At 45.0% G+C, this 115,343-nt stretch carries 108 protein-coding genes and 2 pseudogenes (2 of these 110 only partly in view); 98 read left to right on the forward strand and 12 right to left on the reverse strand.

Features of this window, described 5'->3' with window-relative positions:
* The 24 genes and pseudogenes from V1224_01765 to V1224_01880 form a co-directional block, all read left to right on the forward strand.
* Positions 1 to 1,486, forward strand: the 3' portion of a protein-coding gene (locus tag V1224_01765; protein WWR16208.1) for a conjugal transfer protein TraE. Its footprint begins 986 nt before the window's first position; 1,486 of the gene's 2,472 nt are visible here — the last part of the coding sequence; its start codon lies off the left edge, out of view; its stop codon occupies positions 1,484 to 1,486.
* Complete coding sequence (locus V1224_01770) at positions 1,487 to 4,132, forward strand: peptidoglycan DD-metalloendopeptidase family protein (protein WWR16209.1); 2,646 nt, start codon at positions 1,487 to 1,489, stop codon at positions 4,130 to 4,132.
* Between the two features lie 18 nt (positions 4,133 to 4,150).
* Positions 4,151 to 4,414, forward strand: a complete 264-nt coding sequence (locus V1224_01775; GenBank protein WWR16210.1) for a DUF4315 family protein — start codon at positions 4,151 to 4,153, stop codon at positions 4,412 to 4,414.
* On the forward strand, positions 4,389 to 6,140 hold the full coding sequence (locus tag V1224_01780; GenBank protein WWR16211.1) for a DUF4366 domain-containing protein: 1,752 nt from the start codon (positions 4,389 to 4,391) through the stop codon (positions 6,138 to 6,140). The genes V1224_01775 and V1224_01780 overlap by 26 nt, the downstream gene beginning before the upstream one ends.
* A 2-nt stretch (positions 6,141 to 6,142) precedes the next feature.
* Positions 6,143 to 6,457, forward strand: a pseudogene (locus V1224_01785) (toprim domain-containing protein).
* A gap of 319 nt (positions 6,458 to 6,776) precedes the next feature.
* Positions 6,777 to 7,385, forward strand: coding sequence for a transposon-transfer assisting family protein (locus V1224_01790; GenBank protein WWR16212.1), 609 nt, complete (start codon positions 6,777 to 6,779; stop codon positions 7,383 to 7,385).
* Complete coding sequence (locus V1224_01795) at positions 7,382 to 7,660, forward strand: hypothetical protein (protein ID WWR16213.1); 279 nt, start codon at positions 7,382 to 7,384, stop codon at positions 7,658 to 7,660. The genes V1224_01790 and V1224_01795 overlap by 4 nt, the downstream gene beginning before the upstream one ends.
* 93 nt (positions 7,661 to 7,753) lie before the next feature.
* The gene (locus tag V1224_01800) at positions 7,754 to 7,918 is read left to right on the forward strand and encodes a hypothetical protein (protein WWR16214.1); all 165 of its coding nucleotides are present in this window, start codon (positions 7,754 to 7,756) and stop codon (positions 7,916 to 7,918) included.
* Between the two features lie 45 nt (positions 7,919 to 7,963).
* Entirely contained in the window at positions 7,964 to 9,214 is a 1,251-nt protein-coding gene (locus V1224_01805; protein WWR16215.1) for a hemolysin family protein, read from the forward strand.
* Between the two features lie 174 nt (positions 9,215 to 9,388).
* Positions 9,389 to 9,730, forward strand: coding sequence for a hypothetical protein (locus V1224_01810; protein WWR16216.1), 342 nt, complete (start codon positions 9,389 to 9,391; stop codon positions 9,728 to 9,730).
* A gap of 306 nt (positions 9,731 to 10,036) precedes the next feature.
* The gene (locus V1224_01815) at positions 10,037 to 11,611 is read left to right on the forward strand and encodes a MobA/MobL family protein (protein WWR16217.1); all 1,575 of its coding nucleotides are present in this window, start codon (positions 10,037 to 10,039) and stop codon (positions 11,609 to 11,611) included.
* 72 nt (positions 11,612 to 11,683) lie between these two features.
* Positions 11,684 to 12,121 carry a hypothetical protein gene (locus V1224_01820; GenBank protein WWR16218.1) on the forward strand — a complete coding sequence of 146 codons (438 nt, stop codon included), beginning with the start codon at positions 11,684 to 11,686 and terminating at the stop codon, positions 12,119 to 12,121.
* 114 nt (positions 12,122 to 12,235) lie between these two features.
* Positions 12,236 to 12,409, forward strand: coding sequence for a hypothetical protein (locus V1224_01825; protein ID WWR16219.1), 174 nt, complete (start codon positions 12,236 to 12,238; stop codon positions 12,407 to 12,409).
* A 72-nt stretch (positions 12,410 to 12,481) separates the two neighbouring features.
* On the forward strand, positions 12,482 to 14,119 hold the full coding sequence (locus tag V1224_01830; GenBank protein WWR16220.1) for a recombinase family protein: 1,638 nt from the start codon (positions 12,482 to 12,484) through the stop codon (positions 14,117 to 14,119).
* A gap of 83 nt (positions 14,120 to 14,202) precedes the next feature.
* Positions 14,203 to 15,969, forward strand: a complete 1,767-nt coding sequence (locus V1224_01835; protein WWR16221.1) for a DNA topoisomerase — start codon at positions 14,203 to 14,205, stop codon at positions 15,967 to 15,969.
* A gap of 69 nt (positions 15,970 to 16,038) precedes the next feature.
* Positions 16,039 to 17,136 (forward strand): DUF4238 domain-containing protein, encoded by a 1,098-nt coding sequence (locus V1224_01840; protein ID WWR16222.1) that lies wholly within the window; start codon positions 16,039 to 16,041, stop codon positions 17,134 to 17,136.
* Between the two features lie 97 nt (positions 17,137 to 17,233).
* Positions 17,234 to 17,530: a hypothetical protein gene (locus tag V1224_01845; GenBank protein WWR16223.1), complete on the forward strand. Its 297-nt coding sequence runs from the start codon at positions 17,234 to 17,236 to the stop codon at positions 17,528 to 17,530.
* 987 nt (positions 17,531 to 18,517) lie between these two features.
* Positions 18,518 to 18,871, forward strand: coding sequence for a TnpV protein (locus V1224_01850; GenBank protein ID WWR16224.1), 354 nt, complete (start codon positions 18,518 to 18,520; stop codon positions 18,869 to 18,871).
* A gap of 884 nt (positions 18,872 to 19,755) precedes the next feature.
* Positions 19,756 to 26,160, forward strand: coding sequence for a DUF3849 domain-containing protein (locus V1224_01855; GenBank protein WWR17404.1), 6,405 nt, complete (start codon positions 19,756 to 19,758; stop codon positions 26,158 to 26,160).
* A gap of 137 nt (positions 26,161 to 26,297) precedes the next feature.
* Positions 26,298 to 30,356 (forward strand): YodL domain-containing protein, encoded by a 4,059-nt coding sequence (locus tag V1224_01860; protein WWR16225.1) that lies wholly within the window; start codon positions 26,298 to 26,300, stop codon positions 30,354 to 30,356.
* Positions 30,357 to 30,360: 4 nt separating this feature from the next.
* On the forward strand, positions 30,361 to 30,567 hold the full coding sequence (locus V1224_01865) for a transposon-transfer assisting family protein (protein ID WWR16226.1): 207 nt from the start codon (positions 30,361 to 30,363) through the stop codon (positions 30,565 to 30,567).
* A gap of 196 nt (positions 30,568 to 30,763) precedes the next feature.
* On the forward strand, positions 30,764 to 31,879 hold the full coding sequence (locus tag V1224_01870) for a PDDEXK nuclease domain-containing protein (protein ID WWR16227.1): 1,116 nt from the start codon (positions 30,764 to 30,766) through the stop codon (positions 31,877 to 31,879).
* Between the two features lie 476 nt (positions 31,880 to 32,355).
* Positions 32,356 to 32,934 carry a hypothetical protein gene (locus V1224_01875; protein WWR16228.1) on the forward strand — a complete coding sequence of 193 codons (579 nt, stop codon included), beginning with the start codon at positions 32,356 to 32,358 and terminating at the stop codon, positions 32,932 to 32,934.
* 26 nt (positions 32,935 to 32,960) lie between these two features.
* Entirely contained in the window at positions 32,961 to 33,245 is a 285-nt protein-coding gene (locus tag V1224_01880) for a hypothetical protein (GenBank protein ID WWR16229.1), read from the forward strand.
* 95 nt (positions 33,246 to 33,340) lie between these two features.
* On the opposite strand, the gene V1224_01885 is transcribed toward V1224_01880, so the two are convergent.
* Both V1224_01885 and V1224_01890 read right to left on the reverse strand, forming a co-directional pair.
* Positions 33,341 to 34,711 carry a relaxase/mobilization nuclease domain-containing protein gene (locus V1224_01885; protein WWR16230.1) on the reverse strand — a complete coding sequence of 457 codons (1,371 nt, stop codon included), beginning with the start codon at positions 34,709 to 34,711 and terminating at the stop codon, positions 33,341 to 33,343.
* Positions 34,660 to 35,001, reverse strand: a complete 342-nt coding sequence (locus tag V1224_01890; protein ID WWR17405.1) for a MobC family plasmid mobilization relaxosome protein — start codon at positions 34,999 to 35,001, stop codon at positions 34,660 to 34,662. Before V1224_01890 ends, V1224_01885 begins: the two co-directional genes overlap by 52 nt.
* A gap of 401 nt (positions 35,002 to 35,402) precedes the next feature.
* Here V1224_01890 and V1224_01895 point away from each other — a divergent pair, with 401 nt between their 5' ends.
* The 5 genes from V1224_01895 (at position 35,403) to V1224_01915 (ending at position 40,446) form a co-directional block, all read left to right on the forward strand.
* Positions 35,403 to 35,759, forward strand: coding sequence for a nuclear transport factor 2 family protein (locus V1224_01895; protein WWR16231.1), 357 nt, complete (start codon positions 35,403 to 35,405; stop codon positions 35,757 to 35,759).
* A 22-nt stretch (positions 35,760 to 35,781) separates the two neighbouring features.
* A complete protein-coding gene (locus tag V1224_01900; protein WWR16232.1) occupies positions 35,782 to 36,645 on the forward strand; it encodes a GNAT family N-acetyltransferase in 864 nt (287 codons plus the stop codon).
* Positions 36,646 to 36,702: 57 nt separating this feature from the next.
* A complete protein-coding gene (locus V1224_01905; protein ID WWR17406.1) occupies positions 36,703 to 37,248 on the forward strand; it encodes a GNAT family N-acetyltransferase in 546 nt (181 codons plus the stop codon).
* A 741-nt stretch (positions 37,249 to 37,989) separates the two neighbouring features.
* Complete coding sequence (gene tet / locus V1224_01910) at positions 37,990 to 39,909, forward strand: TetM/TetW/TetO/TetS family tetracycline resistance ribosomal protection protein (GenBank protein ID WWR16233.1); 1,920 nt, start codon at positions 37,990 to 37,992, stop codon at positions 39,907 to 39,909.
* An 81-nt stretch (positions 39,910 to 39,990) separates the two neighbouring features.
* Complete coding sequence (locus V1224_01915) at positions 39,991 to 40,446, forward strand: helix-turn-helix domain-containing protein (GenBank protein ID WWR16234.1); 456 nt, start codon at positions 39,991 to 39,993, stop codon at positions 40,444 to 40,446.
* A gap of 134 nt (positions 40,447 to 40,580) precedes the next feature.
* Here the strand turns inward: V1224_01915 and V1224_01920 are convergent, their stop codons facing one another.
* Entirely contained in the window at positions 40,581 to 40,928 is a 348-nt protein-coding gene (locus V1224_01920) for a helix-turn-helix transcriptional regulator (protein ID WWR16235.1), read from the reverse strand.
* A gap of 521 nt (positions 40,929 to 41,449) precedes the next feature.
* On the opposite strand from V1224_01920, the gene V1224_01925 reads away from it, so the two are divergent.
* From V1224_01925 to V1224_01945, 5 genes are all read left to right on the forward strand, one after another.
* A complete protein-coding gene (locus V1224_01925) occupies positions 41,450 to 41,890 on the forward strand; it encodes a sigma-70 family RNA polymerase sigma factor (protein ID WWR16236.1) in 441 nt (146 codons plus the stop codon).
* Positions 41,874 to 42,122, forward strand: a complete 249-nt coding sequence (locus V1224_01930; protein ID WWR16237.1) for a helix-turn-helix domain-containing protein — start codon at positions 41,874 to 41,876, stop codon at positions 42,120 to 42,122. The genes V1224_01925 and V1224_01930 overlap by 17 nt, the downstream gene beginning before the upstream one ends.
* 435 nt (positions 42,123 to 42,557) lie before the next feature.
* Entirely contained in the window at positions 42,558 to 42,752 is a 195-nt protein-coding gene (locus tag V1224_01935; protein ID WWR16238.1) for a DUF6462 family protein, read from the forward strand.
* 93 nt (positions 42,753 to 42,845) lie between these two features.
* Positions 42,846 to 43,043 carry a hypothetical protein gene (locus V1224_01940; GenBank protein ID WWR16239.1) on the forward strand — a complete coding sequence of 66 codons (198 nt, stop codon included), beginning with the start codon at positions 42,846 to 42,848 and terminating at the stop codon, positions 43,041 to 43,043.
* Positions 43,044 to 43,076: 33 nt separating this feature from the next.
* Positions 43,077 to 44,318, forward strand: a complete 1,242-nt coding sequence (locus V1224_01945) for a tyrosine-type recombinase/integrase (GenBank protein WWR16240.1) — start codon at positions 43,077 to 43,079, stop codon at positions 44,316 to 44,318.
* A 795-nt stretch (positions 44,319 to 45,113) separates the two neighbouring features.
* Here V1224_01945 and V1224_01950 read toward each other — a convergent pair.
* The 4 genes and pseudogenes from V1224_01950 to V1224_01965 form a co-directional block, all read right to left on the reverse strand.
* Complete coding sequence (locus V1224_01950; protein ID WWR16241.1) at positions 45,114 to 45,491, reverse strand: flavodoxin family protein; 378 nt, start codon at positions 45,489 to 45,491, stop codon at positions 45,114 to 45,116.
* Between the two features lie 14 nt (positions 45,492 to 45,505).
* Positions 45,506 to 45,931: pseudogene (locus tag V1224_01955) on the reverse strand (flavodoxin family protein).
* Between the two features lie 455 nt (positions 45,932 to 46,386).
* Positions 46,387 to 47,685, reverse strand: coding sequence for a site-specific integrase (locus V1224_01960; GenBank protein ID WWR16242.1), 1,299 nt, complete (start codon positions 47,683 to 47,685; stop codon positions 46,387 to 46,389).
* Between the two features lie 84 nt (positions 47,686 to 47,769).
* Positions 47,770 to 48,399 carry a helix-turn-helix transcriptional regulator gene (locus V1224_01965; GenBank protein ID WWR16243.1) on the reverse strand — a complete coding sequence of 210 codons (630 nt, stop codon included), beginning with the start codon at positions 48,397 to 48,399 and terminating at the stop codon, positions 47,770 to 47,772.
* A gap of 175 nt (positions 48,400 to 48,574) precedes the next feature.
* Between V1224_01965 and V1224_01970 the strand changes: the two genes are divergently transcribed.
* The 9 genes from V1224_01970 (at position 48,575) to V1224_02010 (ending at position 57,716) form a co-directional block, all read left to right on the forward strand.
* On the forward strand, positions 48,575 to 48,805 hold the full coding sequence (locus V1224_01970; GenBank protein ID WWR16244.1) for a helix-turn-helix domain-containing protein: 231 nt from the start codon (positions 48,575 to 48,577) through the stop codon (positions 48,803 to 48,805).
* Between the two features lie 704 nt (positions 48,806 to 49,509).
* Positions 49,510 to 51,108, forward strand: a complete 1,599-nt coding sequence (locus V1224_01975; protein ID WWR16245.1) for a MobA/MobL family protein — start codon at positions 49,510 to 49,512, stop codon at positions 51,106 to 51,108.
* Positions 51,109 to 51,256: 148 nt separating this feature from the next.
* Positions 51,257 to 52,150 carry a substrate-binding domain-containing protein gene (locus V1224_01980; GenBank protein WWR16246.1) on the forward strand — a complete coding sequence of 298 codons (894 nt, stop codon included), beginning with the start codon at positions 51,257 to 51,259 and terminating at the stop codon, positions 52,148 to 52,150.
* 57 nt (positions 52,151 to 52,207) lie between these two features.
* Entirely contained in the window at positions 52,208 to 53,056 is an 849-nt protein-coding gene (gene pstC, locus V1224_01985; protein ID WWR16247.1) for a phosphate ABC transporter permease subunit PstC, read from the forward strand.
* The gene (gene pstA / locus V1224_01990) at positions 53,057 to 53,923 is read left to right on the forward strand and encodes a phosphate ABC transporter permease PstA (protein ID WWR16248.1); all 867 of its coding nucleotides are present in this window, start codon (positions 53,057 to 53,059) and stop codon (positions 53,921 to 53,923) included.
* Positions 53,916 to 54,665 (forward strand): phosphate ABC transporter ATP-binding protein PstB, encoded by a 750-nt coding sequence (gene pstB / locus V1224_01995; protein ID WWR16249.1) that lies wholly within the window; start codon positions 53,916 to 53,918, stop codon positions 54,663 to 54,665. Before pstA ends, pstB begins: the two co-directional genes overlap by 8 nt.
* Entirely contained in the window at positions 54,665 to 55,306 is a 642-nt protein-coding gene (gene phoU / locus V1224_02000; GenBank protein ID WWR16250.1) for a phosphate signaling complex protein PhoU, read from the forward strand. The genes pstB and phoU overlap by 1 nt, the downstream gene beginning before the upstream one ends.
* A gap of 83 nt (positions 55,307 to 55,389) precedes the next feature.
* On the forward strand, positions 55,390 to 56,064 hold the full coding sequence (locus V1224_02005; protein WWR16251.1) for a response regulator transcription factor: 675 nt from the start codon (positions 55,390 to 55,392) through the stop codon (positions 56,062 to 56,064).
* A complete protein-coding gene (locus tag V1224_02010) occupies positions 56,061 to 57,716 on the forward strand; it encodes an ATP-binding protein (protein ID WWR16252.1) in 1,656 nt (551 codons plus the stop codon). The genes V1224_02005 and V1224_02010 overlap by 4 nt, the downstream gene beginning before the upstream one ends.
* 159 nt (positions 57,717 to 57,875) lie before the next feature.
* Here the strand turns inward: V1224_02010 and V1224_02015 are convergent, their stop codons facing one another.
* Positions 57,876 to 58,115: a DUF6061 family protein gene (locus V1224_02015; GenBank protein WWR16253.1), complete on the reverse strand. Its 240-nt coding sequence runs from the start codon at positions 58,113 to 58,115 to the stop codon at positions 57,876 to 57,878.
* A gap of 293 nt (positions 58,116 to 58,408) precedes the next feature.
* Here V1224_02015 and V1224_02020 point away from each other — a divergent pair, with 293 nt between their 5' ends.
* Positions 58,409 to 58,687, forward strand: a complete 279-nt coding sequence (locus V1224_02020) for a hypothetical protein (GenBank protein ID WWR16254.1) — start codon at positions 58,409 to 58,411, stop codon at positions 58,685 to 58,687.
* Positions 58,688 to 58,708: 21 nt separating this feature from the next.
* On the opposite strand, the gene V1224_02025 is transcribed toward V1224_02020, so the two are convergent.
* From V1224_02025 to V1224_02040, 4 genes are all read right to left on the reverse strand, one after another.
* A complete protein-coding gene (locus V1224_02025; GenBank protein ID WWR16255.1) occupies positions 58,709 to 59,041 on the reverse strand; it encodes a hypothetical protein in 333 nt (110 codons plus the stop codon).
* Positions 59,042 to 59,102: 61 nt separating this feature from the next.
* The gene (locus tag V1224_02030) at positions 59,103 to 59,315 is read right to left on the reverse strand and encodes a DUF3847 domain-containing protein (protein ID WWR17509.1); all 213 of its coding nucleotides are present in this window, start codon (positions 59,313 to 59,315) and stop codon (positions 59,103 to 59,105) included.
* Between the two features lie 189 nt (positions 59,316 to 59,504).
* Positions 59,505 to 60,425, reverse strand: coding sequence for an AraC family transcriptional regulator (locus V1224_02035; protein WWR16256.1), 921 nt, complete (start codon positions 60,423 to 60,425; stop codon positions 59,505 to 59,507).
* Positions 60,426 to 60,435: 10 nt separating this feature from the next.
* Positions 60,436 to 60,804 (reverse strand): metalloregulator ArsR/SmtB family transcription factor, encoded by a 369-nt coding sequence (locus tag V1224_02040; protein ID WWR16257.1) that lies wholly within the window; start codon positions 60,802 to 60,804, stop codon positions 60,436 to 60,438.
* 301 nt (positions 60,805 to 61,105) lie between these two features.
* On the opposite strand from V1224_02040, the gene V1224_02045 reads away from it, so the two are divergent.
* The 54 genes from V1224_02045 to V1224_02310 form a co-directional block, all read left to right on the forward strand.
* Positions 61,106 to 61,324 carry a cation transporter gene (locus tag V1224_02045; GenBank protein ID WWR16258.1) on the forward strand — a complete coding sequence of 73 codons (219 nt, stop codon included), beginning with the start codon at positions 61,106 to 61,108 and terminating at the stop codon, positions 61,322 to 61,324.
* Positions 61,325 to 61,529: 205 nt separating this feature from the next.
* Entirely contained in the window at positions 61,530 to 63,455 is a 1,926-nt protein-coding gene (locus V1224_02050; GenBank protein ID WWR17407.1) for a heavy metal translocating P-type ATPase, read from the forward strand.
* A 135-nt stretch (positions 63,456 to 63,590) separates the two neighbouring features.
* On the forward strand, positions 63,591 to 63,809 hold the full coding sequence (locus V1224_02055) for a hypothetical protein (GenBank protein ID WWR16259.1): 219 nt from the start codon (positions 63,591 to 63,593) through the stop codon (positions 63,807 to 63,809).
* A gap of 19 nt (positions 63,810 to 63,828) precedes the next feature.
* On the forward strand, positions 63,829 to 65,151 hold the full coding sequence (locus tag V1224_02060) for a TIM-barrel domain-containing protein (protein WWR16260.1): 1,323 nt from the start codon (positions 63,829 to 63,831) through the stop codon (positions 65,149 to 65,151).
* Positions 65,144 to 66,751 carry a sodium:solute symporter gene (locus V1224_02065; protein WWR16261.1) on the forward strand — a complete coding sequence of 536 codons (1,608 nt, stop codon included), beginning with the start codon at positions 65,144 to 65,146 and terminating at the stop codon, positions 66,749 to 66,751. The genes V1224_02060 and V1224_02065 overlap by 8 nt, the downstream gene beginning before the upstream one ends.
* Positions 66,752 to 66,788: 37 nt before the next feature.
* Positions 66,789 to 67,334: a hypothetical protein gene (locus V1224_02070; GenBank protein ID WWR16262.1), complete on the forward strand. Its 546-nt coding sequence runs from the start codon at positions 66,789 to 66,791 to the stop codon at positions 67,332 to 67,334.
* Between the two features lie 54 nt (positions 67,335 to 67,388).
* Positions 67,389 to 68,786 (forward strand): sodium-dependent transporter, encoded by a 1,398-nt coding sequence (locus tag V1224_02075; GenBank protein WWR16263.1) that lies wholly within the window; start codon positions 67,389 to 67,391, stop codon positions 68,784 to 68,786.
* A 255-nt stretch (positions 68,787 to 69,041) separates the two neighbouring features.
* The gene (locus V1224_02080) at positions 69,042 to 69,776 is read left to right on the forward strand and encodes a LytTR family DNA-binding domain-containing protein (protein ID WWR16264.1); all 735 of its coding nucleotides are present in this window, start codon (positions 69,042 to 69,044) and stop codon (positions 69,774 to 69,776) included.
* Between the two features lie 128 nt (positions 69,777 to 69,904).
* A complete protein-coding gene (locus V1224_02085; protein ID WWR16265.1) occupies positions 69,905 to 71,188 on the forward strand; it encodes a hypothetical protein in 1,284 nt (427 codons plus the stop codon).
* A gap of 5 nt (positions 71,189 to 71,193) precedes the next feature.
* Positions 71,194 to 72,246 carry a hypothetical protein gene (locus V1224_02090; GenBank protein ID WWR16266.1) on the forward strand — a complete coding sequence of 351 codons (1,053 nt, stop codon included), beginning with the start codon at positions 71,194 to 71,196 and terminating at the stop codon, positions 72,244 to 72,246.
* 44 nt (positions 72,247 to 72,290) lie between these two features.
* Positions 72,291 to 73,421 (forward strand): hypothetical protein, encoded by a 1,131-nt coding sequence (locus tag V1224_02095; GenBank protein WWR16267.1) that lies wholly within the window; start codon positions 72,291 to 72,293, stop codon positions 73,419 to 73,421.
* Between the two features lie 34 nt (positions 73,422 to 73,455).
* Complete coding sequence (locus V1224_02100) at positions 73,456 to 74,127, forward strand: hypothetical protein (GenBank protein ID WWR16268.1); 672 nt, start codon at positions 73,456 to 73,458, stop codon at positions 74,125 to 74,127.
* A gap of 270 nt (positions 74,128 to 74,397) precedes the next feature.
* Positions 74,398 to 75,747, forward strand: a complete 1,350-nt coding sequence (locus tag V1224_02105; protein ID WWR16269.1) for a hypothetical protein — start codon at positions 74,398 to 74,400, stop codon at positions 75,745 to 75,747.
* Positions 75,748 to 75,765: 18 nt separating this feature from the next.
* On the forward strand, positions 75,766 to 76,119 hold the full coding sequence (locus V1224_02110; protein WWR16270.1) for a class I SAM-dependent methyltransferase: 354 nt from the start codon (positions 75,766 to 75,768) through the stop codon (positions 76,117 to 76,119).
* 22 nt (positions 76,120 to 76,141) lie between these two features.
* The gene (locus V1224_02115; GenBank protein ID WWR16271.1) at positions 76,142 to 76,378 is read left to right on the forward strand and encodes a hypothetical protein; all 237 of its coding nucleotides are present in this window, start codon (positions 76,142 to 76,144) and stop codon (positions 76,376 to 76,378) included.
* 25 nt (positions 76,379 to 76,403) lie between these two features.
* The gene (locus tag V1224_02120; protein ID WWR16272.1) at positions 76,404 to 78,107 is read left to right on the forward strand and encodes a radical SAM protein; all 1,704 of its coding nucleotides are present in this window, start codon (positions 76,404 to 76,406) and stop codon (positions 78,105 to 78,107) included.
* Positions 78,108 to 78,127: 20 nt separating this feature from the next.
* Positions 78,128 to 79,159: a DegT/DnrJ/EryC1/StrS family aminotransferase gene (locus tag V1224_02125; protein WWR16273.1), complete on the forward strand. Its 1,032-nt coding sequence runs from the start codon at positions 78,128 to 78,130 to the stop codon at positions 79,157 to 79,159.
* 58 nt (positions 79,160 to 79,217) lie between these two features.
* Positions 79,218 to 80,144: a class I SAM-dependent methyltransferase gene (locus V1224_02130; GenBank protein WWR16274.1), complete on the forward strand. Its 927-nt coding sequence runs from the start codon at positions 79,218 to 79,220 to the stop codon at positions 80,142 to 80,144.
* Positions 80,145 to 80,147: 3 nt separating this feature from the next.
* Complete coding sequence (locus V1224_02135; GenBank protein ID WWR16275.1) at positions 80,148 to 81,908, forward strand: LIC12162 family protein; 1,761 nt, start codon at positions 80,148 to 80,150, stop codon at positions 81,906 to 81,908.
* 63 nt (positions 81,909 to 81,971) lie between these two features.
* Positions 81,972 to 82,277, forward strand: coding sequence for a DUF4910 domain-containing protein (locus V1224_02140; GenBank protein ID WWR16276.1), 306 nt, complete (start codon positions 81,972 to 81,974; stop codon positions 82,275 to 82,277).
* A complete protein-coding gene (locus V1224_02145; protein ID WWR16277.1) occupies positions 82,226 to 82,567 on the forward strand; it encodes a DUF2172 domain-containing protein in 342 nt (113 codons plus the stop codon). The genes V1224_02140 and V1224_02145 overlap by 52 nt, the downstream gene beginning before the upstream one ends.
* Positions 82,522 to 83,289: a DUF4910 domain-containing protein gene (locus V1224_02150; protein ID WWR16278.1), complete on the forward strand. Its 768-nt coding sequence runs from the start codon at positions 82,522 to 82,524 to the stop codon at positions 83,287 to 83,289. The genes V1224_02145 and V1224_02150 overlap by 46 nt, the downstream gene beginning before the upstream one ends.
* The gene (locus tag V1224_02155) at positions 83,276 to 85,021 is read left to right on the forward strand and encodes a carbamoyltransferase C-terminal domain-containing protein (protein ID WWR16279.1); all 1,746 of its coding nucleotides are present in this window, start codon (positions 83,276 to 83,278) and stop codon (positions 85,019 to 85,021) included. The genes V1224_02150 and V1224_02155 overlap by 14 nt, the downstream gene beginning before the upstream one ends.
* 13 nt (positions 85,022 to 85,034) lie before the next feature.
* A complete protein-coding gene (locus tag V1224_02160; GenBank protein WWR16280.1) occupies positions 85,035 to 85,673 on the forward strand; it encodes an acylneuraminate cytidylyltransferase family protein in 639 nt (212 codons plus the stop codon).
* Positions 85,670 to 86,605 (forward strand): class I SAM-dependent methyltransferase, encoded by a 936-nt coding sequence (locus tag V1224_02165; protein WWR16281.1) that lies wholly within the window; start codon positions 85,670 to 85,672, stop codon positions 86,603 to 86,605. The genes V1224_02160 and V1224_02165 overlap by 4 nt, the downstream gene beginning before the upstream one ends.
* 8 nt (positions 86,606 to 86,613) lie before the next feature.
* The gene (locus tag V1224_02170; protein ID WWR16282.1) at positions 86,614 to 87,489 is read left to right on the forward strand and encodes an N-acetylneuraminate synthase family protein; all 876 of its coding nucleotides are present in this window, start codon (positions 86,614 to 86,616) and stop codon (positions 87,487 to 87,489) included.
* Positions 87,486 to 88,517: a glycosyltransferase gene (locus V1224_02175; GenBank protein WWR16283.1), complete on the forward strand. Its 1,032-nt coding sequence runs from the start codon at positions 87,486 to 87,488 to the stop codon at positions 88,515 to 88,517. The genes V1224_02170 and V1224_02175 overlap by 4 nt, the downstream gene beginning before the upstream one ends.
* A 21-nt stretch (positions 88,518 to 88,538) precedes the next feature.
* Positions 88,539 to 89,324, forward strand: coding sequence for a class I SAM-dependent methyltransferase (locus V1224_02180; protein WWR16284.1), 786 nt, complete (start codon positions 88,539 to 88,541; stop codon positions 89,322 to 89,324).
* 128 nt (positions 89,325 to 89,452) lie between these two features.
* Positions 89,453 to 90,205: a hypothetical protein gene (locus V1224_02185; GenBank protein WWR16285.1), complete on the forward strand. Its 753-nt coding sequence runs from the start codon at positions 89,453 to 89,455 to the stop codon at positions 90,203 to 90,205.
* The gene (locus V1224_02190; protein ID WWR16286.1) at positions 90,206 to 91,213 is read left to right on the forward strand and encodes a radical SAM protein; all 1,008 of its coding nucleotides are present in this window, start codon (positions 90,206 to 90,208) and stop codon (positions 91,211 to 91,213) included.
* Positions 91,210 to 91,941 carry an SDR family oxidoreductase gene (locus V1224_02195; protein ID WWR16287.1) on the forward strand — a complete coding sequence of 244 codons (732 nt, stop codon included), beginning with the start codon at positions 91,210 to 91,212 and terminating at the stop codon, positions 91,939 to 91,941. The genes V1224_02190 and V1224_02195 overlap by 4 nt, the downstream gene beginning before the upstream one ends.
* Positions 91,942 to 91,956: 15 nt before the next feature.
* Positions 91,957 to 92,865, forward strand: a complete 909-nt coding sequence (locus tag V1224_02200; protein WWR16288.1) for a phosphoglycerate dehydrogenase — start codon at positions 91,957 to 91,959, stop codon at positions 92,863 to 92,865.
* Complete coding sequence (locus tag V1224_02205) at positions 92,862 to 93,503, forward strand: HAD hydrolase-like protein (GenBank protein WWR16289.1); 642 nt, start codon at positions 92,862 to 92,864, stop codon at positions 93,501 to 93,503. Before V1224_02200 ends, V1224_02205 begins: the two co-directional genes overlap by 4 nt.
* A complete protein-coding gene (locus tag V1224_02210) occupies positions 93,504 to 94,379 on the forward strand; it encodes an NAD(P)-dependent oxidoreductase (GenBank protein WWR16290.1) in 876 nt (291 codons plus the stop codon).
* The gene (locus tag V1224_02215; GenBank protein ID WWR16291.1) at positions 94,363 to 94,992 is read left to right on the forward strand and encodes a cyclase family protein; all 630 of its coding nucleotides are present in this window, start codon (positions 94,363 to 94,365) and stop codon (positions 94,990 to 94,992) included. Before V1224_02210 ends, V1224_02215 begins: the two co-directional genes overlap by 17 nt.
* A 35-nt stretch (positions 94,993 to 95,027) precedes the next feature.
* Positions 95,028 to 95,456, forward strand: a complete 429-nt coding sequence (locus V1224_02220; protein WWR16292.1) for a methyltransferase domain-containing protein — start codon at positions 95,028 to 95,030, stop codon at positions 95,454 to 95,456.
* Positions 95,431 to 97,134: a hypothetical protein gene (locus V1224_02225; GenBank protein ID WWR16293.1), complete on the forward strand. Its 1,704-nt coding sequence runs from the start codon at positions 95,431 to 95,433 to the stop codon at positions 97,132 to 97,134. Before V1224_02220 ends, V1224_02225 begins: the two co-directional genes overlap by 26 nt.
* A 20-nt stretch (positions 97,135 to 97,154) precedes the next feature.
* Positions 97,155 to 98,348 (forward strand): hypothetical protein, encoded by a 1,194-nt coding sequence (locus tag V1224_02230; protein ID WWR16294.1) that lies wholly within the window; start codon positions 97,155 to 97,157, stop codon positions 98,346 to 98,348.
* 21 nt (positions 98,349 to 98,369) lie between these two features.
* Entirely contained in the window at positions 98,370 to 98,846 is a 477-nt protein-coding gene (locus tag V1224_02235; protein WWR16295.1) for a hypothetical protein, read from the forward strand.
* Positions 98,847 to 98,870: 24 nt separating this feature from the next.
* A complete protein-coding gene (locus tag V1224_02240; GenBank protein WWR16296.1) occupies positions 98,871 to 99,800 on the forward strand; it encodes a glycosyltransferase in 930 nt (309 codons plus the stop codon).
* Between the two features lie 26 nt (positions 99,801 to 99,826).
* Positions 99,827 to 100,996, forward strand: a complete 1,170-nt coding sequence (locus V1224_02245; protein WWR16297.1) for a glycosyltransferase — start codon at positions 99,827 to 99,829, stop codon at positions 100,994 to 100,996.
* 55 nt (positions 100,997 to 101,051) lie between these two features.
* Positions 101,052 to 102,182: a glycosyltransferase gene (locus V1224_02250; GenBank protein WWR16298.1), complete on the forward strand. Its 1,131-nt coding sequence runs from the start codon at positions 101,052 to 101,054 to the stop codon at positions 102,180 to 102,182.
* Complete coding sequence (locus V1224_02255; GenBank protein WWR16299.1) at positions 102,166 to 104,013, forward strand: hypothetical protein; 1,848 nt, start codon at positions 102,166 to 102,168, stop codon at positions 104,011 to 104,013. The genes V1224_02250 and V1224_02255 overlap by 17 nt, the downstream gene beginning before the upstream one ends.
* Before the next feature lie 96 nt (positions 104,014 to 104,109).
* A complete protein-coding gene (gene aepY, locus V1224_02260; protein WWR16300.1) occupies positions 104,110 to 105,252 on the forward strand; it encodes a phosphonopyruvate decarboxylase in 1,143 nt (380 codons plus the stop codon).
* Positions 105,249 to 106,544: a phosphoenolpyruvate mutase gene (gene aepX / locus V1224_02265; GenBank protein WWR16301.1), complete on the forward strand. Its 1,296-nt coding sequence runs from the start codon at positions 105,249 to 105,251 to the stop codon at positions 106,542 to 106,544. Before aepY ends, aepX begins: the two co-directional genes overlap by 4 nt.
* 32 nt (positions 106,545 to 106,576) lie before the next feature.
* Positions 106,577 to 107,719: a 2-aminoethylphosphonate--pyruvate transaminase gene (locus tag V1224_02270; GenBank protein WWR16302.1), complete on the forward strand. Its 1,143-nt coding sequence runs from the start codon at positions 106,577 to 106,579 to the stop codon at positions 107,717 to 107,719.
* 29 nt (positions 107,720 to 107,748) lie between these two features.
* Complete coding sequence (locus tag V1224_02275; GenBank protein WWR16303.1) at positions 107,749 to 108,477, forward strand: NTP transferase domain-containing protein; 729 nt, start codon at positions 107,749 to 107,751, stop codon at positions 108,475 to 108,477.
* A 77-nt stretch (positions 108,478 to 108,554) separates the two neighbouring features.
* Entirely contained in the window at positions 108,555 to 109,799 is a 1,245-nt protein-coding gene (locus V1224_02280) for a GT-D fold domain-containing glycosyltransferase (GenBank protein ID WWR16304.1), read from the forward strand.
* Positions 109,800 to 109,829: 30 nt separating this feature from the next.
* Positions 109,830 to 110,933 (forward strand): FkbM family methyltransferase, encoded by a 1,104-nt coding sequence (locus tag V1224_02285; protein WWR16305.1) that lies wholly within the window; start codon positions 109,830 to 109,832, stop codon positions 110,931 to 110,933.
* Between the two features lie 54 nt (positions 110,934 to 110,987).
* On the forward strand, positions 110,988 to 112,163 hold the full coding sequence (locus tag V1224_02290) for a hypothetical protein (GenBank protein ID WWR16306.1): 1,176 nt from the start codon (positions 110,988 to 110,990) through the stop codon (positions 112,161 to 112,163).
* Positions 112,160 to 113,695: a CDP-glycerol glycerophosphotransferase family protein gene (locus tag V1224_02295; GenBank protein WWR16307.1), complete on the forward strand. Its 1,536-nt coding sequence runs from the start codon at positions 112,160 to 112,162 to the stop codon at positions 113,693 to 113,695. Before V1224_02290 ends, V1224_02295 begins: the two co-directional genes overlap by 4 nt.
* Before the next feature lie 17 nt (positions 113,696 to 113,712).
* On the forward strand, positions 113,713 to 114,375 hold the full coding sequence (locus V1224_02300) for a ribulose-phosphate 3-epimerase (protein ID WWR16308.1): 663 nt from the start codon (positions 113,713 to 113,715) through the stop codon (positions 114,373 to 114,375).
* A 69-nt stretch (positions 114,376 to 114,444) separates the two neighbouring features.
* On the forward strand, positions 114,445 to 115,122 hold the full coding sequence (locus tag V1224_02305) for an IspD/TarI family cytidylyltransferase (GenBank protein WWR16309.1): 678 nt from the start codon (positions 114,445 to 114,447) through the stop codon (positions 115,120 to 115,122).
* Between the two features lie 24 nt (positions 115,123 to 115,146).
* Positions 115,147 to 115,343 carry the 5' portion of a galactitol-1-phosphate 5-dehydrogenase gene (locus tag V1224_02310; GenBank protein ID WWR16310.1) on the forward strand. The gene runs 844 nt beyond the window's last position, so the window shows 197 of its 1,041 coding nt (coding positions 1-197); the start codon lies at positions 115,147 to 115,149; its stop codon lies off the right edge, out of view.

Consider the following 115,343-nt stretch of genomic DNA (forward strand, 5'->3'; position numbering starts at 1 on the left):
GCAGAAAAAGGCAGTCCGAAGCGGTTACGATATGGATATTCTTCCAACGGATATTGTGACCTATGAAAAGGATACGCTGGAATTTCTGGATGATTTGAATACGAGCAATCAGAAGATGATCAACATGACATTCCTTATTACCTGTTATGGCAGAACCAAGCGGGAACTGGAGAGCTTAATGCAGAGAGTGTCCGGTATCATTCAGCAGGCAAACTGTGACCTCAGATGTTTACAGTATTTGCAGGAACAGGGACTTATGGCATCCGCACCGATTGGATGCAATGAGACAGGCATTGAGCGTACTCTTTCCACAAAAAGCACCGCAATCTTAGTACCATTCTGCACACAGGAGTTATTTATGCCTGCACCGGCAATCTATTACGGATTAAATGCACTTAGCAACAACATGATCATGGCAGACAGAAAAAGGCTCCGTACACCAAACGGGGTTATCTTAGGTACTCCCGGAAGTGGTAAGAGTTTTAGTGCAAAGCGTGAGATTTTAAGCTGTTTCCTTATCACGAAGGACGATATTATCATCTGCGATCCGGAGGGAGAGTATTTTGCACTTGTAGCGGCACTGCATGGACAGGTGGTAAAACTTGCTACAAATTCCAAGGACTATCTGAATCCGATGGATATTCAGCTAAGCCATAAGGGGGATAAGGAAGCATTAAAACTGAAATCGGATTTTATCATAACATTATGTGATCTGATTGCAGGTGGCAAGGACGGTCTGGAGAACGATGAGAAAGGTATCATCGACGAATGTATCCGCCATATTTACGATAAGTATTTTGAAAATCCGGTGCCGGAAAATATGCCGCTGTTGGAAGATTTGTATGATGCCTTGTTAACACACAAAAATCCAAAGGCAGAGCGTATCGCAAACAGCCTTGTGCTGTATGTGCATGGTTCCCAGAATTACTTCAACCACCATACCAATGTGGACAGCGGCAACCGTATCATGTGCTTTGACATCAGAGACTTGGGAAATCAGTTAAAGGAGCTTGGAATGTTGATCGTGCAGGATGCGGTTTGGAACAGGGTATCGCAGAACAGGGAGCGAAAGATTGCTACCCGTTATTACTGTGATGAGTTTCACCTTCTTCTGAAGGAGAAGCAGACCGCTATCTACTCTGTGGAAATCTGGAAGCGTTTCAGAAAATGGGGCGGAATACCGACAGGTTTGACGCAGAACGTGGGCGATTTCCTCCGTTCTGAGGAGATTGAAGGTATTTTGGGTAACAGCGATTTTGTGTATCTGTTAAATCAGAATGCCAAAGATCAGGCAATCCTCGCTGATAAGTTGGGATTATCGGATAAGCAGTTATCTTATGTCACCAACTCCGAGCCGGGAAGCGGTCTTATCTTGTTTGATAATGTCGTAATTCCTTTCGTGGACAAATATCCGACAGACACCAAGACCTACAGAATTATGAATACCAAGCCGGAGGAATCGGTGCAGAAGGAGGACGCAGTGTAAATGGCAGAAAAGAGACAGAAGAAGCAGGCGGCAAAGGCATTTGAAAAAGAGGCATTTTCCAAAGACAAGGAAGTGACTGGAGCAAAACATACAGAACACAGGCAGGATAACACCTTTTCTGCGGAAAATCAGTTTAGTGCCAATGAGAAGCCTGTAAGCAATCTGCCACGGGACGCAAACTATGGCAGTCATACAAGAAAAGAAGGCGATAAAAGGAAGCATTATCGTCAACAGAAGCAGGACACTTCTGGTCACAATGTCCAGAAGTCGGAAGCCGAAGCGGAAAAGGCATTCTTAAAGGAAAACAGCTTCATGCAGGAGGATCAATCAGAAGAATTTGACACGGGTTCTGACAGCACGATTGAAAACAAGGTTCATGTCAGGGACACCTACCAACGGTCTGAGGAAAAAGGAAAATATCACAAAAGGCGTGTGCAGAGAGAACACGCACACAGAGAGCGTGCGAAGTCAGAAAATACAAAGCAGTCCGATTATGGAGATTTCCAGACAAAGGATGCCACATTTTCGCAGGGGCAGGCGGAAGAATTTACCGACAGAAAAGTACAGAAGGCTTTTGATAAGTCGGAAAAGAGTCGTCAGAAGTTGCAGAAAGTAAAGGACAAGATGCCGAAAAAGCGGCAGTATGAGATGAAACGTGTCTTTGATGAACAGAACGGAAAAGCAAAATATATCGTAGTTCCGGTGGATGTGGAGAAGCCATTTAAGCAGGATGGTCTGGGAAAGACTGCGGTTCATAAACTGCAAACGGAAAATATGTATTTTGTGCATCGTAAGATTGCAGAAACAGAAAAGGACAATTCTGCGGTTGAGGGTGCACACAAGACGGAACAGCGTGCCGAGGACATTTATCACTATATGAAGTATCACCGCAAGAGCAAGGCACAGAGAAAGCGTGACCGCCTAGAGCGATTGCAGAAAAAGCAGGTCACAGCAGATATGAAGCTGGAGTATGAGAAATTCATCAGTGAAAATCCACACTTAAAGGGTAATAGTCCAAAGAAGCAGTTGCAAAGGCAGCTACAGAAACAGCGTATCAAACGTGAGTATGCTAAAGCAAGGAGGGCAGGAGCAGAAGCCAAGATTGCAAAGGAAGCATTTACAAAGACAGCCAATGCCGCAACAGGGATTGCAAAGAAGTTACAGGAGATTGCCACGAAAAACAAAACACTCATTATCACAGTCGGTATTTTTGCACTTCTGTTAATTATGATCATGTCGGCATTATCAAGCTGTGGTTCCATGTTTACCGGAACTGTGACAACAACGATGGCAAGCACCTATTTAAGCCTTCCGGCAGAGATTGATGCGGCAGATTTATCTTTTACAGAAAAGGAAATGGAGCTGCAAAACAAGATTGACCGGATTGAAAGTGATTATCCGGGATACGATGAATACGATTATAACCTTGGTGCAATCGGGCATGATCCATATACGCTGATTAGTTATCTTTCCGCAGTCCATACGGAATTTACTGCCGAGGGGATGGAGAGTGAGATTCAGGAATTATTTGATGCCATGTATTCCCTTACTACTGAGGAAGTGGAGGAGACACGGACAAGGACAGTCACAAAGACCGGAACCAGAACAGTAACAAATCCGGACGGGACTACCCATACCGAGGAATATGAGTACGAGGAGGAAGAAGAATATACCGTAACAATTCTTCGTGTCACACTTACGGTCACACCGCTTGAGAGCATTGTAGCCGGACGCATGGACAGTGAGCAGACGGAAATCTTTGGAGCTTATACGGAGACAAAGGGCGGCTTACAGGTTTTCGCTTCTCCGGTTGATTATTACTGGTATTACTATATCAGCAGTTATTACGGATACCGGAAAAATCCAAACACCGGAGCTGAGGAGCTTCATAGGGGTGTGGACATAGCAGTACCGACAGGAACGCTCGTGTATGCAGCCCATGACGGAACGGTTACGGAAGCGGCTTACGATTCATACTATGGGAATTATGTGGTGATTACGGACAGCAAGGGATATACCACAAAATATGCCCACATGGACAGCTTAAATGTATCCGCAGGGCAGAGTATAAAAAAGGGTGACAATATAGGCAAAAGCGGAAATACAGGAAGCAGTACCGGAAGCCACCTTCATATTGAATGTCTGTATAACGGGGTGTATTATAACCCGTTATTTTATTTTGAAGCAGGAGAACAGACCATTTATGGGGAAACAACGGGCGGTACCGGAGGAGGAACCGGCAATGTGATACCACCGGAGTCCTATGACGATGCAACGGTGCAGACGCTTATGCGGGAAGCAAACAGGTATCTGGGAATGCCATACACCTTTGGAGGAACAGCTCCGGCAAGTTTTGATTGTTCAGGCTTTGTATGTTGGGTATTTACAAACAGCGGCGTACATAACCTGCCAAGAACCACCGCACAGGGCATTTATGACCAGTGTACTCCGGTATCAGCGGCAGACGCAAAGGCAGGGGATATTATCTTTTTTACCGGAACTTATAATGCGGGACGTCCGGTTACACACGTTGGCATTTACTGCGGAAACGGTACGATGGTGCATTGTGGCGATCCAATCCAGTACACCTCAATCAATACCTCTTACTGGCAGAGCCATTTTTATGGTTTTGGAAGATTGAATTAGCGAAGGGAGGAATTATTTTTGTCAGTAGAGCGAATCAATTCACAGCTTAAAAAGGTCAGGGAGCAGATAGCACAGCTACAGGCAAAGGAAAAAGACCTTGCAGAGCAGAAACAGATGGCGGAGGATGCCGAAGCCATGAAGATCATACGAAAATATAAAATCTCATCCGAGCGATTGCAGATGCTTAATAAGCTCAGTGAGGATGAAGTCAGAAATTTATTACAGAAACGGGAACAGGAAAAGGAGGATTCGACCAATGAAAATGAAGAAGTTATCCGTTAAGGCACTAATGTCCCTGATACTGTCGGCAATACTTTTTTGTATGCCGGTCGGGGCATTTTTTGCAAACAGGGCAAATACTGTGGAGGTTCATGCGGAGGATACAGCAGAGCAGAAAACAGAAAGTGCGGCAGAGGAAAGCAGTGCAGAAAGCACAGCGTCCGGTAATGATAACAAGGACAGTTCCGGTAGTGGAGAAAATCACACAGAGCAGTCCACAGAGAATACAACTGAAAATTCCACAGAAGGCACAACTGAGGAGACACAGCCTGCCGCAAAATGCACCTGCAAGGAAAAATGCAGTCAGTATGCAGTAGATGAAGATTGTGAGGTGTGTGCAAAGGATTACAAGGAATGTGCCTATATCAATCCAAGTGTAAAAATCACAATCAATACACCGTCTGGATGGCATAATGATACCACGAAAGTAACGGTCAAGGTAGAAGATACGGTAGTGTCCGGCAATTTTACCATTCAGAAAGTACAGGCGAAAGTCGGACAGAATGGAAGTTGGACGGATATTACCGAGGATATGTACATAGAGATTTCCGAGAACAGCACCATTTATGTGCAGGTCACAGACCAGAAGGGCAAGACCTACGAGAAAAACCGTTATATCAAGTGTTTTGATTTTACCAAGCCTACCTTAAATGCGGCAGTCAGCGACGGTCTTTTGAGCATTCAGGCACATGATACGGATTCCGGTATCAAGGCAATCTATGTCAATGGCTATGAGTTTACAGAGCATACGAATGGAGCCTTGAATATCCGTCTGCAACAGTTCGATGCAGGGTATCAGTATTTCACGATTTCTGCCATGGATAATGCAGGAAATACCTCTGAAATCTATAAAACAGCCAATCCGTATTACACCGATCCGGAGAATAAGGACAGCAGTGAAAAAGATCCGGCACAGCAGCTTCCGGTGGATGCGTCGGCAACCAAGCCAAGCTCTGCAACCGCACAGGTCACAGAGCATACAAAAACGGATGTGAATGGAAATACAGTTTCCCAGGCAGGCAGTGGAACAACTTCAAGCAGTTCCGCAACAGCAAAGCAATCTCCAAGTACGGGAGATACTTCTAAGGATGCAGACCAGAGCAGTGACAGCCAGACCACAGAAAAAGGCAAGGAATTTTACACAATCCAGACTGCATCAGAAAAGATATTTTATCTTGTGATTGACCGTGATGGGGAAGATGAAAAGGTGTATTTCCTTACAGAAGTCAGTGAAAACGACCTGCTGAATACCACAACGGATAACAGCGAGACACTTCCGAAAAATTCAGCGGCATTGGAATCTGCAATCCCTACCAAAGACAGCGCATTATCAAACAATAATGCTGATACCACAGGAGATAAAACACAGGGAGCAGAAAGTGTTGAGGACAGCACCGAAGATAGCACGGAAGATACAAGTGAGCCGAAAGAGGATACCGCAAAAGCAGATGGTTCCGGCTTTACATATATTTTAATAGGCATTGCTGCGGTAGCTGTGATCGGAGTGGTATATGTTGTGAAGTCTAAGAAGAAAAAGGAAAACTTCATTGATGAGGATGAGGACGAGCTTGACGAGGACTATGATTATGAGGACGAGGACGAAGCCGAGCAGGATTCAGACGAAGCATTCTTAAATGGTGGCGATGATACAGAATCAGAGGACACAGGCGAGAATGACAGTGAAGATAACAGTGACAACGATAATGATGAAGAAAACGGGGAGGAATAGAGATGGAGCTTGTAATTGCAGAGAAGCCGAGCGTGGCACAGAGCATTGCGGCAGTTCTTGGTGCCACACAGCGTAAGGACGGTTATTTGGAAGGCAATGACTATCTGGTATCATGGTGTGTGGGACATCTGGTAGAACTGGTACAGCCGGAAAGCTATGAGGAAGCATGGAAGAAATGGAGTTATGACAATCTTCCGATCATCCCACAGGAATGGCAGCATGAAGTGAAAAGTGATACGAAAGCACAGTATCAGATTTTGAAAAAACTTATGCATGATGACAGGGTGGATGCAGTCGTGTGTGCTACCGATGTTGGATAGTGCGGAGGGGTGACAAGCAAATACAAATAAAAAGGGACTTCCTCAATCCTTAAAAGACTATGACAGCAACGGTTATAGTCTTTTTTCATGCGGTTATTACCGTAGGAAATGAAAGTGTATTCTCCAAAACAGAGAAATACCCACCCACAATATTCCGCAATCCAAATATCCGACAACTAACGGACAAAAATCAAAAACAGCTACTTTCATAAGTGGCATTTTGTTTATATTCATTATTTGGCAGATATATCTATCAATCATATCAATCAATATTTATACATCTAACTTTTGATGTACCACAGGGAGGGAAAAGACCATGAACAAAGAGCAGGAACAGCAGATTTTGGACTATTACAGCACCACAGACAAATATATCCACAGCAAGTTACATTCTAATGCGCATCAGAGCGTATTTACCAAAGAAAATGATAAATACCAGTGGCTTGTATTGGAGCAGAAAAGCCAGTGCGAAGTTGAGGTAAGGCAGACCGACAGGCATGGAACAATCACAGCGAGGGATAACTACGAACTTACAAGAAATATTCCTAAGTGCGTGGGCGTGGAACGCTTATGTGAGGGGACAAATATACAGATACCCTTTAATGCTGATGAAATCAATCTGATTTATCAGTTCGGGGAACAGAGCAAGGCGGAAACGTGCGCCAGTTTATCCGCAATCCTGCCACAGATAAAGGACAGTGACACCAAGCAGATTGTAAGCACCACTTTGAAGAAATTAAATTCCCTGTCAGAAGAAAGCTGTATGGAACTAACAGCCACCACCAAAAGACGGAAATTGACCGAGCGTGACCATTCCATAAAGAAAAGATTAGCCAAAGCAAAGGAACAGTCAAAACAGCCGACAGTTGCCGAGGGGAAAATGCACAGAACCCACAGCAAGGGAAAGGGGGATATGGCATTATGAAACTGTCACGATATGAGCAGGAAACGATTGTCAATTACAATGCAGGAGAACAGACAGCTACAGTCTATACAAGGGATAAGGCAGTTATGAGGAAACTTGACACGCTTGTTGCCGATTTTCCCGATACATACAAGCTGGTGAATAAGGACGAAATATCTAAGACTTATTCTTTTCCGAAATCATACGTCAGCTACCGTAAGCCGAGGATATTAAGTGAGCAACAGAGAGAACAGGCAAGGAAACATATGCAGGAAATCAATTCAAGTGAATTTTAATGTGTGTGGCAATATTGCCAATATCCGAAAACCATTTGCCTTTAGTTAGAGAATATGCTATAATGTCATAAAATTTGTTTTTGGAGGGAAAAAGTGGACGACGACTCAGACGGTGATGCGGATTCAATTCCAAATTTGATAGTATGCAATCTAAAATTAAGAGCATGGTTATGTGCAGAACAGCATATAGCTATGCTTTTTGTTATCTTTTTTACGGGGGAGGAAAAACATAAATATGTGAAAGCGGTGATTTGGTAAGAAAATGAATTGATATTATAGATATAGAAAGATAAGAGGTAAAAAATGGAAAACGAGACAATTTCACTTATAATAATAATCACGGGCATTATTATGTCCGCATATTTTTCAGCAACAGAAACAGCATTTTCTTCATTAAACAGGATACGCATTAAAAATATGGCAGAAAAGGGAGATAAAAAAGCCTGTTTGGTAATGCGTTTATCCGAGAATTATGACAGCCTGTTGTCAACTATTCTTATTGGAAATAATATTGTAAACATTGCGAGCGCATCTTTAACAACAGTATTATTTGTTAAAATGTTGGGTGATGAAATCGGTCCGAGTGTATCTACTGCTGTTACTACAATCGTAGTGTTGATTTTCGGAGAAGTGTCACCAAAAAGCATTGCCAAAGAATCACCAGAAAAGTTTGCTAGGTTTTCAGCACCTTTCTTAAATATGCTCATGGTATTGCTTACCCCATTTAACTTTTTGTTTGGACAGTGGAAAAAGTTGTTATCCATAATAATTAAATCAACTGATGAAAGTGGAATTACAGAAGAAGAACTATTATCCATAGTAGAAGAAGCAAAGCAGGACGGAGGCATTGATGAGCAGGAAAATATGCTCATTCGGAGTGTGCTTGAATTTACTGAACAGGAAGCTGTTGACATATTAACTCCAAGGATTGATATTACTGCTGTTTCAACAGAAACAACAAAAGAAGAAATTGCTACTGTTTTTGCTGATACAGCTTATTCAAGACTTCCCATATTTGAAGATACGATAGACCATATAGTTGGAATAATCTATCAAAAAGATTTTTACAATTATGTATATCGTGCCGATAAGGAAATATCCGAAATTATCCGACCAGCCTTATTTGTTCCACAGAATAAAAAAATAGGCATATTATTGAAAGAATTGCAGAATAAAAAAATACATATTGCAGTTGTATTAGATGAATATGGCGGAACAGTGGGGATAATCACATTGGAAGATATTTTAGAGGAACTTGTAGGAGAAATTTGGGACGAATATGATGAAGTCAGTTCAGAAATTGAAAAGAAATCAGAAACGGAGTATATAGTTTTAGGCAATGCAGACATTGATAAAGTATTTGAGGTATTAAATATTGAAGTTGCTGATGAAGAAGTACAATCAGGAATTATAAATGGTTGGATAATGAATGAGTTAGGGCGAGTGCCCGAAAAAGAGGATTGTTTTGAATATAAAGGGTATCAAATAACTGTATTGGAAATGAATGAGAAACGAGTAGAGAAAGTTTTATTTGTTAAAAAGAAAAATGAATGATACGTTATAAACTTTTTTGGTATGTGTATGACAAAATTTTTTTGACCAGCGGAAAAAGGACGTATAAAACTGAATATTGTTTACTTATGGTAGCGATTTATCCTAACAGAAAATCAGCTACCTTTTTTATTTTCAAAATCATAAACACAACAAAGAAAGAATGAGGTATTAAAAATGATTGAGAGCAAAAACGAAGCAAACAGAAATTTAGAAAAGGCTTTACAAGCATTGGAACAGGCAAAACAGCGTGTAGCCAATGAAAAGAAAAAGCAGAACGAGAAAAAGCGGAAAGCCGAGAACCACCATAAGTACATCATGGGCGGCATTATCGTGAAGTATTTCCCCGACTGTTACAGCTATGACGAGGACGAGTTAAACCGTATCTTATCAGCGGCATTACAGACAAAGGAGTGTCAGCAGGTTATCGCTAAAATCAAGTCGGAAAGCCGAGAAACCACTCCCCCACAATCCACTATCCCCAATGCCGAAAATGAAAGAGAGGGCGATACGGAATGACAAGAGCCGAGAAATCGAAAAGCCGAGGTAACATATTCACCCCGTTTACGGGGTGCGCACAGATATACCACCAGAGGTGGTATGTGCGCTCTCCGAGGGGCAAGTTTCACTTGCATGGACTCCTGCGGAGGGCGTTGTCTGCCTTGCGGCAGCCAAAAGGGGAAACGACAATTCCCCTTCGCAAGCTGCGCTTGCTACCCTTTAGTGAACTTTGCGTTCAGATAAAGGCTAAAGAACAGCCTTTATCTGCCCACAAAGTCTATGAGTGCGCCCCTATACCCTGTCGGCAGAATGTAGGTGTTGCGCATGGCTAATGTTACGAAACAGGCAAGCACACGTTTTTCCATTGTCAGGCGGAGCAAGGGGCAGTCGGCAGTCGAGAAAGCATCATACATCAGCAGGAGCATTCTTGTCAGCGAGTTTGACGGGCAGACCTACCGCCCGAAATACCATGAAGATTTAGTCCACAGTGAAATCACTCTCCCGCCCAATGCGCCCAAAGAATATGCAGACCGAGCCACCTTATGGAACGCTGTTGAACTGGCAGAGAAAGGACAGAAATCACAGCTTGCGAGAATGTTGAAAGCGTCACTCCCCAACGAATGGAGTTATGAACTTGCGGAGGAAGTCGTGAGGGATTATGTGCAGAGGAATTTTGTTGACAAAGGAATGTGTGCTGACTGGGCAATCCATGACAGCGAGAACGACAAAGGACAGCGCAATCTCCATATCCATGTAATGCTTACCCTGCGCCCTCTTACGGAAAAAGGGGAATGGGGAGCGAAACAGAAAAAGGTGTATGACCTTGACGAAAACGGGGAGCGTATTCCCATCATTGACAAAAAGACAGGACAGCAGAAAGTTGACAAGCGCAACCGCAAACAGTGGAAATGCCACACCGCCGACAGCACAGACTGGAACAGCCAAGAAAACGCCAAGATGTGGCGAAAAGATTTAGCCGACACAATCAATGCCACCAATGAGCAGTTGGGGATTGCGCTACATTGGGAACACCGCTCTTTTAAGGAACAGGGGATTGACAGAGAGCCGACAATCCATATCGGTGCGGTTGCCAACGCTTTAGAACGCAAGGGCATACAGACCGAGAGGGGCAACATCAATCGGGAAATCATCAGGAACAATATGCTGTTGGAACAGGCGAAAGAAATGCTCATGTTTGCCAAGCAGGAAGTACACAGCGCACAGTACGAAAAGATTAAAAATACAGCGGTCAGCGTGAAGAATGAAGTCATGGAGATGATTGCAAAAGTGAGGGGGCGCAAAGGCAGATTAGACTTGCCCATTGTCAGCGGAAAACATCTAAGAAAAATAGCCGACAGAACCGCCTTGCAGTCAGCCGACAATGCGGAGAAATTCATCACGACAAGGAAGATAGACAGCTTTGAAAGCCTTGTGAACTTTACAGCGGATAGGGAACAGAAATACAGTCAGCTTGAAACAGTGCATTTGTCAAAGGGGCAGAAACTAAACCGATTAAAGGAACTGTCAAAAATGTATGCCCTCTATGCACCAATCCAAGCCACCTATAAGGAGAGCCAGTCACTCAAAGGATTTGCGAAAATGAAATACGATAAGGAGCATAAGGACAGCTTATCAAAGTACCCCGAATTAAAGGAGCGTATGCAGAGCCTTTTACAGAACGGCGAGAAGATAACGCCGAAACAGTGGAAAGCAGAGATACAGTCTTTGCAGTCTGAATATGACAGTATCGGCAAAGAGCAGACCAAGACCGCCACAGAATTAGCGTATGCCGAGGTAATCAGCTATAACAGGAAGAACCTTGAGAGGGAACTTCAGAACGAGAACCGACAGCATAACAGGCAACAGAGCAGAACGAAACGGAGGGAGGAAGAAATTTAATGGAAATATGAGTGTGATTATGGTATTCTGTTAGAGGTAAAAATCAAAAGTTGCAAAGGGAGTGAAATTGAAATGTGCATGGAATGTTATATTAGTGAAAATAGAATAACACCACTATTAAATCCATTGGATTGCTTAGCAAATCATACACAATACATTTGTGGGACTTGTGGGCGGTGCATTTGTATTGAACATGACCCCAAGCGTGGGTTGCAACGGTGGAATTTCCCTTTTAAGTCGTTAGAGATTGCAAAATTATATTTGCGCACTGCTGATTACAGTATGAAGAAACCATGCGGTATTTATGAGATAAAAAGTGAAAACGGCAGACTTTCATACAAAATCTTTGCGGACAGTGAGGACTTGCTATTATATCTAAAAAAGAACAAAGGAAAAACTTGTGATAAAATGAAACCTATTTTCATTGTTGAAAAATACAAAGAATATGCAAACACGCAAGTAAGAAAACTAACATCTGATGAAATACAGAAATATATGTCAGAGAGATAAATTTCATATTCTCTAAACAACCATTATCACAATCACAACTGAATAAGTAACACAGCGTCAGAGCGTATAGAAAACAAATCTATGCGCTCTATTTTATTGTAAAGGAGCAGATTTATGAGCAAAGACAGCAATACACAGCATAGAGCCACCCGACAGCACCCACCCACAAAAATTATCGTGGAAAGGCACTATGTAGGTACTGAAAAAATGGAAACGGTATTCAAGCGGATAGCCGAGGAACAGATAACAAAAAGGGTTAAGGAGATAGCGGAAAACAGCGTAAATTAGCACTGGAAACGGAAAAGGGAATATAGTATAATAGGAGTTGAGAGGAAGTCCCTTTTCATCAAGGAGGACAAAATGAAAAGGGCAAAACTGAATAACGACAAAATCACTGCTTTATATTGCAGGCTTTCCAAAGACGACGGCACGAACAACGAGAGCATGAGCATCAGCACACAGAAAACCATGCTGAAAGATTATGCAAAGCGCAACGGTTTTCTGAACTGCCAGTTCTATGTTGATGACGGTTACAGCGGTACAAACTACGACCGCCCCGCATTCCGACAGCTTATCGAGGACATACAGGACGGGGAAGTGTCAACGCTCATCACAAAAGACCTGTCACGTTTGGGGAGGAATTACCTTGAAACAGGTACTTATATCGAGGTGTTTTTCCCCAACCATAACGTGCGGTATATTGCAATCAATGACGGCGTGGACTCCATAGACAACGCACAAATGGACATTACACCGTTCCGCAACATCATCAATGAAATGTACGCAAAGGACACGTCAAGGAAAATCAAGAGCGCACTCCACGCAAGGAAAATGCAGGGCAAGTATATGGCTACTACCGCCCCATTCGGTTATCAAAAAGACGAGAAAGACCATAACCACCTTGTCATTGATGAAGTGACCGCCCCCATTGTGGAACTGATTTTCTCAATCGCCGAGGAGGGCGTGGGGCTTCACACTATCTGTAACCGCTTGCGCAAGGCAAAGGTCATAAAGCCGAGTTTCTACAAAAAAGAAATGTTTGAGCGGTACACTGATGAGGAAAAGATGTATGACTGGGACACCGCCTATGTCAGCAAGATATTGCATGACCCCGTTTATGCAGGAAACCTTACCGTAGCGGAAAGACCGACCAAGACCATGCGTTCCAAGAAAAGACAGTATATCCCGTATGCGGAGCGTGAAGTTATCTATGGCACACATGAACCGATTATCGAGCAGAGCCGTTGGAACACCGTACAGAAGATTTTGGAGAGCAGACCGCCCGTTATCGGGGAAAGTTCAAGCGGATATGACAACATTTTCCGAGGGGTTATCAAATGCGCCGATTGTGGGAGTGCCATGCTTGCCAAAGTCGAGCAGAAAAGAAAGCGTAACAACGTACTGGACAAGACTTTCTACTGCTGTACCAAGTACCGCAAGTTTGGGAAAGAGGGTTGTTCATCACACACCATTGAGGCGAGGACGGTTCACGAAGTTGTGCTTGCAGACATTCAGAAACACGCAGGACAGGCACTGGCGGACAGGAAAGCTATGGTAACGGAGATTGCCGAGCGTCTTAATCTCCAACTGTCAGCGGATAAGGAACAGCAGAAAAAGGAACTAAGGCAATGTAAACAGCGAGTGTCGGAAATAGAAAACCTGTATGCCAAACTGTATGAGGACTTGACAAGGGAACTGATAACAGAAAAGCGTTTCCAAATGCTGTCGGCACGATTTGACAGCGAGCAGGAAGAACTGACAGCCAAGATAAAGGAACTTGAAAAAAGTGCCATAGCGGACAAAGAACAGTTATCTTCCATTGAGCATTTTGCAGAGCAGATAAGCGGTTATGCAGGAATAACGGAACTCAATTTTAAGATAATCAACCAACTTATAGAAAAAATTCTTGTTTCTGAACCCGTAGAAGTTGACGGGCAGAAAATTCAACGACTTACTATCCATTACAAGTTCATAGGGGCACTGGAAACCCTTGAATAATGGATATTTTCTAAGTCACCTATTCCAACTATCCAACAGATGCCGGAAGGGAGGGAGAGCTGATCTTTCGCCTGACCTACAACATGGCAGGGTGCAGAAAACCGATGAAACGATTATGGATTTCTTCCATGGAGGAGAGTGCTATCCGTGACGGCTTCCATAATCTTCGTCCAGGCAGTGATTATGACAATCTGTACAAGTCAGCACTATGCAGGCAGGAAGCAGACTGGCTTGTGGGTATCAATGGCACTAGGCTTTTTACGGTATTGTATGGTGGCAAGGCATTAAAGGTCGGCAGAGTGCAGACACCGACACTTGCCATGCTGGTAGACCGTGAAAGTAAAATCATGAATTTCAAGAAAGAAGCCTATTATATGGCTCATATCATGGAAAATGGTCTGGATGCTGTATCGGAGCATATCAGTGATAAAACGGAAGCAGAGAGGATTGCAGGAGCCTGTGAAAACGGACAGGCTCTTGTCACTTCTGTGATAAAGGAAGAAAAGTGGGTGGCACCACCGAAACTCTATGACCTTACCACACTCCAGAGGGATGCAAACCGTCTGTTTGGCTTTACTGCCAAGCAGACATTGGAATATACGCAGAGCCTTTATGAGAAAAAGTTAGTAACATATCCGAGAACAGACAGCCAGTACCTTTCCGATGACATGGAGGGAACAGCGAAAAATGTGATTGAAGCAATTTTCAATTCGCTGTTATTTGAGCAGAATATCATGTTCAATCCAGATATTAAAAGAATTTTGAATAGCAAGAAAGTGACAGACCACCATGCAATCATTCCGACCATGGAGATCATCAAACAGGACTTAAAGGTGATTCCTGAGAGTGAAATGAAGATCCTTTCATTATGTGCGAACCGTCTGTTGTGTGCAACCGGGGAGAAGCACATTTATAATTCCACAAAGGCAGAGCTTACCTGCAACGAGATTGTGTTTAAGGTATCCGGTAAGGAAGTATGGAAAAATGGATGGAAGGAATTTGATGATTTCTTCAAAAATTCCTATAAGACCACAGAGGATAAATCAGATGCCGAGGAAGAAAAGAAGCTGCCGGAGCTTCGTGAGGGCATGACGATTGCAGTGGAGCAGACAAAGGTTTCCGAGCATTTCACACAGCCACCGAAGCATTATACTGAAGATTCCCTTTTGTCGGCAATGGAGCGAGCCGGAGCAGAGGATATGGGTGATGAGGTGGAGAGAAAAGGACTTGGCACACCTGCCACCAGAGCCGATATCATAGAAAAGTTGGTAAAAGACGGATTTGTGAAACGTGAGAAAAAGCAGATGATCCCGACAGAGGACGGAATGAAGCTGATCACGATACTTCCAGATGTAGTAAAATCTCCGAAACTGACCGCTGACTGGGAGAATGAGCTTACTCTTGTATCCAAAGGAGAAGTTGCTGCAGAACAGTTTATGTCAGGTATTGAAGCAATGGTAACTGATCTTGTAAAGACCTATCACAGCGTTAGTGATGAACATAAAGCCATGTTTGGCACAGGCAAGGGTGGACAAGAAGTGCTAGGCAAATGCCCGAAGTGTGGTGCTGATGTAGTCAAGGGAAAATTCGGAGCGTATTGTACCGGGAAATGTGGCATGAATGTTGGCAAGGCACTTGGGGTAACACTTTCCGATACACAGGTCAAGAGCCTGCTTCAAGGGAAAAAGATACTTGTAAAAGGTCTGAAGGGCAAGAAAGGCAGCTACGATGCTTATTTGATTCCAGAGAGGATAGAGGAGTTTTCTTACACGAAGGACGGTAAAGAAATCAAGGGATTACAGTATAAATTTAAGATGGAATTTCCAAAGACGAAAGGAAAGCAGGGGTAGGAAAGAGCTTTTTGGCGTGGTATAATTTATAAGACGATGTAGAGTTGAAAAATGCATAGGAGTGATTAAATGAAAGCACATAAAGTACCAGCGACATATTATGCCTCATGGAAGATTCCGGGAAAGAACCATAGTTTTTATGTTTTTTATAAAGATAAATTGTATAATGAAGGACAAAGCAAGAGTTATAAGGAAGTTGACAAGATAACTCAGGAGCATTCATTTTTCATGGAAGAAAATTTTTACTATTTAGATATTAAGAATGTGCCGGGATTGACATATAAACTGCAAAATGAAATAGAAGAATTTTTAACTAATGGTGCATATAGTATTAAGTGTCAGGATACTTTGGATGAAGATTGTGCTCCCGATTATCCAGTTATTGAAATTAGAGATTATAGTCAATTTATGTATTGGCGTGATCGTATGGATTCATGGATAATTAAAGATTCTGATGGAAACAATGTTACAGTTGATGCTTTCAAAAATGATTTAGGTACATATTTGTTTGGTAAAGTAGGAAAAATTATTGAAGAAAACTACTTTGCAAATGAATTAGAATCTAAGTGGAATGTAATAAAGTCGGAAATTGAAATTCAAAGAAATTCGGGTGATGATTTTGCTTTAGTACATCAAGATGATTTGTTAGAGTTTTTTATTGTCCAATATCTTAGGCTAGAGGGGGTTATAGAAGAATATATTAAGCCGACGCTGGGGATTTTTAGGGATGTGTTTTCATCTATGGGATATGAAGATTCTGAATTAGATAAAATGAAAAATGAGGGACTATTAGCACCTGAATCATATTTTTATGGGGCATTGTTAGATGCTGCACGAGGTGACAAAAAAAGACTCCAGAAGCATATGGATTCAATTAAACAAAATTATGTTATTGATTTATTAAAGGCTGAAGAAGGAATTTCATTTATAACATCGACAAAACCATGTGTAGTAATGAAAATGGAAGGAACATTTAAAGCTGAAATGATTTTCCCGGTAACTCCGCAATATTGTATTAGATTTATAGGAAACAAGTTGGCAGGAAATAGAAGTGGAAAATTTTATGAAATTAAATCAAGTGATGTGAAGGTTATAAATCGAAAGATTATTTCAGAATCGAAAAATATTGTTATGAGTGATTCAAAAATAATATCGGACAGAATATGATAGTTATCTGTAATGAATAAAATTTATCAACACAGCGTCAGAGCGTATGGGAAAACCTGTACGCTCTAATTTTTATCAAAAAATGGAGGAAAACCACATGGAAGAAACAAATGTAACAATGACAGCAGCGGAAATGCAGGGCGAGCCTGCAGCAAAGGAAAATGAAACAAAGGCGGAGAAGTTTATCCGCATTGGCGAGTACCGCATGAATAAAGCGGTGGATGCCATTGGCAGACTGGAAAATCTTGCGAACCGCAGTTCCTATGAATATACACAGGAACAGGTGGATGCTATGTTTCAGGCATTAGAGGGGAGGGTTGCGGAAGTAAAATCAAGATTTGCACCGAAAAAAGCACCGGAAGGCAAGAGTTTCAGCTTTGGTGCAATCGAATAATTGCAACAATCAATCATGGAAAGGCAGTCATGTAGTTTATGTGGCTGCCTTTTTGTCGTATCTATGACAGGAAGGAGAACTGTGTGAGAAAATATGATTTTATATCGGCTCTGGCAAAAGAGACAGCAGCCGAGGTTGTCAAAAATCGTGAGGAATGGATGAAATACCTGACCACAGCGGCAAGATTGTATAAGTATCCGTTCCGGGAACAGCTTTTGATCTATGCACAAAGACCAGACGCAACAGCTTGTGCTTCCATAGAACTGTGGAATGAGCGTATGCACTGTTGGGTAAATAAAGGTGCAAAAGGTATCGCACTTTTGGATGAGGATGACGCACATGGAAAGCGTCTGAAATATGTATTTGATGTGTCAGATGTCCATGCGGCAAGGAGAATCGGACGGTATCCGGAACTATGGGAATTACATGAGGAACATAAGGAAGATGTAATTAAGCGTCTGGAGCAGACTTATGGTGCTACCGATGATAAGAAGCTATTTGAAGAAAGACTTATGGAGTTAGCTGACAGGATTGCAGCAGATTATTATGAGGAATTGTTGCCGGATTTGCAGTACATGATCGAGGGCAGCTTCCTAGAAGGACTGGACGAGCAGAATGTCGGTATCCGTTTAAGAGATACTTTATCTGAGAGTATTTCTTTTACACTTTTATCTGCCTGCGGTGCAGATATGCAGGAGTATGGTTCGGAGTTTGCTTTCGATTTTATCCATGAATTTAATTCCATGGATACCCTTGCGGTACTTGGAGATGCAGCTAATGAACTTGCAAAACCGGTACTTTTAGAAATTGGAAGAACCATAAGGGCATATAACAGAAGCCACGAACAGGAACAAACAGAAAATTTAACGCAGAAAGGACTTGCAAATACTTCTGAAATAGAATACAATGCGTTAAAGCGTGAAAGCGAGAGCGGACATGAGGAATATATTGACAACAATCAAAACAGCGTAGAAAGGGGCAATAGCAATGAATCTGACATACGAGAAGAATGGGGATTATCTGATCCCGACATTACAGGCGGACAGTCAGCCGGAGGGAACCGTAACGAAGTACGGAATGATGAGGGAGACTTATCTGAAGGAGAACCACAGGGGCGTGTACTCAGCGTTTCTTCTGAAAGGGACATTGAAAGAACACCTGCTGACCATTCAGAAGCAGGCAGAGGAGAGAATGGAGAAGCTGACAAGCCAGATGGCGGCAACCGAGGGAGTGACAGAACAGCTCAAGGAAGCCGATCAGATGCTTTGGGTAGCGAAGATGAACAGCATTCGGAACCGAGCAGAGGAAGTGGTTCTGGGAGAACTGGTTTACAGTCTGTAACAGATACCGATGATCTTCTCCGGGGAGACGCAGCGGAACCCACCTTTACACAACTCAGCCTGTTTCCTTCTTTTGAGGAGCAGGTCGGAACAGTCGCAGCAGCGGAAGCAAGTATGAAATATACCATGCCCGCTGCTTTTTCTTTGCCACAGAATGAGCTTGAAACCATTCTTCGCAGTGGTGGAGGAAAACAGCACAGCAGAAAGCGTATCTTTGCAAAGTACACAGAGGGCAGAAATGCCGAGCAGATGGTGGATTTTCTGAAAAATGAGTACGGACAGACCGGAAAAGGTTTTGAAATCAATGGAAATCCAGTATCAGTGTGGTTCGATGAGCATGGTATGAGTGTCGGCTATGGAACACAGGCAAGGGAAACACCGATTGTCACGATGGATTGGGAAGATGTGGAGAGCCATATCCGTTCCATGATCGAAAATGGTACTTATATGAGTGCCAGTGAAGCATTTCTTGTAGATACACAGGAGAGAAATCGTGTTGCCAATCAGATCTATTTCTTCCTGCGAGATGGAATGGATGAAATGCCGGAGGAGCTTGGCTTAAAAGCAGGAAATTATCCGGAAAGTGAAGCAAAACTCATGGAGCTTCTTTCCACCCATGAGGGCAGGGAACAGCTTAAAAATGTCTTGGAGGATGCGGCAGAGCGACTTGCATCGGGTGAAGCCGAATTAAAATGGCGGCATGTGAAATCACCGGAATATCTGTTATCGGAGATAGCAGACCTTGACAGGGAGAGACTGGAATTTCCATTGCCGGATGCGGTGGAGGTAGCACAGGAAGATTTTATCACGCAGGATGAAATTGACTATGCACTTGGCAGAGGAAGCGGCTATGAGCATGGAGCTTTCCGCATTTATGAGTATTTCATGGAAGGACATGACCAGAAGGAAACAGTTGCCTTTCTGAAAAATGAATATGGTATTGGCGGCGGTTCCGGTGGACTTCCAGGCAACGATGATTCCCATAATGAACATGATGGAAAAGGTATCCGTCTGGAGAAGGGCAGCTATGGAAATCCGTATGCAAAAGTGCTTCTGAACTGGAATGTAGTCGAGAAAAGGCTACGTGAGCTGATCCATGAGGATAAATATTTATCTCCACAGGGGAAAGAAAACTACAAGGCATACAAGGAAGAACAGGCAGAGAAAGCAAGACAGCGAGAGCTTTCCCGTCTGGAGCATGGACAGCGACTTGAATGTAAGAAGGACATCGAAGCCTTGATTGCCGAGAAATTCAATGGTTTTGTGCTTCCGAGGAATACCGCAGATGAAATCATAGATAAATATGGCATTGACTGTGTGGAATTTGTTCTTGCAAATACCGTCACGCATTTTGATTATGATGGGCGGTTTTCGCAGAACAATAAGGAATGGGCAAAAGGCATTGTTGCGGAAAATGAGTGGGAGAACAACGATCTGATTCTAAGCTCACATCCGGCAGTGCTGGACGGATTTACTAATCAGGCGAGAAGATATATCAATGTGATTCGGGAAAAAGAAAAGGAAGCACAGCAAAAGATCACGATTGATGGATATGAGTGTGTTCTGGTTGATGAGTGGGGCAGTGAAAAAGAGAAATATCTGCTTGGAAATGACATTGAGGACAGCAGTTTTTATTATGCACAGGTCAATGGGAAATCCTTTGAATACGACCATAAGCCGGAGCGTAGCGAGGTAGAGGACGATTATATCAATGCCATTGCAGAGGAAGATATTGACCGACACGAAGCAGAGGTGTTTTCAAGGTTTGAGGGGACGGATGGTATCGCAGAGCCGGATGAAACTGAGCCACAACAAGAATTTTCACAAGAGGAATCGCAGAAATTATCATGGCATGTGGTACATGATGCAGATGATGAATATGGCAATCCGACACAGTGGAGTGCAACCTTATCAGAGGGAATATTCCTTTGGATTGATAAGGAAGTGGACGGATATGCTATTTATGATACGGCAGACACCACCCGTCCGGCATTGGAGACATTTTCGACTTTGCAGGAAGCAATGGATTGGGGGAATGAGCTTGCAGAAAGTGGCAGGGAAGCAGAAGCGGAGTTTTCTGACGAAAAGGAACAGAATGTTGTTACAAAACAGACAGAAGATGAACTGGACAGTATAGATACGCAGTCTGCCCGTGAGCGTCTGGAGAATGGTGAAGCAGACCGACAGACAGAGGAAATGCTGTCGCAGGTGCTTACCGGAGATTGGGAGCCGCTTACACCTTCGTCAGAGGAAAAACAGCCTGCATCAGAAAGGCAATCAGCACAAGAAAGGTCGGTATCAGCACCAGATAAAAGTAACGCTGTCAATTTCCATATCAGCGATGACCGATTGGGTGAAGGCTCTCCAAAAGAAAAATTCCATACAAATATTGCAGCAATCAAGCTGTTGGAGCAGATTGAGGGCGAAAACCGTTATGCTACACCGGAAGAACAGCAGATTTTGTCACAATATGTCGGCTGGGGTGGTCTTGCTGATGCGTTTGACGAGAGCAAATCAAACTGGTCAGCAGAATATCACCAGTTAAAGGAACTGCTATCGTCGGAGGAGTACCGCATGGCAAGGGAGAGTACCTTGAATGCCCATTATACAAGTCCGGTCATTATCCGCCAGATGTACGAAACATTGGAGAAAATGGGATTTTCCAATGGAAATGTACTGGAGCCTTCCATGGGAATCGGCAACTTTTTTGGTATGATGCCGGATTCCATGAAAGAGAGCAGGCTTTACGGAGTAGAGCTGGACAGCATTACCGGACGCATTGCAAGGCAGCTTTATCCGCAGGCAGATGTGCAGATCAAAGGCTTTGAAAAGACTGATTATCCGAATGATTTCTTTGATGTGGCAATCGGAAATGTGCCTTTTGGTCAGTATAAGGTGGCAGATAAGCAGTATGATAAAAATAATTTCCTGATACACGATTATTTCTTTGCAAAGACGTTGGATAAAGTGCGTCCCGGTGGTGTGGTTGCTTTTATCACAAGCAAGGGAACCATGGACAAGGCAAGTCCGGAAGTCAGAAGATACCTTGCACAGCGGGCAGACCTGCTTGGTGCGGTGAGACTTCCGAACACCGCATTTAAGGCAAATGCAGGAACAGAAGTGACTTCGGATATTTTATTTTTTCAGAAGCGTGACCGCATGGTGGAGCGTGAGCCGGACTGGGTACATCTAGGAGAGGATGCAGATGGCATTGCAATGAACGCTTACTTTGCAGAGCACCCGGAGCAGATCGTAGGAAAGATGGAAATGGTATCCGGTCCTTATGGCATGGAAAGCACCTGTAAGGCAGATGACAGCAGCCCATTTGAGGAGCAGTTAGCGAAAGCACTTCAAAATATTACAGGACAGATTGATACGATTGATCTGGATGAGGAGCTTGCGGATGACATGAGCAGGCAGAGTATTCCTGCTGATCCGTCCGTTAAAAATTTCAGCTATACCGTAGTTGAGAATGAAGTGTATTACCGTGAAAATTCTGTCATGAAGCCTGTGGAAGTATCAGACACCGCAAAAGAACGTATCAAGGGAATGGTGGCAATCCGTAACTGTACGCAGGAGCTGATTGATATGCAGCTTGAGGAATATTCCGATGCGGCAATCAAGGGAAAACAGGCGGAATTAAACACATTATACGATTCCTTCTCGAAAAAATATGGTCTGATCAATTCGCAGACGAATAAGAGAGCCTTTAATCAGGACAGCAGTTATTGCCTGTTGTGTTCTTTGGAAAAACTTGATGATGAGGGCAATTTCAAGGGCAAAGCGGATATGTTCACGAAGCGTACCATTAAAAGGGCAGAGGTGGTCACAAGTGTGGATACTGCAAGTGAAGCATTAGCAGTATCTTTAGCAGAGAAAGCTAAAATCGACCTTGATTATATGGCAGAGCTGACTGAAAAGGACAAGGATACGCTGATTGAGGAGCTTCGTGGTGTTATTTTCCAGAACCCGCTTACCGATGTCTGGGAGACAGCAGACCAGTATCTCAGCGGAAATGTGCGTGAGAAACTTGCCATTGCAGCAACCTATGCAGAAAATCATCCGGAATATGCTCCAAATGTGCAGGCTCTTACGCAGGTACAGCCGAGGGAGCTGGACGCATCGGAGATTGAGGTGCGTATTGGTGCCACATGGATTGATCCAAAATATATCAATGATTTCATGCGTGATACGTTCCAGACACCGGAGCATTTATTCCGCAGAGATACGATTGGGGTGCAGTTTTCGGGTGTGACCGGAGAGTGGAACATTAAAGGGAAAAACGCTGACTTTGGAAATACGCTTGTCAACATGACCTATGGTACAAGCCGGGTAAATGCCTATAAGATACTGGAAGATTCCTTAAATCTGAAAGACACAAGAGTTTATGATACCATTGAGGAAGATGGAAAGGAAAAAAGAGTTCTTAATAAAAAGGAAACCATGATTGCAAGCCAGAAGCAGGAAGCGATAAGGGAAGCATTTAAGGACTGGGTATTCCGTGATCCGGAGCGCAGGCAGACACTTGTGGCAAAATATAATGAGCTTTTCAATTCCACCAGACCAAGAGAATATGACGGTTCGCATCTGAAATTTCCGGGCATGACACCGGATATTGAATTAAAGCCGCATCAGAAAAATGCGGTTGCCCATGTGCTGTATGGGGATAATACCCTGCTTGCACACTGCGTTGGTGCCGGAAAGACCTTTGAAATGACAGCGGCGGCAATGGAAAGCAAGCGTCTGGGACTATGCCAAAAGTCATTATTCGTGGTGCCGAACCACCTGACTGAACAATGGGCAAGTGATTTCTTACGGTTATATCCAGGAGCAAATATCCTTGCGGCAACGAAAAAGGATTTTGAACCCGCCAACCGTAAGAAATTTTGTTCCCGTATTGCAACAGGTGATTATGATGCCGTTATTATCGGGCATAGTCAGTTTGAAAAAATCCCGTTATCACAGGAAAGACAGGCAGCCACAATCGAAAAACAGATTGATGAGATTGAACTTGCTATTGATCAGGCAAAAAGAGACAACGGGGAGCGTTATACCATTAAGCAGATGGAAAAATCGAGGAAAGCATTGCAGGTGCGGCTTGACAAGTTAAATGACCAGAGCCGTAAGGATAATGTCGTGACTTTTGAGCAGTTGGGTGTAGACAGGCTGTTTGTGGATGAGAGCCACAATTACAAGAACCTGTTCCTTTATACGAAAATGAGGAATGTGGCAGGCATCGCACAGACAGAAGCACAGAAGTCATCTGATATGTTTGCCAAGTGCCAGTATCTTGATGAAATCACAGGCGGCAAGGGTGTAACTTTTGCGACCGGAACGCCAATTTCCAACAGCATGACGGAGCTTTATACGAATATGCGTTATCTCCAGTATGGTACGCTTCAGAAGCTGGGACTGGGACATTTCGATGCGTGGGCGGCTTCTTTTGGGGAAACACAGACCGCCATAGAACTTGCACCGGAGGGAACCGGATACCGGGCAAAGACAAGATTTGCGAAGTTTTTCAATCTTCCGGAGCTGATTGCACTTTTCAAGGAGAGTGCGGACATTCAGACACCGGATATGTTAAAACTTCCTGTGCCGGAAGCAGAGTATGAAAATGTGGTATTAAAGCCGAGTGAATTTCAGAAAGAAATGGTGGCTTCTCTTGCGGAACGTGCTGAAGCAGTCCGGGACAGACAGGTGCAGCCTTACGAGGACAATATGCTAAAGATTACCAATGACGGAAGAAAGCTGGCACTTGACCAGAGGCTGCTCAACGATATGCTTCCGGATGAGGAAAATTCTAAAGCGGCAACCTGTGTGGAGAAAGCCTATGAGATATGGGAGAACACCAAAGAGCAGAAGTCGGCACAGTTGATTTTCTGTGATTTATCGACACCGAAGGGTGATGGCACTTTCAATGTGTATGAGGATATAAAAAACAAGCTCATGGAAAAGGGAGTGCCGGAGCAGGAGATCGCATTTATCCATGATGCCAATACAGAACTTAGAAAAGCGGAGCTGTTTGCAAAAGTAAGAAGCGGACAGGTTCGTTTTTTATTAGGTTCCACAGCAAAGATGGGAGCCGGTACGAATGTGCAGGACAGATTGATTGCACTGCATCATCTGGATGTGCCTTGGCGTCCTTCTGATATTGAACAGCAGGAAGGTCGTATTTTACGACAGGGCAACCAGAATGATAAGGTCAAGATATTTCGTTATGTTACGGAAGGTACGTTTGACAGTTATTCGTGGCAGCTCATCGAGAATAAACAGAAATTCATCGGACAGATCATGACCAGCAAATCCCCGGTGCGAAGCTGTGAGGATGTGGACGAAGCGGCACTTTCCTATGCAGAAGTCAAGGCACTTGCCACAGGTAATCCCTACATAAAAGAAAAAATGGATCTCGATATTCAGGTATCGAAGCTGAAACTGATGAAGGCAAACCATACCAGTCAGAAGTACAGGCTGGAGGATAACATCACACAACATTATCCGCATCAGATCGCCATTTTCAAGGAGCGTATCGAAGGCTTTACCGCTGATATGAATAAATATGCGAAAAATAAGCCGGAGGATAAGGAGCAGTTCTTTATGCAGGTGGGTGGAAAATCATACACCGACAAAAAGGAAGCTGGAACTGCAATCATAGCCATGTGTAAGGAGATTAAAGGCATCAATGCCAGTGCAGATGTAGGTGAATATCTTGGATTTAAGCTGAATGTAACCTTTGATTCTTTTAACAATAAATTTGTGATGAATGTCAAAGGTGCAATGAGCCACCCGATGGAAGTCGGCTCTGATCCGCTTGGAAATATCACAAGAATCAACAATGTACTGGAAGCCATGCCTTCACAGCTTGAGGAAGCACAGATGAAGCTATCCAATGTGAAACATCAGCTTGAAACAGCAAAGGCAGAGGTAGACAAGCCATTTCCACAGGAAGCAGAACTTGCCGAGAAACTGGAGCGTCTGGCAGAGCTTAATTCTTTACTCAACATGGATGAAAAGGGCGATGATGCGATTGGTATGGATGATGAAGCCGCAGAACCGGAAAAACCACAGGAAACTGTGAAAACAGTGGATAACAAAAGGGACGAGGTCGCAGATATGCCAGCAAAGCAGAGTAATCTTGGGAAAACGGCTGTGGGTGGTAAGCTGTCAGACCGACCGGCAGAACGGACTTCATTGCAAGAAAAACTCGCAGCAATGAAGGCAAGGGTGTCTGGGACACCTGCAGGAAGGGATGCAGCGGATAAGACAAAGAAAAAAGAAGAAATTTTATAGGAAAATCTATTTTATTCCTAAGTTTATTCCCAACCTGTCAGCATTATTTGGGTTGGGAATATTAAAAAGTGTTATAGCAGTTTATGTAAGGGCAGTCCGTAGTGGCTGCCTTTTATCGTACAAGATGGAGGTCGTTTATGGCAGACAACAATACAGAAAAACAGCGTGTGCAGGAGCTTACGAACAAACTGGAGCAGGGATTGCAGGACTTATTCAACAGCGATAGTTACCGCAATTATCTTAGTACAATGTCAAAATTTCATAATTACAGTTTTAACAACACGCTCTTAATTGCGATGCAAAAGCCTGACGCTACGTTAGTGGCCGGATACAAGGCTTGGCAGAAAAATTTTGAGCGTCATGTAAATAAAGGGGAAAAGGCAATCCGTATCCTTGCACCTGCACCCTATAAAATCAAAGAGGAGAGGGACAAGATTGATCCGGTCACACAAGAACTTTTACTTGATAAAGACGGAAATCCGCAGAAAGAGGAAGTCGAGATAACAATTCCGGCATTCCGGGCAGTATCCGTTTTTGACCTATCTCAGACGGACGGAAAGCCGATACCGGAACTTACAGCAAAGGAGCTTCTTTCAGATGTGGAAGGCTATCAGGATATGATTCGTGCGGTAGAAGCTATTTCGCCAGTACCGATTGAACTGGAGGAGATAGCCGGAGATTCCAAAGGCTACTATGACAGGGAAGCAAAGCGGATTGCGGTGCAGGAAAACATGAGCGAGAGCCAGACCTTAAAGACCATGATCCATGAGGTGGCTCATTCCAAGCTGCACAGCAAGGAAGTGGAGCAGGATGAGCAGATGCGAAAAGACCGCAATACTAAAGAGGTGGAAGCAGAGAGTGTGGCGTACACCGTTTGTCAGCATTTTGGTGTAGATACCTCTGATTATTCTTTTGGGTATATTGCCGGATGGAGCAGTGGCAGAGATACCAAGGAACTGAGAGCTTCCATGGATACGATACGGAGGACAGCTTCGGAGTTGATTACCGGGATAGAGGAACAATTACAGGAATTACAAAGGAACAGGGAAGTATCACAGGAACAGACAAAGGAAAGTATTCTCCTCATACAGAATACTGACCTTTCAGAGTTCAGTCTGCTTGATGTATATGGCATGGACAGACCGGAACTGATGCAGGCATTGTCAGAAATGACAGATGATGACAAGTTGAGCATACAGGCATATTTGGAAAGCAGGGGTGCATGGACAACGGAAATCGGCAATCAGGATTCCAAAGAGTACGGAGAGTATCATCTGGATGTGCGTTATAATACAGATACAGATGAGCTGATTGATATGAAGGAGAGAAAGGCGGTCTATGATAAGGCAATGGAGCCGATCAATGCCGATGATGTGGTTGTTAAGTTCGCTTCCATTTTTGAAAGCGAATGGGAGGTTTTGAAAATCACAAATATGTTGAGGGATGATGTCGGAAAAATGCTCAAAGATATGGATTCTCTTGATGAAAAAGAATGGGATGGCAATTACCTTTCATATATGGAAAAACAGGGAGCGGAAATCACGTTACTTGCGTCCAGTAGTAAGGAATTAAATGGAAATATGCCGGACTTTTGGGATTATGAATACGATTTTGATGCAGGTCTGACGGATGCGGAGGAATTGTCTGTCATGCAACAGGCAGAGCATATCATTAACCGGTTGGAGCATGGACAGCCTGCCTTTTCCGATGATGAAAGAAATCTGATTGTAAATTATGCCTACAAGCTGGGGAACATTGAAAAAACAAGGGAGCTTGCAGAACATATCTATGCACAGGAAGTGGATGGAAATCAGGATGTTGCATTAGCAATGATTGATGCAGAGGCGGAAATCGACGCACTTCCGGATAGCATGGTAGGTGTATCTGAAATGCAGGAATATGGCTATACATGGAATGAAATGTTTCCTCTGACACAGGAAAGGGCAATAGAACTATTTGATCATGATTTGCCTGTGTATCTTCTGCATACGGACGGTTCCGAGACTACTGTATCCGATAGAAAACAGATTACAGAACATGACGGGATGTGTGGCATTGAAAAAGGGGACTGGCTGAATGAACGAAAGCTCCAGATGATGCAGGAAGAACTTTCAGAGAGTGATTCCAACAGGGAAGCACAGCTTTTGTATGGAAATACCGATAAATATGGCATTTATCAGTTGAAGGATGATCCTGAACTGGATAAGTTTCGCTTTGAAGGAACGGAAAGCCTGAAGCGTATGGGAATAACCAAAGATAATTTTGATGCTGTATTGCCGGAAAATTATAAGCTCGTGTATATGGGAGAACTGACGGAATTGCAGGGACAGACACAGTCGGAAACATTGGAAGCAATCTATACAAAGTTCAATATTGATCATCCGGCAGATTACAAGGCACATTCCCTGTCGGTCAGCGATATTGTGGTATTACATGAGAACGGAGAAAACAGCGCACACTTTGTAGATTCTTTTGGATTTACAGAACTGCCGAAGTTCATGCTGACACTGGAGGGAAAGAAAAATGAGATAGAGACGGAGCTTGCGGTTCATATCGCAGACCGTTATATCCTCATGCATGAATGTGATGAGGGATACGATTACTCCATTCTGAATGAGCAGTATCATTTACTGGATGGCGGTGTCTACGATAACCCAGATATTACGATTCAAAGAGCAATGGATATGGTAATTGCAGATCTGAAAGAACCACGCTTTTCATCAGTCACAGAGCAGTATTATCGTGACGAATATTTGCAGGGTGAAGTGTATGCAGGTTCCGAAGCAGAGATTGTTGATTTTGTGGAACTTTCGGAGAAAGCCGAGGAAGTGGAACAGGCAGATTTAGAAGCAAAGCAGGCAGAATTTAGAGAGAACAATCCGGATGTGGTTGCAGATTTCCGGGCAAAGACGGAAGAACTGTTTCATAGTCTGGACGGACAGAGTGCGGACGATATAGAAAAAACGGTATATGCCTATGTACAGTCGCAGATAGACGAGTATGGACTGGATGCACAGATTGTTGATGTGGTGGTATCCGGAAGCCGATGCAGAGGTATTGAGCAGGAAAATTCGGATTTGGATGTAGTTGTGGAATACACAGGCTCAACCAGAGAAGATGACCTTTTCAATATGCTACATGAGGACAGCATTTATATCGCTGGTATTCAGGTGGATATTAACCCGATTACAGAGAGCAGAACCGGAACATTGGAGACTTATCTTCCGGAGGTGGAAACTTACCTGCAGGAGAAGGCACAGCAGGAGCAGATCAACAATCAGCTTGTCACGCAGGGGAGAGAATTGGTGCAGGAACAAAACGCACTTGTATCAGAAGAAAAAGTGCTTTCTGAACTGGAAAAAGAGCCTGTAATTGAACCAGAGACAGTCCATATCACATTTACCGTTGCGGAGTGTGGGGAATTTCATAATATGGGTGAATACCATGAGGGCATTGAAACGATAGAGGAAGCTATGAAACTTTACAATGCCATTGATCCTTCCCGTATGCATGGGATTCCTTCTATTGGTGTAAATATGCACATCGAGGGGACTGAAGAATGGGAAGATGAGCAGGCAGACATTGTAAGCGGCAAGAGAATTGATGTGGATTTCCTGAATTATACACCGGAGCTTCGTGATACACCAAAGGTGCAGGACGCAATTAAAAAGCTGATTGCGGCATATCCGGAGAAAGATGTGATTGATATGGAGACAAAAGAGCAGAAGATACAGACACTTGCGGCAGAACTTGACCAGTTATCTTATGAGATTGATACATATGGATATAGAGATTCGGTATCAGACAGAGAATCACAGATACAAATGATTGCTGATGATATAAGAACTGGAAATGTGAAACCTCTAAGTATTTTCTTACAGGCATCTATTGACGAGGGGATAGACGAGGACAGTGAGAGACAGGCAAAGGAACTGCTTGTGAAATTGGCAGAATACAAGCCGCTTGCTAAGATCGAGGAACTGGAGGAACAGAATTATAACATGATTGATGAGAGACTCAACAATGGCGTGGAAAAATTCAATCGTGAGGAAGAAAAGAAAGAACAGCAGGAAAAGCCACAGGCACGTTCTTCCTTAAAGGAGCGACTGGCAGCCAAGCAGAAGGAAGCAACACAGGGAAACAATAAGGATACGAAGGAACAGGAAAAATCAAAAAATTCGCATAGGGAGATGTAGGTTGATGAATAAATTCACAGTAGAAGAAATCAATTTCATGTGTGTTTTTGAGACACAGAACAGAATGAAGATGATGGAAGAAATCAGACGGATAATGCCGTACATAAAGGACAGCGATATGGAAGATCTTTCTAGGCAGGTGTTGAGAAAGTTGGATGGCATGACAGATAAGGAATTTGCGGAAAATTCATTAGAAGCGGTAGAAGAATAGCGGTATCGAGTGGGTAGTCAGTTGCAATGGCTGGCTACCTGCTTTTTTAATTTGGCAAATTTTTGACATATAAAATTGATTGAGAAAAATCATGGGGTAAGGTATAATTTCGGTATGAGTCATGATATCAGATGAAAAATGAATGTTTCTATTTTAGAAAATACCTGACAGTTATAGACAGTTTGGAGGTTCTAGTGTGAAAAATGAAAAATTAGAAATAATAGAAAGTAACGAATTTCAAAATTTATTTGATAAATCAAAAAAGCTGATTGACAGTGCCAGAAGTAATATGGGACAAATGGCAAATGCAATTACAGTTCTTACCAGTTTTCTGCTTGGAAGATATATTATAGAGCAGGAACAGCAGGGTTCAGAAAGAGCAAAATATGGAGCAAAAGTCTTGGATTCTTTGTCATCATATTTGACAGAAGAATATGGCAGAGGTTTTTCAAGAAGCAATGTTGCAGGAATGCGTCAATTTTACATGGCTTACAAAGATAGAGAAGATGAAATTATCCAATCGGGAATTGGACAATTTGAACAGGCTTTTGGAATTGTCCAATCAGGAATTGGACAATTAGAAACGGCATACAAAAAAATGCCATTTAAGCTGAGCTGGACACATTATCAGATACTTATGCGTATAGAGGATAAGGACGAAAGAGACTTTTATGAAAAGGAAGCAATACGTTCTAACTGGAATGTAAGCACCTTAAAAAGACAATTTCACTCCAGTTTGTATGAAAGACTTGCATTGAGCAGAGATAAAAATGATGTGATGCGATTGGCAAATGAAGGTGCCGTTCCGCAGAAACCAGAAGATATTTTACATACTCCGTATGTACTGGAGTTTGCAGGACTGGAGGATAAAGCAGCATATCATGAAAGTGATCTGGAATCGGCGGTAATTGGGAAAATGCAGAAGTTTCTTTTGGAGTTGGGGAAAGGCTTTCTCTTTGAACAGCGGCAAAAGAGGTTTACATTTAATGACAAAAATTTTTATGTGGACCTGGTTCTGTATAACAGATTGTTAAGGTGCTATGTCTTGATAGATTTTAAGATTGATGAGCTTACACATCAGGACTTAGGACAGATGCAGATGTATGTAAACTATTATGACCGGTATGAGAAAATTGAGGGAGAAAATCCGACGATTGGTATCTTACTCTGTAAGCAAAGTGATGAGGCTCTTGTCGATTTAACACTCCCGGAAAATGCCAATATTTATGCAAAAGAGTATAAATTATATTTGCCGGATAAAAAGCTGTTACAGAAAAAGCTAAAAGAATGGCTGGATGAAGAACAGAATTGATTCAGAGGGAGAGTGCTATCTGGGGGGGTAGCATTCTCGTTAATAACAACAATTACGTTTGTGACCTTACTATTAGTGGTTTGTTTTTACACAGATGTGATTGTATTCCCAATTAAAATTATGTCGCTGAGATAACACGCGGTGGAAAGGGCAAAGAGATAAAATCTATTCCGATATATGCTGTAGGGAGTAGATTTCCGTATAATTAGAGTATTTTGTACTTTTTGTGATGATGACACCTTCCTTTAATGACTGATTTGAGTTTATAAATATTTTATTTAGCAATAGAAAATGACTTTCAAGAATTTACACTACCTTAACGTGAATACTTGTTGACTTCTGGATACATCAAAATCATCAATTATGAAATATAGCAGAAACAGAAATGGTATGACAGCACCACAAACATTTGATGTTGACAATGTTAATGCGAAATATGATTAATAATTTTAATATTAAATATGGAGGATGATGATATGAAAAAAAGAGCGTTTATGCTAGTTGGCATATTATTGATTTCAATTGTTATGAGTGCTTGTAGTTCAAATTCAAAATCCACAACAAATGAAAATGAAACTACTATTATTCAAGCGGAATATCCTGTATATGATACTGCGGAAGAAATTGTTGATGCTTCAGATTTAGTTTTTAGTGGTACAGTTACGGAAATTAATTATGAATCACTGAATGTTAAATCAGAAACAGGAGCCGATTCTGAAACTGGATTAGTTGAAGCTACAGAAATTCCATATACAATTTTTGATATTAGTATTGAAAAGGTGTATAAAGGAAATGTAGAATCAAGTTCAATTTCAATAAAACGACCAGGTGGAAAGATAGATGGTCAATTTTTTGTTGTAGAAGGTGCTTCAACAATCGAAGTGGGAGAAACATATCTGTTTATTACACAAACATATGAAAATGCTTATCCTAGTCTGTTAAATGTGACGCAAGCCTCATTCGATATGAGCAAACCTGAAGTTTTAAATAGTGAACAAGGCAATGCGAGAATCACTTTATCCGAAGTTTTAGAATATTTGGATTCAATCAATTAGAAGGTAAGATTAGAATAGCTCAGTTGTTGATAATTGTACCAATTTATGCTGATAGGGTAATCTATGTAAATCTGGCTGTTGAAAATCAATTACATGATTTTGAGGAGCTTGTATTATCAAATTCATTACGTTTTGGAACGGTCAATTATTGCAGAAAAGAGAGACTGGAAGAATTTTGCAATTCAAAAGAGACTATACTTATCATAGATGAAATTCAGGAAAGCAGTATGGTTTATAACAGCATAAGGGCACTTCAGGGAGAACTTAACTGTCATGTGGCTGTTAAGGAAAATTTAAATTTTATATTTTAAATAAAAGCAATCAGAAAATCAATCGTAAAAAATACGATTGATTCAGACTGTAGACAAAGTACTCCGAGAAACGAAAGTTTCTCCCCCCTATTGGTTTATAAGCTGTGGTTTTTGTTTTTTGTCTGTTGTTCCTGCACCGGATCGGTTTGTGTTCGTCCGAGATACCGATTAAGATTTTCCTGTTTCCGCTTTAAATTCCACACCTCTTTTTCACAGCTCTTGTAGGTTGTGGTCAGTTCTTTTTTCTGCGTTTCCAATGCCTGATATTCGGCTCGCAGCTTATCCACATTCAATCCTTTTAGCTTGATGCCTGCCTGTTCAAGCATACGCCTTGCACCGCCATAAAGGATAATCTGGCTCTCGTATCTGCGGAAATATGCGTCCGGGTTCTTGGCTTTTTTGTAGGCGATATGGTAAGAGCGGTTGTCCTTGTACTGCTCGGCATATTTGATGATTTCCGCAAGGTTTTTCATGCGGTGTTCCAGTTCCACAACGCTCTGTTTGGCGGACTTTCCCGCTTCGTTTTTTACAGTAATTTTATGCTCCAGATCGGAGAGAGAACCAGCTTCATTATAGCTTTGTGCGGCGATTTTCAGATTCTCGATTGCCGCCCACTGTTGCAGTCCGGGACTGTTCTGGAATTTCTCGTCCGAGGTGTCAATGATCTTGCGGGAAGAGTAGTCTTTTTTCGGGATAACTGCCTTTCGTTCCCGTTTCTTTTCGATGCGTTCCCGGATACGTTTCTTTGTGTATTCTTTCCCTAAAGACCTTGCACTACCACGGACAAAATGCTCCTTGTCCAGAGGGCGGAAAGAGATATATTTTGCAGCATCTTCTCCAAAAGTTTCCCCTTTGATTTCGTAACCTTTTGCCCGCATAAGAAGCAGAAATTCTTCATAGGTGGAAGCCGACTTGATGAAAAAATTGATGTCCTGTCGAAGCTGTGTTTTCCAAGTCGAACCATTCTGATCAGACTGCCATTCTTTGTATTTTTTGCCACGTTCACCACCCGGAATGATGACGGAAAGATTGTGTTCCCTGCACAGTTCATCACTCAGTTTACGGATGTGGTAATAGGACTGTTTGCAGTCGTGATATTTGTTGTGTTCGATGTTGTCAGCGGCACAAAAAATGATGTGATTATGAACGTGTTCTTTGTCAATATGGGTGGTAACAACATACGAATATTTTCCCTCTAAAAGTTTATCTGCAAGCTCCTTTCCAATGTGGTGCGCTTCTTCAAAACCGACCTCGCCCGGAGCAAAAGCCTGTATGAGATGATAGGCTTTGTTGGGACTGTTTTCCCTGCAATGGTCAAGCGTATATTTAAAGTCAATTGCCGCAGTTTCGGGCGCACACGCATAAGACGAAACATAGATTTGTTCATCGGTTTTGTCCGGGTTGCAGATATATTCTATGGCTTTATCAACGGTTGCTTTGATAGCATGGATTTTTGTGTATGCCATACCTCATTCATCAACTCCTTTACTTCGTTTATATCCTCTTGATAAATGTTTCCAGTGCTGTTTACCCTCTTTGCGATCTGGTTTAAATTGGAGCTGATACGTCCCAACTCCGTATTATAATTTCGCAGGTAACTGTAATCAACATCATACACATATCCATATAAGATCAGCTTGCGCAGGAAGGCAGACATACTCTTCATGCCGGATGCTTTGAACTTGGTATTGAGGATGTACTGCTCATCATCGCTGAGATAAAATTGCACCGGATTGGTGCGGTTTCGCTTTGCTATTTCTGCCACTTCCTTTCTCTCTTTTGGGTACAAAAAAACTGCTGTAAAATGTTCGATTTTTACAACAGTTTGTTTCAAGTTTTATTTAGTTTTGGGCATAACTATCCAAAACAAATTGTAGCAAAAGCGGCAGGAAAGGTCAAGGTATTCCACAGGAAAACCGAAGAAAAAATAAAAGAGGGTTAGGGATGCTTCCCTATGGAAATTCACACGCATATACGATAGTAAAGTGTGGGGAATTTCGCCTGTGTCATGACACAGGCAGTGCTTGCTACTCTACCCTCGACACTCCCGGAGGGTGTGTTGGTTTGTGGAGTTTTTGTGCCTTTATCATGATTCTCGACTTTTAACTTGCTTTTTGATATAATAAAAACACACAAGGCATAGGAGGAAAAACAGAAATGTTAAGACCGAAAGAAGTTGTTCAGTTATGGGTAGATGCATTCAATAAACATGATGTGGAAGCAATTACAGCCCTTTATCATGAAAATGCGACGAATCACCAAGTAGCGAATGAGCCAGTAGTAGGCATTGAAGCAATCCGTACTATGTTCACAGCCGAATTTTCAACATCGGATATGACAGCTATCGTAGAAAATATTTTTGAGGATGGGCAATGGGCAATCCTTGAATGGCGAGATCCATTGGGGTTACGGGGGTGTGGTTTTTTTCAGGTAGTGAATGGGAAAATTTTATTCCAGCGAGGCTATTGGGATAAGCTCTCATTTTTGAAACAGCACAATCTTCCAATAGAGTAAATATGACATTTTAGGAGAGAATATGGAATACCGGACATTGGAAAATACAGATTCCGTTTGTATATACGAAGCGTTTACACAGGCATTTTCTGATTATCAGGTTTCAGTTGATATGCCTTTTAAATCTTTTGAAACAATGCTGAAAAGAAATGGATTTATGCCTGCGGTTTCAGTTGGAGCCTTTGCAGATAGAACGCTTGTCGGTTTTATCTTGAATGGAGTGAGAGATTGGGATAACGAAAAGACAGTCTATGACCTCGGAACAGGAGTTATCCCCGATTTTCGGAGAACAGGAATTATGGGGGAATTATTGAATCTGGTTAGCACTATATGTATAAAAAATAAAATCAGCGTGTATCAACTGGAAGTGATTCAAGATAATGAGAAGGCGCTCACTTTATATAAAAAACAGGGATTTCGAATTAACAGAATATTGAATTGTTACCAACTGACGGGCAAGATAAAAGAACCGGGCGTACATAAAGTGTGGAAACTGGAACATCCGGAAAAATTACAAGATGATCAATGGACAGCAGTCAAAGATTTTTGGACTTATCCACCTTCATGGCAAAACGCAAAAGACGCTGTTTGTGCAATCGCTAAATCCTTTTCTTATACGATTGTTAAATTTGATGGAAACTTGATTGGATATGGTATTGTGGACAAAATAAAAGGAGATATTGCGCAGTTAGCGGTACATCCCAAATATCGCAGAATGGGAGTTGCCACAGAGATTTTGTTAGATTTACTTAAACAAACAAAGAGTTTAGAGATGAGAGTAATAAATGTGGATGAACGGGATCAGGCATTGAATGCTTTTTTGAAGAAATTGAAATTTAGTGTATTTGTTAAACAATATGAAATGAGAAAACATTTTTCTGCTTAGGATATTGTATAGATGAAGAAGCTGACTTTGAGGACAGTTGTCAGTAAAGGAGCAGTTATGAGATATAACAAAACAATAATATTAAGTAATGGCATGGAATGTTGTTTGAGGAATGGAACAGAGAGTGATGGTCAGCTTGTAGTGGATAATTTCAATCTGACACATAGTGAAACAGATTATTTGCTTACATATCCAGATGAAAACAGTTTTAATGCCGCACAGGAGAGCCAGTTTCTGAAAGAAAAAGCTGAGAGTGAAAGAGAGATTGAATTGCTTGCCATAGTTGACAGTGTAATTGCGGGAACAGCAGGAATTGAGGCAATCGGTACAAAATATAAGGTACGGCATCGAGCAGAATTTGGCATCAGTGTTGTGAGAAAGTATTGGGGACTTGGAATTGGTAAGGCTTTGCTGACTTCGTGTATCGAATGTGCTAAAACAGCGGGATATAACCAGCTTGAACTTAAAGTAGTTGCTGAAAATGAAAGAGCAGTTTCTATGTACGAACGGGCTGGATTTGTCGAGTGTGGAAGAAATCCCAAAGGATTTCGCTCCCGCATAGCCGGATTTCAGGAAGTCATTTCTATGAGATTGGAATTGTGATGATCGACAAATTTATTCCAGTTTCAAAATGGAGGTTATTGTCTACTGGGGTGACTGGTTGGAGTTGTTTAGCAAAAGCCAGTATGGGGAGTAGCCAAATTTTCCTTGATGTTGTTCGGCTGTTTTTATTGTCTCTGCATCTGAACAGAGAATGACAACCTTTACAGGATAATTATCCGAATATTTGATGTTTCTTAAATATTATCTCCCTTTTCAGATTATGGTTGCGATTGCTCTATTTTTTAAATAATTATGCCTTTTCCATATTTTCTGTAATATCCTTACCCGGAAGCATTTGAAGTAATGCAATATTTATCTCGTTTCCCATAAAAAATCCTCTTGTATATTTCGATTTGTTTCTTTGAATATTAGCATAAGTCTCCAGAAAATTTAATGTAAGTCAATATTATTTAATGCTTTCTTTTCAGATGCAGATGTGTTATAATTACTACATTTCCAAAAAGGAGTTAAAAAATATGCGGCAAGGTATTCTTAAATAAAACTATAATCAAATAGTGGGAACAAAAAACTTTGGGATGTCCTTTGGAACAAGGGCTTAGTTTTTTGTGCCAAATTTAAGAATACTTTTGCCTTATTTATATTGACATAGCAAGACAAGTGGCAAGTACCTATTGGTGCGTGTCTTTTATGTGTATGTCCACAGATTATATCCCCAGTGGTAAAAGTATTTTACTGCTGGGGATTTTTATGCCTTTTTTGGCTGTGAATGGAGGACGACATATGAAAATAATTAATATCGGCATTCTTGCGCATGTTGATGCAGGAAAAACAACACTGACAGAAAGCCTGCTGTATACAAGTGGGGCAATCATGGAACCAGGTAGTGTAGATAAAGGTACAACAAGAACGGACTCTATGGCTTTGGAACGTCAAAGGAAAATTACAATTCAGGCTGCCGTTACATCTTTTCGCTGGAAAGGGTACAAAGTTAATCTTGTGGACACCCCCGGACACATGGACTTTTTAACAGAAGTGCATCGCTCCTTATCGGTTCTGGATGGAGCAATTTTAGTAGTGTCCGCAAAAGATGGTGTACAAGCCCAGACCAGAGTGCTGTTTCATGCGCTAAGGAAAATGAAGATACCAACAATCATTTTTATCAATAAAATAGATCAAAGTGGTGTTGTTCTTGAGCAAACTTATCAAAATATCAGAGAAAAATTGACAGAAGATATGATTGTTATGCAGGAAGTTCATTTATGTTCAGAAATAATACTTTCTGATGTTGCAGATTTTGAAAAGTGGGATGCTGTAATTGCTGGGAATGATGATATTTTAGAAAAATATCTTTCAGGAGTCCCTTTGACACTGTGGGAACTGCAAAAAGAAATAAAACGAAGGGTACAAAGGGGAACGCTTTTTCCGGTATATCATGGAAGCGCAAAAGACAATATCGGGGTAAAAGAATTGCTTGAAGTGATTACAGAAGTTTTTTCATTGGAAACAGACGACAGTCAATCGGAATTGTGTGGGTATGTATTTAAAATTGAATATACCGAGCAGAAAAAACGACGTTGCTATTTAAGGCTCTATAGCGGTACGCTTTGTTTACGGGAAACGATTCTTTTGTCAAAAAAGGAAAAAATTAAAATTACAGAGATGTCAATTCCATTTGATGGAGAAATCGTCCCAACAGACACCGCTGATTCCGGGGAGATTGTTATTTTATCTGACAATACATTAAAACTAAATGATGTTCTAGGAGATGAAAAACTATTGCCACGCAAGGCGTGGACGGATAATCCCCTGCCGTTTCTTCGGACAACGATAGAGCCAATCAAAGCAGAGCAAAGGGAAGTATTACTGGATGCCCTTACAGAGATTGCGGATACTGATCCGCTTCTGCATTTTATGATTGATTCTATTACTCATGAAATTATTCTTTCCTTTTTGGGAAAAGTACAATTGGAAGTTGTTTGTTCTTTATTAAATGAAAAATATAGTGTCGAGGTAGCAATAAAAGAGCCTACCGTTATTTATCTGGAAAGACCACGAAAAGAGGCTCATTATACAATTCATATTGAAGTACCGCCAAATCCCTTTTGGGCGTCGATTGGTTTGGCTGTCACTCCTCTTCCTGTTGGAAGCGGAACAGAATATGAAAGTAAAGTGTCTCTCGGTTATTTAAACCAAAGCTTTCAAAACGCAGTTATGGAAGGGATTCGGTATGGATTAGAGCAGGGAGTGTATGGATGGGAGGTAACAGATTGCAGAATTTGCTTTGAATATGGTGTTTATTACAGCCCGGTCAGTACTCCGGCAGATTTCCGCTTTCTTGCGCCTGTTGTGTTGGAACAGGTATTAAAAAAAGCGGGAACGCAAGTTTTAGAACCCTATCTTTCTTTTATCCTATTTGCGCCGCAGGAATATCTTTCACGAGCTTATCATGATGCTGTGAAATATGATGCGGTAATTGAAACAACTTCGTTAAAAAATAATGAGGCAATTTTAACTGGAGAAATACCGGCTCGGCGGATCGGGGAATACAAAAGTGATTTGAATTTCTATACAAATGGAAGAAGCGTTTGTTTGACAGAATTGAAAGGGTATCAGGAAACTTCTGGGGAACCTGTAGTACAACCTCGCCGCCCAAATAGTCGGTTAGATAAGGTTCGCCATATGTTTCAGAAGATAATGTAACGTCTTGCGCAATGCAAGTGTTCATTGCTGGCTATTGCGAAATATCATTGATAAAATCAGTATCAGAGAGGAGGAACTATTTTGAACCAGGAACAGACGAATATTACAACAGGAAAGCAAATACGTCATCTGCGAACACAATCGGGAATGACACAGGAAGAACTAGCCGGGGAATTGAATGTTACCCGGCAGGCACTATCGAATTGGGAGAGAGATGTTAATGAACCCGATTTAAATACGTTGAAAAAAATTTGCTTTCTTTTTGGAGTCCACATGGACGATTTTGCGAAGGAGGTAATAACAAAGATGGAAACATATGAAAAAAAGGAGAAACGACAATTTAATAAGTACGATATGGCAATTGGACTTTTTTATGGTGTTGGTATATTTCTTGGCATTGGTATTTTCTTTGTTGGCGGTTTTATGACAATGTCGGGTGCAGGATGGGGAGCATCACTATTTGGCGGTGGCTGTTTTTCTCTTGTATTTGGCTTGATATGCCATGCAATTATTACATTGAGAAGAAATGACAAATGATGACATATTCTGCTTCCTTAAAAAGAAGCGTTCTGTATAGCGAAACAAGCCACAGTTTTGCAGAGGAAGGAGGTAATTAGGCGGCTAAGGGCAGCCGCCTTTGTTTTAGAAAAGAGATAGGAGAGGGAGTGGATTTACTTCGAAAAATTTTTATATGTCCGAAGATAGGCTTCCACAATAGCGAGAATTGTTATAATCTGTTCTTCTGTACATTGTGACAGATAAACCAACAGCCGCTGGTAGTCGAGGTTGTCTGCCGGGACAGTTGGATAAAAAAACGGATCGGCGGAAATATGTAAGGCTCGTATGAGCTGCCCCAGCTTTTCAAGGCTTGGCACGTTTCCATGATTTTCGATTTCCTCGATATAGCGTGAGGAAACGCCGGATTTTTCAGCCAGTTCTTCATAGGTCAGTTTTTGTTCAGTCCTAGCCTGTTTCAAACGAAATCCCATTTCCTTGTCAATTTTCTTTTTTCTTGCCATATATGCACCTCCATGTATAGTGTATATTGCACATTTTACTTTTGAAATGCACTAATAATTCACTTTATCAGAGGGGCATAATACATAATAAAATAGAATGACTTTGGATATTGCATATAAAAAAACGCAGTATCCAAAGGTTTTTTTGCGTGGTTTTTATCCTTTGGGTACGTTTAGGGGAATTTATGTGTTCTGAACGGTCTGAGGGATATTTTTTTGACTTCGGGAACCTGTCCGTCTATTGGCGTGGGAAGGTTCTTTTATAAGGTGTTTTACTGGAAGTGAAGCAGAATATACCTTAAAGAGTGAACTATACACGCTCGCAGTTTGTGGAGAAAACAGAATAACAGATATGAATAACGTCCAATGGGCATTGAGCCTGTTCGGGCGTTTTTTATATAAATTTTTCAAAAATTTTTACTCCCACCCGAACATCAGCCTATTGCTATTTGGCAGATACAACGGAAAGGGAAAAGGTGTATGCCTTTGTCACGTCACAACGGGGGAGGAGGTGAACTCGTATGAAGAAACCTTCTTGCCATGATGAACTGACAATCAGGCATCGCTTTGACCGCCTGTGCCAGATGTCGCTGAAAGGTGAAGCGATTAACTATTACCGGCACATGGATTACCGCAGGGAGCATGAAGCCATGTTTTCTGAACTGTCTGAAAAGGAGCTGAACCAGTTGTCTGTTATGGATGAGTATGGAGTGGAGAACAGTCATTTTACAGTGCATGGATATGACATTGAAGTAAAAGACACCCTGATAGCGGAAGCGTTGCAGGCACTTTCGGAACGGAAGCGGAATGTAATACTGCTTTCGTATTTTCTGGAAATGAGCGATGCGGATATAGCAAGGGAAATGAACCTTGTACGCAGTACGATCCACGAACACCGGACACGCTCGCTTGAGATTTTGAGAAAGATTATGGAGGAAAAAGCAGATGAAAAAGAAATGTAAGAATAGTGAAGAAAAGAATTTGCTGCCTTTCCATATCATAAAGGCAGCATCAGAAGGCAATGTAATGGCAATCAACGCAGTTTTGAAGCATTACGAGGGATACATAATCACTTTGTCCACCCGGAAAATGTATGACGAGGGTGGGCGGCTGCATTTTTGTGTTGATGAAACGTTGCGCCGGAGGCTTGAAACAAAGCTGATTACGAAGATACTGGCATTTGAAGCGGTATAACGGGCGGTTAACTGCCCTTTTCTATAGCTGATTATCAGCGTCGTACATTGAAAACTGAATACTGTATTGCATACAGGACGTGAGGATATGCGGAGCCACTAGGCAGATGCGCCATGACATACCTGCCCTGTCTTATGGCGGGGCGAACGTGAGGAAATGCTGAAAAACTGCATTGAAGCAAAGGTAAGGAGCGAGTGGAATCTGGCAAAGTGTGTAGCGGTTACAAGGGGCGATGAAGCATATCTGTGATAATGATACTTCCGGGTTGCAGGAAATCTGCAATCCGGTCAATTTGAATGACGGTGCAAGACCGATGTGGGCAGTGTAGCGATCTGCCACCTGTATTGCAGTTTTTTATCTGCTAATAAATGGGGAGAAGTGTATTCTGTCTATTTATTAGCAGATAAGGCTGTGCAAAAAAGGAGGACTATTTTAATGCAGAGAATACCGAAAGCAATTAACAAAAAGAGGTTAGTCAGATATAAGGACGGAGCAGAAATGTACAGTATGGGCATGAATAAATTTCAATCTTTAGCGAAAGATGCAGGTGCTATCTTGAAGATTGACAGAATGGTATTGGTTGATTTAGATATATTTGACCAATATCTTGAATCATTTCGTGTGAAATAGGTAGCTGGTGTCTTGGTTAAGAAAGATTTTTCGTATAACTGAAAATAAGTGTTGACTTTTGGTTTAACTGAAAGTATAATGATTATGAAATGGATGGAGGTGTATATTGTGGCAAGGACAGGCAGACCAAAGTCGGACAATCCGAAGAAGAATCTTATCGGATTAAAGTTGACAGAGGATGAAGCCGCAAAACTCAGAGAATATGCGTCCAAACATGACATGACCATAACGCAGGTGCTACAAAAGGGGATTGATTTGCAGTATGCAATGGAAGAAACCCTGAGCAGCTAGTACGAAATCTCTTTCCTTGAGAAAGGAGCAGAGATGGCAAAATCAAGAAAGGATAATAAAGGGAGGGTTTTAAGGAAAGGCGAAACGCAGCGCAGTTGTGATGGCAAGTATGTATATACTTATACTGATCCGGAAGGAAAGCGCCGGAGCATATACTCAAAGGATATTATGGAACTGCGTGTGAGGGAAGAAAAACTGATTAAAGACCAGTTAGACGGATTGGATACATATGTGGCTGGCAGTGCAACAGTCAATTTTGTTTTTGACAGGTACATATCTACAAAGTCAGAACTCAGGGGAACAACCATGAGGAACTACAAATATATGTATGACCGTTTTATCAGGAATGGATTTGGCAGGAAAAAAATTGCAGCAATAAAATTTTCTGATGTATTGCAGTTTTACCAGCATCTGCTGAAGGACAAAGAAATGCAGATTAACACATTGGAAACAATCCATACGGTTCTTCACCCAACATTTCAGTTAGCAGTGCGGGATGATATTATCCGCAACAATCCAAGTGACGGAGTTATGGCGCAGATAAAAAAACAGCCGGGGAAAAATCATGGCGTAAGACATGCTCTGACTCTGGAACAGCAGAGAGCCTTTATAAACTATGTAGAAAGCAGTCCGAAGTATTTCCGCTGGACATCTTTGTTTAAATTTTTGTTAGGAACGGGATGCCGGATAGGGGAAGCTATCGGAATCAGATGGGAAGATGTGGATTTTGAAAAACGGATAATCAGCATCAACCACAGTTTAGTGTATTACAGTACAGAGTATAAAGAACATCCCATGTGTACGTTTTCTATATCACTTCCAAAAACAGAAGCAGGTATACGCATTATTCCGATGATGGATGCGGTATATGACGCACTCCAGACAGAACTTGCAGACCAGCAGGAAAACGGGTTTAATGAAACGGAGATTGACGGTATGAAAGGATTTATTTTTATGAACCGTTTTGGCTATGTCCATAATCCGCAGTCTATCAACCGGGCAATTAAGCGTATATACGAATCGTACAATGCAGAAGAAGTGGTAAACGCTTCCAAGCAGCACAGGGAGCCAGTGCTAATACCACATTTCTCATGTCATCATTTGAGGCATACCTTTTGCTCAAGGTTTTGCGAGAATGAAACAAATTTAAAGGTGATCCAGTCGATCATGGGACACGCCAACATTGAAACCACGATGGACATTTATGCGGAAGTCACCGATGCAAAGAAGCAGGAAGCAATTCAAAACTTAGCACACAAATTAGATGTATTTTAGGAAAGAGTCCGGCTAGGACTGACAGAGAGTACGACAAATTGTGTGCCATACGACAAGGGTACGACAAATTCGGGTGCTTTAATCAGTTTAAAAGTGTTATTTGACTGATTGTAAGATGCCGAAAAGTGGCTTAATAAAGGGAAATAAGTCATTTTAAAATAAAGTGATAAGAAATCCCGACGATGAAAACGCTTGGCGGAAAAGACCAGTAAAATCAGGGGTTTTCACAGGAAAGGCAAAATTTACGACCGGTTTACGACAAAACTGATAAAGAGAGTATGTTTATCATTTAAAAGACGAAAAAGCAAGACATTGTTTGAATTAAATGCCTTGCTTTTTTTGATGCGCTTTTTAGGCGGTAAAAAGAATGATTATGCCACTGGGAGCTGTTAGACAAGCTGGCAGAGAAAAAAGCAGTCATCGAGCAGAGGGACAAGTCGGAGAAGGAAGCCCCGGAGAAGGGGACAGAGAAAAAATCGGAGAGGGAGATATAAGCTATGGATAAATTTACAGTGGAAGAAATCAATCTAATGTGTGTTTGAGGGGCAGGACAGGACGGGCGTGATTATACTCCTGCTTGTACGACGGCTTTTTTTCTTTTGCCGTCGTGCGGCAGATTCAGAGTTTATTTAATTTATGGATTTGCCTAATTCATAAGCGGCAGATACTTCGGGTTTTCCTTCAATATCGCCTACGTCTCCACTTCCTCCGGCAAGAACATGGCCGAGATTATCCCACTTCAAATGCTCCATCAAGTGATTATAGTAAAGAAGAACATCATCAAAGCCACAGCCATCAACAGAGCAGAAGTCCTGCTGTGTCCCCGCAGAAGATTGCCGTCCCCCCCTCTTCCAAAGCAAACAGGCGGTCAATAGCAGTTCTGATTTGACCGCTCATGTTCCAGTAATAGAGCGGACTTGCCAGCACGATCACATTGCACTCCCGCACCGCCGGATAAATTTTGTCCATGTCATCTCGCTGGACACAGGGACACTCTCTGCTGCTATGTCCGCCAAAGCAGCCTTTACAGCCGTGGATGCTCATGCCATCCAGGAAAAATTCTGTTACAGTATGACCGGCACTTTCCGCGCCGTCGGTAAACGCTTTAACCAGCGCGGAGGTGTTTCTGTTTCTGCGGGGACTGCCATTGAGAATGACAATTTTCTTGGGCATGGTGTTTTTCCTCCTTAAAACTTCTCTGCCAGAGCCGCCGCCTGTTTACAGCCGTCTGTCTTAGCAATATCACCGACATTCAGCACGCCCGGAACCAGAACCTCGCCCACCATCTTCCACTTCATCAGTGCGGCAGAGCGTTCTATGGGGACGCCCACACCGTCAAAGACGGACATATCATCTTCTTCACAGCAGGCAATCACAGCACACTCCTTGCCCGCAGTATCCTTGCCGCCCACCACAAAAGAGAACAGGCGGTCAATGACGCCCTTAATCTGTGCGGGGATGGAATACCAGTAGACGGGCATGGAGAAAACCACTGCGTCGGCCTCCAGAATAGCGGGGGTAATCGCGTTGAAGTCGTCGTCAAAGGAGCAGGCTTTTCCAGTCTTAAAGCAGGTTTCGCAAGCCCGACAGCCGCACACATTTTTCAGCGCGGCGGGAAACAGGCAGGAAGAACGGGCGCAAAGCGCATGCGGACGGTTAGAAGTCCTTTCCGTGGGTAAGTAGTATAAAACCCTTACCCTGTGGATTTTCGCGTCTGTAATGCCTTAAAAGTCAAGCCTTTTCAAGCCCTATTGCGTAACACTCCATTCTGTTCTTTGGGAGAGGTCGGGGGCGCGGGGGCAGAGCCACTGCAAAACCTACCGATAGTCACAGCAGTAGTGCAGACGGTCTGGATAGGCGGAACGGGGCAAAGTGCAGATTGCTTTTCGTAATTGGGTATGGTATAGTTTTCCCAGTACAAACCGATAAATCGGGATTTGCAGATGAATTTCTTGAACTTTCCTTATTTTTCAAGGCTTTTAGAGCCTTATATAGTGAATTGATATGTATTTTCCCTTGTTTTTGCCCTTATGGGTATTTTACAAGGGAAAGTTTTTGTGAAATGTACTTAATCGTTGCCTGCCACTTTATCTAAGAGCCTTGCGGAAGTCCGCTTTGCTTCCCTTGTGGCATGGGCATACACATTCATTGTGGTACTTACGTCAGAGTGTCCCAAGAGTTCCTGCACGTCCTTCGGCGCTGCGCCGTTTGACAGCAGATTGCTTGTATAAGTATGGCGGAGCTGGTGGAAGTGAAAGCCCTCAAACCCGTCCAGTTTCTTTGCCAGTGTCCGGCAGACGATACTCAATGTACTCGGTGTTTCAAGGCAGCCGTCCGGTCTTAAACATACAAATGAAATCTCGTTGTAATCCGCCGGAATGTCCTGCGTGCTCTCCAAGTTGTAATACTCATAGTAAACCCTGTTTTTATCCTGCACTTCCTTGTAGTAGTTGCGGTGGTACAGTTCCCCGTACTGCATCAGATTTTTAAGCTGTTCTTTCCTTGCTTTTCTCAGTATGGCGGTAAGTGTGTCCCCAAAATCTACCGTCCGCACTTTCTTACGTTTAGTCGGTCCGATAATCGTTTTGTGCTTTGCGCCGTCATAGCGGACGCTCCGCTTTACCTTAAGATACTGTTCCTCAAGGTTGATGTCCTGCCAAGTCAGCCCGCATACCTCGCCGATCCTAAGCCCTGCATAGTAGGCTATCTGTATCGGCAGAACTGCAGAGACATTTTTCTTTTCAAGATAAGCGATAAGTTTCTCATAGTCATCATGGGAAATAGGCTGCGTGCCTGACTGTCCCATATCTTCCTCTGAAAACAAATCCACTTCCTCTGCCTTTCGTTTCAGCTTGATGTACTGCATTGGATTGAACGTAATCAGTTGTTTTGGGAATACCGCAAAACGGAACGACTGCTGTAAAACCGCTGAGAAAGAGTGGATATAGTCTTTGCTCAATCCTTTTTTGACTTTTCCGTCTGGATAAGTCCCTCCGAAAGTAAGCAGGTCAAGGAATGTCTGCAAATGCTCCGCTGTTACGGTTTTTAATCTACGGTCAGCAACAGGGTGTTTCTTAATGCACCGTATCGCACCGAGATAATTTTCCACCGTACCGTTGCTAAGCGTGCCGACTTTCAATTCTTCCTCCGCCCAAATATCGAGCAGTTCCCCAAGCGTGATGTTGTCAGCCTTTGCAATGAATTTCTTTTCCTCGTAATCCTCCATTGCCTGCCGTAACAGCTTTTCCGTCTCGCTCTTGCTTTCCGTACCCGTAAACTCTTTCTGTACCAAGTTGCCGCTTGCGTCCTCCACATAGAAGCGGTAGTACCATTTCTTTCCTTTTTTTCTTACAGAACCTTTTGCCATAATCCGTTCTCCTTTCGATAACGGGCAATCGGAACTGATGAAATGCTTTCTGCGTGTAAGTATATCATGACTCCGATTGCTTTACTATACCGATTCGGATTCTTCCCCCGATACCATAGAAAGAAGATTTGCAAGCTTTACGGTGGCTGTTTCAGGATTTTTGGAATAGATCCTCACAATATCGCCCATATCATTAAACATGTTTACGGTGTGGGTGATTTCCCGAAGGAACATAATCTCGTTATATTCCTTATTCGATTCAAACCCCATTGTCCGGGCGAGTGCGGCATTTTCCGCATTGTCCTTGAAATTCTTACAGGCAAACCGGAAAGAATCCACGAACAGTTCATACTCCCTCAACATCAGCAGCAGTAAATCCTTTGTAAAGTCCGACTCTGCCTGTTCCATGTCAAACGGCAGCTTTGCGAGAATGGAGGACATCACATCACGAATGAATAATTCCCTTTTATCCGTAATGTTTGTTTCGTATTCTTCTGTTTCCCCTTTTAACCACTCCACAGATACATGAAGTGCTTCTGACAGACCTTCCAAGACCAGCTTCTTTGTGTTGTCGATTGTCCCTGCCTCGTAGCGCACGATTGTGGAAGTGGCTACCCCCATCTTCTCTGCGACATAAGGCTGGTTCAGTCCTAACTCCACCCTCCGTTGTTTTGCCCTGCTACCGATCAGCCTGCGCAATTCTTTATCTTTCATATTGATACGCCTCCTTTGTCGGTATGTTTATACTATACCACACCACACACAATAATGCAATATGCAACTTAAAAATAATTTTTATATTATCATAATGCTTGACAAAGGAATATAAAAGCAGTATAGTATCAGTACACGAAAAATTGCGTAATGCAATTCAAAAGGAGGGAAGTTGATGACAGAAACGAAGATTGCAATGACAATCGAGGAAGCATCCGAGTATACGGGAATCGGCAGGAATACCATGAGAAACCTTGTGGAATGGGGAAAGCTGCCGGTCTTAAAAGTCGGGCGAAAGGTACTTATCAAAAGCGATATTTTGGAAAAGTTCATGGAAGTGAACGAGGGAAAGAACCTGCGGGATAAGGGCGATGTAAAAGCGGTAACAAGAAAATCAGCAGTATAAAAGGCGGCTTCTTACGAAACCGCCTCAGGTATGTATCAGACCGAAGCCATGATATACCTACACGCAAATAGATTATATCATGTGCTTCCTTTTGGTACAAGCGGAAATTTGGGGGAATGGCAAAAACAAGTTGAAAAAATAAGTTCATTTTGGAAAACCAACTTAAAAAATCAACTGATTTTGGTATGTTCAGTTGAAAAAGTCAACTGATGTTTCGGGAGGTATTTTCAATGTGATGTAAGATGGCTGCAAAAAGTCAACTGATATTTCTGATTGCACTTTCTACTATCATGGTTGTACTTTTTACTATCATAAGCGACAGCACTTTTTGCTATCATAGTGACATCATTTTGGGCATGATGATAGTATTTTTTGCTATCATAGAGGCTGATTTTACCGGCATAATCCGAACAGTTTCAAGGGAGATTCTCTTCTCTTAAAGCCCTCGGCGTTTGAGAGCGAAATACACCCATTGCACAAACTGCGTTTATGCAATGGGGATTTCGCCCTTGCAGGGGGCAAATTCACGCTAGCGTGAATTACAAATGCTGACGCATTTGTGATTACCGCTATAAGGCGGATATGTTCGCAAACGTGCCGCCTATGCTGCCGCTCACAATCTGTCATGCCGACACTGCTGCTATCCCCGTTGCCATTTGCAGGAGGGAGGACAAAGCACAATACAGAGACATTCATTTATCCGCATGAGCAAGCTGCCCGATGTCAGGGGCAGGATCACTTATATATCCAGCCATGCGAAACAGGAAAACCTGTATGCGGTCTATGAAACGACAGACCGCCGCTATTGGACGGAGCTTGCGAAATGCAACCGGCAGGAATTTGAAAAAAGCGGCACAGAGGGAATGTGCATTGAGGCGAGGGAATTTATCATTGCCCTGCCCGAATCATTCCCTAATCTTTATGAGCCAAACAAGCTGTTGCAGCTTTTTACAGATCGCTTCAAAGAAAAATATGGCGTGGAGTGCGTATCAGCACTGCACCATAACAAACGAAAGACAAATTACCATATCCATCTTATTTTTTCTGAACGGGAACTGTTGCCCGAACCCATAGAAAAAACCGCGACACGCAATATGTTCTATGACGAAAACGGGAGACATGTCCGAACCAAGAAAGAGATACTCGGCGAAAACGGAAATGTCCGCAAAGGCTGTAAAATCGTGAAGAAAGGAGAAGTCTATGAGCGAAGTCTTTTTACCGCCAAGAGTAAGCTGTTCAAGCAGGAAAATTTTGTTGACGAGATAAAGCATTTCTATACCGACCTTATCAATCTTCTTGTAAAAGACGACAAAGAAAAACTTCATGTGTTCGACAGCAGCGGATTGTATCTTGCCACCAAGAAGATAGGGAAAAACAACCCGAAAGCGGAACAGATACAGACCGATAACGAAATGCGTATGCGTTGGAACAGGGAAGTTGACAGGGCAATTGTCAGCGGCGTTCCCGAAACAGAGATACGACAGATAAAGAAAAAATATATCACTGACCGCATCAGAGAATCGGTTGATATATTCGGCAGCCAGCCGGAACGTCTTGGAAGTATTATTATGACCGCTGTTACGGCGTTGGCATTGCTGATTTCTAAAGTATTGGATAAGGCAAGGGAACTGTCAGCAAAGTTATTTGAGAAAGAAACGATACAGCCGGTTGCAGAGCCAAACGAGAGAAGAACGACACAAGTAATACCGCAGACTGATAAAATACCAATGCAGGAAAAAATCACTCATAAAGAACCGACTGCTAATCCATCATCACAGAAACAGGAGTTGCAGGCAAAAACACAGACAACAGAACAGGAAAAACCTAAAATTCCACCAAAGCCTGTTATGTCCGCTGAAGCCACCGCATATCCAAAGCTGCTGAAAATTTATAAGGAATTAAACCGCCAAAACGGAATTATCTTTGATGCGGAGAGGGAACGCAATGAGTTGGAACTGGAGCGTGACAGCCTGAAAGGATTTGCGAAATTGACAAAGAAGGGGGAACTGCAAAGCAGGATTGAGCGCAAAAATGAGGAAATAGACCTTCTCAAAATTGGTTTGTCGGGGATAGTCAAGCGATATGGATTCCAGACGGTGCATGATTTCTACAAAGTCTTTTCTGTCTCTAAAACTGCTAATGCCGAATATCGGGACAAGGTGGATAAATGGGAAGAACAATACGGGGAAAAAGTACAAAAGAAGGAAGAAAGCATATCCAAACGGTTACGGAATTATCAAAGGGAAAATGCAGACAGACAAACAAAACAGATTTCAAAAAGCAGAAACAGAGGGGCAAGATGACATGCCCCTCTAAAATTTTATTAAGATATTTTTGGCTTGTAAAAACTTTACATCTATTTTATAATGCCGCGATATTGGATTTGATTTTTGTCATGTATGATATAGCTGTCACTTCAAGAAACAATAAAAAGCAAAGGAGATTCAAAAAATGAAAACATCAAAAAAATTCTTGGCATTTGCCCTTGTGAGTGTTCTAATGCTGTCTGCATTAACGGGGTGCAGTAATAAGAACGAGGGAGATTCCGGCAAGTTTGACACGGCAAGAGAGATCAATGTACTTACCCGCGAAGATGGTTCGGGGACACGCGGCGCGTTCATAGAGCTGTTTGGAATCGAGCAGAAAAATGAAGCGGGAGAAAAAATTGACTATACAACAGACACCGCCGCCGTTACAAATTCTACGTCTGTTATGATGACAACGGTTGCCGGGGATTTATACTCTATCGGATATATTTCTCTTGGCTCCATGAATGATACTGTAAAAGCGATTCAGATCGACGGCTGCGAAGCAACGATTGAAAATATTAAAAACGGTACTTATGAGATTGCACGTCCCTTTAACATTGCAACAAAAGACGGTTTGAGCGACACGGCGCAGGATTTTATCGACTTCATTATGAGTGCGGACGGTCAAGCGGTGATTGAAGAAAATGGATATATTTCTGTATCTGACGCGGGAAGTTACAGCGGGGAAATGGATTCGGGCAAAATTATTGTAGCGGGTTCCAGCTCTGTCACCCCGGTTATGGAAAAGCTCAAAGAAGCCTATCTTGAGAGAAATCCGGGCGTTACGATTGAGATACAGCAAAGTGATTCTTCTACTGGTATGTCTGACACAATAGACGGAACCTGCGATATAGGCATGGCTTCCCGTGAGCTGAAAGATTCCGAAATGGAAAAAGGACTGACCGCTACCGTAATTGCAATGGACGGTATTACAGTGATTGTTAATAATGACTGTCCCATAAATAACCTTACAAGCGAACAGGTAAAAGATATTTTCATGGGTAATGCGGCTCGTTGGAGTGAAATATCACAGTAGGATTTTAAGGGGCTGCGGTAAGAAAGCCGCCGCCCCTTTTCAATAAGGAGCATGATTATGAAGAATATAAAAGAAAAAGTGATGAAACTGCTTTTTTTCTTGACAGCCCTTGTTTCCATAGCAGCGGTAATTCTAATCTGCATATTCCTGTTTGCAAGCGGTATCCCTGCAATAAAAGAAATAGGCGTTTTCAAATTTTTGCTGGGTACAAGCTGGAAACCTGCAAATAATCTCTATGGGATTCTCCCTATGATCGTCGGCTCTTTCTATGTAACTGCCGGAGCATTGATTATTGGCGTACCGATTGGAATATTGACAGCGGTATTCATGGCAAGATTTGCTCCGAGAAGTATCTATGCGCCTTTGAAAGCTGCTGTTAATCTAATGGCGGGGATTCCGTCGGTTGTGTACGGTTTTTTTGGATTGGTAGTCTTAGTGCCTTTTATCCGGGAAGCCTTTGGCGGGCGCGGTATGAGTGTTCTTACTGCTTCTGTCCTGCTGGGGCTGATGATTTTACCTACCATTATCAGCGTTTCGGAAACTTCAATCCGGGCTGTCCCGGAAAGTTACTATGAGGGAGGGCTTGCTCTTGGAGCTTCCCATGAAAGAAGTGTATTTTTTACGGTTCTTCCCGCAGCAAAGAGCGGTATTTTTGCAGGGGTTGTATTAGGGATTGGGCGGGCAGTCGGTGAAACAATGGCGGTTATGATGGTTGCCGGAAATCAAGCGGTTATCCCGGACAGTATGCTTTCTGGCGTTCGGACACTGACCACAAACATTGTATTGGAAATGGGATATTCTACGGATTTACACCGTGAAGCGTTAATTGGTACGGCTGTTGTTCTGTTTGTTTTCATTCTCATTATCAATCTGTCCCTCTCCCTGTTCAAAAGGAGGGTGAAATAAATGGTTGGGAAATTGAAACGGAAATGGTGCGCATACAGACGCGACCCTAAATCTTTTGTTCTCTTTCTTTCTGTATGCCTTGCAGCATTGATTACAATACTTGCGCTTATTTTTATTATTGCATATATATTGATAAAAGGGATTCCAAATTTAACGCCGGATTTATTTGACAGCAAATATACAACAGAAAACGTGTCCCTGCTTCCAGCACTTATCAATACACTGTTCATTATGCTGCTTTCTCTGCTGTTTGCGGTTCCCGTAGGAATTGGTGCAGCAATTTATCTGACAGAGTACGCAAGACGGGGAAATAAACTGGTTCATATCGTAGGTATTACCGCTGAAACATTGTCCGGGATTCCGTCAATCGTTTATGGGCTGTTCGGTTCCCTGTTCTTTGTAAAATATCTTGGGCTGGGGTTGTCTTTGCTGTCCGGGGCTTTGACTTTGAGCATTATGATTTTGCCACTTATTATGCGGACAACAGAAGAAGCCTTGCGAAGCGTTCCAGACAGTTACCGTGAGGGCAGCTTTGGGCTTGGAGCCGGAAAGCTACGAACCGTATTCTCTATTGTCCTGCCCTGCGCCGTTCCGGGTATTTTGTCCGGCGTTATTCTTGGAATCGGGCGTATCGTCGGGGAATCGGCGGCACTGATCTTTACTGCCGGAACCGTTGCAGAAATAGCAACAAGCATTTTTTCGTCGGCAAGAACTTTATCCGTCCATATGTATTCTATTTCGGGCGAGGGACTGTATATCAAGCAGACTTACGCAACTGCGGTTGTATTATTGGTTGTTGTCATTCTGATAAATGCACTTTCCGGATTTGTAGCAAAAAAGATAGGAGGTAAAAATACAGATGGATAAGATCATGGTTGAGGATTTGGATTTATTCTACGGAAACTTTCAAGCCTTGAAAAAAATAAATGTGGCGTTTAAGGAACACGAAATTACCGCACTGATCGGACCGTCGGGCTGCGGTAAATCGACATTATTAAAAACATTGAACCGAATGAATGACTTGGTGGAGGGCTGCCACATCAAAGGGACTATCCGTTTAGACGGTGAAGATATTTATGGAAATATGGATATTAACCTACTGCGTAAACGTGTGGGAATGGTATTTCAAAAACCGAATCCGTTCCCTATGAGCATTTATGACAATGTTGCCTTTGGAGCAAGGACACATGGTATCCGTTCTAAAGCTGCGCTGGACGAAATTGTAGAGCGTTCCTTAAAGGGGGCGGCAATTTGGGACGAGGTAAAAGACAGGCTGAAAAAATCTGCGCTTGGTATGTCGGGCGGTCAACAGCAGCGTCTTTGCATTGCCCGCGCTTTGGCAGTGGAGCCGGAAGTTTTGCTGATGGACGAACCGACCAGCGCACTTGACCCTATTTCTACGGCAAAGGTAGAGGAACTTGCCGCAGAATTAAAAAAGGACTATACCATTGTCATTGTGACACATAATATGCAACAAGCACTCCGAATTTCCGACAGGACAGCGTTTTTCCTGCTTGGGGAAATGGTGGAGTTTGGAGAAACAGAAAAATTATTCTCCATGCCGCAGGACAAGCGGACAGAGGATTATATTACGGGGAGGTTTGGATAATGCGCCTAAAATTTGATGAACAGTTAGATTTATTAAATAAAGAGTTGATTACAATGGGGGCTTTTTGTGAAAATGCGATTGCTATGTCCGCTAAAGCTCTGACAGAGGGGAATCCCGCGCTTGCAAAGGCTGTTCCCGATCTCTCTGTTCAGATAGACCACAAGGAGCGTGAAATTGAAACTATGTGTCTAAAGCTGCTCTTACAGCAGCAGCCCGTGGCAAAAGATTTGAGGGTTGTATCGTCCGCGCTAAAAATGGTGACAGATATGGCAAGAATCGGAGATCAATCCGCAGACATAGCGGAAATTATCACATTAGCCAATATCCACGCCACCGACGACACACAAGTTATCCATGATATGTCGGTTGCTGTCATTAAAATGGTAACGGACAGTATTGACGCTTTTGTGAAAAAGGATATGCAGATAGCGAAAGCCGTGATAGATTATGATGATGTGGTGGATTCCTATTTCGATAAGGTGAAGAAAATGTTGATTGAACTTTTCAGCAAGCCCGAAACAGACGGTGAGTATGCCATAGACCTGTTAATGATTGCAAAATATTTTGAACGTATCGGAGATCATGCGGTCAATATTGCAAAATGGGTTCTGTTCTCAATCACAGGGAACAAAGAGGGGTGAACATACCGCCATTGATGAAATATAGGTAATATGGTATGATTGAGTTCGGAATATTGCCACAGGAAAGAAAGGAGCAGATTTATATGATTTATTGTGTCGAGGACGACAGCTCTATCCGTGATCTGATGATATACACATTAAATTCTGCCGGATTTAAAGCAAAAGGTTTTGACTGCGCGGACAGCCTTTTTGAAACTTTGCAGACAGAAAAACCCCAGCTTATTATGCTTGATATAATGCTTCCCGGCGAAGATGGCATTTCCATATTGAAAAAACTGCGTATGCAGCCGGCAACAGAGGACGTTCCTGTTATTATGGCAACAGCCAAAGGAACCGAATACGACAAAGTAACCGGGCTTGACTTGGGAGCTGATGATTACCTTGCAAAGCCGTTTGGCATGATGGAAATGATTTCCCGTGTGAAAGCGGTATTGCGCCGTACAAGCCCGAAAGAAGAAACAAAAAAGCTAAAAATTGGAAATTTAGAATTGAATTTGGAAACATATATTGTACTTGTAAACAACGAACGGGTTCAGTTGACACTGAAAGAACATAAGCTGCTCCATACTTTTATGGAAAACCCCGGACGGGTGTTTACACGCGATCAGCTTCTTGAAATGATATGGGGCATTGACTACATAGGCGAAACCCGAACCGTAGATGTTCACATTGGAACACTCCGAACAAAATTAGGCGAATGTGGGAGCTATATTGAAACGGTACGGGGAGTTGGGTATCGAATGGAGGGGGAAGTATGACGAAACGAATTTTTCGTTCAATCTGCCTTGTCGCATTGGCTGTTTTTTTTGCGTCTGTTGTCCTGTTCATGGGTGTTCTGTATGAATACTTTTCAAATGTTGAACAGGCACAGCTAAAAATGCAGACAACCCTTGCCGCACAGGGCGTTACAAATGAGGGCGTTGATTATTTCCATGATTTGAAAGTCAAAAATTATCGTATATCGTGGATTGATGCAGAGGGAAATGTTGTTTTTGATAGTGCGTCTGATACTTCGGAAATGGAAAATCATTTAGAGCGGGAAGAAGTGCGGGAAGCCCTTTCTTCGGGCTATGGTGAAAGCAGACGGTATTCTGCTACTTTGATGGAGCGTTCGTTTTATTCCGCTCAGAAACTCAATGATGGTACCATATTACGGCTTTCCATATCTCAAAATTCTATATTGACGCTCCTTTTAGGCATGACACAGCCGATTTGCATTATATTTGTGATCGCGCTGATTCTTTCTATTGTTTTGGCGATTCAAGTTTCAAAAAAAATAGTAAAGCCATTAAATGAAATTGATCTTGATAATCCGTTGTCAAATGAGGGCTATGATGAGCTTTCCCCTTTTTTACGGCGTATTGACAGCCAGCAAAAACAGCTGCGGGGACAGAAAGCCGAACTTCTCCAAAAAGAGAATGAATTAAATACGATTATCGGCAGCATGAATGAAGGCATGATTCTCCTAAATCAAAAAGGAAAAATTATCAGTATAAACCCTGCGGCAAGAAAACTGTTAGACGCTGACACAGACTGTATCGGTTCTGATATGCTGTCCTTGTGCCGTAATCTTGAATTGCAGGAAATCCTTACGAAAGCCCTGCAAGGGGAACGGGGCGAGAACATTATCCGGCTGTATGGAGAAAGCTATCAAATTGACGCCGATCCGATCACTTCTGAAAATATTGTGAAAGGAGCTGCACTTTTCTTTTTCAATGTGACGGAAAAAGAAAAAGCGGAACAGATACGCCGAGAATTTACCGCTAATGTGTCCCATGAATTAAAAACCCCGCTTCACTCCATTTCCGGGTATGCGGAGCTTTTGAAAAACGATATGGTAAAGGAAAACGATAAAATACCTTTTGCCGGAAAGATTTATGATGAAGCCGGACGTATGATACGGCTTGTAGAGGACATTATCAGTCTTTCGCACCTTGACGAAGGCGCGGGCGATATGCAGAGGGAAAATATCGACTTATACGCATTGGCAGAAAAGGCGGTACAGAGCTTAGAGCCACAGGCAAATACCTTATGTGTCACATTGGAGCTTTCCGGCGTTTCGGCTCCCCTTAACGGCATACCTCAGCTTTTATACAGTGTGATTTATAATCTTTGTGACAATGCGATTAAGTATAACCATGAAAACGGAAAAGTAATGGTAAACATACAGAACGAAAACGGCATGGTAGTTTTATCAGTGGAGGACACGGGGATAGGAATTGCACCCGAACATCAAGAACGTATTTTTGAGCGTTTTTATCGTGTTGATAAGAGCCATTCTAAGGCAGTAGGGGGAACCGGGCTTGGGCTTTCTATTGTGAAACACGCTGCTAAAATCCATAATGCTAAAGTTGATGTAAAAAGTCATGTCGGAAAAGGCACGACGGTTATTGTAACCTTTCCCAAGTAGAAAATTTGAACTGTTTTATTACCTCTTGTCATAAGAGTTTATTTTAGAAAAACTGAACCGATAACATGTATAATCAGCAGTTATCGGTTCAGTTAATTTGTTTCAATTTGTTCATTAAAAAGCTACACTATGCAAATATTGATATAGTAATTATAAAAATTACCACAATTCCAATGAATCTTCCGCATCCACCCACATCTGCATATTTCCATCAAGATAGAGCCTTGCGTATTCAAGCGGTTCGTCTATTGCCAGAGCATTTAAGGCACATTCAGAGCAAGGGGTAGTTTTTAATCCTTCTTCCGCTTTATTGCAGTCTATCCGTAAAAAGTAGCCTGCATAAGTGTATACGTCAATGCTGTTATGGTGGATATTGTATGTTGCGTAAATCATATTCATCTTTTATCCGTCCTCTTTTCATTGATTTTTTGAAAGCATTTCAATCAGTTTACCAATTCCCATATATTTTGTGTTATAATGTTTTATGTGATTTTGTTTCCCTCATTTTTTCCCTTATCAGGGTTCGTAATGCCCTGTGGGAAGATATAACACAAGGGAAACGATAAGGGAAAGTTCACCTGCGATAAACTTAGTATTTTCAAGGGTTGGCGGGTATTTTAATAACAAAATATAACAGCTAATATTTCCCTTAAAAATCATCAAATCACAATCGGGATTGATGGAGGGCAAGTATGGAATATAAGGACTATATTAAGCAAAACTTGAATGGAGACGCCCCATTAAAATTAATATTATGCGGAAATATACAGGGGACGGAAAATGATAAAGTAGGTGTTGTATCAGTTGTGTATGCTACAAATGATAAAGACTTAGCAGAACAAAAAATGAATGAATTGATTGCCTTCAATCCTAATAATTATTACATGGTTTATAGTGTGCCACTAAATGTTGATTTGACAGAACTTTCTCATTATCCTTCAATAGCAATTTCTAAAGATGATTTACAATAAAAGCAATTCCAGTTTATCGGTCTAATAAAACTTCAAAACCGGGCGGCGGTAATAGGTATTGGCTATCCCGCCGCCCTGTCTGTTATCGTTCCATATCCTGCTTTCTGTGGGGCTGTTGTTCCCGCTGTTCCTGCTGCAAGATACTGTAAACGCTCTTTCTGATTTTCTCGGCTTCTTTCCCTTGTACTTGAAATAAATGTCGGCTTGCTCTAAGTGCTTTTTCAGAGTGGCAAGTCGCCGTTCAACGGGTTTCAGTTTCCCTTGAATATCCAGTTGTTCCCCTATCATGGACTTGAATTTTTCATCAAGCCCCGTCATATCCATGATGTTATTGGCCTGCAGGAAATTCAGCATATTTGCTGCGTCTTTGAGGTTATACAACGATTGTGAATATCCCCGTTTTCCCGCCTGTGCTTTACGTGACAAAATGCCTTGAATGCAGTCGGCAAGGGTGGGCGGCTACGGTCTTTTCAAGGAAGGTCTTGAATTGTTCCTCTGTCAGCGGTATCGTGTCGGGGACAAGGCTTTCAAAAAGCCCCCTGCGGCGGCATAGGCGTTTTGCCCTGTCCTTGCGCTCCTGTACAAGCTGTCTGCGCCTGTTTTCAAGCTCCTTTCTAAATTTGGGCATAAAAAAACTGCTGTAAATTGTCCGGTTTACAACAGTCTGGTTTCGTGTCTGTTCAGTTGTTTTGGATAGAATTATTCATGTGCTATTGTAGCAAATCTGCGGGAGAAGGTCAAGGTATTCTTGTCTTTCGACACTCCCGGAGGGTGTGTAGGTGTTCCGATTGCTTAGACAATCTGTTTGAAACACATATTAGATATTTTGCCTGGTTTTATTTTTTCGATATTCTCTGGGAAGGACTTTAAAATATGCTTTAAATGCAGTTGTAAACTTACTTTGACTATCATAGCCAATAGCCTGTGCAATCTCCGCTATATTCATATTTGATTCTATTAACATATAGGCAGCTTGCCGCATTCGGTGTTCTTTGATATGTGCTGCAATGGAAGTTCCATAAACAGACTTGAAAACATTTTTCAAAGTTGTTTGATTGATGAGATATTGTCTTGAAAGTTCCTCTATGGTAATTCTCTGCTCCATGTGTTGCAAAAGCTGGTCATGGATTTTTCGGATAGTTTCTGTTAGCTCGAATTGATATTCAACCAATTTGCTTTGGGGAGTAAATTCCATTTTGGTAAGGTATAACAATAATTCTAAAACTTTGATTTTCTGGTATGCAAGCGTAAGTGTTTCAGGCTGGTCATAAAATGCAGAAAAGATACTTTCCGTCTGTTCATTTCCGGCAAGAAAGGCAGGACTATCATTTTTGCAAAATTTTTCAGGCAATATGGTTTCAAAAATAGTACTGTTTTCCAGCAGGTCGGGTGGATTTTCAGAGGCTTTTGGCAGATCAATATAAATACTAAGTCCCTGATACCTATTGTTTGGAAAAGTAAGTACAGAATCCGTACAGGCTTTCATGGTATGCAAGGAGAAATCTCCCGGATTCAGATATATACGGTTTCCGTTTTTCATTTCCCACATAAGCTGTCCGGATTTGCAGTAGTTAATCTGAATCATATGTGATATAGCCTTATGCCGCACAGAAAAAGAATCAGTTGAAAATGTAAGATAGCATAACTCAATACCGGAATAAAGCGGAATGAGAGTCTGTGATACCTCTTGATGAAATTTCTCCACATTTTTTTGTATTTTTTTCAATTCCTTATTCATAGGACAGATCTCATAATTCGGGACAGGTGATTTCCATAACCTGCTCAATGATCTGATGCAGCAGACGTCCTTGTTCTGTATCTGCAGCTCGATAATATACTTCTTTTCCTTCACGCCGGCAAATAATCAGACCGCTGTTTTTCAATGGTCTGAGATGATGTGACACTGCCGGACTTGACATATGAAGCATAGCTGAAATATTGAGGACACATTCCTCCTGGTGGCAGAGGAGCCAGAAAATTCGGATTCTGGTGGTATCTCCAAGCTGTTTGAAAACTTCCGCTACGGTTTGAAAATAATCCACATGGTCTAACTGTTTCTGGATCAGTACAGTCTGTTGTCCTTCTCCATGTTGATGTGGCAATTTCATATTATCCATATTGTTTTCCTTTCTTTTATTCCCGCGAGCAACGAGCCAAGCGGGCATGCTTGCATGCACATTTGGCGACTGCTGCGAGGGTCAAATACCCCGCTGCTCTGCAGCGCTACAAATTTGATGCCCCGTTGCTTGCAGCGGGGTATTTGACTTGCATTTCGCCCAAACGGAAATACTTTTCGCCTGTTTGGGAGGGAATGCTTTGGGGATATTGACGTGTGTCTTTTTCCGTATTATACTACGGCTATGATGATTAAACAAGTACTTAATCAATGAATTTAAAAATAACAAGGAGGACTTTACAATGAAGAAAACTTACAAGATCGAGGTAGACTGTGCCAACTGCGCAAATTTGATGGAGGATGCGGCTCGCAAGACTGCTGGTGTGCAGAGCGCAACAGTTAATTTCATGACACAGAAGATGATCGTGGAATTTGACGAGGGGCAGGAGCCGAAAGATGTTATGAAGAACGTGCTGGATGCTTGTAAAAAAGTGGAGCCGGACTGCGAGATTTTCCTGTAAGCCAGAGCTGCCCATGAAAAGGTGACACCCTGAGAATGCCCGGTTGCAGTTTTTGGGTGTCATTTTTATCAAGAATGATTAAACAATTAAGTATATTTTGAAAGGAGTTTTTACGATGCAGGAATTAGTAATCAGCATATTGTTGACAGTTGTGATTATAATGGCTGCGGCGATTCTTATTTTTGTTGGCAGCCGCAAAGATGGAATGACAAAAAAGCAAAGGGTTATGATGATTCGGATTTTACTCAGTGCCGGAATCTTGCTGGCACTCCAGTTTATTTCCGCAGAGATGTTTGATACGGCTGACAGTTATTTATTTCCGTCCGCAGGAAGGTGGATTCGTTTTGCGTGTTATCTGATAAATTATTTTATCATCGGATATGACATTTTACGGAAAGCTATAAAGGGTATTAAAAACCGTCAGGTATTTGATGAGAGTTTTCTGATGGCTGTGGCTACGATTGGGGCAATGGCACTGGCTATTTATGAAAATGGAGAATATCTGGAAGCCATTGCCGTTATGCTGTTTTACCAGATCGGGGAATGGTTTCAGGGATATGCGGTTGGTAAGAGCCGCCGGAATATCAGCAACCTGATGGATATTCGTCCTGATTATGCAAATGTTGAGAGAAATGGAAAATTAGAGCAGATTGATCCGGATGAAGTAGGGATTGGCAGCGTGATTGTTGTTCAGCCGGGAGAGAAAGTGCCGATTGACGGGATTATCGTTGAGGGTGCTTCCAGTCTGAATACCAGTGCATTGACCGGGGAAAGTCTACCGAGGGAGGCAAAAGTAGGTGATGAAGTAATCAGCGGCTGTATCAGTATGACAGGAGTATTGAAGATACAGACAACAAAAGAGTTTGGAGAATCTACGGTTTCTAAGATTTTGGATTTGGTGGAAAATGCAAGTTCCCGCAAATCGAAATCAGAGGATTTTATCTCGAAGTTTGCAAAAATCTATACTCCGGCTGTCTGCTATGCAGCATTGGCGCTGGCATTCCTTCCTCCTGCTGTCCGTATGCTTTTTATGGGGCTGTCTGCCGATTGGGGAGTCTGGATTTACCGGGCATTGACATTCCTTGTTATCAGTTGCCCTTGTGCCTTAGTGATTAGTATTCCTTTAAGTTTCTTTGCAGGTATCGGAGGGGCAAGCAAGGAAGGTGTTTTGGTAAAAGGCTCCAATTATCTGGAAATCCTCTCCCAGACAAAATATGTTGTTTTTGACAAAACCGGAACGATGACAAAGGGTGTCTTTGAAGTAAATGGGATTCATCATTCTACCATAGGGAATGAAAAATTGTTAGAGTATGCTGCTTTTGCAGAAAGCGCATCTTCCCACCCGATCAGTAAGAGTTTACAGCGGGCATATGGGAGAGAAATTGACAGGACTCGTGTATCGGATATACAGGAAATCAGCGGAAACGGTGTGACTGCAAAAGTAGACGGCATGGAGGTTGCAGCCGGGAACGATAAACTGATGAAGCATTTGAATATTCCTTATCAGGACTGTCACCAGACCGGAACAATTATCCACATGGCAATTAATGGGAAATATGCAGGTCATATCGTAATCTCCGATATTATAAAACCTCATTCTAAGGCGGCGATTGCGGAATTGAAGAAAGCGGGAGTAGAAAGATCAGTCATGCTGACCGGGGATGTAAAGAAAGTGGCAAATCAGGTTGCTGCATCACTTGGGATTGATGAAGTTTACAGCGAACTTTTGCCAGCAGATAAGGTTGAAAAAGTAGAAGAACTTCTGCGGGTGAAGCCTGGCAAGGCAAAGCTGGCATTTGTGGGTGACGGTATCAATGACGCCCCTGTGCTTTCCAGAGCGGATATTGGTATCGCTATGGGGGCGATGGGTTCCGATGCGGCAATCGAAGCAGCGGATATTGTTCTGATGGATGACGATCCGGTTAAGATTGCAAAAGCAATCAAGATTTCAAGGAAATGTCTGCGGATTGTTTACCAGAATATTTCGATGGCGCTTGTTGTGAAATTTGCCTGTCTTGCATTAGGAGCTGTGGGCATTGCGAATATGTATCTGGCGATTTTTGCGGATGTAGGTGTTATGATTCTTGCTGTGCTGAACGCAATCCGTTGTCTGTTTGTGAAAAAACTGTAAGAAAGGAGGGGTTCCATGTAGCAAGGCATAAGAAAAATCCCGGCATTGTTCCTATACTGATTGGTTTTGGATGTTCGGTTCCTGCGATTATGGCTGAGTTGTATGCTTTGGGGATTATCTGCGGAAGAAAACCTGTTGGCATTATTGGGAGGGGTGGCTGCAACAGTAAGGACAGAAATGGGCGGAATAAAGGCGGCCGCCGGAACTGTAATAGTTCAGTGCTTCATTGCATGGGCGGTTGCATTTATTGAGCATAGGGATTATTTTAGGGTTAGTATAAGAAAACCATGCTGTGAGGTGGAAAAACTCTTGCTACTTAAATTCAACCAGAAAGAACATAGTTATGGGAGGTAATCCTTGGATATATGACAAAATGATGCCCGAATATGCCAGTGGCTTCTGGCAGTGTAAGCTGCGCTACCGGACACAGGAGGAATTGCTCTCGGTTGCCCGGGAATATAAGCGCAGAGGATTGCCAATTTCCGTAATCGTTATCGACTTTTTTCACTGGAGCGCACAGGGGGACTTCCGGTTTGATCCGGAGTTCTGGCCGGATCCGGAAGGAATGGTCCGGGAGCTGGAAGAGCTGGGGATCAAATTGATGGTTTCGGTCTGGCCGACGGTGGAGGAAGGCAGTGAAAACTATCAATATATGGAAGAGATGGGCTATCTGATCCGCACAGAAGCCGGTCCCAGACTACAGATCAAAAACAAAGATACTTATATGGACGCTACGAATCCGGAGGCCAGAGCCTTTGTGTGGGATAAATTAAAAGCGCATTATTATGACAAAGGGATACATCTGTTCTGGCTTGATGAATGTGAACCGGAAGTAACGAAGTATGAGTATGACAATTACCGGTTTTCTATCGGTTCCGACAAGGAGACGGGTAATCTGTATCCGAAAGAATTTGCGCGCATGGTCTATGAAGGGCGCAGAGCGGAAGGGGAAGAAGAAATTTTAAGTCTTGTCCGCTGTGCTTGGGCGGGGGCCCAAAAATACGGAGCGCTTGTGTGGACCGGAGATATTTGTTCGGACTTTACCTCTCTGCGCAATCAGATTGCAGCGGGAATGAACATGGGGCTTTGCGGATTTCCGTGGTGGACAACCGACATTGGCGGTTTCCATGGGGGGAACATTGATTCGGAGGAATTCAGAGAATGTCTGATCCGCTGGTTTGAATTTGGCGCCTTCTGTCCGGTATTTCGTCTGCATGGGTTCCGCCAGCCGCTTGTGATCGCGCCAGGCGGACTGGAATTTACCGGGAAGAATGCGAAAGAGTGGAAGTATACGAGCGGTTCTCCGAATGAAGTATGGTCGTTTGGGGAGGAAGTCTATAAAATCTGTGAGAAATATATGATCCTGAGGGAGAGGCTGCGTCCGTATATTATGGAGCAGATGCGCCTGGCACATGAAAAAGGAATACCGGTCATGCGGCCGCTCTTTTTCGACTATCCGGAGGATGAGCAGGCCTGGAATGTGGAGGATGCTTATCTGTTCGGGCCAGACATTCTCGTTGCCCCGGTCGTTACGGAGGGCTGCAGAGAACGGAAAGTGTATCTGCCGAAAGGGGACTGGATACAGATTCACAGTCAGAAAGTATATGCTGGGGAGCAGACGATCGTCTGTCCTGCGGCAATCGATGAAATACCTGTATTTGTGAGAAAAGAGAAGGAGGAAATCTTTAATGGGTGAGTTTGGTATGATTAACTGGATCGTGCTGTTAGCTTATTTTGCAGCGATGATGATTCTGGGAACACGGGTCGGAAAGGCCAATACAAATACGGAATCTTATTTCCTTGGCAGCCGGAAGATTCCGTGGTGGGCGATCGGCCTGTCCGTGATGGCAACACAGTGTTCTGCTGTTTCCTTTATTGGTATGCCTGGCTGGGGCTATACGAGTGGCCTGCAGAGACTGACATATACGTTTCAGTTTCCGCTTGTGATGGTCGTGCTGATGACGACGTTTGTACCGTTTTTCTATAATACGAAAGTGGTCAGCATCTATGAATATCTGGAAAAGCGTTTCGGGACAAAGTCAAGGAGCTTTATGGCGGTGATTTTCCTGCTTTCCCGGGGACTGCAGACTGCAGTCGTCATGTATGGTCCGGCGCTGGCACTGTCAATGATCATGGGAGCCGATCCGAAGATTGCCATTTTGATCATGGGAATCTTCTCAATTCTCTATACGGTGTTTGGCGGGATCGCGGCGGTAATCTGGACCGATGTTGTGCAGATGTTTGTGATCTGGCTGGGTGTGATCCTTGCTATTTTTATTCCGATCTGCACGGTGGACGGCGGTCTGGCTACGATTATGGCCAATGCCGTCTCAAACGACATGATCAGGGGACTGGATTTCCGGTTCACATTGAGTAATCCGTATTCCTTCTGGGGCGGTCTGCTCGGTTCCGGTTTTTTGTATCTCACATATCTGGGAACGGATCAGAGTCAGGTGCAGCGGGTACTGACGGCAAAGTCGCTCCGTGAGACGAAACTTTCGCTGTCTCTGGCGGGATTTGTTGTTCCGATTCAGACGCTTCTTTTTCTGCTCTCCGGCATCTGTCTGTTTACGGCGTTCGGAGGAATGGCGTTTGAAAATTCTGACTATGTAATGCTGACATTCATCACGAAATATCTGCCGGTGGGAATTGCCGGACTGGTGACGGCCGGAGTATTTGCAGCAGGCATGTCCAGTGTCGATTCCGCCCTCAATTCTCTGGCGACTGTCACGGTCAATGACTTTTATAAAAAATGGAAGCCGGGTGCATCGGATGAGGAATGTCTGAAAATCTCCCGCTATATGACACTGTTCTGGGGTGTCTTTGCCACAGTGTTTGCGCTGTTCCTTGGTGGTTTGGGAACCGTTCTTGATATTATCAACATCATCGGGCCGATGTTCTATCCGTGTATGCTCAGTGCGTTCACACTGGCAGTATTTTGTAAAAGAGGGAACGAAAAGGGATGTATCGCGGCGATCATCACCGGGCTTGCCGTCGACATGGGGATGTTCCTGTTTACGGACATTGGCTCTTTATGGTGGAACTTCTTTGGCTTTCTGGCGGCATTTGCAGTCGGCTATGTAGTGAGCATAATAACCGGGAAAGCGGCGCAGACAACTGACGGAGCACAGGAATTCTCCTATGAGACGGCGACCGGAAATGCGCTGACGATCAGCAACGTCGTGAAGCTGGCCGTAGCTGGTAAGATCGCGGAGAAGGATGAGGATGGTTATTATGTCGTTCCCGGCAGACTTGATCAGATCGGATATGCACTGATCGCATTTTTCGCAGTCTAGTGTGTCATTCTGATGATCATTTAAATGGAGTAAAAAGATGAGGATAACATGTTTGCAGCGTGATGACGCAGGAGACGGAAAGGAAGTGCTGGCGTCTTTTCTGCGTACGGTGGGAGCAGTGGCGCGGTATGGCAGGATGACGATATATGAAGGTGATGTTTACTATGTCCCGTACTCAATGGTCCCATATTATATAGAAGAGACAGGAGAAACCTATGTATTTATCGCCAGTGAAGTGAGTGAAGATATTTCCGTCTTCAAACAGGATGGCAGAAACCAGATTTCACTCACCGAACTGGAAGCAGAGGATGATTACATTCTGGATGCTGTCAGAGTGCAGGAAGAACTGTTGCCGGAGATAGAAAAAAAGATCAATATGAATCGCAGGATGCGAAAACTGTTTGCGAAATATCACGTGACGAGAGCGCAGGAGCGGACGGTATATCTGCCGGAGCAGACTTTTTATGGAAGAGGCAGGGGCGACCATCTGTTTCTTGTGGACCTGCTCCTGCAGAAAGTGGATTTTCGCAATCTCTGTCAGGTAGAGGAAAGGTTTGCCAGGCATTACATAACCAGCTTGTAAAATCCGCCCGGACAATATATAATAAACGGAAATACGACAGGGGGGTTTACTAACATGAAAAAAAATGATTCCGTTCCGGCTTCCGATGCTGCGGCGCCACATCGCAGCGGATTTTCAGGGAGGCTTGGATATATATTGGCCGTGGCAGGTTCGGCGGTAGGGCTGGGCAACATCTGGCGATTTCCGTATCTTGCCGCAAAATATGGCGGCGGTATGTTTCTGCTGACTTATCTGATTCTGACAGTGACATTTGGATATGTACTGATCGTCTCGGAGACAGCTCTGGGACGTATGACCGGTAAAAGCCCGGTGGGGGTGTTCAAGGCATTTGGGAAAGGTCCTTTTTTTCGCTTTGGGGGCTGGATCAACGCGGTCGTGCCCATGCTGATCGTGCCTTATTACTGTGTCATCGGCGGCTGGGTGCTCAAATATCTGGTAGAATATCTGCTGGGGCATGTGAATGCACTGGCGGACAGTGATTATTTTACGAATTTCATTGCATCCTCGGGGAAGGTTGAATTCTGGTTTATTCTGTTTTCCGGTTTTGTGTTTTTTGTCATCTTGTCCGGTGTGAAACGGGGCGTGGAGCGGGTATCCAAAGTTATGATGCCGGTGCTGGTTGTGCTGGCGGTATTCATGGCAATCTATTCCGTGACCAGGCCCGGAGCCTGGGAAGGAGTGAAATATCTGTTTATCCCGAATCTCAGTAATTTCTCATGGATGACGGTCGTTGCGGCGATGGGGCAGATGTTTTATTCGTTGTCGATCGCCATGGGTGTGCTCTATACGTATGGCTCTTATATTGAGAAGTCGGTTGACATCGAGAAGTCCACAGCGCAGGTGGAGATCTTTGATACAGGCATCGCTGTTCTTGCCGGTATGATGATCATTCCGGCCGTGTTTGCTTTTTCCGGCGGTGATATGAGTGCGCTGCAGGCCGGGCCGTCTCTGGCCTTTATCACACTCCCCAAAATATTCTCCAGCATGGGAGCAGGGGGCGTGGCCGGGATTGCCTTTTTCCTGATGTTTTTATTTGCCGCGCTGACAAGTGCGATCTCCCTGATGGAGACAAGCGTCTCGTCTTTACAGGATGAATTAAAGTGGAGCCGCCGCAAGTGCTGCCTGCTGATGTGCGTTGTGATGTTCGTGGCGGGTTCCGCATCCTCACTCGGATACGGCGCACTGGACTTTGTGAAGATTTTTGGCATGGCTTTCCTGGATTTTTTCGATTTTCTGACGAACTCGGTGATGATGCCGCTGGCGGCGCTCTCGACATGTATTCTTGTCGTGAAGTTTGTAGGATTTCAGAAAATCGCAGAAGAGGTGGAGCGTTCGTCAGCGTTTCGCCGGAAAAAACTCTATCAGTTTTTTATGAAATATCTGGCGCCGATCTGTATAACGATCATTCTGATCAGTTCGATCGCCAATGTACTCGGGTGGATTACGCTCTAAAGAAGAGCGGGCTGTATCGGATACCCGGATACGGGAACAGTTGTTAAAACAAATATCAGAAGGGGACATTTTCCGGAAATTCCGGAAGATGTCCTTTTTGTTATGATAAAGTGTATTAGTGTAAGCACTAAGAAGTGCTGAATGATACTATATGATGAGAAACAATATGAGTTCTTATTTTCGGATGTGATACCAATAACAATGATAATCAATAGCGGTAAAGCCAGAAGCCTATTTTCTGGCAGGAGGTGTGACATGGTAGTCGCAATTTGCGAAAGTAAGAAATGCGATGTGGAGCTTATGAAACATATGGTTGAGGAATTTTTCGGAAGGAGAAAACTGCGGGGACAGATCTGTGTCTATAAGGACGGAGCGGGTCTTTTACAGGCGGCGGCCACAGTTGTGTTCGATATTGTTCTGTTGGAAATCAGTCTGCCTGATATAAACGGACTGAGTGTATCCAGAACATTGCGCCGGAGAAATCCTTATGTCAGCATTATTTTTGTCAGCGGCAGCAAAAGATTTGCCTGGGAAGCGTTTTGCATCGGCGCGGTCCATTATGTAATTAAACCGATTGAGAAACGATGGATCGAGGAGGCACTGGAGCGATGCCGGAGGACTATTTGCATTGAAGAAAGAAAAAACGGGGTGGAGATCATAGTGGACAGAGAACATATCATCGTACATCAGGATTGCATCCGCTATATCGAATCTCAGGAAAAGCAGTTATATATTCACACGGCATTTGGAGAATACCGGATATGGAAGGCGATCGGAAGTATGGAAAAGGAGCTGGATGAGGAACGGTTTGTAAAACTGCAGAGAAGCTACATTGCCCATATGGATTATATCGCAGGATTTCAGGGAGAAAGCTGCACATTAAAAGACGGAAAGATAATCGGGACAAGTCGGAAATACCGGGCGATTATTCGGGAAAAGCACAGAAACTATCTGAAACTTTCCGCAGAGAAACGGTGGTTTTGTTTCTAGCAGAAAAGAATTTAGGAAAACAGATCTCCGTACCGTTCGAGGAAGGAAGCATACAGTTTGGGGAAGGAGGATTGCTGTATCTCTCTGTTTCGTGGAAAATAGGGAAAATAATACAAAGGAGGAAATCTATGGACCAGAAACAGCAGGCGATGGAACGCTTATTTGAAGGACTTTACAACTGCGTGGCTCCAATGCCGGACGACGGACAGCCCCAGAAAAGTTTTTTTACACAGTTTCGGGCGGGAATGAATATCGGAGACCTTCAGGAGATGGAGGCGGCGCTGATGGCAGACCGGATTCCGGAAGTCTGGCGGGATTACACGCCGAACAGGAAAGTATCGGACGTATATGAGGAAATTCTGGGAGCGGAGCTTCCTGAGGATATGCCTTCCGAGGAGAAGAAGCAGGCATATGAGGCGGCAAAAGCGCTGACAGCCCAGGACAGTCCCGATTACCAGGCATATAAAAGTGCGAAACGGACTTATGAAAAAGCCTGTCTTGCCTACTGGCGAAAGCTGAACGACAGCAAAGCAGACCCGATCGATGTGGAAGAGGCAAAGATGGACAAGGACGATGCCTATGAGGACTGGGAAGCGGCAGGAATGAATGAGATCGGTCAGGCTCTGGAGACGATCAGTACCTATGAGCGGTATACCCCAAGGGCCATCTTTCACAGTGCGGCCAGCATGTTTGCGCAAGTACAGGCGGAGAAAAAGACAAAAGGGTATTATCCGGTAACCTTTATTCCGGGAAACTGGAGAGAAGCCGGTGCGCTGGCGTGGGAGAGTATTGATCTGCAGCTCAGCGGACAGTCTTTCACTCTGAGCAGTGAGACAAAAAATACATGTTTTTCGAAAACGGAAGGATACAGCGGCGGGTGGTGGTTCTGGAAATATGAGGACAAGGTGTCAGAGGAAGAGAAATGTATGATAAAAGATGCCAATTCGGTGATGAAAACGGAGGATCTGGGGATCAGTCTGGAACTGGCCGTCGTGGAGATCGACCGCCCGTGGTTTCAGGAAAATCTGCTCTCCTTCTCACAGGCACGTATCAGCCGTGAGGCGCCAGGCTGCATCTGCAGTGGATCACTTGTGGGAAACGGTTCGATGCAGCTGATACCCACTGCGTTTGTTCTGGCGCGAAACATAAAACTGTATAATCAGTTTTCCTCTGAGGAGCAAAAGCTGATGAAACAGATTACGGATGGAAGCGCGAGCGCAGTCTCTTATGGGCCTTTTTCAGTCAGTCGCAGCAGCAATATGGTGTGGCATGAGGAAATTTCCCGGAATGAGCAGGAGAAGTTCGGGAATGTTTCCTGCCTCAGCTTTGGGGAAGAACCTCAGATCATTGGCATCCGCTGTGCGATCGCATCTCCGATGTTTCCTGCCGCTGTGGAGGCACAGGAGGGATGATGAATATGGCGGAAATCATGAATTTTAATGCCAGTCCGGTTACGGCGTCCGAGAAACTGTGGAAGGTGATGCGGGAGCTGTTCTATGCGGACGAGCTGGCATACATCCTCAATTCATTGCAGGTAACCAGCTTTGCCAAATTTTCTTCCGAGTGGATCAGTACCCTGTCGGAGCGGGTGAAACTGCTCAATCAGGCGGGGAGTTTATGGTATAACATTCGTCCCGGTGTCGTATCGGGACTGTTCAGTCCAATTATCAGATACTATGCCAAGTATGACAGCGTGAACCAACTGCTGACAGGCGCAAGGGAGCCAGGCGCCGATGCGATCAAAGAGATGATACGCGGGTTGTATGAGGATGCCGGCAGATATGCAAAAGAAATGCGCCTGCAAAAAGAAACATTTGCAGACTGGATTGGGGATGTCAACAGTCATCTGGTGATTCTGGAAGAGAGTGAGAAGGCCGGCTGGGCAGCGCTGGATGTGGATGAAGCGTCGGTTTCGGAACTGACCGGTAAGCTGGCGCTGATGGAGAAAGCGCTTGAAGATGCACAGGAAAGTATCTTGCCGGACTCTTACAAGGGCGGTGGCAAGATCGCCAAATCTTACGGGAAGATTTTATATAAGACGCTGATTGGAGGGCAATCCATCTCTTATCTCTCCGTTGCCGGTATGTTTGTCTCGATCGGAAAGATTTTTTACACGGCGTTTTCCTCTTATGCGGATGTGAAGGAACTGACTGAGGAGATCACAGAGTGTAAGCTGCAGTATTCCCTCAGGCAGCAGGCCCTTGCACAGACAAAGACTATGATCCGTTTTCTACAATCATTAAAATTGAGGATCATTAAGTCTCAAAATCATTTGGACAGGCTGGTCTCGATATGGGATCAGGAGAAAGAATTTCTGAACGGGCTTTTATGGTCTTATGAGAAGGGAGCGGACCCGAAACAGACTGTTCTGGTTGCGGAAACCGCTTTCTGGGGAACGCTGGCTGATCTGAGTGATTATTTTATGGAAGGTGATTTTCAGAATTATGAATTTCAGACGATAGAATTGTAACATATTGGTCAGTTACAGTGTATGGACAGAAGGAGGAAACAGGAATGAAATTGATGTATGCGAGTGCGGGAATCAGGGACGAAGCCAGTGATAAAAATGTGAAGGCATATGCAGCACTGACACTTGTGTCAGCTTCCTGTCATGCGGTTTTAAATACGACACTGATCCGACCGGAACCGAAAATGGACCCGGATGGCAATGATATTTTTGCATGGTTTGACGGAGTCAATACGAAACTGGATGTGGCCAAAGTCGTGGCCAAAGACTGGATCGACAATGTAGTCACACCGATCCAGTCGGATATTCCATCCAGTGTGATCACATTTAATAACCAGTTTCAGTCTACAGCCGGATTCGTGAAACAATTATGTGAAGAAAACCCGGACATGAAGCAGGGAGATCCGGCTTTTACGAAAGTCAGCGAACTGCTGCAGGCGCTGATTGATACAATCGATAATGATATTATCGTACCGATCGACAACAGTAGCAGGAAGCTGAAGGAATGGGGGGATTCTCTGCAGCAGGCTCATGATGATCTGTCCGGTCAGGTGAGTACGGTACAAAGCGCAGAGATTGAGCTTGCCACGGATATTGAACGGCTGAACACAAGCATCGACAGCCTGAATCAGTTGATTGCATCTGAAAATACGCTGATCGCGGTTGGGGCCGGCCTTGTGGGAGGCGGGATCTTTGTGGCGGTCGTAGGCGTGGCTCTGATTGCCAGTGGTGTCGGGGCGGTGGCAGGTGGACTTGTCATCGGCACGGGTGCGGTCATGCTCGTCGGAGGCGCGGTGACCTGGGGTGTCATGCAGGAGCGGATCAATGACCAGTACAATCAGATCGCGGAAGATAAGAAGGAGATTAACACCGACAATCAGCTGCTGGCATCTCTGAGAGGGATAGAAGGCGGTGTCACATCGGCAGTCACTTACATGGGAACTGCGCTGAGCGCATTGTCGGAAGTGAGAAGTATGTGGGATGGATTTAGAAAGATCATCGAAGGAACGCTTGCGGATATGAAACATGCAGAGACGGCAGCGAGTGCGATCGTCAAAGAAATGTTTACCGAAGCCGCCCGCAGGCAATGGGAGGATGCGCATGAGATCGCTTTGCAGCTGCTCAATACAAAGATAAAAGTGGAAGAGAATGGAACGATCGGGGATCAGGTTGCGTGACTTTATTTCAGCCTTTTGACGGGAGCGGTATCATATGATTACACTGGATCAGATCGGCATCAGACTGACGGAGGGATTTTCGGTGTTTTATGCAGTCACGGAAAGCTGTGCGCATACACTCGGATACCTGCCGCAGGGAAAAATACTTCCGGAAGAGGAGGCGTTCGCACTCTCGGACGAGCTCCATGAAGAGCGGCGGATTGCGCAGCAATGGCTTGCAAATAATGTAAGTGGTATCCGGCATGAAATCATCCCGGTTTTCAGACAGGTACACAATGAGCTTGCCGGGTATCGGATGCTGCCGGAGCGGGGAGAGAAGATTTCCGGTACGGAGCTGACAAAAACACTGGCAAGTCTCGCTGCGGTGACTGGCAGGATCGAAGCGAAGGCCGGAAAGCTCAGTGAATGGATGAAACAGATCCACAGACTGCATGACAGAGCAGCCGCAAAGGCGCATTATGGAACGGAGCCGGATGAGTATTCCTGGCAGGATGTGCTGGACAAGCTGGCGAAGATCCAGGAGACGGGCAGCAGGATGACCGCCTCCTGGGCCTGCGTCACAGAGGTTGTGAAAGGAGCCGGGAGAGACCTGGAAAAGGCCCGGGCGACGGCATCGGAGATCGTGAGGGAGATGTTCTCCGATGCGGCCGCCAGACAGTGGGACAGCGCTCTGGAGATCGCGGAGAAGCTGATGGAGATCAGATAAATAGTAGGCAAACAGACAAAACGGAGCTTCTGCAGGACGGCAGAGGCTCCGTGTTTTGTCTTTTCTGGAAATATATGCACTTGTTTGACAGATATTGTCGTACAACGTATAATAAGATAGCATGATCATCGTGTCAGGCAGTATAAAAAGAATGAAACCGTAAGCCGATATACATAGACAGAGATCAGTCTGCAAAACCGGGAATATCGGGGTGGCAGAGAGCGCTACGGACATAAAATAAAGCAGGAACAAAGAGGGTTGTGAACAGAGATGAGAAAGACTCAGAAAAAGCAGGCGGAGGAGTTTGCGGCGCTGCTCGGGCAGGCGCACGGTGAGATCAAAAAGGCAGTGGAAAAAAAGAATATCTCTGCGGCATTAAGTATACTGGCGGACTGTCAGGAGGGGGCGATCTCTCTGGGCAACCTTATTGAACAGACGGAGGGTGAGAATGCGCCGACGATCCGTGTTCTGGAGGAATATTGCGAACAGCTTTATCATATCTATCAGGGGCTGGCAGAGGAGGAAGCCGTAAATGCAGGTAAAATCTACAAAGTTTTGCGGCAGGCTCTTATTAAGATTGAAAACAGCATTCAACATGATATAACCGTACGACTGGAAGCTGTGTTTCTGCCTTATAAGGCGTCCATGTGGGATAGTCTGGAAAGCGTGTGGAGAGCGGCGGATGCCGCCCCGGATTGTGACGCTTACGTGATACCGATTCCCTATTATGATAAAAATCCGGACGGCAGTTTCGGGCAGGTCCACTACGAAGCGGGTGAATATCCGAAAGATGTGCCGATCGTTCATTATGCGGCCTATGATTTCGAAAAACGCAGGCCGGACATGATATTCATACATAATCCTTATGATAATCAAAACTACGTGACCAGTGTATTTCCGTTTTTTTACTCCGACAATTTGAAACAGTTTACTGATCTGTTAGTTTATATACCTTATTTTATATTGGGGGATATAAAACCTGATGAACGGCAGAAAGTGGAGAGGATGAAGCATTTCTGTCTGATGCCGGGCGTATTCCATGCGGACAGAGTGATCGTACAGTCCGAGGATATGCGTCAGGTTTATCTTCATGTACTGACGCAGTTTCAGGGAAAGCAGAGCAGAAATGTCTGGGAGCGGAAGATTCTCGGGCTTGGTTCTCCGAAAGTCGACAGAGCGTTACTGACCGAGAGAGCGGAGAAGGACATTCCGGAAGAGTGGGTGAAGATTATGCAAAAGCCCGATGGCAGCCGGAAAAAAGTCATCCTCTATAATACCGGGGTGACGGCGCTTCTGGAAAACAATGAAAAAATGCTTTCTAAAATAGAAGATGTATTCCGTCTGTTTCAGGAGCAGAAGGAAGAAGTGGCCCTTCTCTGGCGTCCGCATCCACTGATCAGGACAACGATCGGTACGATGCGTCCCAAACTGTTCCGGGAATATGAAAAGATCGTGGAACGATACAGGCATGAGGGCTGGGGCATTTATGATGACACAGCGGATCTGGACAGAGCGATCGCTTTGAGCGATGCTTACTATGGGGACGGCAGCAGTGTAGCGAAGCTGTATCAGGAGATCGGCAAACCGGTTATGCTGCAGAATGCCGACGTGCTGGAGTGAGGGAAAGGAGAGTTTCTAATGGACAGGTATCAGGATTATGTGATCAAAGCCGGAAAATTTATCGGCAAATTTGAAGAGATGTATCAGAAGTTCGATGATCCGTGGCATCAGAAGGAGAAACTTCCATCGTCTTATTCCAGAGCGGCCACACCGGTGACGTTATTGGAGTATCAGTTAACGAATGTGCTCGAGATAGGCTGCGGCCTGGGTGCATTTACAAACTATCTGACAAAGGCCGTACCTGATTGTTCGATAACAGGAATGGATATTTCTCGTACCGCTGTAGAAAAAGCAAGGAAAAGTTATCCGGGTATCAATTTTATACAGGGGGGGGGTACTGCCCTTCAGCAAAAGCCCGGATGCAGAATATGACGCAGTAATACTATCGGAAATCATGTGGTACATTCTGAACGATCTGGATGAGATCATTCAAAATCTGTCCGCGGGATTTCAGGGGAAAATAGTTGTGATCAATCAGGCATTTTATAAAGGAGAACAACAATACGGAACGGAGTTTTTTACATCACTGGATGAGATGGTGAATTACCTTCCCTGGAAATGTCTGAAGAAAATATCTATCGACAGAATAGACGACGGATTTTACGAATCACATTCCGTTTACCGTATTTGAGAATATGTAATAAGGGGATAACATTATGCTTATACCGGTGATATTGCAGGTATCAAATGAAAAAGAATCTATGTCAAACAGAAGTTTCAGAATGCTGGAGGGCTTTCCGATCATTGAATATTTGATTCGGAGACTGCAAAAAAGAGAAGGACTGCAGGTCATAATCTCGACTTCTGATCTGAAAAAGGATGATATTTTTGAAACCATCGCGGAGAAATATGGAGTTCCTGTGATCAGAGCGGAATATACCGATGTCCTGCATCGAATGCAGAAGGCCTGCCAGTTTTTTGAGAGCAATGATTTTATCAGAGTATTTGCAAATAATCCGCTTCTGGATATAGAAGAAATGGTGAAATTATACCAGCGGCATGTGGAAGGAACGTATGACTATTCATACAATGAACACCAGCAGGGCGTACTGTGGGGAACCGGGTGCGAGGTGTTCAGCAAGAGGCTGCTGGAACATTTACTGGCAAAAAATTTAAGGACCTCCCAGTTGGAAACACTGTCGTTTTATATCAGGCAGAATATCACGGATATTAAAATCTTAAAATATATCCAATGTGAAAAACGCAGGGGCTATAAATTAAATCTGGAGTCAGAAAAGGACTATGAGATCATCACTGAAATCGTAACGAACAACCAGGAGATCAGTAATGACAGTATTGGCCGCTATCTGGATCAGCATAAAGTGCTTGCAAGATATAATCTGGAAGAGCCATCCAAAGAGGTCGGGTTGGAAAAGCTGTATATCCATACGGACAAGATCAGCTCTATCCTGAATCATACATTTGATTTTGTCTATCCGGTCAGTGTGGAACTCACATTGACCAATATCTGCAATCTGGACTGTGTCTATTGCTCCGACAGGGAACTTCGCAGCAGGCAGGGACATGACAAAAGTTTTTCACTGGAAACATTGAAAAAGCTGTTTGTCGACCTCGCCAGAGGCGGTACACGGGGAGTCACCTTTGAAGGAGGCGGGGAGCCTACGCTCTATCCACACTTTGAGGAAGCGGTCAACTATGCAAGACAGCAGGGTCTGGCAGTAGGACTGATTACAAACGGTACGGTAAAACTATCACAGGAAGTTTTGAGACAATTTGAATGGATCAGAGTGAGTCTGGACGCTTCTACGGCGAGAGAATATGCGGAATTAAAAGGCGTGGACTGCTTTGAGAGGGTGATTTCCAACATCGGATATTATGCGGAGCATTGTGATACGGTAGGTGTGGGATATGTGGTCACGAAGAATAACTTGTCCCAGATTGAAGCCCTCGTCATGCGTCTGCGTGAGTTGAGGGCGGCCTATATTCAGATGAGACCGGTTGTAGACTGTGAAGAGCTCTATCCCTATGGAACGGACCTAAGTTATCTGAAGTTTTATCAGATGTCGGGATTTGGAGTGATCATTGATGGCATGACGGAGAATGCAGAGAGCGGGAATCATGATCTGCCCTGTGTGGCGAACGGGATCACGAGCGTTATCTCCGGTGACGGCAGTGTATACATATGTGGCAGGCTGAATATATATGACTGGCTGGAGCCAATTGGAAATATCGTGGAGACACCATTCCATGAAATATGGAATGGCAGCAAAAGAAGGCAGCAGTGGGAAATGGTACATGACGGAGAATTTTGCAGCAGGAACTGTCCGCAGTGCAGAGTAAGCAAATTTAATCAGTTGTTTGAACGTCTGGAAAATATTAAGTCAAAGAGCTTTATTTAAGGAAGAGATGGGAGAAAAATATGGTCATTCCATTTGAAGAAGAATACAGAAAAAAATTTTATGAGCTGGAGGAACAGATTTTTGATTCCAATATGTGGTCCGAAGGTCAGATGCTTCGCACCTTTGAGGAAAAGTTTGGAGAGTATGTGAAGCTGGGAGCGAGAGGCATCGCGGACGGAGGAGCAGGACTGGCGGCTATTCTGGAATATATCAATGTGCGCGGCAAGGATGTCATTGTGCCGGCGAATACATTCTGGGCGGATGCGCAGGCAGTCAAGTATGCAGGCGGCAATGTGATCTTTGCAGACTGCAATCGGGAAGACCTCTGTCTGAGCCTGGAAGATCTGAAGAAGAAGATCACTGCGAATACGAAGGCGGTCATCGTCGTACATATTGGCGGCCATATCGCGTTTGAGATCGAAGAGATTGCGGATTTCTGTAAAGAGAAAGGAATCTATCTCGTGGAGGACTGCGCGCATGTGCACGGCGGATGGTGGAACGGTAAGACTGGCGGGCATTATGGATTCGCCGGTTCCTATTCTTTTTATGCGACAAAGACAATGCCGCTTGGAGACGGCGGGATGGTGGTTTCGAGAGACAAAGATTTCCTCAAATGGGTGGAGGAGTTCAGAAATTACGGGAAAGAAGTGATTGACGGTCATGTGTATTACAGAATTGCCAATGGGTTTAATTTCCGATTGAGCGAGTTCTCGGCGGCGCTTGGAATCGTGCAGATGGAGAGACTGCCGAAGATCCTCGAATGGAAGCGCAGACTGGCAGAAAAGTATGACCGGATTTTTGAAAATCGTGTAAGATTTCCGGAGGGAATGGTTTCCGGTTATTACAAGTATATCGTATTTGACACGAAGCTCAATCAGGAGACCGGACAGGTGTTCGGGCCGCGCGATCTCGGACATCGGATAGCGGAAGTCGAGGCAGAGGTGCCGAACAGCGAGTGGGTGACAGAGCATCACAAATGTGCGCCGATCTATCTGGGATATGAGCAGGCAGATCGGAGCGTCGAAGAGCTGCGGGAACTATTGTTGGGATAACCTGATCATAAGTAAGAGCTGCCGGGGCCATTGACTGAGACAAGAAGGAGAATTTGTGATGAATATAAAGGATTTATATGAAAGCGGAATCAATATCCAACAATATTTTCGTGAACGGAATCAGACAAATAAAAATGATATAAATGCGATCCTGCTGTCCTATGATTATCAGGCCGGTGAGTATACAGCAAATTACAATGACAGCGATTGTATGGAAGAAGTTGAATGTCATGGCGAAAAAGTGGCAATGACGAACAGGGCCTGGACGGAACTTGCGGGAAAGCTCATTGCACGGGAAATAGAAACCTATGATCCCGACAGTGTTCTGGAAGTAGGGACCGGGGAAGCCACGATTCTGGCGGAGGTTATTGCATGTATGAAGGGTGAGAAAGAGATTGAGTATACAGGCATCGACATCTCTTTATCAAGACTTTTGTATGCGAAGAAGTTTGTAAAAGAACGCAAATTAGAGGTGGATCTGGCGGTGGCAGATCTGTTTCAACTGCCGTTTGCCGACGGTCAGTTTGACGTCGTGTTTCTCCGCAACTGTTTGGAAAGTAATACCGGCAGGGAAAAAGAGGCAATCACAGAGCTGCTGAGGATAGCCAATAAATGTGTCATACTAATTGAGCCGAGTTATCGGTTAGGAAATGAAGAGACGCGAAAGAGAATCAAAGAGTTAGGATACGTTGATCATATTGACGATGCGCTGGAAGGGCTGCATGTTGTTAAAAACGAGAAGTTTGCCGCCAGCCTGTGGAATAATAACACGGCGATTATTGTGATAGAAAAAGAAGAGACAGTGAGCCGATGTGAGACAAAGTGGAGCTGCCCGAGATGTGGCAATGGACTGGCACATTTGGGAGAAGCGCTATACTGTGATGAGTGTTTTAATATATATCCGCTCATAGGGGGGGGAATTCCTTTGCTGACAAGCGAAAATGCTGTGCTGTGCAGTAAATGGAAAAAGTGTCTGGAGGAATGACCAATGAAGTCAAACGTGCTCTTGGCGGTAACAAGTGAACAAAAATATTTGTGCGATGTTGTAGACAGAGTCGTCTTTACCCATGGTGATTGGGCAGAGGAGGGGATGCAGTGGGCAAAGGATCGCCAGATTGCCTGTGAAGTGCTTCCCCCGAAATGGAATGACTGCAGAAAAATCAGAGCAGCCAATGCCTATGTGGAGCGTATGGCTATAGAGCTGTCACATAAAATAACGAAAGACCTGAATACCATACATCATGTGAGTTTCAGGCCGAAAGACTGGGAAGCGGCGCTTCACACATGGCTTGTGTCATGGATTTCCGCTTTTTATGATAAATACAATGATTTATTGCAGGCCGGAGTGAGAGAAGATCTCTGCCTGGTAGGTGAAAGTGAGCTGTGTATCGTAAATAATCTGAATGAGTATAAAGTTGCGATGAATGATGTGGGGTTTAATGTACAACAGTATACTGCACTGATGAATTATTTTGGCTGCCAGCTGATCGACCGCACGGGAAAAAAGATAGAAAAAATACGATATGTGCAAAATGAGCCGACGGTGAAAGCGCGCATGATGAACAGACGCATTCGTTCGTTTTTACAGAACGGACTGCACGGAGTCAGATTGATTCTGGACAATGAATTACAGGACGTGATTGGCAGTTTTGTTGTTAAGGCAACGAAAGGGGCCGTACAATTTATCAATGGCGCTTATCTGTACTACAGTGAATCTCGAGTCAATATGGACATGAGGGAAAAACTGAATCAAACGATCAGGACAGACGATGATTTTAAGAAATTCATTTATGAAAATATCGGATATTTTATTCCTGTCATTTATCTGGAAGGATTTCATGAGATATGGCCTGTCATAGACACAATGGAAGAGCTGCAGGCTGTTGTCCTGCGTTATCCGTTTGATTACAGCGAAGTTCTGACAGCATTGTCATTAAAAGCCCACGGAAATCAAGGGAAAATATATCATATCCAACACGGCGGAATGGGAATTGAAAAATACATTGGTACAGACACCATTAAATACGCAGATGTTTTTTATTCGTGGGGATGGAGAGAAGAGGAGTATCAAAATACGTTTAAGAAAATGCCATCCACCAAAATTTCCAGAGAAAAAGATAAAATAATAAGACTGCAGAAGACAAGAGAAATCCTGTTCGTTGAAAATTTATCCAAGTATCGTATTTTCCGATTTAACGATTATTATGACAGTAACAAATGGGAAAGTATGCGGAAAGAAGACGATTTTGTACGGGGATTAAAAGGCTCGGTTTTTCCCAGACTGACAGTAAGGCCATATCTGGGGTGTGAGGAGGGCCGGGCGCAGTATTTGAGCAGGGTCCATCCGGGGATCAGGGTGAGCCGGCCGGGAATCCTTTATACCGAGGCTCTTTCAAAAGCGAGGATTGTTGTTCTGCAGGGGATGATTACGACATGGCTGGAGGCGTTGGCAGCGAATATTCCGTTTCTGATCATAATGAACAGAAAGCATATTTTTTATGCCGGAAAAGGAGTGGTGGAAGATATTCGGCTGATGAAAAAGGCAGGCATTTTACAGGAAAGTCCGGAAGCGGCGGCAGATTTTATCAACCGTAATTACAATGAGATCGAAACATGGTGGAAAAGCAGGCAGACACAAAGGGTTGTAAAAAGATTAAGAAAAAAATATGCGAAAGCGTCTTGTCTGTATCGTCTCAGGTGGAAACTGGAAATATTAAAAATCGTCTTTGCTGTGAACAGGAAAAAATAATCCTCTTTCTGTAGTGTTTTGAAGGGGAGGGGCAGCGATGAACAGGATGGAAAAGGAGGGTTTATGAACGGAAAGGATATGTATGCCCTTGCAGGCAGGTTATATCCGATCAACAGGAGTCTGACCGGCAATGGCGTGCGGGAGAGCCTGCGGATTTTAAAAGAATATATTCCTGAGCTTCAAATCCATGAGGTTCCTACAGGAACGAAGGCATTTGACTGGGAAATCCCGGACGAATGGGAGATCAATGACGGATATGTCGAAAATTCGGGGGGGGGGCAAAAATCATTGATCTCAAAAACAACAACTTACATATTATGGGATACTCCGCGCCTGTTGACTGCTATGTTTCCAGGGAGGAGTTACTAAAGTATGTCTATGTGGAGGAATCCCGACCGGAGGCGATCCCCTATGTCACTTCCTACTATAAAAAACGAAGTGGTTTTTGCATGTCGAAAGCACAGAGAGACGCTCTGCCGGATGATACCTATCATATTTATATCGACAGCAGATTAAAAAAAGGAAGTATGACTTACGGAGAGGTACTTTTGCAGTCAGATTCGCAGCAGATGGAAAAAGAGTTTTTTTCACCACCTATATCTGCCATCCTTCCATGGCGAACAATGAATTGTCAGGGCCCTGCCTGCTTGTGGCCTTGATCGATGAGATTAAGAAAATAAAGGACAGAAGATATAATTACAGGTTTCTGATCGCGCCGGAAACGATAGGAGCCATCTACTATCTGTCGCGGCATCTTGGCGATCTGCAGCGAAATATGCTGGCCGGGTATGTGCTTTCCTGTGTGGGAGACAACAGAGTATATTCTTATGTACCGTCGAGAGATGGTGATACGCTTGCTGATAGAGCGGCGGTGAGTGCGCTTAAATATCATTCTCCGGATTATATAACCTATTCTTTTTTGGACAGAGCATCTGATGAGAGGCAATATTGTGCGCCTGGCGTCGATCTGCCGGTTTGCGTTGTCTGCCGCAGCAAATATGGCTGTTATCCGGAATATCATACATCGGACGATGATATGACGGTGATTTCACCGGAAGGGTTTGAGGGAAGTCTGGAGCTATACAGACAAATAATACGTACAATCGAATACAATGATTATTATCGAGTAACCTGTCTTTGCGAACCACAGCTTGGAAAGCGAGGTTTGTATCCGACAGTGAGCAAAAAAAATTCATATGATGATGTCACGGCAATGATTGATTTTATTGCCTATGCGGATGGAAAAAAAGATTTGATTGAAATCAGTGAGACCATACATCAGCCGATCAGTGTATTGATACCAATTATAGATAAATTGATCGAGAATCAGATTATTAGGAGTGAAAGAAATGATCATTGGAATTCAAATGGGATATGTTAGTGGATGTGCCGTGTATGAAAATGGAAAAATCATCTATGCGGTAAGCGAAGAAAGATTTAACAACAGAAAAGGGGAGTCGGGATTTCCATATCGGTGTATAGAGAGCGCGATTCAAACATGCAAAATCACAAACGAAAAGATTGAAAAGATTGTCATGTGCGGTCTGACGCTGCCGCCGGAAGAGCTTTTGTGTGACATGGGGGCCTATTCGATTGAAGACTATCTGAATGAGCAAAAATTGTTCTGGTTTCCCAAATTAATAGAGGGAAAAGAAATAGAGCTGTTTGATGTCGATTATTTCAGGGAAAAAGCAAAGCAGAGCAATGAAAAAGAATTATATGACAGAATCAAGGGCAGTACGGATAAAAAAGAAATTTTCAAACAGTGGAAAGTGGAAAAAATCGCGGAACTTTTTTCCGTGTCGGAGGACAAGATCTGCTTTGTCAATCATGAGTTTGCACATGCGGCGTATGCGCTATATGGTTCGGGGAAAAAAGAGAATCCTCTCATCATTGTCTATGACGGTTATGGCGATGAGAGCAACGCCAGTATTTATGTATATGAGGATTCCTGTCTGAAACAGATCGGACGATATACAGATTTTAATGTAGGACGTGTGTATCGTTATTTAACATTACTTCTTGGCATGAAACCAAATGAACATGAGTATAAAGTCATGGGTCTTGCACCATATGCCAATGAGTATATTTATAAAAAACCTCTGGAAGTCTTCCGACAGGCATATCGCTTTGAAGAAGCAAAAGTGATTACAGATCCACATATGAAAGACAATTATTATTATTTTAAAGAACGTCTGGAGGGGGCAAGGTTTGATGGGATTGCCGCGGCGCTGCAGGTCTTTACGGAAGAGATGGCGACAAAATTAACAAAGTTCTGGTGTGAAAAGACGGGAAAAAGCATCTGTCTGCTTTCCGGTGGAGTGGCTTTGAATATCAAGGCTAATATGGAGATCGGGAAACTGGATTGTGTTGACGATCTGTTTGTTGTTGGCAGTTCGGGAGATGAGAGTCTTAGCATTGGTTCTATCTTCTATTACTTAGACCAGAGGCAGCGGGGAGACGAGATCGAAAAACTGGAGACGCTGTATCTCGGGGATGACATAGAGGAATCACAGGTAGAAAAGTTGGTAGCCGGGCTGGATCGTGAAAAATATCTGGTAGAAGATTTTCAGGTTGAAACGGCAGCGCGAAAGCTGGCCGAAGGGCTCATAATGGGAAGGGCAGATGGAAAAATGGAGTTTGGCGCGCGGGCGCTGGGAAACAGATCAATTCTGGCGGACCCGAGTAAGAGAGAAACGATTGATAAGATCAATCGCAAAGTGAAAAACCGCGACTTCTGGATGCCGTTTACGCCGTCTATTCTGGCAGAGGATGAGGACAAATATCTGGTCAATGAAAAGGATTTTGAGTTTCCCTTTATGGCAGTAGCCTGTGAGACGACCAGGGCCGGGAAAGAAGAATTAAAGGCGGCGATCCATCCCGCTGACAGTACTGCCAGACCACAGCTTGTAACAAAAGAAATGAATGAAAAATATTATGAACTGTTGAAGGAGTTTAAAAAGCTGACAGGAATTGGGGCGCTGCTGAATACTTCTTTGAATATACATGGCTATCCTATTGCCAGAACAGCAGAAGATGCGTTTTTTGTCCTGGAGAACAGTGATCTTGACGGGCTCATTTTTGATAACTATATAATAACCAGAAAGAGATAAAGGATATTGGGTGATGATTTTAGGATTGATCCCCGCAAGGGGCGGAAGCAAGGGTGTGCCGGATAAAAATATAAAAATGATCAATGGCAAACCACTGATCGTCTGGACGATCGAAAGGGCTTTGGAATCAGAGATGCTGGACAGGGTGCTCGTCTCAACGGATAGTGACAGGATTGCCCGTGTCGCGCTGGAGGCAGGGGCGGAAGTGTTAAAAAGACCGGATGAGCTGGCCACAGATACGGCTTCGACACAGGACGTAATGGTACATGCACTGAATCAATGTCCGGCGGAGACATTGGTATTGCTGCAGCCTACTTCTCCCTGCAGAAGAGTGGGGCTGATTGATGAATGTATCCGGGAATTTCAGGAGGGAGATTTTGACTCTCTGGCTACTGGATTTATGTGCGATTATAAAGAGTATGGAACGAACACTTTGCCAAGACAGCAAATACAGGGCTTTTTTTATGATGACGGAAATGTTTATGTGATCAAAGCATCAAATATCTTAAAGGGAGACCGGTACGGAAAAAAGATCGGGCGTAAAACAATCTGCAAATATGAAAACGCAGAGATTGATGATGCGTATGATTTCTGGCTGCTGGAACAGATATTGAGAAAGCAGGAAGAAGAAGGGATCGGGCCGGAGATATGATGAGTGACAAGACCGTAAAGTGCTTTACGGAGGAAGATTTTGAACAGATTGCTCAGTGTCCAATGTGCGGTGGGATGCAGAACGCGCTTTATTATGTTGCGGATGCAGAGGGGAATGATTCCTGTGAAGAGAACAGAATAACAAAAAAGGTTTCTGTTGTAACGTGCAGGGAGTGCGGTTTTGTATATGCCAGAGAAGTGCTGAGTGAAAGCGGACGCAGGAAATTCTGGGAGCGTTATTCATCTCAGCAGCATGAGAATGATTCTGACGATGTACATCGAAGAAATCAAATGTATCAACTGGAGTATGAGTTTGTCCGTCAGTTTCTCCCGGGTGGACAGAGAAAGAATGTGCTTGACGTGGGCTGCGCGGAAGGAGGATTCCTGGATTTCTTTGAGAAAGAGTGTAATTGTTTTGGTACGGAGGTCGGCGATGAGGCGGTGCAGAGGTCCGCAGACAGGTACAGGGTTTATCAGGGGGAACTGCCGGATATTTCCATAGATCAGAAATTTGATCTGATCATCTTCCGGGGAGTGATTCAATATTTCAGAAATCCTCTGGATTACTTCGAAAAGGCAATACAGCTGCTCAATCCGCAGGGGCTTATCTTTATTACCAGTACGCCGCGGGCGGATGCCTTTTGCCATGAATTGTTCAGGGAACAATTTAATCTGCCGGTGTGTGCGGTAGCAGGCAACGGATTTACTGTTGATGTCCTGAAACGGTATTTTGTCCGGCATGGGTTTGACCTGGCGGGGGAAAAATATTTTTATGAAGAAACACCTTATGCCAATGTGCAAAAAGATGTTGAGAAAGTAAATGTTGCGATGCAGAGAAGAGCCTCCGGGGAGGAGATCGGCTTCAAAGCGCCGGCATTTTGGGGAAATATGATGTCGCTGGTATTTAAAAAAAGTCAGTCTGAAAATGAGTGAGGAAATCAATGAGAACGAAAATAATCGCGGAAGTGGGCGAGTGTTTTAACGGCAATCTGGATACTGCGTATCAGATGATCGAAGAGGCGAAAAAAGCAGGATGTGATATTGTAAAATTTCAACTGCTGGACATGGACGAGGTAGCCATGGATGATCCGGAGTATGACTGGTTTGCAAAATTGAATCTCCCGCCGGAAAAGATCGCTTCTCTTATTCGGAAGGCGGAAGAATGTGGTATCGGCATTTTGTTTACTCCGGTATCCGTGAAAACGGCGCAATTTATTTATGAAGCGGGGCAGAAATCGGTTAAGATAGCCAGCAGCTTTATAAATAAGACCGAACTGTTACAGTATATCAACGAGCATTTTGAGACAGTTTATGTATCGACAGGCATGGCACAGCTGGAGGAGATCGCGGCAGTGATTGAGCTGTTGAACAGGCCGCAGGAGATTATTATCCTGCATTGTGTGTCGGAGTATCCGACAGGGCCGCTGCTGGAAGAAAGAGGCTTATGTGCTCTCGATGAAAAAGATGTACATATGAATATGATGGGGATCCTGAAGATGTTATATCCGCATTTTCAGATCGGTTATTCGGATCATACCGATACGATATTGGCTCCTGTCGTGGCTGCGGCAATGGGAGCGGATGTGATTGAGAAACATTTCACTTTAGACCGGACAACGCCGATCGCGCATTTTAACCGGAAAGAGGAGTATATGGGAACCGATCATGTCTTGTCGATCGAGCCGCCCCTGCTGCGGGAAATGGTGGCACAGATTCGAAGGACAGAGACAATCAGAGGCGCGTGGAAATGGGAACGCTCGGATGGTGAAAAGATATTAAAGGATTTTCTGAGAGGAAGATATACAGAGAGAGAATGAAAAAAAACATACTGATCGTAACGGAAGCCAATGCGAGAGTGGCAAGTGGACATTTGCTGGAATGTATCTCCTGTTATCATGAGCTGCGCGCGAATGGTGTGGCGGCGGAGCTGATGATTAATGCCGATATGCCATCCGGACTGAAAGCGCGGATGCCGGATACCTATTATGAATACGAAACAGATATTCAGCGGGAAGCGGTGCGCCTGGTGGAAGTGGTGCGGGAAAAGAACATTGATCTGATACTTTTTAATCTGCGGGAAATCGCAAATTCCTTTTTACAGGAAATTCGCAGAGCGCTGGAAGATACCGTGACAGTGATTGTGATCGATGAATTCGGCCGCAGGAAACTGGAGGCGGACATCATTATCAATCCGATGATCGACAGCTATTACTGGGAATATGATACGGCAGGCAAAGTATATTGCGGTGCGCAATACCTGATTCTGCCGGAAAATTTAAAGAGCTATCACGAAAAAGAGAAAGAAATCAGAGACAAAGTAGAGACGATCACCGTTTCCATGGGTGGTGTCGATGCTCCGGGAACGACAGTAAAACTGGCAAAGTGGTTAGGTGAGTTGTCGGATGAGATACAGATCAATCTTGTGCTGGGAGGAGGATTTGCATATACGGAGCAGTTGAACCAGACAGTAAACGGAAAACGAAATATAATGGTCTGTCAAAATATTTCTTATCTGTATGACTTATTCATGCAATCGGATATCGCAATCTGTGCAGGCGGCAATACGCTGCATGAGCTGGCGGCGCTGGGGGTGCCGGCGCTGGTGATCCCCAGTATGCCGCACGAACAGAGAAATGGCCAGGCGTTTGAGAGACAGGGATTCTCACTGTGCTGTGAAGAAGCAAGGCAAATAACGAAAGAGACGCTGACAGCGCACTTGAGACAGTTATCTGACAGCAGCGTGCGCAGAGACATGCAGGAGTGTGGGAAACGGATCGCGGACGGCAGAGGAGACGAGCGGGTGTGCCGGATCCTCCTGAAGGAGACAAGGCAGTGGAATGGATAACCGGATGGAAAAGGAGACGCCATGTATCAGGTGTATGAGTGGACTGACAACAATGAACTGAAAACATTGAACACTTATCAATATTGGAACAATGAGAATGCGGAGAAGAAAAAAGAGTGGGACATCAGAGACGGTAATTTTCAAAAAATGGAAAATTACCTGACAAAGAGCGGATTAAAGAATGATCTGAAAAGAGCGCTGAGATTGAGCGGTCTGTGCAGTCAAAAGGCTCTGAAAGGAATTGAACTTGGCGGAGGTGTATGTTGGAGTGCACCGTTCGTGTTTCACTGTCTGGACATGGAAGAGATGCAGTTTCTGGAATTTTCCTGGCACCGGATCGCAAAAATAGCGCCTTTGATCCTGGAGCACTATCAGATTCCGGAAGACAGGGTAAAACTGGTATCTGGCAGTTTTTATGAAATAAAGTGTCCGGATGAGAGTATGGATTTCGTATTGTTGTCTCAGGCTCTGCATCATGCGGATGATGTGGAACGTTTGCTCACCGAAGCGCACCGCGTTTTGAAAAAGGGGGGGGTAGCGCTGATTATAGGCGAGCATAATAAAGGCGTTAAGTTTTGCCTGCAGTGTATGACGGAAATATTGAGAGATATTGTGATAGGAGATTACCATTCACAGAGAATTTCTTTATACAGGCAAAGTGGTTGTCTTGCCGTGGATAAGCGGCTGGGGGATCGGTATTATGCACTCTGGAGTTATGCAAAGATGTTCCGTAAGCATGGATTTACTTGCAGGAGAATAAGGACTGCAAAGGAAGAACATTTTGGATTTATCCTCTGGAAAAAGTAAGGACAGCGCACAGGGACAATAGAAGGAGGGGCTGTGATTTTGAAAGGTTTTCAGGCATGATTTTAAAACGAGCTATGTCGGCAGCAAATCGTTATATGGATTGGGAAGAATAAAGGAGGCAGAAAGAAATGGTAGCAGCATTATTGATCGGCAGACAGGGAAGCGTTGGTTTTCCCGGCAAAAATACATACCCCGTAATGGGGCGGGCATTTATGGAGTATCCGCTTCTGGCAGCGCTTCATGCGTCGGAAGTGGATGAAGTCTATATCTCCACGGATTCGCCGGAGATTATGCAAATCGGAGAAAAACACGGCGCTCATATTATCAAACGACCAGATTATCTGTGCACGAAAGAGGCGCACGGCGAGGACGCATTTGTTCATGGATATGAATATATCCGTAAGGAACTGGGAAAAGATGTGGAATTTATGGTACTTTTGCATTGTAATGCGCCCTGTGTGCTGCCGGAACAGATCGACGAGGGGATTCGCGTGCTGCGGGGCAATCCGGAATATGATTCCGCCGTTACTGTATCAAAATATAATATGTATTCAACTGTACGCGCAAGAAAGATCGGTGAAGACGGTTTACTGCATCCGTTCATCCCGTTTGAATGCTATCCGGAAGATATGAAGATCAGCTGTGACCGGGACGATCAGGGAGATACCTGGTTTGCGGATGTCTGTCTGTCAGTTGTGAGACCGGGATGTCTTGATGATCTGAATTACGGGATTTTGCCGCAGCGCTGGATGGGACAGAAGATTTATCCGATCAGACAGTGGGGCGGTGTTGATGTGGACTATGAGTGGCAGATGCCGTTGGCGGAGACATGGCTGAAAATGCACGGTTTCACGGAAGACCGTCTGCCGTATGAAAAGTAGGTGAATGCAGTGGAAAAAGTAACGGTAACTCCCAATTCTAATTTTGAATCACTGGCGGGAAGCAACCGGCCTGACGATGCTTCCGCGGAATATCTTGAGTACAGAGAGGCCTGGATTCAATATCCGAAGCAGTTCCGGCTGCGTGAACTGCCGCTTCATCTGGATATTGAGGCGTCCAGTCTGTGTAATCTGCGGTGTACCTTCTGCGATAAACTGCCGCTGCTGCAGAAAAATCAGTTGGGCAATCTGTCCTTCGAGACGTTTCGGAACGTGATGGATCAGTTTTCACCGGAGGAAGGTCAGAGACTGTGGGGGCTGAAACTGAGTTATCGGGGAGAGCCGCTCATTAACAAAGAGGTGCCCGAGATGGTACGGTATGCCAAGGAGCGTGGCGTACTTGACATTTATTTTAATACGAACGGCATGCTGTTGACCGAGGAAGTCAGCAAAGCGTTGATTGAGGCTCATCTTGACCGCATATCGGTCTCCATCGACGGTACGGACCGGGAAGAGTATGAGTCGGTGAGGATTGGGGCGAAGCTGGACACTGTTCTGGCAAATATCAGGACGCTTCGCAGCCTGCGGGAAGCATATCAGGTGACATATCCGAAGATCAGAATCCAGACAGTGAAGCTGCCGGGGCTTGATCTGGAGAAATACATAAATACATGGAGAGATGATGCGGATGAAGTGGCCGCGATCGATTTCAAAGATGAGTCCTGCCGGAACACGACTTTGCGTGGAAGCTGGGCATGTCCGCAGCTCTGGCAGAGGATGACGATCGAGTGGGATGGGACGATATTTGGCTGCAACAATGACGACCTGCGCGGCATCTGTCTTGGAAACGTCAATGAACGTTCCATCTATGACTGCTGGCATGACGAGAGGCTGATGGAAATCCGCAGACGGCATATGCAGGGGGCGTCTCACGAGATCGACGACTGCAACGGCTGTCCGTGGCGTACGGCGCAGATGACAAAGCAGTCCGGTCAAGGAGAACGCACATGAACAGAGTGTTGATCATTGCCGCCAGCAGTGAACTGGCATCGGGAGTCTTGCCGGCGCTTGTGGAAAGTGGCTGCAACGTTGGCCTGCATTATTCGTCGAATAAAGCGGCGGTGGAAAGATATGAAGGTATGGAAACGGTAATGCTGATCCAGAAGACAATCCGCAGTGAAGAAGACTGCCGGGACATTGTTGAGAAGTACGTGGAACGGGCAGGCGGAATCGACAGCATTGTCATATTTCTGGGCAATATTTCTTCCACCTGTCACTGGTCTGAGATCGGACCGGAGCAGCTTACCAACGAATATCTTTACAATGCGGTATATCCGCTGATGCTGGCAAAATATGCAGCGCAGTATATGCAGGGAAACAGTGTGGGGCGGATCTTGCTGATCAGCACTGCTTCCGTGCGAAGGGGCGGGGGCAGTACGACGATAGGCTACGGCATGGCGAAGGCGGCTCTGGAATGCGGGGCCAAAAGGCTTGCCAGAGATCTGGCGTCTGCCGGAATACTGGTTAATGTCATTGCACCGGGGTTTTTTGATACACAGTTCAATCGGCGGCGTAAAAAATTATCGGATCAGGATGTGGCGGAAAGGATTGCTATGATTCCTTTGAAAAGAGGCGGCAGGAAAGAAGAGATTGCAAGCTGTGTCTTATATATGTTGTCAGAGGGAGCCGGTTTTATCACCGGACAGATCATAACGGTAGATGGAGGAGACTTTCTGTAAATGGGAGGAGCAGCTATGAAGATCGTAATCACAACGAGTTCCTTTGGGAAGGCGGACAGCAGACCGCTGGAGCTTTGCAGAGAACATTGCGAGGTTGTTTTAAACCCGTACGGCAGGAAACTGACGACGGAAGAATTTGTGGAACTGACAGCGGATGCGGACGGCGTGATCGCGGGTGTGGAGAACATCACGAGAGAGGCGCTGGCAGAGCGGCCGAATCTGAAAGTAATCTCCAGATGCGGCGTCGGCATGGACAGCGTGGATCAGGAGGCTTGCCAGGAGTTTGGCGTCAGGCTGTACAACACACCGAACGCACCGGTAGATTCCGTAGCGGAGCTGACCGTCACGATCATGCTTGATCTGCTGAAAAATGTATCGAATATGAACCGGGATATGAAAGCCGGGGCATGGAATAAGATGACCGGTTTTCTGCTGAAAGGGAAACGTGTGGGCATCATCGGGATGGGGCGGATCGGACGCCGGGCTGCGGAACTGATCGGTGCATTTGGCGCAGAGATCGCCTATAGCGACATCCATGACCTGAAAAATGAATATTCCTATATGGAGAAAGATGCGCTTCTTTGCTGGGCGGACATTGTCACAGTACATGCTTCCGGCTGTGAGGAAGGAAGTTATATCATCGGAGCAGATGAGATCGGAATGATGAAAGAGACCGCATTCCTTGTCAATACTTCCAGAGGGAAGTTCATCGATGAGGCGGCCTTGTATGAGGCTCTGGCGGCGAAACGGCTCCGGGGCGCAGCACTTGACGTGTACAGTGAGGAGCCCTACCAGGGAAAACTGTGTGAACTGGATCATGTCATATTGACGCCGCATATTTCATCCAGCGCCAAAGAGGGCAGAGCTGTCATGGAGATGGAGGCGGCGCAGAATCTTTTGAGAGGACTGGGGATAGAAGTATGATCAGAGCAGTCGTATTTGACTTTGACGGTGTTATTCTGGAATCCGCGACGATCAAGACAGATGCCTTTGCACAAGTCGTGGCGGACTATCCACGCGGACAGGCGGAAGCATTTGTGCGGTATCATATGTCGCATATGGGCATTTCCAGACATGTAAAATTCCGCTATCTGATCGAAGAAATATTAAAGCAGCCATACAGCGAACAGGCGGAGAAAGAGTTGGCGGACCGGTTTTCCGGGATCGTGTTTTCACGGGTCATGACCTGTCCCTTTGTACCGGGAGCCAGGGAGTTTCTGGAGAGAAATCATCAGAAGTATGATTTCTATGTCGCGTCAGGGACGCCGGAGGAGGAGCTTTTGCAGGTTGTGGAGGGACGAGGTCTGGCGGACTATTTTAAACAGATTTACGGGACGCCGATGAAGAAGGAAGAGATCGTGGAGACGATCTGCCGCACGCATGGATATGCAAAAGAGGAAATGGTTTTTGTAGGGGATGCGTCGACAGACAAAAATGCGGCGGCCCATACGGGGCTCATTTTTATCGGGCGGAATACGCCGGAAAATATCGATGCGTTTCGTGATGTGATATATCGGGTGGATAATCTGCTGCAAATAGAAAAGATTATAGGGGAAATGTAAATGAAAGCGGTTGTGTTTGGCGGATCGGGCTTTCTTGGCAGTCATGTGGCGGATGAACTGCAGAAGAAAGGATATGAGGTCGTTATCTTTGACCGGGTGCCGTCCTGCTATCTGCAGGGCGGGCAGACTATGAAAACAGGAGATATTCTAAGCAGGGAGCAAGTGTTGGAGGCGGTAACAGGGTGTGACTATGTATACAACTACGCAGGGATTGCTGATTTGGACAATGCCTCCACGAGACCGGTCGATACGGTGATGCTGAATGTGGCCGGCACCTGTAACATTATGGATGCCTGTGTGTCACATCAGGTAAAGCGGTTTGTGTATGCCAGTTCTTTTTATGCCAACAGTGAGAAGGGCGGTTTTTACCGGTGCAGCAAACAGGCGGCAGAGCTCTATATTGAAGAATATCAGAGGAAGTATGGCCTGGAATATACGATTTTGCGGTATGGCTCGCTGTACGGTCCGCGGGCGGATCGAAACAATGGCATGAAAAAAATGATCGAGAGAGCGATGAGCAGGGAGCCGATCCATTGCTCTGGCATGGAGGAAGACACGCGGGAATACATCCATGTGTCGGATGCCGCGCAGCTCAGTGTGGAGATTCTGGATCAGAAGTATGCCAATCATCACGTGCAGCTTACAGGCCACGAGGCGTATTCCAGAAAACAGATCATGGATCTGATCGGGGAAATACTGGGCAGGAAGCTCGAAGTGATCTATGACCAGGCAGAATCAGAGCTGCACTATCATATTACGCCCTATACCTATAAACCTCATGCCAATTATAAGCTGGTGAGTAATTATTATCATGATCTGGGACAGGGGATCATCGAATGTATGAGGGAGATCGAAGAATATGCTGATAGATGTTAGTTATCCATATAGCGGTACAATGGCGATCTACCCGGGCAATCCGGAATTTATGATCGAGCGGGTACAGGATCTGCAAAAAGGCGACAGTGCGAATGTTTCCCGTCTGACGCTTGGCACACATGCAGGTACGCACATCGACGCTCCCAGCCATTTTATCCAGGGGGCGAAGACGATCGACCAGATTCCACTGGATGCGATGAACGGAGAGGCAAAATTGTTTGATGTTCAGGGCCATCCGGAGATTACGAAAGAGCTGCTTGCGCAGTATGAGATTCAGACAGGAGACATCATCTTGCTGAAGACGGATAATTCCGGTGTCTTTCACGGGGATGTGGTGCTGTCAGACTATGTGACGCTCGATTATGAGGCAGCGGCATATCTGGCAGAGAGACGGCCACGGATGGTCTGCATTGATTATATGACGATCGAGAGACCTAAGGCCAGACGGATCGCGGGCAAAAGCGTTCACAGTATCCTTCTGTCAGAAGGAATACTGATTGGCGAAGCCTTAAAACTGGCGGATGTGAACGAGGGAACGTATCAGTTTTACTGTTTTCCACTGAATGTCGTCGGTGCGGACGGCGTTCCGGTGCGGATGGCGTTGTCCATATAACAGGAAATGGTGAAATTATCAGGAGCGAAGCGGAATTGATTGCGATCGAACCATCGGAAGATATGATAAAGATCTGTCAGGAGAAACAATTATGTACAATTCCGCAAATGTTTGAGGATATAGTGGTGAAAGCTGAGAAACAGTTCGATCTGCTGTGCTTGTTTGAGTTGTTTGAACATCTGGGGAATCCGGAGATCTTTATCCGGAAATGTAATTCTGTCTTGAATCAGTGTGGTTTTGAAGTTGTCGAAGCAAAAACGCCTGGGAGATTAGACTGGGATATTGTAGAAGAGACGCATAAACGCGGAGAAGTGAAATTGGAAAGGTTCTGGCAGCAGATTGTGGGAGCGGATACGAAAGTAAAGGATGAATTACAGGAGTGGATCTCCCAAAATGGATTTTCCTCGCATATGCAGATCATTGCCAGAAAAGTAAAGGATGTTGGAACGAAAACGTGTGAATAAAAGAAACAACCTGGATCTGTGCAGAATGTCGGAGGCAGATACAAGACGCTTCAATGAAATCTACACGGAGCAGAAAAAAGAATATGTAAAACTGCTGGACCGGCTCAGTAAAAACAGTATCTACTGGTGGGCGACTCCTCTTTCCAGCAGAAACTGGTATTTATCCGGAGCATTCAAAGAGATCTGTATCTCGTTTTTGGGGATAGAGAGGATACGGCAGGACTGTGAGATTCAAAAAGTATTCTGCCCGTCGCAGGAGATCGCGGATACGATCGGGAAATATTGCAGACAAAACGGACGGGAAATTGCTTTTGATGTGAAACGAAGTACAGAGGAAGCAGGTGTACGGGAGATTCTCTTTTTATTCGGACAGCTTGTGGCAGGTGAGCTGGAAAAGTACAGGAAAATAACAGAAGTATTAAGAGGAGAACCTTCAAACCGGCGATGGGCCGGTGAAAAAATAACGTTAATCGATACATATATTAAAGCTTCGGAAGTAAAAAAAACAGAATATGAAGAGCAGTATTTCAAAAATATACTTGACTATGTGGAAGGAAACATTTTTTTTCTGTCGAAGATTATTTTGAATACCAGAACACCGATTGAGATGCTTGTGAAGCAAATCCGCAAAAACTCAAAGTATCGTTATCTTTTTCAGGAACAATTTTTAAAGATCAGTGATTATTGCAAATTATTATATTATCCGCTCTTTTGTCTGGGATTTTGTCTGAATAAAAAGTATATGTGTCATGTGGACGTGACGGCGATCATAAACAGAGACTTGCGTCAGGGGATTGCTTCCAATAATGCGGTCGACGGCCTGTTAAAATATTTTGCGGTCAGAAGAATGAAACGACGGGGGCTGGAGATCGGAAAGCTGATTGGATGGTATGAAGGACAGCCCAGCTCGAACGGCCTGTTTTTCGGTTATCGAACGGCATATCCGGCCGGGAAGAGCACAGGTTATATCGGATATGCGCTTGATCGCAATAATATTAATATCGCACCGGGCAAAGTGCAGGCTCGGCATAAGGCTGCTCCACAGAAGATGGCGGTGATTGCCAGATGCTTTCAGCAGATTCCCAGACAATTTGTGACAGATACGGAAGTTAGCATCGTTCCCGCTCTGCGGCTGCAGAAAGTAAATGAGTACAGAGCCCGTTCCTCCGGAGATCAGAAAAAAGTCCTGATTGCGCTTTCCTATGAGAAAAAGACATCCGCAGCAATGCTCCGGTGGATCAAGGAGGCAGAGTGTTTTTTCAGAGAGAATAACATAAAACTCCATTTGAAAAATCATCCCTGTAATACAGAGATGAGATTAAAGAATTATGGCATTGCGGAACTGAACTGTCCGTATATTTTTGTGAGCGGAGCGTTCGGTGAGGCGGTGAGCGAAGCAGATCTTGTCATCACCACGCAGTCAAATGCGGGGTACGAGACAGCGTTGTATGGGAAGCCGATCGTTTTTATGAATTTTCCGTCGCAGCTGAACATGAACTATATGCCCCATGAATGGGAAGGGGAACGGTTTGAAGTCGTGTATGATACGGGCGAACTGGAAACGGCAGTCAAAAAATTTTTGGAAAAAAGTCTGGCGGCAATCGATCTGCATAGCGAAATGTTTCATGTTGCCGCGACGCGGGAAACAGTTTCGCGGTTGTTTGATGAGAAGATATGACAGTCAAAGAGGATAGGAAGATGGAAAAAGACAGACAGATGAATATCGGCGGATTTGATGTGGAAGCCGGCCATATGTACTTTAGTACGCATGATATGAATGGCATATTTCACATGGATATGACAGACGGCAAAGTAAGATACGTGACCATGTCAGAGAAATACAAGGCCGGGGATATGGCGTTATATCAGAATGCCATAGTAGATAACGAAAAAGTCTGGTTTGCCCCTTACAGCGCCGACCATATTCTGATCTATGATTCTGTCTCAGCAGGATGTGAATACATACCGCTTCCTGAATTGAAAGGACATGGAAGAGACAGCGTGAAATGCTATGGAATCTATGATGACGAAAAGTGGATGATACTGATTCCGGCAGAGTATCCGGCTATCGTGAGAGTGCATAAAGAGACATACAAGACAGATGTGATTCAGTGGGAAGAAAAGCTGTTGAAAACATATCCGGATTTCCTGAAAGGGGAAATGTATCTGGCGGTGGCCTGGGACTTTGAGGTAGTCGGAGAGACGATGTATCTGCTGGCAGGAAATGTTGTGATGAAATACAACATGAAGACGAATGCGCTTTCTTATACCCGGCCTGGCGGAGGAGAGAGGAATCTCTGCGGTATTGCCAGATTTGGTGAGAAATTTATTCTGGTTGACAGGATGAACGGTGCGTGTATGTTATGGGATGAGGCTCATGGCCGTATCGAAACGATGAGTGCGGATCTGGGGTATCGGGGGCTCAAAGCCAAAGACGACGGTTGTCCGCTGGGTGTATACCAGGTACGCGATGGCATCGTCATTATTCAGGCAAAGGCAGATTTTCTCCTGCATATTGACCAGTCGGGCCAATTCCGGAGAAGAAACCTGTTAATTGATAAAAAGAGGTCTGACGATTATTTATTCAGCCATGTAAGGCGGAAGGGGAATCGGTTTTTCTTTCCGCTTAACAGACAGAACAGTATATTGTGTGTAGATACGGATGACTGGTCGCAGAAGATCGTGAAAATGGATCTCAGTGAACTTGATCTTGCACCGGTCAGGGAGAAGATGGATACGGAAGCGTTTATATCAGAAAACGCCACCTGTTATCGTCTGAGCGATTTTATTCAGAAAACAGTGGAAGGTCAGGGCAGGGAACAAGAGGCTGGCAACAGGGAGTTAGACATTAAGGGCGAACAGATTTTCTCAGAATGCAGGAGATTATGTTAAATCAATAGAAGGAGGAACAAGATGAAAAAGGGATTGATCAGTGTTGTGTCAGGAATTGCAGGGGCAGCTACAGGTATCGGCTTAGCAGGCAGGATGATGGGGAAGCAGGTGAAGAGAAAGTCGGAATTTGCCGAAAAGCATCTGGCCTTGTATCTGCTGATGAATCAATGGGTACAGGTAAAGCAGGATGGAAAGTCTCTTGTCAGCTATTTTGAAGAAAAAGGGTATCATAAGATTGCCGTCTATGGAATGAACTATGTAGGGCAGACGCTGTGCAGAGAGCTTGAGAACAGTTCCGTAACTGTCCAGTATGCGATCGACCAAAATGCGGAAACGATCTGTGCGGACTGCCCGGTTGTAAGGCTGGAAGACGAATTAGAGGAAGTAGATGCAATCGTGGTAACGCCGATCTACTATTTTGACGAGATCGAGGAGAAGCTGATGGACAAAGTAGACTGCCCGGTCGTGTCTGTGGAAGATATTGTATATGAAATATAGGCATGATCGAAAGGGGACGGAGAGATGGGCAGACCGCTGGTAACAGTGTTTGTTCCCTGCTACAATGCGGGAAGATTTATTTCGGAGACGATCGACAGCGTCCTGACACAGACATACAGGAATTTTGAACTGCTTATCATCGACGATGGTTCCGCAGACAACAGCAGAGAAATCATAGAAGCATATGCGGCGAGAGACGAGAGAATCCATATTTATTATAACGAATGCAATCGCGGCGTTGCCTATACGAGAAACAGAGGCATCGAAGAGGCGCAGGGCAAATATCTGGCAGTGATGGATGCGGATGACATCGCTACCCCGGATCGCCTGGAGAAGGAAGTGCGGTATCTGGAGGCTCATCCGTCTGTCGGCGCTGTCAGCGGCTGTCTGTACAAGATTGACGAGTGTGGGAGAAGAACCGGGAAATCAGGAAGGACTGCCTATGGAGCGCAGGATGTTAAAGCGCATATGTTTTTTGAGAACGTTATGATTCACAGTGCTTCCATGTACCGCCTGGACATTGTCAGGAAGTATAAGGTCCGTTATCCGGATGACTATCATGGGATCGAGGATTATATGTTCTGGTGCAGGCTGCTGGATTACACAGACGTTGTTGTATTAGGCGAATATTTCGTTTCTTACCGGATCGTCAACACCGGACTGAGTGTCACGAACCGCCGGAGATGTAATGCGGAGAGAATCCGGTGTAAAGATGAGGTACACCGATATGTGCTGGAGAGCAACGGATTTTGGTTCCCTGATCCGTTGCTGCGCCGGTGTCTTTCACGGTATTCTGATATGCTTCCACAGGGCGGCGTTGGCAATCTTATGTTGATGTCTGTCTATTTTGGGTGTATGTTATGGCAGGCCAGGCGGATGGCAAAGCCCTACTATGCGGAATTGAAAGTTTATCTGGGAAATAATGTGAAAAGAATGCTGCGGGAAACGATTTAGAGGCAAAAAAGGAGGCCTGATGTCTTATGGATACCCCTCTGGTGAGCGTGATCGTCCCGGTCTATAATATCGAAGACTATATCGGGATCTGTATTGAGAGCATACGCAGGCAGACGTATCAGAACTTACAGATTATTCTTGTGGACGACGGATCGACGGATCAGTCCGGTGTAATCTGTGATGCTCATGCGTCAAAAGACGACCGGATCGAAGTGATCCATCAGAAAAATGGTGGGCTGGTAAAGGCCAGAAAACGTGGGCTTACAGCGGCAAAGGGAACTTACATCGGGTTTGTCGACGGGGACGATTATATAGAACCGCAAATGTATGCGGCTCTCGTCAGGGAGATTGACTCCGGCGGGGCCGACTTCGTACATTCCGGCTACTGGAAAGGCGACTGTGAGAAGATTGTGCCTCCGGCAGGGATTGTGAATGTTTCCACAGAGAAAAATAAATTCTTCGCAGAAGCGGTACTGGGGCCGGAGAAGCAGATTCGCCCCAGTATCTGGTCTAAACTGTTTCGGGCGTCATTGATCAGAAAATGCTACACACAAGTGCCGGACAGCTGTTGTTTCGGAGAAGACACTCTGACCCTTTTTCTGTGTGTGCTGGAAAGCGATCGGATTGCACTGACGGATGTCACTTATTATCACTATCGGATACGCGAAGGCTCTCTGGCGCATAAAAATCAGATCAGAGATCTGGAGAATGTCTTTCACCTGCATGAAAATTTATGTAAAGTTCTGCGTGTTTATGGACTGTATGAGAATTGTGCGGTGATGATCGACGAATTCTTATGGGGCAATCTGTTATGGTATATGAGCAGAGTTTCCCGGCATCCGTTTCAGATTGCCATGTGTGAGTTCGCAGATGCGGATCGGCTGGCCGGAAAGAAGATCGTGCTCTACGGAGCAGGTGTGATTGGGCGCGATTACTATGCGCAGCTCAGCCGATATGGCGACTGTGAGATCGTGGCCTGGGTGGACGCTCATCCGCAGAGGTACCGGTATCCTCACGTAACACTGTACGGACCGGAAATTCTGTCTGAAAAGACGTTTGATCTGTTGGTTATCGCGGTGCGGGAAGAGAAGCTGGCGGAGGAGATTCGCAGCCAGCTTATGCAAAGCGGCGTGGAAGAGAGCAAAATCTGCTGGGAAAAACCGAAGGAGCTGATGCTTGCAGAGACAGAGGACTGACAGGGCAAGCACAGGGATGTGACTGGAAAACTGGAAAGCAGGGGGTAGTGGGAAGATGGAAAACAGGAAGAAAAAGCTCTTGTTCATTATATGGTCTTATACATATGGCGGAGGCGCGGAGGCATTGTTGACGATGATCGCCAATAATCTGAATCCGCAGAAATATGACGTCAGCATCATTGAATATCATCATGCAGAGATCAAGACAGAGCCCGTGCATGATCACATTCATGTACTGCCTCCGATAGAGGCGGTGCCGACACCGGAAAACCGTTCCAAGACATGGCAGCTGTATCATTCGCCTGATGTGCTGATCAATACCTATATCAAAAAAGACTATGATCTGTATATCTCTTTTAACTATCTGATTCCGACATTTCTGCTGCCGGCAGGGACAAAAAATATTTCGTGGATTCATGGAGATGTCTATGATCTGGCAGAAGAAAAAGTACTGCGGGAGAGGAAGCGGCAGGATGTGGCCTTTCATAAGGCCAGAAAGATTGTGGTTATCAGTGATAATACGGAGCGATCTGTCATAGATTTATTTCCGGATCATGCGGACAAGGTAGTGAAGATTTATAATGGCGTCGACACGGACAAAGTACGAAGACGGTCAGCGGAAGAGACAGCGATCCGACTGGAAGGGCCATCTCTGCTCTTTGTCGGCCGCCTGGACGAAAACAAAAACCCCGCACGGCTCGTGCGTGTACTGAAACTGGTACACGAAAGAGGAATTCGTGCGCATTTGTATTTTATGGGCAAAGGCGATGAAGATCAGAAAGTGCTTGCAAGGACGGAGGAAGAAAACCTGCATGGATTTGTCCATTTATTAGGTTATCAGCAAAATCCGTTTCCGGTCATCAGACAGTGTGATGTCGTCTGTCTGTTATCCAGGTCAGAAGGATTCAGTGTCAGTCTGCTGGAGGCCGTTGCCCTGGACCGACCGTTTATCGCGCCGAGAATTGGCGGGGCGGTGGAACTTTCGGACCATGGGTCCTGCGGAACAATTATTGAGACAGATGAGGAAGCCGCGGAGGCAATATGCACACTGCTCAAGAGAGAGAAAGAGGAGATTGCGGCTGCGTGCAGGAAGTCGATCGAACGGTTTGCGCTCAGTCATTATATCGGGCAGATCGAAACGCTGTTTGACTCGGTGATGGAGGAGCAGGATGGAGCCGGGAAATAAGGACAGGGATGCAGAGAAAGGCGGAATACAGATGGGACGTGGCTGTTTGAAAAGAGAGGTTCTTGAGAAAAAATATAAAGAACTGTGTGCGATGTGCCATCCCGGACTCTCCTGTGAGAATGATCAGGATATGAACTTGGTGATCAAAAAGGCAATCTGCCGATTCATGGAGCAGTGCAGCAATCCGGCGATCTGGTGTTATGGCGATCATACGAAAATGCTGATGGCTGATTTTATTTTTGAGCTGAAGAAAGTGCATTTTATTGTGGATCATACACTGGCGGGCAATACGGATGGTGGATTTGAGATCATAAGTAAGGAGGAGCTCACAGGGAAAGGCATCGACGGTATCGTTATTTCCAGCTGGCGCTATAAAGATGAAATCGCTGCGGAACTGAAGGCCCATTACAGTCAGATTCCTTATCTGGACATCTATGAAGAGCTGGAGAAGGCAGGCATTCACATAGCGGCGACTTATTATGAAGCGGGTCATCCTTATGCAAAATACCGGGAACTGAACCGGCTTCAGAGATGCGTTATGCAGGAAGAAGAGCGGGACAGACGTCTGGCCGGCCTGAGGGAGATCATAGAGACCTATATCGGGATCAAGGATTTCCGGTCGGCGATCGCCTGTACGGATAAATTGTGCGCACTGTCGGACGGTGTCTGGGAGCGGGAGCTGCGGGAGCGGCTTTCGGAACTTTACGCGCTTCAGATCAATGCGCTGTCACAGATTGATGACAACAATGTCGTGATGCTCTGTATCGATGGTCTGAGGCGGAAAGAAGTGACAGAGCGGCATATGCCAAACCTGTGTAGTTATCTGAAGCATCATACATATGATTACCGGAATGCCCATGCGTTGTCTACTTCCACTTATGAAAGCCTGATTCCCGCATACAGCGAAAATGCGGATCTGCGCACGGAATATTACAAGTCGAATACGGTCCCCAAAGGAAAATGCAGATTTATCGGCGAGGCAAAGAGACAGAATCGCGCTATTTATTTCTATACGGACGGGATCAGTTATGTGGAAGATGAAGCGATCCGCCTGACAACAAAATGGCAGACGGCGGCGGAACGACTGTGGGATTTCACGCTTGATGCAGTGGAGGAGAAAAATGGGCTGTTTTATCTCCACATGCTGTATGAGAGCCATTATTCATATCCCAATCCTTATACGGAGACGGAAATCATCGCAGAGGGAACGAGTATTTTCTTCGATTATCTGGAGAAAAACGGCGGAAGAATCAGAACAGACTACGACCGGCAGCAGAAAGATGCACTGAGGTATCTGGACGACGTGGTTATTCCACTGATTGCGAAGCTGCCCTGTCGTATGGTTTTGTATGCGGATCACGGGAATGTACTTCTGGAAAGGAATGAGATCTTGTCAGATATTGCAGAGACCAATTACACCTTTACCGAGGACCTGCTATGGGTACCGCTGGCGATCAGATGCCCGGAGCTGGGCGTCTGCGAGGACAGGTCGCTGATCTCGCTCATGGAGCTGAACGACATTATCATCAGCCTGCTCAGCCGGGAGCCGTATCATCATCAGAAAAGGAGCGTGATCAAGGCGCTGCGTTCGGAAATCTACAATCCGGATTTCCGATACTTATACCGGAAGACGGGAAATGAGCGTGGTCTGTTGGCGTTCGAGGTCTTTCTTTTTGAAGAGGGCTGCAAGCTGGCTGTCTTTGCAGACGGTTCCACAGAGCTGTATGAGACAAAGACAGAGTGCAGGCTTGCGGACGGGGAGAAGAAAGCGGCCTTACTGGAGAAAATACGGACACAGATCACTGTCTGTGACACAGAGCAGATTGTATAGATTGGGCAGTGAAGGCCTGGCCCGGGCATAACATGTGAGAAGTATGAGAGCAGTCAGATAAACAGAAGAAGCGCATAAAAAGAGGGGAGTGCGGCTATGGAAGCGGAAACTTTTGCACGGAAACTGAAAGCGGCAGGAATAGAGACAGTCACAGGCATACCGGATTCAACGTTACAGCAGTTTTGTGACGTTCTTGCAGGCGACAGCGGGGGAGCGGCACTGCTTTTCCAGCATATCGTGCCGGAGAATGAAGGTGCGGCTGTCGGGATTGCCATCGGGGAATACCTGGCTACAGGCAGGCCCGCCTGTGTCTATATGCAGAACAGCGGTCTGGGCAATATTGTGAATCCGCTGACTTCTCTGGCTCATACAGATGTCTATGGGATACCGATGCTGCTTCTGATCGGATGGCGCGGCGAACCGGGTACGAAAGACGAACCCCAGCATACCTTTATGGGCAGGATTACGACAGAATTGCTTGCGCTGCTGGAGATCCCCTGTGCGGTTATGGATGGAGGGACAACACCCGAAGAGTTGGACGATGTGCTGGCGCAGGCAGGGCAGTGCTTTGCGCAGGGCCGGCAGTTTGCGATTGTCATTAAGAAAAACAGTTTTGTGAAACATCCGATGTATGCTTATCAAAACGGTAATGTGCTCCCACGGGAGACAGCGGTGAGAAAGATCGCTCAATGGCTGCGGGAGGAAGACATCATCATATCGACGACAGGAAAAATTTCCCGTGAATTGTACGAGGCTTTGGATGACTGCAAGGGAGATCACAGACAGGCGTTTCTGACTGTGGGCGGTATGGGTCATGCAAAGATGATTGCTTACGGCATAGCGAGGAGAAGACCGGACCGCAGGGTTTTCTGCCTGGACGGGGATGGAGCGGTATTGATGCACATGGGAGGTCTGGCTGTCACAGGCAGACAGCCGCTTGCCAATCTGGTTCATATCTGTCTGGATAATGAGGCTCATGAGTCTGTGGGAGGAATGCCGACGGGAGCAGCCGGGCAGGATTATGGCACAGTTGCCGGAGCCTGCGGTTATCGGAACGTCTGCCGTGCGGCAACGGAGGCGGAGCTATTGGCTGTTTTACAAAAAATTGATGAGAGAAAAGAGATGACGTTTGTCCATGTGAGGACAGCGCTTGGATCCAGAGACGATCTCGGCAGACCAAAGGAGACGCCGCAGCAGAACAAAAAAGCATTTATGGAAGTGACAGGGGCGGAGAGATGAAAAAAGTATATACATGCTTTTGCACAGATACGATACATGAAGGACATCAAAATATTATCAGAGAGGCGTGCAAGTATGGGGAAGTCATTGCAGGCGTCCTGTGCGATTATGAGATGATCCGCTATAACCGTTTTCCGGCAATCCCTTTTCAACAGCGGGTGGAGATGGTCAGAAATATGGAAGGGGTCTCCGAAGTCGTCATCCAGAATGAGATTATGTATGACGAGGTCTTACGTGAGCTGAAACCGGATTATGTGATCCATGGAGACAACTGGCAGTCCGGTCCGGAGGAAGCGATCAGGAACAACGTTTTGGAAAATCTGCGGCAGTATGGAGGAGAACTGATCGAAGTCCCTTATACATGGAATGAGACTGTCAAAAAGATTGAGGAGAGTTCAAGAGAGCGGCTTGCAATGCCGGAACTGCGGCGCAGACGTCTGCGGCAGCTTCTTGACATCTGCACGGTCGTAAAAACGATAGAAGTGCACAATGGACTGACAGGACTGATCGCGGAGAAAACAGTCGTCGAGGCCGGGGACGGTCTGGATCAATTTGACGCCATGTGGATCTCCAGCCTGTGTGATTCCACAGTCAGAGGAAAACCGGACATTGAGCTGGTAGACATGTCTTCCCGCATCAGGACGATTGATGAGGTGATGGATGTGACAACCAAGCCGATTATACTGGACGGTGACACGGGCGGTCTGATCGAACACTTTGTATACAATGTGCGGACACTGGAACGGATGGGCGTGTCGGCGATCATCATTGAGGATAAAGTCGGCCTGAAGAAAAATTCTCTGTTTGGCACGGAAGTAGAGCAGACACAGGACAGCATTCCCAATTTCTGTGAGAAGATCAGAGCCGGTAAGGCGGCGCAGCGGACAGAAGACTTTATGATTATCGCCCGCATTGAAAGCCTGATTCTGGAAAAGGGAATGGAAGATGCTCTGGCCCGCGCCCGCGCCTATGTGGAAGCCGGCGTGGACGGTATCATGATTCATTCCAGAAAAAGAGAGCCTGATGAGATCTTTACATTCTGTGACAGATTCCGGGAAAATGATCCCAGGACGCCGATTGTAACGGTGCCCACGACGTACTGTGATACTTATGAGTCCGAGCTGGCAGCGCATGGCGTCAACATCGTGATCTATGCCAATCAGTTGACGAGAAGCGCCTTCCCGGCAATGGAACACACGGCGGAGACGATTCTGCGGCACCACAGGGCGAGAGAGGCGGAGGATGGGCTGATCCCGATCAAAAAGATTATCACGCTGATCGATCCGCTATAGGAAATCAGATTGTAGATGAGGAAGATTCAGAGATGGAAAACAGAAAGATAAAGAGAAACGTTTTGCTCAATCCGGGGCCGGCAACGACGACGGACAGTGTGAAGATGGCACAGATTGTGCCGGACATCTGTCCGAGGGAAAAAGAGTTTGCGGAGATGATGGATGAGATAAGAGAGGACCTTGTGCGCATTGTGCACGGAGATCCACAGAAACATACGGCGGTGCTGTTCTGCGGTTCCGGGACGATCAGCATGGACGTCTGTCTGAACTCGCTGCTGCCTGCGGGCAAAAAAGCGCTGATTATCAATAACGGGGCATACAGTCAGAGGGCGGTGGAGATCTGCAGGTACTACGGACTGGAGCATACGGAGCTGGCATTTTCCTATGATGAACTGCCGGATTTGATGATGGTTGAGGAGACGCTGGCGGCAGATCCACAGATTGCGCTCGTCTATACGACTCACAATGAGACGGGGACGGGACTCTTGAATCCGATCAGAGAGATCGGGGAGATCGCACATCGTTACCAGGCGGTGTTCGTTGTAGACACGACTTCCTCTTATGCGATGATACCGATTGACATCGAGAAAGATGAGATAGACTTCTGCATGGCATCGGCGCAGAAAGGCATTATGGGGATGACCGGTCTTTCCTATGTCATCGGGAACCGCAGCCTGATCGAGCAGTCTGCGGCATATCCGAAGCGGTCTTATTACTGCAACCTGTATCTGCAGTACGACTATTTCGAGAGGACCGGGGAGATGCACTTCACCCCGCCGGTACAGACCATATATGCAGCCAGACAGGCGCTGCGAGAGTATTGGGAAGAAGGGGAGACAGAGAAATGGCGTCGGCACGGGCGTGTTTTTGAGGCCATTCATAAAGGGATCGCGGAGCTGGGATTCCACTGTCTGATTGACCGGAAGCTGCAGTCCGGTCTGGTCGTGGCCGTCCGCTATCCGGATGATCCGGCCTGGGACTTTGAACGGGTACACGACTATTGCTATGAACGGGGATTTACGATCTACCCGGGGAAGATCGCAGGGATGGATTCGTTCCGTCTGTGTGCATTGGGCGCCATAGACGAAAGTGACATCAGAGAATTTTTTACAGTCTTTGCGGAGGCACTGCGGTCGCTGCATATACAGGTTCCGGTCAGCTATAAAGATGTGTGACAAGGGAGAGCAATCAGGAATGATTGGCAATGAGGGAAAATAGAATGAAGAAACAGGAGATTGCGATCGTCATGGCGGCGGGACTTGGCAGCCGGATGGGCGCGCTGACAGAAAAGACGCCGAAGCCGCTGGTTCAGGTCGGCGGGGTCCCTCTGATCGAAACGATTATCAAAGGCCTGGAGAGACGCGGCGTTGGCCATATCTATATTGTAACCGGTTATCTGTGCGAACAGTTTGGGTACCTGCCGGAGAAATATGATAACGTGTCGCTGATAGAAAACGGAGAATACAGGACGAAGAACAACATTTCGTCTCTGTATGCAGCGGGGGAAGTGCTCGGCAGTGCGGACTGCTTTATCTGTGAGGCTGATCTGTATGTGGCGGATGCGGATATTTTTCAGAGAGCCGGTGCGTCATCGTGTTATTTCGGCAAGATAGTTAGCGGGTATTCGCCGGACTGGGTCTTTACTGTGGAGAATGGACGGATCGTGCGGATCGGCAAAGGGGCGGAGAATGCTTACAATATGGTGGGTATCTCTTACTGGAAACGGGAAGATGCGGAACTGATCCGCAGGGAGATCGTCAGAGCTTATCAGATGAAAGGGCATGAAACACTGTTCTGGGATGAGATTGCGGACAGGCTGCTGGACAAAATGGATGTCCGAATCTGTGAGGTGCCTGCAGAGAGTATCCATGAGGTGGACACAGAAGCGGAGTTACGTGATCTTGAATTTGCAGTTACTGTTGACCAAACCTGAAACCGATGGGTATTGGGACAATCAGTCCGTATACGACTGCTATCTGCGAAAACAATGATATGAGAAGGAGCCGGTAAATGAAGAACGTCTACATATTCGGTGTCGGAAAAGGTAAGGAGACCGTCAGGGAATACCTGATCGAAGACAATGTGAGACTGCTCGGTTATATCGATAATAATGCGCACAGATTCCCGGACGGCGTTGATGGGAAACGGGTGTACCGTCTGGAAGAGATTGCGGATGACTTTGATTATATCATCGTGTCGGTGATGCGTTACCAGTACATAGACGAACAGCTTTCGGATGCGGGTATCCGCAGGGACAGGATCATTCATTTTTTCTCGTATGACGATGCCATCAGGGAATCTTATTGGGTCGTGCTGAATAAAAATGGCTGGAGGCTGGAGGCGATGTCGTTTGAGTTTGAGAAAAAGACCCGGCCTTACAGTCAGAATATGATCTATGAGCTGGCGGACCCCCGGAGCAGACGGAAGATCGAATTCCCGAAGATTTCTCCGGCGCAGGAAGCGGTGGCGCTTGTCTGCCGGGAGCACAGATCACTTGTCCGTTTCGGAGACGGGGAATTTGAGCTGATGCGGATGAAGGTGAGGTCGAAATTCCAGTCGGCCAACGGGGAGCTGGCGGAGCGGATGAGAGAGATCCTGCGGTCGGACACAGAAGAGGTTCTCATTGCGATCGCAGACAATTACGGATCTCTCGACCGTTATACGGAGGCAGCCGCGGAGGACATCAGGGCATATATGACACCACAGACGAGAAGAGAACATATGGCTCTTCTGGACCTGGAGAAAACTTATTACGACGCCTATCTCTCCCGGCCCTATATGATCTATCGGGACAAAGAGGCGGCGGGCGGGAAATTTGAGGCGCTGCGGCAGATCTGGAGAGGCAGGGACGTTCTGATCGTGGAGGGCGGCCAGACGAGAATGGGAGTGGGAAATGATCTGCTTGCGGACGCACATTCGGTCAGAAGGATTCTGGGGCCCAGTGTAAACGCCTACGACAAATATGCACAGATTCTTGCCTGTGTGAAAGAGACCGCCGAAAGAGGAGAACTGATCCTGCTTGCCCTGGGGGCGACGGCATCGGTTCTGGCGTACGACCTGGCCTGCGACGGCTTCTGGGCGGTGGACATTGGCCATCTGGATCTGGAATATGAGTGGTACCACGCAGGGCTGCGGGAGAGATGTGATATTCCATATAAATATGTGAACGAGATCTATCGTGGCAATCAGGTGTGTGAGCTGCCGGAAACATTACGGGAAGACTACGAAAAGCAAATTGTCCGGGACTTATCATAACGCAAGGACAAAAAGACAGAGGGGCGCATTATGCAAAAGGCATTACTTTGGGGAACGGGACAGATCGCCGGACAGGTATTGGAACAGTGCGGTGTTATGGAACGATATGACGTGATCGGTTTTATCGATAATAACACAAAGAAGCAGGGAACGGTTTTTTGGGGGAAGCCGGTCTTTGGACCGCAGGTTTTATCGGAAAAGGAGTTTGACGGAATCTTTGTTCTCGTAGACAAATATCAGGAGATTGTCTGTCAGATCAAAGAGAGCCTGGGCGAAGATGCGAGGGTCTTTGTTGAGAACTATAAATATTTCTATAAGCAAAGCCTTTTGAAGCGGTATGAAGCCTGTGAAGACGCACAGATCCGGGCGATGCTTACCCGCATTCGGGAAAAAGATCTGCAAGTGTTTAATTACGATTTCGCAGATAAATATGAAGAGATCAAAACGGACGTCGAATACGATTCCCGGTGCGGCCTGTATTATGTGTGGCATCGCGGGAAAGAAAGCGGCAGAAAGCTGTATTTTGCCAGACATCTGGACAGCGTGGACAAGGTGGAACAGTATTACAGAAGCCTGCTCGTGGAACAGGATATTCAGTCTCCGCACAGGTATCTGACAGATACATTTGACGTCAAAGAGGGGGATGTAGTTGTGGACGCCGGAGTTGCGGAAGGCAATTTCGCACTGGATGTCATAGAGAGGGCATCGAAGATCTATCTGATTGAAGCTGACGAGAAATGGATCGAGGCTTTGGAGGAGACATTCCGGGAGGACCGGGAAAAGATCGTCATTCTTCCCCGCTATCTCACTTCGATGACGGAAGGGCAGTGCGCTACCCTTGATTCTCTGATCAAAGAACCTGTCAATTTTATTAAGATGGATATTGAAGGAAATGAATGGGATGCTCTGCTGGGAGCAGAGGAGACGATCAGAAATTCTCAGGATCTGAAATGTGCGGTCTGTTGTTACCATGCGGATTTTGATGAAATTCTCATACGGGATGCGCTGGGCGGATATGGGATGCAGTGCTCGGTGACACCAGGTTTTATGTGGTTTCCGTTTCCGAGAAGGAAGTCATATGTGTCCACAAAATTTTCCCGGGGAATCGTGCGCGGTATCAAAGGGCGGGTGTGAGAACACCGGCGGCGGAGAAAGAGGACTGTGTCGTAAGTGAAGGAAGGAAAAGAGATGTTAATCGAACAGACGGGAAGACGAAGAGTGATCGTATACGGGCTTGGCAATACGGTCTGGGATGCCATCGACTATATCAGGCTGCGTTTTCAGGTGGTCGGGTGCTCTGACGGCAATGCGGGGAAGGCGCCGGCGGCGGAGCGGATGGGCGTCCCCTTTATAATGCGGGATGATCTGCCACAGGCGGATTATGATTTTATTCTGATCGTCAGTGTCTATGATGATGAGATCAGCAGACAACTCACGGAAGAGGCGGGGATTCCAAAAGAGAAAGTGCTGCGGCGGATTCAGTGGTGTAAAATGCTGTTTTCTCATAAATTCGGGGAAAGGCATCCGGAGCAGACTTTTTATCTGCTTTCCCATCCCATCCATCTCCGGGACGGTCTGTTTTCCTATGTGTTTGCTTTTCTGGAGCAGATGGATTTTGTGGAGCGAAACGGATATATCCCTGTCATTGATATGCAGAATTTCTGGAGCCAGTATCTGGACGAGGAGAAGGTCGGCATTGAAAACGCATGGGAGTATTATTATCAGCCGTTTTCAGAGTATTCTCTGGCGGAAGTGTATGAGAGCAGCAATGTTATCCTTGGGTATGACGAAAACTGTTATAAGGCGGACTACGACAGGAAATATGACATCAGACGTATGAGTGAGCTGTATGAGAAATATGTCAGATACCGTTCAGATGTCGCTTCCTACATAGAGAACGAGTATGAAGATAAGATTGACCGGACAAAAAAAACGCTGGGAGTATTATATCGCGGCTCAGATATGAGCGCGCTGAAACTGAAAAATCATCCGGTTCAGCCGACTGTCGATGAAATGATCGCATCAATTTATCAATATATGGAAGAATGGCAGTGTGAGCGGATCTTTGTCAGTACGGAGGACGCAGCGGCCATGGACAGATTCCGGGCAGAGTTTGGGAGTCTCATGAGCTGTACGGATCAGAGACGGTTCGGTGATACCGGACAGACCTGGCTGGCAAACATCCATTTTGAGAGGCAGAATGACAGTTATCTGAAAGGGCTGGAATATCTGACGACGATCGAACTGCTCTCCCGCTGCGACTGTCTGGTAGCCGGCATTTGTACCGGCAGTATCTGTGCCCAGATTATGAACAATGGAAAATATGAACATCTGCAAATGATAGACAAAGGAGAATACCGATGAATCTCTGTAAGCTCACGGACGACAATTTGGAATTTCTGTCCGGCAAAAAAGTGTACTGTTATGAATATTCTTCTTCTTATATGGATGAATTGGCACATAAATTTGCCATCGCAGACAGCATAGAGGCCGTGATTGATGACAATGCAAGAAATCAGGGAGAGCATCGGTTCGGAGAGAAAAAGATCGCGGTATATGGGAGTGGGTCTCTGTCAGAGATCCCTCTGGATACGGCGGTCTTTTTAATCACTTCCGATTATTTCAGGGAGGCTTTTGACGTATTGTCAGGAGCGCTGGAAGAGAGAGGATATGGCGAAGACATTTATTATTTCGAAAATTATGAGACGGAAGTGGAAATGGCATACCGGGACCGTTATGAGAATACCGGTCTGGAAAATGTGATCGTATTTCGCAGCGGCCCCCATGCTTCCGCCTATGTGGCAGGCATGGATTTTTCTGACAATGCGAGAGCGCTGTTTGAATTTATGCTGAATAAGAGGTATAATAACAAATATAAGCTCGTATGGTTTGTCAAACATCCGCAGGATTTTTCCGCTTATCAGGCCGTTCCCAATGTGGAATTTCTTTCTTTTGACTGGGCATTATCGGAAGAGGAAGAGGAGAGAGAACGCTACTATCGGGCGTTATGCCTTGCGAAGTATCTGTTTTTTACGGATGCCTATGGATTTGCCAGAAACTGCCGCTCCGATCAGGTGAGAGTCCAGCTCTGGCATGGGTGCGGGTTTAAGACGAGAGTCAACTTTATCCGCTGTGAGAAACGTTATGAGTATACGACGGTTGTCAGTGAGATTTATTCGCGGATTCATCAGGATATATATGGCCTGCGGGAAGATCAGGTGTTGATCACAGGCTATGCCAAAGAAGACTGGCTGTTTTCTCCTGTCGCCGACTTTGTGGAGCGGCTATCGCTCCCAGCAGGGAGAAAATACATATTCTGGCTGCCGACGTTCCGCATGGCCAGAGAAGGTCTGGACTCTTTGAATGAATACGAGCTGGGCGGACAGACCGGCCTGCCGATCGTGGATACGATCGACAAGTGCCGGGCGCTGAACGATCTGCTGCATGAGGAACAGGCAGTGCTGCTTGTAAAGCTCCATCCGTTTCAGGACCGTTTGAAGATCGCAGATCTGAAAATGGAAAATATTGTGCTCCTGGATAATCAGGAGCTGGTCGGAAAAGACATCCAGATTAATCAGCTTCTCGGCTGTGCGGACGCGATGATCAGCGACTATTCGTCAGCGGCAGTGGATTATATGATTCTGGACAGACCGCTGGCGTTTACCCTTGACGATGTGGAAGAATATGGCAGCAGCAGAGGATTTGTTTTTGACAATATCAGAGATTGGCTGCCAGGTGTGGAATTGTATAACTTTGATGACTTTTGCCGGTTTGTGAGAGAGACAGCGGCAGGCCTGGATCTTTCCGGGGAAAAGAGACGGGCGCTTCTGCGGAAGATGCACCGGTATGGTGATAACAGAAACTGTGAACGGATTGCAGAGGCGCTTGGTATATGAGGACGAAGGAGAATAACATGCACTTTGAGATAACGGCATCGATGATGTGCGCCGATTTTGGAAATCTGGAACGGGAAGTAAAAGACCTGGAAGCAGGGGGGATCGATTCCTTTCATATCGATATTATGGATGGGCGGTATGTGCCGAACTATGCGATGGCTCTGAACGATATGCGCTATATCGCCTCTGTGGCCAAAAAGCCGCTGGACGTACATCTGATGGTGGAGCATCCCAACAATACGGTCGAACTCTTTATCCGCTCTCTGCGGCAGGGGGATACGATCTATATCCATCCGGAAGCGGAGTATCATCCGTCGACGACCTTACAGAAAATCATTAACGCCGGACTGATCCCGGGCATTGCCATCAATCCCGGTACAAGCGTGGAGACGGTCATCGAGATGCTCCGTATCGTGAAAAGAGTGCTTGTGATGACAGTCAATCCCGGCAATGCCGGACAGATGTATATGCCTTATGTGGGAAAGAAGATCACAAAACTGCTGGCATTGAAAGAAGAGATGGATTTTACGATGTGCTGGGATGGCAACTGCACGGCGGAGAAGATTCTGGAGTTTGCGCCGAGAGGGATGGACAGCTTCGTTCTCGGTTCCTCGCTGTTATTTGGCAAGAACAGACCTTACGGGGAGATACTGGAAGGAGTACGAAATCTGAAGTTTTAAGAAAACGGACGGTACGGTTATTGTGAGAGTTTCCGGCCGGACAGACGGCCGGGCGACCGGGAGGAAGAGATGAATATTGCATTGATACTTGCAGGCGGCACAGGCACACGACTTGGTGCCAGTCTGCCGAAGCAGTACATAGAAGTAAAAGGCAGGCCGATCATTGGGTACTGCCTTGCTGTGTTTGAAGGGCACAGTGATGTGGACGCGGTTCAGATCGTGGCGGAAGATGCCTGGCATGATCTGATCACGGCACAAACGGGGACGAAATTCAGAGGTTTTTCGAAACCGGGCCGGAACAGACAGCTTTCCATATACAATGGACTCATGGACATCTGCAGGTATGCGGGGGAAGACGACATTGTCATTATCCATGACGCAGCCAGACCGCTCGTGACAGCCAGACTGATTGCCGACTGCATCCGCGTCTGCGCGGAACATGACGGAGCGATTCCGGTACTGCCGATGAAAGATACGGTCTATATGGCGGAGGAGGGCCGGATCACCTCTTTGCTGGAACGCAGTAAAGTATATGCCGGGCAGGCGCCGGAGGCCTTTGTGCTCGGCAAATACCGGCGTGCAACAGAAAGACTGCTGCCGGACCGTATACTGGAGATCAACGGGTCCACGGAGCCGGCGATCATGGCCGGCATGGACATTGGCCTGGTGGAGGGAGAGGAAACCAACAGCAAGATTACGACAGCGGAAGATCTGGAGCGGTTTCGTACAATGATTCAAAATCAGTAGTAGCTGGGAAAGGAAGACAGAGAAATGAAAGCATATGTGCTGCATGACATCGGTGATTTCAGGCTGGAGGAGGCGGAAAAGCCGGTCCCCGGGCCGGGAGAGGTGCTGCTGGAGGTGCGGGCGGCAGGTATCTGTGGTTCGGATATACCGCGGATTTATAAGACGGGCACTTATTCGTACCCATTGATTCCGGGGCATGAGTTTTCCGGCGTGGTGGCGGA

The sequence above is a fragment of the Lachnospiraceae bacterium JLR.KK008 genome (assembly GCA_037015955.1).
In the GTDB taxonomy this organism is placed as follows: Bacteria; Bacillota; Clostridia; order Lachnospirales; family Lachnospiraceae; genus VSOB01.

What these genes read in the sequence shown, in the direction of transcription:
- V1224_02250 (WWR16298.1), top strand. Translation starts at nt 101,052, where the DNA reads ATGGAAAACAGGAAGAAAAAGCTCTTGTTCATTATATGGTCTTATACA.
- V1224_02135 (WWR16275.1), top strand. Translation starts at nt 80,148, where the DNA reads ATGAAGTCAAACGTGCTCTTGGCGGTAACAAGTGAACAAAAATATTTG.
- V1224_01770 (WWR16209.1), top strand. Translation starts at nt 1,487, where the DNA reads ATGGCAGAAAAGAGACAGAAGAAGCAGGCGGCAAAGGCATTTGAAAAA.
- V1224_02300 (WWR16308.1), top strand. Translation starts at nt 113,713, where the DNA reads ATGCACTTTGAGATAACGGCATCGATGATGTGCGCCGATTTTGGAAAT.
- V1224_01820 (WWR16218.1), top strand. Translation starts at nt 11,684, where the DNA reads ATGTGCATGGAATGTTATATTAGTGAAAATAGAATAACACCACTATTA.
- V1224_01930 (WWR16237.1), top strand. Translation starts at nt 41,874, where the DNA reads ATGAAAAAGAAATGTAAGAATAGTGAAGAAAAGAATTTGCTGCCTTTC.
- V1224_01975 (WWR16245.1), top strand. Translation starts at nt 49,510, where the DNA reads ATGAGCAAGCTGCCCGATGTCAGGGGCAGGATCACTTATATATCCAGC.
- V1224_02150 (WWR16278.1), top strand. Translation starts at nt 82,522, where the DNA reads ATGGCGAACAATGAATTGTCAGGGCCCTGCCTGCTTGTGGCCTTGATC.
- V1224_02175 (WWR16283.1), top strand. Translation starts at nt 87,486, where the DNA reads ATGAAAAAAAACATACTGATCGTAACGGAAGCCAATGCGAGAGTGGCA.
- V1224_01980 (WWR16246.1), top strand. Translation starts at nt 51,257, where the DNA reads ATGAAAACATCAAAAAAATTCTTGGCATTTGCCCTTGTGAGTGTTCTA.
- V1224_02245 (WWR16297.1), top strand. Translation starts at nt 99,827, where the DNA reads ATGGATACCCCTCTGGTGAGCGTGATCGTCCCGGTCTATAATATCGAA.
- V1224_02235 (WWR16295.1), top strand. Translation starts at nt 98,370, where the DNA reads ATGAAAAAGGGATTGATCAGTGTTGTGTCAGGAATTGCAGGGGCAGCT.
- V1224_02255 (WWR16299.1), top strand. Translation starts at nt 102,166, where the DNA reads ATGGAGCCGGGAAATAAGGACAGGGATGCAGAGAAAGGCGGAATACAG.
- V1224_02160 (WWR16280.1), top strand. Translation starts at nt 85,035, where the DNA reads ATGATTTTAGGATTGATCCCCGCAAGGGGCGGAAGCAAGGGTGTGCCG.
- V1224_02085 (WWR16265.1), top strand. Translation starts at nt 69,905, where the DNA reads ATGGACCAGAAACAGCAGGCGATGGAACGCTTATTTGAAGGACTTTAC.
- V1224_02280 (WWR16304.1), top strand. Translation starts at nt 108,555, where the DNA reads ATGAAGAACGTCTACATATTCGGTGTCGGAAAAGGTAAGGAGACCGTC.
- pstC (WWR16247.1), top strand. Translation starts at nt 52,208, where the DNA reads ATGAAGAATATAAAAGAAAAAGTGATGAAACTGCTTTTTTTCTTGACA.
- V1224_02195 (WWR16287.1), top strand. Translation starts at nt 91,210, where the DNA reads ATGAACAGAGTGTTGATCATTGCCGCCAGCAGTGAACTGGCATCGGGA.
- V1224_02070 (WWR16262.1), top strand. Translation starts at nt 66,789, where the DNA reads ATGAGGATAACATGTTTGCAGCGTGATGACGCAGGAGACGGAAAGGAA.
- V1224_01940 (WWR16239.1), top strand. Translation starts at nt 42,846, where the DNA reads ATGGAGGTGTATATTGTGGCAAGGACAGGCAGACCAAAGTCGGACAAT.
- V1224_02165 (WWR16281.1), top strand. Translation starts at nt 85,670, where the DNA reads ATGATGAGTGACAAGACCGTAAAGTGCTTTACGGAGGAAGATTTTGAA.
- V1224_02105 (WWR16269.1), top strand. Translation starts at nt 74,398, where the DNA reads ATGAGAAAGACTCAGAAAAAGCAGGCGGAGGAGTTTGCGGCGCTGCTC.
- V1224_02035 (WWR16256.1), bottom strand. Translation starts at nt 60,425, where the DNA reads ATGAATAAGGAATTGAAAAAAATACAAAAAAATGTGGAGAAATTTCAT.
- V1224_02110 (WWR16270.1), top strand. Translation starts at nt 75,766, where the DNA reads ATGGACAGGTATCAGGATTATGTGATCAAAGCCGGAAAATTTATCGGC.
- V1224_02180 (WWR16284.1), top strand. Translation starts at nt 88,539, where the DNA reads ATGTATCAGGTGTATGAGTGGACTGACAACAATGAACTGAAAACATTG.
- V1224_01780 (WWR16211.1), top strand. Translation starts at nt 4,389, where the DNA reads ATGAAAATGAAGAAGTTATCCGTTAAGGCACTAATGTCCCTGATACTG.
- V1224_02125 (WWR16273.1), top strand. Translation starts at nt 78,128, where the DNA reads ATGGTCATTCCATTTGAAGAAGAATACAGAAAAAAATTTTATGAGCTG.
- V1224_02100 (WWR16268.1), top strand. Translation starts at nt 73,456, where the DNA reads ATGATTACACTGGATCAGATCGGCATCAGACTGACGGAGGGATTTTCG.
- V1224_02205 (WWR16289.1), top strand. Translation starts at nt 92,862, where the DNA reads ATGATCAGAGCAGTCGTATTTGACTTTGACGGTGTTATTCTGGAATCC.
- V1224_01865 (WWR16226.1), top strand. Translation starts at nt 30,361, where the DNA reads ATGAATAAATTCACAGTAGAAGAAATCAATTTCATGTGTGTTTTTGAG.
- V1224_02230 (WWR16294.1), top strand. Translation starts at nt 97,155, where the DNA reads ATGGAAAAAGACAGACAGATGAATATCGGCGGATTTGATGTGGAAGCC.
- V1224_01845 (WWR16223.1), top strand. Translation starts at nt 17,234, where the DNA reads ATGGAAGAAACAAATGTAACAATGACAGCAGCGGAAATGCAGGGCGAG.
- V1224_02095 (WWR16267.1), top strand. Translation starts at nt 72,291, where the DNA reads ATGAAATTGATGTATGCGAGTGCGGGAATCAGGGACGAAGCCAGTGAT.
- V1224_01840 (WWR16222.1), top strand. Translation starts at nt 16,039, where the DNA reads ATGAAAGCACATAAAGTACCAGCGACATATTATGCCTCATGGAAGATT.
- V1224_02010 (WWR16252.1), top strand. Translation starts at nt 56,061, where the DNA reads ATGACGAAACGAATTTTTCGTTCAATCTGCCTTGTCGCATTGGCTGTT.
- V1224_01965 (WWR16243.1), bottom strand. Translation starts at nt 48,399, where the DNA reads ATGAAAGATAAAGAATTGCGCAGGCTGATCGGTAGCAGGGCAAAACAA.
- V1224_02295 (WWR16307.1), top strand. Translation starts at nt 112,160, where the DNA reads ATGAATCTCTGTAAGCTCACGGACGACAATTTGGAATTTCTGTCCGGC.
- V1224_01825 (WWR16219.1), top strand. Translation starts at nt 12,236, where the DNA reads ATGAGCAAAGACAGCAATACACAGCATAGAGCCACCCGACAGCACCCA.
- V1224_02305 (WWR16309.1), top strand. Translation starts at nt 114,445, where the DNA reads ATGAATATTGCATTGATACTTGCAGGCGGCACAGGCACACGACTTGGT.
- V1224_01835 (WWR16221.1), top strand. Translation starts at nt 14,203, where the DNA reads ATGGCAGGGTGCAGAAAACCGATGAAACGATTATGGATTTCTTCCATG.
- V1224_01970 (WWR16244.1), top strand. Translation starts at nt 48,575, where the DNA reads ATGACAGAAACGAAGATTGCAATGACAATCGAGGAAGCATCCGAGTAT.
- V1224_01810 (WWR16216.1), top strand. Translation starts at nt 9,389, where the DNA reads ATGATTGAGAGCAAAAACGAAGCAAACAGAAATTTAGAAAAGGCTTTA.
- V1224_01790 (WWR16212.1), top strand. Translation starts at nt 6,777, where the DNA reads ATGAACAAAGAGCAGGAACAGCAGATTTTGGACTATTACAGCACCACA.
- V1224_02185 (WWR16285.1), top strand. Translation starts at nt 89,453, where the DNA reads ATGGTAGCAGCATTATTGATCGGCAGACAGGGAAGCGTTGGTTTTCCC.
- pstA (WWR16248.1), top strand. Translation starts at nt 53,057, where the DNA reads ATGGTTGGGAAATTGAAACGGAAATGGTGCGCATACAGACGCGACCCT.
- phoU (WWR16250.1), top strand. Translation starts at nt 54,665, where the DNA reads ATGCGCCTAAAATTTGATGAACAGTTAGATTTATTAAATAAAGAGTTG.
- V1224_01855 (WWR17404.1), top strand. Translation starts at nt 19,756, where the DNA reads ATGGAAGGACATGACCAGAAGGAAACAGTTGCCTTTCTGAAAAATGAA.
- V1224_01850 (WWR16224.1), top strand. Translation starts at nt 18,518, where the DNA reads ATGAATCTGACATACGAGAAGAATGGGGATTATCTGATCCCGACATTA.
- V1224_01935 (WWR16238.1), top strand. Translation starts at nt 42,558, where the DNA reads ATGCAGAGAATACCGAAAGCAATTAACAAAAAGAGGTTAGTCAGATAT.
- V1224_02130 (WWR16274.1), top strand. Translation starts at nt 79,218, where the DNA reads ATGAATATAAAGGATTTATATGAAAGCGGAATCAATATCCAACAATAT.
- V1224_02030 (WWR17509.1), bottom strand. Translation starts at nt 59,315, where the DNA reads ATGCCCAAATTTAGAAAGGAGCTTGAAAACAGGCGCAGACAGCTTGTA.
- V1224_01805 (WWR16215.1), top strand. Translation starts at nt 7,964, where the DNA reads ATGGAAAACGAGACAATTTCACTTATAATAATAATCACGGGCATTATT.
- V1224_02040 (WWR16257.1), bottom strand. Translation starts at nt 60,804, where the DNA reads ATGGATAATATGAAATTGCCACATCAACATGGAGAAGGACAACAGACT.
- aepX (WWR16301.1), top strand. Translation starts at nt 105,249, where the DNA reads ATGAAAAAAGTATATACATGCTTTTGCACAGATACGATACATGAAGGA.
- V1224_02270 (WWR16302.1), top strand. Translation starts at nt 106,577, where the DNA reads ATGGAAAACAGAAAGATAAAGAGAAACGTTTTGCTCAATCCGGGGCCG.
- V1224_01945 (WWR16240.1), top strand. Translation starts at nt 43,077, where the DNA reads ATGGCAAAATCAAGAAAGGATAATAAAGGGAGGGTTTTAAGGAAAGGC.
- V1224_02065 (WWR16261.1), top strand. Translation starts at nt 65,144, where the DNA reads ATGGGTGAGTTTGGTATGATTAACTGGATCGTGCTGTTAGCTTATTTT.
- V1224_01905 (WWR17406.1), top strand. Translation starts at nt 36,703, where the DNA reads ATGAGATATAACAAAACAATAATATTAAGTAATGGCATGGAATGTTGT.
- V1224_02210 (WWR16290.1), top strand. Translation starts at nt 93,504, where the DNA reads ATGAAAGCGGTTGTGTTTGGCGGATCGGGCTTTCTTGGCAGTCATGTG.
- V1224_02200 (WWR16288.1), top strand. Translation starts at nt 91,957, where the DNA reads ATGAAGATCGTAATCACAACGAGTTCCTTTGGGAAGGCGGACAGCAGA.
- V1224_01895 (WWR16231.1), top strand. Translation starts at nt 35,403, where the DNA reads ATGTTAAGACCGAAAGAAGTTGTTCAGTTATGGGTAGATGCATTCAAT.
- pstB (WWR16249.1), top strand. Translation starts at nt 53,916, where the DNA reads ATGGATAAGATCATGGTTGAGGATTTGGATTTATTCTACGGAAACTTT.
- V1224_02045 (WWR16258.1), top strand. Translation starts at nt 61,106, where the DNA reads ATGAAGAAAACTTACAAGATCGAGGTAGACTGTGCCAACTGCGCAAAT.
- V1224_02060 (WWR16260.1), top strand. Translation starts at nt 63,829, where the DNA reads ATGATGCCCGAATATGCCAGTGGCTTCTGGCAGTGTAAGCTGCGCTAC.
- aepY (WWR16300.1), top strand. Translation starts at nt 104,110, where the DNA reads ATGGAAGCGGAAACTTTTGCACGGAAACTGAAAGCGGCAGGAATAGAG.
- V1224_01830 (WWR16220.1), top strand. Translation starts at nt 12,482, where the DNA reads ATGAAAAGGGCAAAACTGAATAACGACAAAATCACTGCTTTATATTGC.
- V1224_01795 (WWR16213.1), top strand. Translation starts at nt 7,382, where the DNA reads ATGAAACTGTCACGATATGAGCAGGAAACGATTGTCAATTACAATGCA.
- V1224_02080 (WWR16264.1), top strand. Translation starts at nt 69,042, where the DNA reads ATGGTAGTCGCAATTTGCGAAAGTAAGAAATGCGATGTGGAGCTTATG.
- V1224_01950 (WWR16241.1), bottom strand. Translation starts at nt 45,491, where the DNA reads ATGCCCAAGAAAATTGTCATTCTCAATGGCAGTCCCCGCAGAAACAGA.
- V1224_01815 (WWR16217.1), top strand. Translation starts at nt 10,037, where the DNA reads ATGGCTAATGTTACGAAACAGGCAAGCACACGTTTTTCCATTGTCAGG.
- V1224_02050 (WWR17407.1), top strand. Translation starts at nt 61,530, where the DNA reads ATGACAAAAAAGCAAAGGGTTATGATGATTCGGATTTTACTCAGTGCC.
- V1224_01920 (WWR16235.1), bottom strand. Translation starts at nt 40,928, where the DNA reads ATGGCAAGAAAAAAGAAAATTGACAAGGAAATGGGATTTCGTTTGAAA.
- V1224_02155 (WWR16279.1), top strand. Translation starts at nt 83,276, where the DNA reads ATGGGATATGTTAGTGGATGTGCCGTGTATGAAAATGGAAAAATCATC.
- V1224_02090 (WWR16266.1), top strand. Translation starts at nt 71,194, where the DNA reads ATGGCGGAAATCATGAATTTTAATGCCAGTCCGGTTACGGCGTCCGAG.
- V1224_02025 (WWR16255.1), bottom strand. Translation starts at nt 59,041, where the DNA reads ATGCTGAATTTCCTGCAGGCCAATAACATCATGGATATGACGGGGCTT.
- V1224_02285 (WWR16305.1), top strand. Translation starts at nt 109,830, where the DNA reads ATGCAAAAGGCATTACTTTGGGGAACGGGACAGATCGCCGGACAGGTA.
- V1224_02115 (WWR16271.1), top strand. Translation starts at nt 76,142, where the DNA reads ATGTGGTACATTCTGAACGATCTGGATGAGATCATTCAAAATCTGTCC.
- V1224_02145 (WWR16277.1), top strand. Translation starts at nt 82,226, where the DNA reads ATGGGATACTCCGCGCCTGTTGACTGCTATGTTTCCAGGGAGGAGTTA.
- V1224_02170 (WWR16282.1), top strand. Translation starts at nt 86,614, where the DNA reads ATGAGAACGAAAATAATCGCGGAAGTGGGCGAGTGTTTTAACGGCAAT.
- V1224_02225 (WWR16293.1), top strand. Translation starts at nt 95,431, where the DNA reads ATGTTGGAACGAAAACGTGTGAATAAAAGAAACAACCTGGATCTGTGC.
- V1224_01875 (WWR16228.1), top strand. Translation starts at nt 32,356, where the DNA reads ATGAAAAAAAGAGCGTTTATGCTAGTTGGCATATTATTGATTTCAATT.
- V1224_02240 (WWR16296.1), top strand. Translation starts at nt 98,871, where the DNA reads ATGGGCAGACCGCTGGTAACAGTGTTTGTTCCCTGCTACAATGCGGGA.
- tet (WWR16233.1), top strand. Translation starts at nt 37,990, where the DNA reads ATGAAAATAATTAATATCGGCATTCTTGCGCATGTTGATGCAGGAAAA.
- V1224_02140 (WWR16276.1), top strand. Translation starts at nt 81,972, where the DNA reads ATGAACGGAAAGGATATGTATGCCCTTGCAGGCAGGTTATATCCGATC.
- V1224_01885 (WWR16230.1), bottom strand. Translation starts at nt 34,711, where the DNA reads ATGGCATACACAAAAATCCATGCTATCAAAGCAACCGTTGATAAAGCC.
- V1224_01925 (WWR16236.1), top strand. Translation starts at nt 41,450, where the DNA reads ATGAAGAAACCTTCTTGCCATGATGAACTGACAATCAGGCATCGCTTT.
- V1224_02075 (WWR16263.1), top strand. Translation starts at nt 67,389, where the DNA reads ATGAAAAAAAATGATTCCGTTCCGGCTTCCGATGCTGCGGCGCCACAT.
- V1224_02215 (WWR16291.1), top strand. Translation starts at nt 94,363, where the DNA reads ATGCTGATAGATGTTAGTTATCCATATAGCGGTACAATGGCGATCTAC.
- V1224_02290 (WWR16306.1), top strand. Translation starts at nt 110,988, where the DNA reads ATGTTAATCGAACAGACGGGAAGACGAAGAGTGATCGTATACGGGCTT.
- V1224_02275 (WWR16303.1), top strand. Translation starts at nt 107,749, where the DNA reads ATGAGGGAAAATAGAATGAAGAAACAGGAGATTGCGATCGTCATGGCG.
- V1224_01860 (WWR16225.1), top strand. Translation starts at nt 26,298, where the DNA reads ATGGCAGACAACAATACAGAAAAACAGCGTGTGCAGGAGCTTACGAAC.
- V1224_02020 (WWR16254.1), top strand. Translation starts at nt 58,409, where the DNA reads ATGGAATATAAGGACTATATTAAGCAAAACTTGAATGGAGACGCCCCA.
- V1224_02015 (WWR16253.1), bottom strand. Translation starts at nt 58,115, where the DNA reads ATGAATATGATTTACGCAACATACAATATCCACCATAACAGCATTGAC.
- V1224_02120 (WWR16272.1), top strand. Translation starts at nt 76,404, where the DNA reads ATGCTTATACCGGTGATATTGCAGGTATCAAATGAAAAAGAATCTATG.
- V1224_01960 (WWR16242.1), bottom strand. Translation starts at nt 47,685, where the DNA reads ATGGCAAAAGGTTCTGTAAGAAAAAAAGGAAAGAAATGGTACTACCGC.
- V1224_02005 (WWR16251.1), top strand. Translation starts at nt 55,390, where the DNA reads ATGATTTATTGTGTCGAGGACGACAGCTCTATCCGTGATCTGATGATA.
- V1224_01900 (WWR16232.1), top strand. Translation starts at nt 35,782, where the DNA reads ATGGAATACCGGACATTGGAAAATACAGATTCCGTTTGTATATACGAA.